The sequence below is a fragment of the Stutzerimonas stutzeri genome (assembly GCF_000219605.1).
In the GTDB taxonomy this organism is placed as follows: Bacteria; Pseudomonadota; Gammaproteobacteria; order Pseudomonadales; family Pseudomonadaceae; genus Stutzerimonas; species Stutzerimonas stutzeri.
Genome location: NC_015740.1, coordinates 3,229,358 through 3,339,541, shown reverse-complemented (window position 1 = coordinate 3,339,541; position 110,184 = coordinate 3,229,358). Strand labels below are relative to the sequence as shown.

The 110,184-nt window shown below is 64.2% G+C and carries 110 protein-coding genes and 6 tRNA genes (2 of these 116 only partly in view); 57 read left to right on the top strand and 59 right to left on the bottom strand.

Features of this window, described 5'->3' with window-relative positions; all coding sequences use genetic code 11:
* The 5 genes from xdhA to PSTAB_RS15505 all read right to left on the bottom strand — a co-directional run.
* Positions 1-96 carry the 5' end (the start) of a xanthine dehydrogenase small subunit gene (xdhA, locus tag PSTAB_RS15525; protein WP_013983680.1) on the bottom strand. It extends 1,353 nt beyond the left edge of the window, so the window shows 96 of its 1,449 coding nt (coding positions 1-96); it begins with the start codon at positions 94-96; its stop codon lies off the left edge, out of view.
* A gap of 161 nt (positions 97-257) precedes the next feature.
* The gene (locus PSTAB_RS15520) at positions 258-1,232 is read right to left on the bottom strand and encodes a 2-oxoglutarate and iron-dependent oxygenase domain-containing protein (protein ID WP_013983679.1); all 975 of its coding nucleotides are present in this window, start codon (positions 1,230-1,232) and stop codon (positions 258-260) included.
* 138 nt (positions 1,233-1,370) lie between these two features.
* Positions 1,371-2,462 (bottom strand): BMP family ABC transporter substrate-binding protein, encoded by a 1,092-nt coding sequence (locus PSTAB_RS15515; protein ID WP_013983678.1) that lies wholly within the window; start codon positions 2,460-2,462, stop codon positions 1,371-1,373.
* 203 nt (positions 2,463-2,665) lie between these two features.
* Positions 2,666-4,021: an 8-oxoguanine deaminase gene (locus PSTAB_RS15510; RefSeq protein ID WP_013983677.1), complete on the bottom strand. Its 1,356-nt coding sequence runs from the start codon at positions 4,019-4,021 to the stop codon at positions 2,666-2,668.
* Positions 4,022-4,229: 208 nt separating this feature from the next.
* Positions 4,230-4,910, bottom strand: coding sequence for an SDR family oxidoreductase (locus PSTAB_RS15505; protein WP_013983676.1), 681 nt, complete (start codon positions 4,908-4,910; stop codon positions 4,230-4,232).
* A 200-nt stretch (positions 4,911-5,110) separates the two neighbouring features.
* On the opposite strand from PSTAB_RS15505, the gene PSTAB_RS15500 reads away from it, so the two are divergent.
* The gene (locus PSTAB_RS15500; protein ID WP_013983675.1) at positions 5,111-7,828 is read left to right on the top strand and encodes a cation-transporting P-type ATPase; all 2,718 of its coding nucleotides are present in this window, start codon (positions 5,111-5,113) and stop codon (positions 7,826-7,828) included.
* A 16-nt stretch (positions 7,829-7,844) separates the two neighbouring features.
* Here the strand turns inward: PSTAB_RS15500 and mltF are convergent, their stop codons facing one another.
* Positions 7,845-9,305, bottom strand: a complete 1,461-nt coding sequence (mltF, locus tag PSTAB_RS15495; protein WP_013983674.1) for a membrane-bound lytic murein transglycosylase MltF — start codon at positions 9,303-9,305, stop codon at positions 7,845-7,847.
* A 146-nt stretch (positions 9,306-9,451) separates the two neighbouring features.
* Here mltF and PSTAB_RS15490 point away from each other — a divergent pair, with 146 nt between their 5' ends.
* Together PSTAB_RS15490 and PSTAB_RS15485 are read left to right on the top strand one after the other, a co-directional pair.
* Complete coding sequence (locus PSTAB_RS15490; protein WP_014597419.1) at positions 9,452-9,727, top strand: GIY-YIG nuclease family protein; 276 nt, start codon at positions 9,452-9,454, stop codon at positions 9,725-9,727.
* Between the two features lie 117 nt (positions 9,728-9,844).
* A complete protein-coding gene (locus PSTAB_RS15485; protein ID WP_013983673.1) occupies positions 9,845-10,783 on the top strand; it encodes a glutathione S-transferase family protein in 939 nt (312 codons plus the stop codon).
* A 3-nt stretch (positions 10,784-10,786) separates the two neighbouring features.
* On the opposite strand, the gene PSTAB_RS15480 is transcribed toward PSTAB_RS15485, so the two are convergent.
* Genes PSTAB_RS15480 through yejK form a run of 3 tightly spaced genes read right to left on the bottom strand, consistent with a single transcriptional unit; the run spans position 10,787 to position 13,456 of the window.
* Positions 10,787-11,626, bottom strand: coding sequence for a DUF4344 domain-containing metallopeptidase (locus PSTAB_RS15480; RefSeq protein WP_013983672.1), 840 nt, complete (start codon positions 11,624-11,626; stop codon positions 10,787-10,789).
* Positions 11,623-12,441, bottom strand: coding sequence for a polyphosphate kinase 2 family protein (locus PSTAB_RS15475; protein WP_013983671.1), 819 nt, complete (start codon positions 12,439-12,441; stop codon positions 11,623-11,625). The genes PSTAB_RS15480 and PSTAB_RS15475 overlap by 4 nt, the downstream gene beginning before the upstream one ends.
* A 7-nt stretch (positions 12,442-12,448) precedes the next feature.
* Positions 12,449-13,456 carry a nucleoid-associated protein YejK gene (yejK, locus tag PSTAB_RS15470; RefSeq protein ID WP_020307039.1) on the bottom strand — a complete coding sequence of 336 codons (1,008 nt, stop codon included), beginning with the start codon at positions 13,454-13,456 and terminating at the stop codon, positions 12,449-12,451.
* 159 nt (positions 13,457-13,615) lie between these two features.
* Between yejK and PSTAB_RS15465 the strand changes: the two genes are divergently transcribed.
* The 4 genes from PSTAB_RS15465 (at position 13,616) to PSTAB_RS15455 (ending at position 16,449) form a co-directional block, all read left to right on the top strand.
* Positions 13,616-14,509: a prenyltransferase gene (locus PSTAB_RS15465; RefSeq protein ID WP_013983669.1), complete on the top strand. Its 894-nt coding sequence runs from the start codon at positions 13,616-13,618 to the stop codon at positions 14,507-14,509.
* A gap of 101 nt (positions 14,510-14,610) precedes the next feature.
* Positions 14,611-15,822 (top strand): MFS transporter, encoded by a 1,212-nt coding sequence (locus tag PSTAB_RS15460; RefSeq protein WP_013983668.1) that lies wholly within the window; start codon positions 14,611-14,613, stop codon positions 15,820-15,822.
* Positions 15,822-15,944 carry a hypothetical protein gene (locus tag PSTAB_RS22055; protein WP_013983667.1) on the top strand — a complete coding sequence of 41 codons (123 nt, stop codon included), beginning with the start codon at positions 15,822-15,824 and terminating at the stop codon, positions 15,942-15,944. Before PSTAB_RS15460 ends, PSTAB_RS22055 begins: the two co-directional genes overlap by 1 nt.
* A 313-nt stretch (positions 15,945-16,257) precedes the next feature.
* On the top strand, positions 16,258-16,449 hold the full coding sequence (locus PSTAB_RS15455) for a hypothetical protein (protein ID WP_011914160.1): 192 nt from the start codon (positions 16,258-16,260) through the stop codon (positions 16,447-16,449).
* Between the two features lie 30 nt (positions 16,450-16,479).
* Here PSTAB_RS15455 and rlmF read toward each other — a convergent pair whose 3' ends face one another.
* The 9 genes from rlmF to PSTAB_RS15410 form a co-directional block, all read right to left on the bottom strand.
* Positions 16,480-17,463: a 23S rRNA (adenine(1618)-N(6))-methyltransferase RlmF gene (gene rlmF / locus PSTAB_RS15450; RefSeq protein ID WP_041771808.1), complete on the bottom strand. Its 984-nt coding sequence runs from the start codon at positions 17,461-17,463 to the stop codon at positions 16,480-16,482.
* A gap of 57 nt (positions 17,464-17,520) precedes the next feature.
* The gene (locus PSTAB_RS15445; protein ID WP_013983665.1) at positions 17,521-18,690 is read right to left on the bottom strand and encodes a YbfB/YjiJ family MFS transporter; all 1,170 of its coding nucleotides are present in this window, start codon (positions 18,688-18,690) and stop codon (positions 17,521-17,523) included.
* Between the two features lie 97 nt (positions 18,691-18,787).
* Positions 18,788-20,614, bottom strand: a complete 1,827-nt coding sequence (locus tag PSTAB_RS15440) for an SLC13 family permease (protein ID WP_013983664.1) — start codon at positions 20,612-20,614, stop codon at positions 18,788-18,790.
* 5 nt (positions 20,615-20,619) lie between these two features.
* On the bottom strand, positions 20,620-20,916 hold the full coding sequence (locus tag PSTAB_RS15435) for a winged helix-turn-helix domain-containing protein (RefSeq protein WP_011914156.1): 297 nt from the start codon (positions 20,914-20,916) through the stop codon (positions 20,620-20,622).
* Positions 20,917-20,973: 57 nt separating this feature from the next.
* Positions 20,974-22,356, bottom strand: coding sequence for a sodium:proton antiporter NhaD (nhaD, locus tag PSTAB_RS15430; protein ID WP_013983663.1), 1,383 nt, complete (start codon positions 22,354-22,356; stop codon positions 20,974-20,976).
* 366 nt (positions 22,357-22,722) lie between these two features.
* Positions 22,723-25,557 (bottom strand): valine--tRNA ligase, encoded by a 2,835-nt coding sequence (locus PSTAB_RS15425; RefSeq protein ID WP_013983662.1) that lies wholly within the window; start codon positions 25,555-25,557, stop codon positions 22,723-22,725.
* Positions 25,558-25,658: 101 nt separating this feature from the next.
* Positions 25,659-26,045 carry a hypothetical protein gene (locus PSTAB_RS15420; protein ID WP_013983661.1) on the bottom strand — a complete coding sequence of 129 codons (387 nt, stop codon included), beginning with the start codon at positions 26,043-26,045 and terminating at the stop codon, positions 25,659-25,661.
* A 73-nt stretch (positions 26,046-26,118) separates the two neighbouring features.
* The gene (locus PSTAB_RS15415; protein WP_011914152.1) at positions 26,119-26,538 is read right to left on the bottom strand and encodes a DNA polymerase III subunit chi; all 420 of its coding nucleotides are present in this window, start codon (positions 26,536-26,538) and stop codon (positions 26,119-26,121) included.
* 67 nt (positions 26,539-26,605) lie between these two features.
* On the bottom strand, positions 26,606-28,096 hold the full coding sequence (locus tag PSTAB_RS15410) for a leucyl aminopeptidase (protein ID WP_013983660.1): 1,491 nt from the start codon (positions 28,094-28,096) through the stop codon (positions 26,606-26,608).
* Between the two features lie 254 nt (positions 28,097-28,350).
* Between PSTAB_RS15410 and lptF the strand changes: the two genes are divergently transcribed.
* The gene (gene lptF, locus PSTAB_RS15405; protein ID WP_013983659.1) at positions 28,351-29,472 is read left to right on the top strand and encodes an LPS export ABC transporter permease LptF; all 1,122 of its coding nucleotides are present in this window, start codon (positions 28,351-28,353) and stop codon (positions 29,470-29,472) included.
* Positions 29,465-30,526 carry an LPS export ABC transporter permease LptG gene (lptG, locus tag PSTAB_RS15400; RefSeq protein WP_013983658.1) on the top strand — a complete coding sequence of 354 codons (1,062 nt, stop codon included), beginning with the start codon at positions 29,465-29,467 and terminating at the stop codon, positions 30,524-30,526. The genes lptF and lptG overlap by 8 nt, the downstream gene beginning before the upstream one ends.
* Before the next feature lie 84 nt (positions 30,527-30,610).
* Here the strand turns inward: lptG and PSTAB_RS15395 are convergent, their stop codons facing one another.
* The 3 genes from PSTAB_RS15395 to PSTAB_RS15385 form a co-directional block, all read right to left on the bottom strand.
* Complete coding sequence (locus tag PSTAB_RS15395) at positions 30,611-31,108, bottom strand: RDD family protein (protein ID WP_013983657.1); 498 nt, start codon at positions 31,106-31,108, stop codon at positions 30,611-30,613.
* Between the two features lie 97 nt (positions 31,109-31,205).
* Entirely contained in the window at positions 31,206-31,418 is a 213-nt protein-coding gene (locus PSTAB_RS15390) for a cold-shock protein (protein ID WP_003246255.1), read from the bottom strand.
* A gap of 396 nt (positions 31,419-31,814) precedes the next feature.
* A tRNA-Leu gene (locus PSTAB_RS15385) sits at positions 31,815-31,901 on the bottom strand.
* 111 nt (positions 31,902-32,012) lie between these two features.
* Here PSTAB_RS15385 and queA point away from each other — a divergent pair.
* From queA to PSTAB_RS15355, 6 genes are all read left to right on the top strand, one after another.
* Complete coding sequence (gene queA, locus PSTAB_RS15380) at positions 32,013-33,062, top strand: tRNA preQ1(34) S-adenosylmethionine ribosyltransferase-isomerase QueA (protein WP_013983656.1); 1,050 nt, start codon at positions 32,013-32,015, stop codon at positions 33,060-33,062.
* A 14-nt stretch (positions 33,063-33,076) separates the two neighbouring features.
* On the top strand, positions 33,077-34,192 hold the full coding sequence (gene tgt, locus PSTAB_RS15375) for a tRNA guanosine(34) transglycosylase Tgt (protein WP_020307028.1): 1,116 nt from the start codon (positions 33,077-33,079) through the stop codon (positions 34,190-34,192).
* A gap of 42 nt (positions 34,193-34,234) precedes the next feature.
* Positions 34,235-34,564: a preprotein translocase subunit YajC gene (gene yajC, locus PSTAB_RS15370; RefSeq protein WP_013983654.1), complete on the top strand. Its 330-nt coding sequence runs from the start codon at positions 34,235-34,237 to the stop codon at positions 34,562-34,564.
* A gap of 64 nt (positions 34,565-34,628) precedes the next feature.
* Positions 34,629-36,497: a protein translocase subunit SecD gene (secD, locus tag PSTAB_RS15365; protein WP_013983653.1), complete on the top strand. Its 1,869-nt coding sequence runs from the start codon at positions 34,629-34,631 to the stop codon at positions 36,495-36,497.
* A gap of 12 nt (positions 36,498-36,509) precedes the next feature.
* The gene (gene secF, locus PSTAB_RS15360; protein ID WP_011914143.1) at positions 36,510-37,421 is read left to right on the top strand and encodes a protein translocase subunit SecF; all 912 of its coding nucleotides are present in this window, start codon (positions 36,510-36,512) and stop codon (positions 37,419-37,421) included.
* Positions 37,422-37,498: 77 nt separating this feature from the next.
* Positions 37,499-38,032 carry a glycine zipper 2TM domain-containing protein gene (locus PSTAB_RS15355; protein ID WP_013983652.1) on the top strand — a complete coding sequence of 178 codons (534 nt, stop codon included), beginning with the start codon at positions 37,499-37,501 and terminating at the stop codon, positions 38,030-38,032.
* Positions 38,033-38,088: 56 nt separating this feature from the next.
* Here the strand turns inward: PSTAB_RS15355 and suhB are convergent, their stop codons facing one another.
* Positions 38,089-38,904 carry a type III secretion system regulator SuhB gene (gene suhB / locus PSTAB_RS15350; RefSeq protein ID WP_011914141.1) on the bottom strand — a complete coding sequence of 272 codons (816 nt, stop codon included), beginning with the start codon at positions 38,902-38,904 and terminating at the stop codon, positions 38,089-38,091.
* Positions 38,905-38,998: 94 nt separating this feature from the next.
* Here suhB and trmJ point away from each other — a divergent pair, with 94 nt between their 5' ends.
* From trmJ to der, 19 genes are all read left to right on the top strand, one after another.
* Positions 38,999-39,835, top strand: a complete 837-nt coding sequence (gene trmJ / locus PSTAB_RS15345) for a tRNA (cytosine(32)/uridine(32)-2'-O)-methyltransferase TrmJ (RefSeq protein ID WP_011914140.1) — start codon at positions 38,999-39,001, stop codon at positions 39,833-39,835.
* The gene (gene cysE / locus PSTAB_RS15340) at positions 39,835-40,611 is read left to right on the top strand and encodes a serine O-acetyltransferase (RefSeq protein WP_011914139.1); all 777 of its coding nucleotides are present in this window, start codon (positions 39,835-39,837) and stop codon (positions 40,609-40,611) included. The genes trmJ and cysE (PSTAB_RS15340) overlap by 1 nt, the downstream gene beginning before the upstream one ends.
* A 164-nt stretch (positions 40,612-40,775) precedes the next feature.
* A complete protein-coding gene (gene iscR / locus PSTAB_RS15335) occupies positions 40,776-41,267 on the top strand; it encodes a Fe-S cluster assembly transcriptional regulator IscR (protein ID WP_013983650.1) in 492 nt (163 codons plus the stop codon).
* Positions 41,268-41,298: 31 nt separating this feature from the next.
* On the top strand, positions 41,299-42,513 hold the full coding sequence (locus PSTAB_RS15330) for an IscS subfamily cysteine desulfurase (RefSeq protein WP_013983649.1): 1,215 nt from the start codon (positions 41,299-41,301) through the stop codon (positions 42,511-42,513).
* Positions 42,514-42,556: 43 nt separating this feature from the next.
* Complete coding sequence (gene iscU, locus PSTAB_RS15325) at positions 42,557-42,943, top strand: Fe-S cluster assembly scaffold IscU (protein ID WP_011914136.1); 387 nt, start codon at positions 42,557-42,559, stop codon at positions 42,941-42,943.
* A 12-nt stretch (positions 42,944-42,955) separates the two neighbouring features.
* Positions 42,956-43,279 (top strand): iron-sulfur cluster assembly protein IscA, encoded by a 324-nt coding sequence (gene iscA / locus PSTAB_RS15320; protein WP_013983648.1) that lies wholly within the window; start codon positions 42,956-42,958, stop codon positions 43,277-43,279.
* A gap of 7 nt (positions 43,280-43,286) precedes the next feature.
* The gene (gene hscB, locus PSTAB_RS15315; RefSeq protein ID WP_011914134.1) at positions 43,287-43,808 is read left to right on the top strand and encodes a co-chaperone HscB; all 522 of its coding nucleotides are present in this window, start codon (positions 43,287-43,289) and stop codon (positions 43,806-43,808) included.
* 39 nt (positions 43,809-43,847) lie between these two features.
* Positions 43,848-45,710 (top strand): Fe-S protein assembly chaperone HscA, encoded by a 1,863-nt coding sequence (gene hscA, locus PSTAB_RS15310; RefSeq protein ID WP_041771807.1) that lies wholly within the window; start codon positions 43,848-43,850, stop codon positions 45,708-45,710.
* A 5-nt stretch (positions 45,711-45,715) separates the two neighbouring features.
* Entirely contained in the window at positions 45,716-46,054 is a 339-nt protein-coding gene (fdx, locus tag PSTAB_RS15305; protein WP_013983645.1) for an ISC system 2Fe-2S type ferredoxin, read from the top strand.
* 11 nt (positions 46,055-46,065) lie between these two features.
* Positions 46,066-46,266 carry a Fe-S cluster assembly protein IscX gene (gene iscX / locus PSTAB_RS15300; protein ID WP_013983644.1) on the top strand — a complete coding sequence of 67 codons (201 nt, stop codon included), beginning with the start codon at positions 46,066-46,068 and terminating at the stop codon, positions 46,264-46,266.
* A 157-nt stretch (positions 46,267-46,423) separates the two neighbouring features.
* Complete coding sequence (gene ndk, locus PSTAB_RS15295; RefSeq protein WP_011914130.1) at positions 46,424-46,855, top strand: nucleoside-diphosphate kinase; 432 nt, start codon at positions 46,424-46,426, stop codon at positions 46,853-46,855.
* A gap of 19 nt (positions 46,856-46,874) precedes the next feature.
* A complete protein-coding gene (gene rlmN, locus PSTAB_RS15290; RefSeq protein ID WP_013983643.1) occupies positions 46,875-48,023 on the top strand; it encodes a dual-specificity RNA methyltransferase RlmN in 1,149 nt (382 codons plus the stop codon).
* Positions 48,024-48,034: 11 nt separating this feature from the next.
* Complete coding sequence (gene pilW, locus PSTAB_RS15285; RefSeq protein WP_011914128.1) at positions 48,035-48,793, top strand: type IV pilus biogenesis/stability protein PilW; 759 nt, start codon at positions 48,035-48,037, stop codon at positions 48,791-48,793.
* Complete coding sequence (locus PSTAB_RS15280; RefSeq protein WP_011914127.1) at positions 48,790-49,794, top strand: RodZ domain-containing protein; 1,005 nt, start codon at positions 48,790-48,792, stop codon at positions 49,792-49,794. The genes pilW and PSTAB_RS15280 overlap by 4 nt, the downstream gene beginning before the upstream one ends.
* A gap of 7 nt (positions 49,795-49,801) precedes the next feature.
* Positions 49,802-50,914, top strand: a complete 1,113-nt coding sequence (gene ispG, locus PSTAB_RS15275) for a flavodoxin-dependent (E)-4-hydroxy-3-methylbut-2-enyl-diphosphate synthase (RefSeq protein ID WP_013983641.1) — start codon at positions 49,802-49,804, stop codon at positions 50,912-50,914.
* A gap of 16 nt (positions 50,915-50,930) precedes the next feature.
* The gene (gene hisS / locus PSTAB_RS15270) at positions 50,931-52,220 is read left to right on the top strand and encodes a histidine--tRNA ligase (protein ID WP_013983640.1); all 1,290 of its coding nucleotides are present in this window, start codon (positions 50,931-50,933) and stop codon (positions 52,218-52,220) included.
* 27 nt (positions 52,221-52,247) lie between these two features.
* Positions 52,248-52,889, top strand: coding sequence for a YfgM family protein (locus PSTAB_RS15265; RefSeq protein WP_011914124.1), 642 nt, complete (start codon positions 52,248-52,250; stop codon positions 52,887-52,889).
* A gap of 3 nt (positions 52,890-52,892) precedes the next feature.
* The gene (gene bamB / locus PSTAB_RS15260) at positions 52,893-54,041 is read left to right on the top strand and encodes an outer membrane protein assembly factor BamB (RefSeq protein WP_013983639.1); all 1,149 of its coding nucleotides are present in this window, start codon (positions 52,893-52,895) and stop codon (positions 54,039-54,041) included.
* Positions 54,042-54,143: 102 nt separating this feature from the next.
* Complete coding sequence (der, locus tag PSTAB_RS15255) at positions 54,144-55,643, top strand: ribosome biogenesis GTPase Der (protein WP_011914122.1); 1,500 nt, start codon at positions 54,144-54,146, stop codon at positions 55,641-55,643.
* Between the two features lie 84 nt (positions 55,644-55,727).
* Here der and cysE (PSTAB_RS15250) read toward each other — a convergent pair whose 3' ends face one another.
* Positions 55,728-56,522, bottom strand: a complete 795-nt coding sequence (gene cysE, locus PSTAB_RS15250; RefSeq protein ID WP_013983638.1) for a serine O-acetyltransferase — start codon at positions 56,520-56,522, stop codon at positions 55,728-55,730.
* 159 nt (positions 56,523-56,681) lie between these two features.
* Between cysE (PSTAB_RS15250) and PSTAB_RS15245 the strand changes: the two genes are divergently transcribed.
* Positions 56,682-57,830, top strand: a complete 1,149-nt coding sequence (locus PSTAB_RS15245; RefSeq protein ID WP_013983637.1) for a pyridoxal phosphate-dependent aminotransferase — start codon at positions 56,682-56,684, stop codon at positions 57,828-57,830.
* Entirely contained in the window at positions 57,818-58,612 is a 795-nt protein-coding gene (locus PSTAB_RS15240; protein WP_013983636.1) for an amidohydrolase, read from the top strand. Before PSTAB_RS15245 ends, PSTAB_RS15240 begins: the two co-directional genes overlap by 13 nt.
* Here PSTAB_RS15240 and PSTAB_RS15235 read toward each other — a convergent pair.
* From PSTAB_RS15235 to PSTAB_RS15205, 7 genes are all read right to left on the bottom strand, one after another.
* Complete coding sequence (locus PSTAB_RS15235) at positions 58,609-59,946, bottom strand: APC family permease (protein WP_013983635.1); 1,338 nt, start codon at positions 59,944-59,946, stop codon at positions 58,609-58,611. The genes PSTAB_RS15240 and PSTAB_RS15235 overlap by 4 nt on opposite strands.
* 14 nt (positions 59,947-59,960) lie before the next feature.
* Positions 59,961-60,761, bottom strand: coding sequence for a 50S ribosomal protein L11 methyltransferase (locus PSTAB_RS15230; protein ID WP_013983634.1), 801 nt, complete (start codon positions 60,759-60,761; stop codon positions 59,961-59,963).
* Positions 60,762-60,972: 211 nt separating this feature from the next.
* A complete protein-coding gene (locus tag PSTAB_RS15225; protein WP_013983633.1) occupies positions 60,973-61,338 on the bottom strand; it encodes a DUF2784 domain-containing protein in 366 nt (121 codons plus the stop codon).
* Between the two features lie 4 nt (positions 61,339-61,342).
* Positions 61,343-62,005, bottom strand: a complete 663-nt coding sequence (locus tag PSTAB_RS15220) for a DUF2238 domain-containing protein (protein WP_013983632.1) — start codon at positions 62,003-62,005, stop codon at positions 61,343-61,345.
* Positions 62,006-62,039: 34 nt separating this feature from the next.
* Positions 62,040-62,771: an endonuclease gene (locus PSTAB_RS15215; protein ID WP_013983631.1), complete on the bottom strand. Its 732-nt coding sequence runs from the start codon at positions 62,769-62,771 to the stop codon at positions 62,040-62,042.
* A gap of 100 nt (positions 62,772-62,871) precedes the next feature.
* On the bottom strand, positions 62,872-63,729 hold the full coding sequence (locus PSTAB_RS15210) for a carboxylate/amino acid/amine transporter (protein ID WP_013983630.1): 858 nt from the start codon (positions 63,727-63,729) through the stop codon (positions 62,872-62,874).
* 89 nt (positions 63,730-63,818) lie between these two features.
* The gene (locus PSTAB_RS15205) at positions 63,819-64,874 is read right to left on the bottom strand and encodes an NAD(P)-dependent alcohol dehydrogenase (protein WP_011914112.1); all 1,056 of its coding nucleotides are present in this window, start codon (positions 64,872-64,874) and stop codon (positions 63,819-63,821) included.
* Between PSTAB_RS15205 and PSTAB_RS22050 the strand changes: the two genes are divergently transcribed.
* On the top strand, positions 64,873-65,001 hold the full coding sequence (locus PSTAB_RS22050) for a hypothetical protein (RefSeq protein ID WP_256365378.1): 129 nt from the start codon (positions 64,873-64,875) through the stop codon (positions 64,999-65,001). The genes PSTAB_RS15205 and PSTAB_RS22050 overlap by 2 nt on opposite strands.
* A 121-nt stretch (positions 65,002-65,122) precedes the next feature.
* On the opposite strand, the gene leuA is transcribed toward PSTAB_RS22050, so the two are convergent.
* On the bottom strand, positions 65,123-66,793 hold the full coding sequence (leuA, locus tag PSTAB_RS15200) for a 2-isopropylmalate synthase (protein WP_013983628.1): 1,671 nt from the start codon (positions 66,791-66,793) through the stop codon (positions 65,123-65,125).
* 315 nt (positions 66,794-67,108) lie between these two features.
* On the opposite strand from leuA, the gene PSTAB_RS15195 reads away from it, so the two are divergent.
* Together PSTAB_RS15195 and PSTAB_RS15190 are read left to right on the top strand one after the other, a co-directional pair.
* Complete coding sequence (locus PSTAB_RS15195; RefSeq protein ID WP_013983627.1) at positions 67,109-67,489, top strand: DUF2946 domain-containing protein; 381 nt, start codon at positions 67,109-67,111, stop codon at positions 67,487-67,489.
* 50 nt (positions 67,490-67,539) lie between these two features.
* On the top strand, positions 67,540-69,735 hold the full coding sequence (locus PSTAB_RS15190) for a TonB-dependent copper receptor (protein ID WP_013983626.1): 2,196 nt from the start codon (positions 67,540-67,542) through the stop codon (positions 69,733-69,735).
* Between the two features lie 167 nt (positions 69,736-69,902).
* On the opposite strand, the gene PSTAB_RS15185 is transcribed toward PSTAB_RS15190, so the two are convergent.
* The 4 genes from PSTAB_RS15185 to xseA all read right to left on the bottom strand — a co-directional run bounded on the left by PSTAB_RS15185 (position 69,903) and on the right by xseA (position 74,140).
* Positions 69,903-71,204 carry a mechanosensitive ion channel family protein gene (locus PSTAB_RS15185; RefSeq protein ID WP_013983625.1) on the bottom strand — a complete coding sequence of 434 codons (1,302 nt, stop codon included), beginning with the start codon at positions 71,202-71,204 and terminating at the stop codon, positions 69,903-69,905.
* 79 nt (positions 71,205-71,283) lie between these two features.
* Positions 71,284-71,826, bottom strand: a complete 543-nt coding sequence (locus tag PSTAB_RS15180) for a hydrolase (protein WP_013983624.1) — start codon at positions 71,824-71,826, stop codon at positions 71,284-71,286.
* 19 nt (positions 71,827-71,845) lie between these two features.
* Positions 71,846-72,670, bottom strand: a complete 825-nt coding sequence (locus PSTAB_RS15175) for a M23 family metallopeptidase (protein WP_013983623.1) — start codon at positions 72,668-72,670, stop codon at positions 71,846-71,848.
* A 93-nt stretch (positions 72,671-72,763) separates the two neighbouring features.
* The gene (gene xseA / locus PSTAB_RS15170; protein WP_011914105.1) at positions 72,764-74,140 is read right to left on the bottom strand and encodes an exodeoxyribonuclease VII large subunit; all 1,377 of its coding nucleotides are present in this window, start codon (positions 74,138-74,140) and stop codon (positions 72,764-72,766) included.
* A 130-nt stretch (positions 74,141-74,270) separates the two neighbouring features.
* On the opposite strand from xseA, the gene PSTAB_RS15165 reads away from it, so the two are divergent.
* The 3 genes from PSTAB_RS15165 to guaA all read left to right on the top strand — a co-directional run bounded on the left by PSTAB_RS15165 (position 74,271) and on the right by guaA (position 78,115).
* Positions 74,271-74,822 carry a hypothetical protein gene (locus tag PSTAB_RS15165; protein ID WP_013983622.1) on the top strand — a complete coding sequence of 184 codons (552 nt, stop codon included), beginning with the start codon at positions 74,271-74,273 and terminating at the stop codon, positions 74,820-74,822.
* A 126-nt stretch (positions 74,823-74,948) separates the two neighbouring features.
* Positions 74,949-76,418, top strand: coding sequence for an IMP dehydrogenase (guaB, locus tag PSTAB_RS15160; RefSeq protein ID WP_013983621.1), 1,470 nt, complete (start codon positions 74,949-74,951; stop codon positions 76,416-76,418).
* 116 nt (positions 76,419-76,534) lie between these two features.
* Complete coding sequence (gene guaA / locus PSTAB_RS15155) at positions 76,535-78,115, top strand: glutamine-hydrolyzing GMP synthase (protein ID WP_011914102.1); 1,581 nt, start codon at positions 76,535-76,537, stop codon at positions 78,113-78,115.
* A gap of 80 nt (positions 78,116-78,195) precedes the next feature.
* Here guaA and PSTAB_RS15150 read toward each other — a convergent pair whose 3' ends face one another.
* From PSTAB_RS15150 to PSTAB_RS15125, 6 genes are read right to left on the bottom strand one after another with little or no spacing between them, the layout of a single operon-like run.
* A complete protein-coding gene (locus PSTAB_RS15150) occupies positions 78,196-78,936 on the bottom strand; it encodes an amino acid ABC transporter ATP-binding protein (RefSeq protein WP_019406726.1) in 741 nt (246 codons plus the stop codon).
* An 8-nt stretch (positions 78,937-78,944) separates the two neighbouring features.
* Entirely contained in the window at positions 78,945-79,673 is a 729-nt protein-coding gene (locus tag PSTAB_RS15145) for an amino acid ABC transporter ATP-binding protein (RefSeq protein ID WP_013983619.1), read from the bottom strand.
* Positions 79,670-81,172 carry an argininosuccinate lyase gene (gene argH, locus PSTAB_RS15140; RefSeq protein WP_013983618.1) on the bottom strand — a complete coding sequence of 501 codons (1,503 nt, stop codon included), beginning with the start codon at positions 81,170-81,172 and terminating at the stop codon, positions 79,670-79,672. Before argH ends, PSTAB_RS15145 begins: the two co-directional genes overlap by 4 nt.
* Before the next feature lie 20 nt (positions 81,173-81,192).
* Positions 81,193-81,879 carry an amino acid ABC transporter permease gene (locus PSTAB_RS15135; protein WP_013983617.1) on the bottom strand — a complete coding sequence of 229 codons (687 nt, stop codon included), beginning with the start codon at positions 81,877-81,879 and terminating at the stop codon, positions 81,193-81,195.
* A gap of 7 nt (positions 81,880-81,886) precedes the next feature.
* Positions 81,887-82,549, bottom strand: a complete 663-nt coding sequence (locus PSTAB_RS15130; RefSeq protein WP_013983616.1) for an amino acid ABC transporter permease — start codon at positions 82,547-82,549, stop codon at positions 81,887-81,889.
* Positions 82,550-82,562: 13 nt separating this feature from the next.
* Positions 82,563-83,405, bottom strand: a complete 843-nt coding sequence (locus tag PSTAB_RS15125; RefSeq protein WP_013983615.1) for a transporter substrate-binding domain-containing protein — start codon at positions 83,403-83,405, stop codon at positions 82,563-82,565.
* 207 nt (positions 83,406-83,612) lie between these two features.
* Between PSTAB_RS15125 and PSTAB_RS15120 the strand changes: the two genes are divergently transcribed.
* The 3 genes from PSTAB_RS15120 to tadA all read left to right on the top strand — a co-directional run bounded on the left by PSTAB_RS15120 (position 83,613) and on the right by tadA (position 86,582).
* A complete protein-coding gene (locus PSTAB_RS15120) occupies positions 83,613-84,533 on the top strand; it encodes a LysR substrate-binding domain-containing protein (protein ID WP_013983614.1) in 921 nt (306 codons plus the stop codon).
* Between the two features lie 176 nt (positions 84,534-84,709).
* Complete coding sequence (locus PSTAB_RS15115; protein ID WP_013983613.1) at positions 84,710-86,080, top strand: multicopper oxidase family protein; 1,371 nt, start codon at positions 84,710-84,712, stop codon at positions 86,078-86,080.
* A gap of 19 nt (positions 86,081-86,099) precedes the next feature.
* Positions 86,100-86,582 (top strand): tRNA adenosine(34) deaminase TadA, encoded by a 483-nt coding sequence (tadA, locus tag PSTAB_RS15110; protein ID WP_013983612.1) that lies wholly within the window; start codon positions 86,100-86,102, stop codon positions 86,580-86,582.
* On the opposite strand, the gene PSTAB_RS15105 is transcribed toward tadA, so the two are convergent.
* Together PSTAB_RS15105 and argF are read right to left on the bottom strand one after the other, a co-directional pair.
* On the bottom strand, positions 86,579-87,676 hold the full coding sequence (locus tag PSTAB_RS15105) for an ABC transporter ATP-binding protein (RefSeq protein WP_013983611.1): 1,098 nt from the start codon (positions 87,674-87,676) through the stop codon (positions 86,579-86,581). The two genes, tadA and PSTAB_RS15105, sit on opposite strands and share 4 nt — an antisense overlap.
* Entirely contained in the window at positions 87,673-88,593 is a 921-nt protein-coding gene (argF, locus tag PSTAB_RS15100) for an ornithine carbamoyltransferase (protein ID WP_013983610.1), read from the bottom strand. Before argF ends, PSTAB_RS15105 begins: the two co-directional genes overlap by 4 nt.
* A 274-nt stretch (positions 88,594-88,867) precedes the next feature.
* On the opposite strand from argF, the gene grxD reads away from it, so the two are divergent.
* Both grxD and PSTAB_RS15090 read left to right on the top strand, forming a co-directional pair.
* Positions 88,868-89,194 carry a Grx4 family monothiol glutaredoxin gene (grxD, locus tag PSTAB_RS15095; RefSeq protein WP_011914097.1) on the top strand — a complete coding sequence of 109 codons (327 nt, stop codon included), beginning with the start codon at positions 88,868-88,870 and terminating at the stop codon, positions 89,192-89,194.
* Between the two features lie 193 nt (positions 89,195-89,387).
* On the top strand, positions 89,388-89,750 hold the full coding sequence (locus PSTAB_RS15090; protein WP_013983609.1) for a VanZ family protein: 363 nt from the start codon (positions 89,388-89,390) through the stop codon (positions 89,748-89,750).
* A gap of 257 nt (positions 89,751-90,007) precedes the next feature.
* On the opposite strand, the gene PSTAB_RS15085 is transcribed toward PSTAB_RS15090, so the two are convergent.
* Positions 90,008-90,083, bottom strand: a tRNA-Asn gene (locus PSTAB_RS15085).
* Positions 90,084-90,182: 99 nt separating this feature from the next.
* The gene (locus tag PSTAB_RS15080) at positions 90,183-91,379 is read right to left on the bottom strand and encodes an amino acid aminotransferase (protein WP_041771805.1); all 1,197 of its coding nucleotides are present in this window, start codon (positions 91,377-91,379) and stop codon (positions 90,183-90,185) included.
* A 297-nt stretch (positions 91,380-91,676) separates the two neighbouring features.
* On the opposite strand from PSTAB_RS15080, the gene uvrB reads away from it, so the two are divergent.
* The 7 genes from uvrB (at position 91,677) to PSTAB_RS15045 (ending at position 96,595) form a co-directional block, all read left to right on the top strand.
* Positions 91,677-93,692: an excinuclease ABC subunit UvrB gene (gene uvrB / locus PSTAB_RS15075; RefSeq protein ID WP_013983606.1), complete on the top strand. Its 2,016-nt coding sequence runs from the start codon at positions 91,677-91,679 to the stop codon at positions 93,690-93,692.
* A gap of 158 nt (positions 93,693-93,850) precedes the next feature.
* Positions 93,851-95,332 carry a glutamate--tRNA ligase gene (gltX, locus tag PSTAB_RS15070; protein ID WP_013983605.1) on the top strand — a complete coding sequence of 494 codons (1,482 nt, stop codon included), beginning with the start codon at positions 93,851-93,853 and terminating at the stop codon, positions 95,330-95,332.
* A 167-nt stretch (positions 95,333-95,499) separates the two neighbouring features.
* A tRNA-Ala gene (locus tag PSTAB_RS15065) sits at positions 95,500-95,575 on the top strand.
* A 65-nt stretch (positions 95,576-95,640) separates the two neighbouring features.
* Positions 95,641-95,716: transfer RNA gene (locus PSTAB_RS15060), tRNA-Glu, on the top strand.
* A gap of 43 nt (positions 95,717-95,759) precedes the next feature.
* Positions 95,760-95,835, top strand: a tRNA-Ala gene (locus tag PSTAB_RS15055).
* Between the two features lie 42 nt (positions 95,836-95,877).
* A tRNA-Glu gene (locus PSTAB_RS15050) sits at positions 95,878-95,953 on the top strand.
* Positions 95,954-96,145: 192 nt separating this feature from the next.
* Entirely contained in the window at positions 96,146-96,595 is a 450-nt protein-coding gene (locus PSTAB_RS15045) for an acyl-CoA thioesterase (RefSeq protein ID WP_013983604.1), read from the top strand.
* Positions 96,596-96,605: 10 nt separating this feature from the next.
* Here PSTAB_RS15045 and PSTAB_RS15040 read toward each other — a convergent pair whose 3' ends face one another.
* The gene (locus tag PSTAB_RS15040) at positions 96,606-96,857 is read right to left on the bottom strand and encodes a hypothetical protein (protein WP_013983603.1); all 252 of its coding nucleotides are present in this window, start codon (positions 96,855-96,857) and stop codon (positions 96,606-96,608) included.
* Between the two features lie 97 nt (positions 96,858-96,954).
* On the opposite strand from PSTAB_RS15040, the gene dinB reads away from it, so the two are divergent.
* The gene (dinB, locus tag PSTAB_RS15035; protein WP_013983602.1) at positions 96,955-98,019 is read left to right on the top strand and encodes a DNA polymerase IV; all 1,065 of its coding nucleotides are present in this window, start codon (positions 96,955-96,957) and stop codon (positions 98,017-98,019) included.
* Positions 98,020-98,345: 326 nt separating this feature from the next.
* On the opposite strand, the gene PSTAB_RS15030 is transcribed toward dinB, so the two are convergent.
* From PSTAB_RS15030 to PSTAB_RS14995, 8 genes are all read right to left on the bottom strand, one after another.
* Positions 98,346-98,747, bottom strand: coding sequence for an META domain-containing protein (locus PSTAB_RS15030; protein ID WP_013983601.1), 402 nt, complete (start codon positions 98,745-98,747; stop codon positions 98,346-98,348).
* On the bottom strand, positions 98,744-99,184 hold the full coding sequence (locus PSTAB_RS15025; protein ID WP_013983600.1) for a hypothetical protein: 441 nt from the start codon (positions 99,182-99,184) through the stop codon (positions 98,744-98,746). The genes PSTAB_RS15030 and PSTAB_RS15025 overlap by 4 nt, the downstream gene beginning before the upstream one ends.
* A 96-nt stretch (positions 99,185-99,280) precedes the next feature.
* Positions 99,281-100,087, bottom strand: a complete 807-nt coding sequence (locus PSTAB_RS15020) for a dienelactone hydrolase family protein (RefSeq protein WP_013983599.1) — start codon at positions 100,085-100,087, stop codon at positions 99,281-99,283.
* A 164-nt stretch (positions 100,088-100,251) separates the two neighbouring features.
* Entirely contained in the window at positions 100,252-100,953 is a 702-nt protein-coding gene (locus tag PSTAB_RS15015) for an ABC transporter ATP-binding protein (RefSeq protein WP_013983598.1), read from the bottom strand.
* A 2-nt stretch (positions 100,954-100,955) separates the two neighbouring features.
* The gene (livG, locus tag PSTAB_RS15010) at positions 100,956-101,723 is read right to left on the bottom strand and encodes a high-affinity branched-chain amino acid ABC transporter ATP-binding protein LivG (RefSeq protein ID WP_011914086.1); all 768 of its coding nucleotides are present in this window, start codon (positions 101,721-101,723) and stop codon (positions 100,956-100,958) included.
* A complete protein-coding gene (locus PSTAB_RS15005) occupies positions 101,720-102,976 on the bottom strand; it encodes a high-affinity branched-chain amino acid ABC transporter permease LivM (protein ID WP_011914085.1) in 1,257 nt (418 codons plus the stop codon). The genes livG and PSTAB_RS15005 overlap by 4 nt, the downstream gene beginning before the upstream one ends.
* Positions 102,973-103,896 (bottom strand): high-affinity branched-chain amino acid ABC transporter permease LivH, encoded by a 924-nt coding sequence (gene livH / locus PSTAB_RS15000; protein ID WP_011914084.1) that lies wholly within the window; start codon positions 103,894-103,896, stop codon positions 102,973-102,975. Before livH ends, PSTAB_RS15005 begins: the two co-directional genes overlap by 4 nt.
* Positions 103,897-104,151: 255 nt before the next feature.
* Positions 104,152-105,270 carry a branched-chain amino acid ABC transporter substrate-binding protein gene (locus PSTAB_RS14995; protein ID WP_011914083.1) on the bottom strand — a complete coding sequence of 373 codons (1,119 nt, stop codon included), beginning with the start codon at positions 105,268-105,270 and terminating at the stop codon, positions 104,152-104,154.
* A gap of 199 nt (positions 105,271-105,469) precedes the next feature.
* Between PSTAB_RS14995 and PSTAB_RS14990 the strand changes: the two genes are divergently transcribed.
* Positions 105,470-105,787 carry a DUF2288 domain-containing protein gene (locus PSTAB_RS14990; protein ID WP_013983597.1) on the top strand — a complete coding sequence of 106 codons (318 nt, stop codon included), beginning with the start codon at positions 105,470-105,472 and terminating at the stop codon, positions 105,785-105,787.
* Positions 105,788-105,817: 30 nt separating this feature from the next.
* Here PSTAB_RS14990 and phnE read toward each other — a convergent pair whose 3' ends face one another.
* Genes phnE through PSTAB_RS14970 form a run of 4 tightly spaced genes read right to left on the bottom strand, consistent with a single transcriptional unit; the run spans position 105,818 to position 109,134 of the window.
* The gene (phnE, locus tag PSTAB_RS14985; protein WP_013983596.1) at positions 105,818-106,585 is read right to left on the bottom strand and encodes a phosphonate ABC transporter, permease protein PhnE; all 768 of its coding nucleotides are present in this window, start codon (positions 106,583-106,585) and stop codon (positions 105,818-105,820) included.
* Positions 106,582-107,415: a PhnE/PtxC family ABC transporter permease gene (locus tag PSTAB_RS14980; protein WP_013983595.1), complete on the bottom strand. Its 834-nt coding sequence runs from the start codon at positions 107,413-107,415 to the stop codon at positions 106,582-106,584. Before PSTAB_RS14980 ends, phnE begins: the two co-directional genes overlap by 4 nt.
* Positions 107,409-108,263 carry a phosphonate ABC transporter ATP-binding protein gene (locus PSTAB_RS14975; protein ID WP_013983594.1) on the bottom strand — a complete coding sequence of 285 codons (855 nt, stop codon included), beginning with the start codon at positions 108,261-108,263 and terminating at the stop codon, positions 107,409-107,411. Before PSTAB_RS14975 ends, PSTAB_RS14980 begins: the two co-directional genes overlap by 7 nt.
* 19 nt (positions 108,264-108,282) lie before the next feature.
* Positions 108,283-109,134: a putative selenate ABC transporter substrate-binding protein gene (locus PSTAB_RS14970; protein ID WP_013983593.1), complete on the bottom strand. Its 852-nt coding sequence runs from the start codon at positions 109,132-109,134 to the stop codon at positions 108,283-108,285.
* A 230-nt stretch (positions 109,135-109,364) separates the two neighbouring features.
* On the opposite strand from PSTAB_RS14970, the gene PSTAB_RS14965 reads away from it, so the two are divergent.
* The gene (locus PSTAB_RS14965; RefSeq protein ID WP_013983592.1) at positions 109,365-109,559 is read left to right on the top strand and encodes a hypothetical protein; all 195 of its coding nucleotides are present in this window, start codon (positions 109,365-109,367) and stop codon (positions 109,557-109,559) included.
* Between the two features lie 65 nt (positions 109,560-109,624).
* Here PSTAB_RS14965 and PSTAB_RS14960 read toward each other — a convergent pair whose 3' ends face one another.
* On the bottom strand, positions 109,625-110,184 hold the 3' portion of the coding sequence (locus PSTAB_RS14960; protein WP_011914076.1) for an undecaprenyl-diphosphate phosphatase. It continues 253 nt past the right edge of the window; only the last 560 of its 813 coding nucleotides appear in the window; its start codon lies beyond the right edge, outside the window — the gene reads right to left on this strand; the stop codon is at positions 109,625-109,627.

The following is a 110,184-nucleotide window of genomic DNA, read 5'->3' as shown; positions in this document are numbered from 1 at the left end:
CTTGCCACGATACTCGCGCAGATACTGCAGCACCGTGGTGTTGGGATCGAGTGCGCGCTCGCTGCGCAGTTCTCGATTGAGAAGAAACTGGATCAAGGCGAAGCCTCCGCTGTTGTTGTTCTGACACGCAAACTATCGCTATCTGACTTTTCGGTCAACTAATTCCTGACTCAAAAGTCAATGCGGCAGACGCGCGCAGATCGGGCGAGGCATATCGATGCGCTCGCCCCTGTTTGCATACTGCAATTAAAGCCCGTTCAGACGGGTTCGGCCTCGCCCTGCCGTCGGTAGGCGTAGGTCTCGGCGAAGCGCGAGAGCATGTACCGGCTGCAGGTGGTGCTCGGGTATTTCGGCGGGTTGGTTTCGTCGTAGCAACCGGGCAGGCAGGCGATCTCGGTGTCCGGATGCGGCTCGGCGAAGAACGGCATGGAGTAGCGGTCCACGCCCAGCGGGCTGATCACGCGATGGGGCGTCGACTTGTAACGGTCGTTGCTCCAGCGCGCCATCATGTCGCCGATGTTGACCACGTAGGTGCCCTCGATGGGCGGTGCGTCGATCCACTCGCCCTTGACGTTCTGCACCTGCAGGCCGCCGGCCTGGTCCTGATAGAGCAGGGTGACGCAGCCGTAATCGGTGTGCGCGCCGGCGCCTTGCTGATCGGCGCTGGTGGCGGTCTGCCGGGGCGGGTAGTGGATCATGCGGAATACGCTGATGGGCTCGACGAAGCGCTTGTCGAAGAAGTCCCGCTCGATGCCAAGGGCGAGTGCGATGGCACGCAGAAGCGTGCAGGCAAGGTCCTGCATGTCGCGGTAGTGCCCTTCCATCAGCTCGGTCCAGCCTTCGATCTGCAGCGGATGACGGTTGGGCCCGCGCAGTGGTTTGCCGGCCAGTACCTCGGGATGATCGGCAGGCATATGGAAACCCATGTCGAAGGTTTCCTTGAGGTCGCACGGCTGGCTCGGGTCGAGCTGCTCGGTGGCGACGGCACCGTAGCCGCGGTGATGGCGGCTCTTGGTGATATCGATCTTCAGCTTTTCGTCGGCGGGCAGGGCAAAGAAACGCTTGGCATGGTCGGTGCAGGTGGCGATGCGCTCGGCGCTGATCGGATGACCCTTGATATAGAAGAAGCCCCACTCGCGGCAGGCGCGGTCGATGGCCTCGGCGACGGCCAGATGGCCGGCCTCGTCGGCGTTATAGAGCGGCGAAATATCGATGACGGGCAGTGAGTTCATGGCTGACTCCGGGTACGGCGCCGCCGGTCTTCTCGTACCGGCGGCCTTCGAGGGCAATGCCCCTGCGTGCGGTTCGCCCGGAGGCGGGACGGCACGCGAGATTCCGCAGTGCGCCGGTCGGGCCGGCGCAGGTGACGCTTACTTCGGCATTTCAGCCTTGACGCCTTCGACGTAGTAATTCATCGAGGCGAGGTCCTTGATGCTGGCGGTCTCGCCCTCGGCGATGCGCACTTCGCCAGCCTGGTCCTTGATCGGGCCGGTGAACGGGTGGAATTCACCGCTCTTGATGCTGGCGATGATCGCTTCCGCTTCGGTCTTCACATCGGCCGGCACCAGATCGCTGATCGGCAGGCTGATGCTGTCCTGTGCCAGCCCGCCCCAGAAGTCCTCGGACTTCCAGTTGCCGGCCATCACCGCTTCGGCGGACTTGGTGTAGTGCGGGCCCCAGTCGTTGACGATGGAAGTCAGCACGGCCTTCGGCCCGAAGTGCTGCATGTCCGAGGCGTAACCGACGGAATAGACGCCACGGCGCTCGGCGGCCTGGATCGGTGCCGGGCTGTCGGTGTGCTGGAAGATCACGTCCACGCCCTGGTCGATCAGCGCGTTGGCGGCGTCGGCTTCCTTGCCCGGATCGAACCAGGTGTTGACCCATACCACCTTGATCTCGGTGCCGGGGTTGTACTTGTCCAGCGCCAGCTGGATGGCGTTGATGTCGCGGATCACTTCCGGAATCGGGAAGGACGCGATGTAGCCGACCTTTTTGGTCTTGGTCATCTTCGCCGCGAGGAAGCCGCCGACGTAGCGGCCTTCATAGGAACGGGTCAGGTAGGTACCGACGTTCTTCGCCTGCTTGTAACCGGTGGCGTGCTCGAAGGTGACCTTGGGGAACTGCTTGGCGACCTTCAGCGTGGGGTTCATGTAGCCGAAGGAGGTGGTGAAGATCAGGTCATAGTCGCTCTTGGCCATGTTGCGGATAACCCGCTCGGCATCGGCGCCTTCCGGCACGTTCTCGACGAAGCTGGTCTTCACCTTGTCGCCCAGCTTCTCTTCCATGTACTTGCGACCCTGCTCATGCTGGTAGGTCCAGCCGTGGTCGCCGATCGGGCCGATATAGACGAAGCCGACCTTCAGCGGATCGGCGGCCGAAGCGGCGGCCGTGGTGAGAGCGGCGCTGAAGCCGATCGCTGCGGCAAGGGCGCGCAGCAGGGTTTTCCGTGAGTTGTTCTGCATGGCGGGTGACGCTCCTGTTTGTCTAGCTACAGAGCCTGTGTTGGCTGATAGCTGGTTAGCAAAAAGCTGACCAACTGGACAGATACCTTCGTTGTGCCGGATTGCGGCCGATTCGACTCGACGCAGAGGCCCGATCGAGACTTGCGCTGGTGCGCCAGTAATCCACGGCGCCCAGCTTTGGTGCAAGCCTCGATCGTGGTTGTTTAGCCGTTTACCAGCTGCCGGGCCGCCTGCTGGTGATCGGCGATCAGCCCCTGCACGTCGAGGCCTTCGACCTGACCGTCGACGACGCGCCATTTGCCGCCGACCATCACCCGGTCGGCACGGTCGGCGGCACACAGCAGGAGTGCGGCGACGGGATCGTGGCTGCCGGAGAAGCGCAGTTCGTCCAGCTTGAACAGGGCCAGATCGGCCTGCTTGCCGACCGCCAGTTCGCCGATGTCGCTGCGCCCGAGCAGGCGCGCGGAGCCGCGGGTCGCCCAGCCGAGCACCTTCTCTGGCGTGATCTTTTCGGCGCCGTAGCGCAGGCGCCCGATGAACAGCGCCTGACGCGCTTCGAGCATCATGTTGGAGGCGTCGTTGGAGGCTGAACCGTCCACGCCCAGGCCGATGATGGCGCCTTTGTCCTCCAGCTCAAGCGTGTGGCAGATGCCGGAGGCCAGACGCATGTTGGAGCTCGGGCAATGGCAGATGCCCACACCGGCTGCACCCAGGCGGTGGATTTCCACCTGGTTGAAATGGATGCCGTGGGCCAGCCAGGTCCGCGGGCCGAGCCAGCCGACGCTCTGCAGGTAATCCACGGTGCGCATGCCGAAGCGTTTCGCGCAGAACTCTTGCTCGTCCAGCGTTTCGGCCAGGTGGGTGTGCAGACGCACATCGCGTGCTTCGGCCAGCTCCGCGCAGGTCCGCATGATGTCGGTGGTGACCGAGAACGGCGAGCAGGGCGCCAGGGCGATCTGGATCTGCGCGCCGTCGCCGCGCTCGTGGTAGCGATCGATCAGCCGCTCGCTGTCGGCAAGAATCGTCTCGGCGTCCTGCACCACGCTCTTGCAGGGCAGGCCGCCGTTCTCCTTGGACAGGTTCATCGAACCGCGGGTGAGCATGGCGCGCATGCCCAGCTCGCGGACGGCCTCAACCTGGATGTCGATGGCGTCCTCGAGCCCGCCCGGAAACAGGTAGTGGTGATCCGCAGCCGTGGTGCAGCCAGACAGCAGCAATTCGGCCAGCGCCACCTTGCTCGCCAGCTGCAGCGCCTGCGGCGTCAGTCGTGCCCAGACCGGGTAGAGGGTCAGCAGCCAGTTGAACAGCGGCTCGTTGACCACCGGCCCCCAGGCTCGGGTCAGGGTCTGGTAGAAATGGTGATGGGTGTTGACCAGCCCCGGCAGCACGACGTGCTCGCGGGCGTCGAAGGTCTCGTTCACCGGCAGCGCGGGCGAGGCCCCGGCGGCGAGCATTTCGACGATGACGCCGTTCTCGACCACCAGCCCGCCAGGGGCCTGGGTGTCGTTGGCGGTGAACAGGGCAAGCGGATTCTTGATCCAGATACGGTCAGCAGGCATGGCCGGCTTTCTCCTGAAGGGTTGAGTTCAGAGTAGCCAGCTCAGTTATGCCCTGTCTGCTGATCCAGGGGCGGAGGGGGTTGCTTGTGCCGCGGACGGAAAGATAAGGGATGCCACAGGGGCTGCCAAGGGCCGGTTAGCGGAGCGGTCCCGACCGCGACCGGGACACCGGGGTGAGTCCGTTCACGGTCGATCACGGTCTTGCCTCCTACCAGGGCAGCGCGTCCCCCAGATAGTCGATGTACCGATGCCCGCCCTGGCCGATGGCCCGCGTCACCTGCTCGGCCATGCCGCGAGCGCTGGTCTCGACATCCAGCGGGGCCTGATCGCCACCCATGTCGGTCTTGACCCAGCCCGGATGCATCGACAGCACGGTCAGCTTCGTCTCGCCGAGCTTGGCAACGAAGGTGCGGGTCATGTGGTTCAGCGCGGCCTTGCTCGCACCGTAGAGGTCCATGCCCATGCCAGGGCCGACTTCGACGCTGCCGAGAATGGAGCTCATGAAGACGACCACGCCCTGATCCAGGTTCACCAGTGGCAACAGTCGTTCGGCCAGGCGCACCGGAGCGACGACGTTGGTGAAGAACAGCTGGCCGACTTCCGCCTGGCTGGCTTCGGTGGCCGGTTTGTCCTGCGGCCCGGCGATGCCGGCGTTGACGAACAGGACGTCGATCGGGGTGCCGGCCAGGCGTGCGGCCAGTTGATCGACGCTGGCCGCGTCGTCCATGTCCAGGGTCTCGATGCGCAGCTGCGGCAACCCGTTTAGCGCTTCGGCACGCTGTGGATCGCGGACGGTGGCGATCACCTGCCAGCCTGCGCTGGAGAACTGCTTCGCCAGGCCGAGGCCCAGGCCGCGGGAGGCGCCGACAATCAGTATGTTCTTTGGCATGGAGCAATCTCGAAGGTCATGACGTGGGCAAGAATAGCGCGAGGACCGGCTTCGCGCGCAGCGGGCCGGCATGCGGCAATCGACCACTGCCCGAGTGTTGCAAGCCGTTTCGTTGCGATGGTCAGAACCGCTCTGTTTCGGCTCTCATGGGCTAGTTTTGCAGTGCGCCCGGCAACGAATCATCCGCCCTGGAGGACCCAATGCCCGAACAGCAGATCCAATCGACCCGCTGGCACGCCCGTCAGGCCGAGGAGGCCTTGCTGGAGCTGGACTCCACCGCCGCCGGCCTGACGCACGAGCAGGCCGCGCAGCGTCTGCTCCGCTACGGTCCGAACCGGCTCGACGAAGCCAAGCCGGCCAGCGTCTGGCAACGCGTGCTGCGGCATCTGAACAACGTGCTGCTCTACGTGCTGATCGCCGCGGCGCTGGTCACCGGATTGATGGGGCACTGGGTCGACACCTTCGTGATCATTGCGGTGGTGGTGCTCAACGTTGCCATCGGTTTCGTTCAGGAAGGCAAGGCGGAAAAGGCGCTGCAGGCGATCCGCCATCTGCTGGCGCCGCACGCAGTGGTGCTGCGCGACGGCCGGCAGCAGGACATCGATGCTGCCGATCTGGTGCCCGGTGATGTGGTACTGCTGGCGTCCGGCGACAGCCTGCCGGCCGATGTGCGACTGCTGCAGGCGCGCAACCTGCGCATCGACGAGGCGGCGTTGACCGGTGAATCGGTGCCGGTGGACAAGCAGGTCGATGCCGTGGCCGATGACGCGGCCATCGGCGACCGGATCTGCATGGGCTATGCGGGCACCCTGGTCACCCAGGGCCAGGCGCGGGCCGTGGTGGTTGCCACCGGCGCCGCCACCGAGATCGGCCGTATCGGCCGCATGCTCGAAGCGGTGGAGCAGGGCACCACGCCGCTGCTGCGAAAGATGCAGGACTTCGGCCGCATCCTGACCCTCTTCATTCTCGCCACCGGCGGATTGCTGTTCCTGTTCGGCACGCTGGTGCGTGGCATGGGGGCCGGTGAGATGTTCATGGCCGCGGTAGGCCTGTCGGTCGCGGCGATCCCGGAAGGACTGCCCGCGATCATGACCATCACCCTGGCCATCGGCGTGCAGCGCATGGCCGCACGCAACGCGGTGATCCGTCGGCTGCCGGCGGTGGAGGCGCTGGGTTCGGTTACGGTGATCTGCTCGGACAAGACCGGCACCCTGACGCGCAACGAGATGACCGTGCAGGAGGTGATCTGTGCCGGCCAGTCGCTGGACGTCGAGGGGGCCGGGTACGCGCCGACCGGCAGCCTGCTGCTGCAGGGTTCGGCGGTCGATGCGGCAGCATTGGCTGCCCACTCGCCGGCGGCGGCCGCGCTGGTCGAAGCCGCCGCGCTGTGCAATGACGCCAGCCTGCACGAAAAGGAACAGCACTGGGTGCTGGCTGGCGATCCCACCGAGGGCGCGCTGCTGACTCTGGCGATGAAGGCCGGGCTTTCGCCGACGGTAGTGCAGGTCGACCGGCCGCGGCTGGACGTGATTCCGTTCGAATCCGAGCATCGGTTCATGGCGACGCTGCATGCCTGCGAGGCGGGCAGCGAGGTATTGGTCAAGGGCGCGCCGGAACGCATTCTGGCCATGTGCTCGCAGCAGCTGGAGGCCGACGGCGTCGAGCGCGCGCTGGATGAGGCGCACTGGCACAACCAGATCGAGGCGCAGGCGCGCGCCGGGCGTCGGGTACTGGCCTTCGCCCGGTGTCGGCTGGGCGTGGGCAAGCAGGACCTCGAGCATGCCGATGTCGCCAGCGGGCTGACCCTGCTCGGCCTGGTGGGCATCATCGATCCACCCCGTGACGAGGCGATCCGGGCGGTGGCGCAGTGCCGCGCGGCCGGCATTCGTGTGGTGATGATCACCGGTGACCACGGTGTGACCGCCAGCGCCATCGCCCGGCAGCTGGGCATGGGCGAGGACATCAAGGCGATCACCGGCCCGGAGCTGGAGCTGATGGACGACACTGCCATGCGCCAGGCAGTCGCCGAGGCACGGGTGTTCGCCCGTGCCAGCCCGGAACACAAGCTGCGTCTGGTACGTGCGCTGCAGGCCAATGGCGAGGTCGTCGCCATGACCGGCGATGGCGTCAACGATGCGCCGGCGCTGAAGCAGGCCGACGTCGGCGTGGCCATGGGCATGAAGGGGACCGAGGCGGCCAAGCAGGCTGGCGCCATCGTGCTGGCGGACGACAATTTCGCCTCTATCGCGCATGCCGTGGAAGAAGGGCGTACCGTCTACGACAACCTGCGCAAGACCGTGACCTTCCTGCTGCCGATCAACGGCGGCGAGTCGCTGTCGCTGCTGTTGGCGGTGCTGCTCGGCCTGGCGCTGCCGATCACGCCGGTTCAGGTGCTCTGGGTCAACATGGTCAGCTCCGTGGCGCTGGCCATGGTGCTGGCCTTCGAACCGACCGAGGCGGACGTGATGCAGCGCCCGCCGCGGCGACCGGACGAACCGATGCTGTCGCGCTTCGTGATCTGGCGGATCTTCTTCGTCTCGGCGCTGTTCCTGGTCGGGATCTTCGGCATGTACCAGTGGATGCTGGCGCAGGGCGCGACGGTCGAGGCCGCGCGCACCGTTGCGGTGAACACGCTGGTATGCATGGAGGTGTTCTACCTGTTCAGCGTGCGCTACCTGAAGGCGCCGTCCTTCACGGTGCAGGGCGTGAAAGGCACGCCGCGGGTGCTGGTGGCGGTGTTCAGCGTGTTCGGCCTGCAGCTGTTGTTCACCTACGCGCCGTTCATGCAGTCGCTGTTCGCCTCCGAGGCCTTGCCGCTGGACACCGGCATGCTGGTGGTACTGGCCGGCGTGGCGGTGCTGCTGATCCTGGAGATCGAGAAGGCGCTGCTGCGACGCATGGGCGTCGGCCCGTCCTGAGGTGGCGCCGTAGGGGTCAGAGCGGCGGCAGCTCTTCCATGAGGTCGGTGGAGTTGATGCCCGGGATGTGCAGCTCGCTCTTGGCCAGCTGCTGACCCTCCATCTGCGGCTGGGTCACCCAGGTGAGGATGTCGTAGTAGCGGCGGATGTTGGCCACGAAGTGCACCGGCTCACCGCCGCGGGCATAGCCGTAGCGGGTCTTGCTGTACCACTGCTTCTGCGACAGGCGCGGCAGCATCTGCTTCACGTCCAGCCACTTGTTGGGGTCCAGCCCTTCGGCCTCGGCCAGCTTGCGTGCATCTTCCAGATGGCCACCGCCGACGTTGTAGGCGGCCAGGGCGAACCAGGTGCGGTCCGGCTCCTCGATACTCTCGGGCAGGCTGCCATGCACCTGCACCAGGTACTTGCCGCCACCCTGGATGCTCTGTACCGGATCGAGGCGATTGGTCACGCCCATGGCATTGGCGGTGCGCAGGGTCAGCATCATCAGTCCGCGCACGCCGGTCTTGGAGGTGGCTTCCGGCTGCCAGTGGGATTCCTGGTAGCCGATCGCAGCCAGCAGGCGCCAGTCGATGCCATGTTCCTTGGCGGTTTCACGGAAGGCCTTTTCATAACGTGGCAGACGCTGCTGCAGGTGCTTGGCGAAGGCATAGGCGCCGACGTAGCCGAGCACGTCGACATGGCCGTAGTAGCGCTCGCGCAGGCGCTGCAACGTACCGTTCTGCTGGGCCTGCTCGAGGAAGGCATCGGCCGCCTTGAGCAGGCTGTCATCCTCGCCTTTGGCGACCACCCAGGCCAGGCTGTTCTGTTCGCCGATGTCGAAGCCGGCGCGGATGTTGCTGAAATACACCTGGTTCATGGACATCTCGTTGGACTCCACCAGGGTCAGGTCGATCTGGCCTTCATCGACCATGCGCAGCAGGTCGACGACTTCCACCGCATCGGATTCGTCGTAGCGCAGCTCGGGGTATTCCACCTGCAGCGAGGCCAGCTTCTCCGCCTGGCTGCTGCCCTTGAGCACCAGGATGCGCTTGCCGATCAGATCCTTCGGGCTGGTCGGTCGGCGCTGGCCGCTGTGGTAGACGACCTGGGTGGTGACGTCGAGGTAGGAACGGGTGAAGCGCGCCAGTTCCTGGCGGCCTTCGCTGGCAACCAGTCCCGCAGCGGCCAGTGCCGGGCCGCCGGGACGGTTGAGACGGCTGAAGATGTCGTCGATGTTGTCGGCGGTTTCGATCTGCAGTTCGACGCCCAGGGTGCTGGCGAAACGCTTGACCAGCTCGTACTCGAAGCCGGCTTCGCCATTGCGATCCTGGAAATAGGTGGAAGGGCTGTTGCGGGTAATCACGCGCAGTACGCCTTCCTCCTTAATGCGCTCGAGCTCGCTGGGCTTTTCGGCGCAGCTGCCGAGCATCAGGAAGATTCCGATCGCCAACAGCCAGATGGCGCAGCGCTTGCGGAACAGGGTATGGGCAAACATCGGCGCAGTATACGCAAAGGCGAACCGCCACCATATCTGGACAGCGTTCGGCCTCTCTGCTAGGCGGGCCTGGGTGGACGACCGCAGCGCGGCAGTTGGGCATAATGCCGGCCCTGCCGTTGTCGTCGCCGAGATCGTTGCCAAACATGACCGAGGTCCTGCCCAAACCCTGGTTCGTCTACCTGGTGCGTGCCGCCAATGGCGCGCTGTACTGCGGGATCAGCGACGATGCCCAGCGACGTTTCGCCGAGCACCAGCGCGGGCGCGGGGCGCGTTTCTTCCATTCCAGCCCGGCGCAGGCGCTGGTCTACGTCGAGGCCTGTGCCAGCAAGGGCGACGCGCTGCGCCGGGAAATCGCCATCAAGCGATTGGACAAGCGTGCCAAGGAACGCCTGGTAAGCCAGGCCGGGCCCGTGGCGTGAATGACGCCCTAATCAGCCGGTAGGCTCGCCCGAGCGGAGCGTCTAAGCTGATGCATCTTTCCACGACGATGCTCCGCTTAACGGGGCATCTCGACACTTCCTCTGGCGGAGCCTGTCATGCACGAGCTGATCCTGCACCACTATCCCACCTCGCCCTTCGCCGAGAAGGCGCGCCTGATGCTCGGATTCAAGCAGTTGTCCTGGCGTTCGATGATGATCCCGCCGGTCATGCCCAAGCCGGATCTCACCGCGCTGACCGGGGGCTACCGGCGTACGCCGGTGTTGCAGGTCGGCGCCGATATCTACTGCGACACGGCGCTGATCGCTCGTCGGCTGGAAGCGGAGAAGGCCACTCCGGCGCTGTTCCCCGAAGGTCAGGAATTCACCGCGGCGACGCTCGCTCAATGGGCCGACTCGGTACTGTTTCTGAATGCCGTGAGCCTGGTCTTCCAGCCCGAATCCATGGCGCTGCGTTTCGCCCAGGTGCCCAAGGAGTTCGTCCAGGTGTTCAGCAAGGACCGCGCGCAGCTGTTCGCCAACGGCTCGGTGAGCCGGGTGCCGCTGGAGCAGGCCAAGAGCGACTGGCCGGTGTTCATGTCGCGCCTGCAGCAGCAACTGGCGCGCGAGGAGGGCGAGTTCCTGTTGGGCGCTGCGCCTTCGCTGGCGGATTTCGCCGTCGCGCACTGCCTCTGGTTCCTGCGCGCGACGCCGGTCACCGCCCCGCTGGTGGACGACTATCCGGAGATCCGTGCATGGCTCGGCAAGGTGCTGGGCGTCGGCCATGGCTCGAGCAGCGAGATGTCTGGCGAGGATGCCGTGCGCGTGGCCCGCGAGGCCGAACCGGCTGCGCTGCCCGAGGAGGCGTTCGCCGATCCCAACGGTTTTCAGGAAGGCCAGCCGGTGACGATCGCCGCGGTGGATTATGGGGCCGATCCGGTCGAGGGCGAGCTGGTGTTCGCCGGAGCGGAAGAGCTGATCCTGCGCCGCAGCGACGATCGCGCCGGCGTCGTGCATGTGCACTTCCCGCGCAGCGGCTATCGCATCGAGGCGCGCTGAGGTCTACTGCGCCGCCGGGGCCGCCTGGTGCACGCTGGGCAGCTCCGCGGCCAGATCGCGGAAATAGGCGATGCGCTCGTAGCACAGCGTGAGTTCGCCGCTGATGCGGTTGAACCAGGCGTCCGGGGCGCCGCAGGTGGACATGCGCAGGGTCAGGTCCCGCGGCAGGGCGAAGGCTTCGCTGGCTTTGGCCGCCACCGCTTCCAGCTCACCGCTGGCTCGGATCTTCTCCAGTAGCTCGGTACCGCCTGCAAGGTGCGCGGGAGGGGTGTCGTAGACCACCTTGATGCGGTGTTTCAGCGGTTGCGCGGCGCTGCGCCCGAAGTGCTCGCGAAACCACTGCACGGCATGGGCGACCTGCTCGTATTCGTCGGGGCAGTACAGCGCGCGTTCCACCGGCAGGCCGCTGACTTCCAGCACCCAGTCGAGCCGATCCGGGTCGCTGCCGTAGGCCAGGCAGGCGATGTTGTAGAAGCGCTGGGCGTCCAGCGCATGGCTGTCCCAGACCGGTACCGGGGAGCCGTCGCGTTCCGCGTTCTGCCATTCCATACGCCAGTAATCGGCGACGTCCATCAGCTTGGCGTAGAAATCGTCGCGGTGCTGTTCCTGCTGCAACAGGAAAAGGCCCATGAAACCGAGCTGGTCGGCGGCGTCCTCCTCGCGGCCAAGCACAGGCAGCTGCAGTTCGCTGATCAGCAGGTGCCCCATCTCATGCATCAGGGTGAACTCGGCGTTGGCCACGGTGAAGCGCACCGCTTCCACCGACAGCTCGGGCGCGGTGCTGCCGTCCTGCGCCGGGGCCAGCATCGGCAGCAGCCATAGCAACCAGGCGAACCGTTTCATGGTGTGCCGTCCAGGTCTGCATGGCTGAACGGCGCCGGGCGGCTCGGCCAGCTCAGCGCCAGGCGTTCGAACTCACGGGCCAGCAGGCTGGCGACGATAAGGTCGCGCAGCCAGCGATGATCGGCAGGAATCACGTACCAGGGCGCCGCGTCGCGGTGGGTGCGCCCCAGCACCTCGGCCCATTGCGCCTGGTGATCGGCGAAGTGGCGATGGTCGCGCAGATCGCCCAGGGTCAGTTTCCAGCGCTTTTCCGGATGATCCAGACGGCGATGCAGCCGCCGCTTCTGCTCGCCGAGCGAGAGCTGCAGGTAGCACTTGAGGGGGTGAATCCGTTGCGCGTGCATCCGCTGTTCGAACTCGGCGATCGCTCCGTAGCGTTGCGGCAGGTCCGCCACCGCGCACAGGCCGTCACGCACATCGCTGACCAGCGCCTCGTAGTAGCTGCGGTTGAACACGCCCAGCGTGCCAGGGGCCGGCAGGCGCTCGCGGTAACGCTGGAGAAACCCCTCGCGGCGCTCGTCCGGAGTCGGTGCCTGGAAACCGATGGCCGACATCCCGAGCGGGTCGAGGCCGGCGAGCACGCGGCGCACCACGCCGTTCTTGCCTGCGCAGTCGGGGCCCTGCAGGACGAGCAGCAGGGCGTCCTGACGATTGGCCATGAGCATGCTCTGCTGCTCGCGCAGCCACTCCTTCAGCCCGGCCAGCTGTGTCTGTGCCTGCGGCTTGCCCAGCCCGTAGTCCCGCGCCGGATCATGCCCCAGCGGGGCGCTGGGGTCGCACAGGCAGTCATCGAGCAGGCTGTCCGGCAGGCGCATGGTGGGTTCAGTCCTTGCGGCGCTTGAGCTGATCCTTGAGCTGGGTGGGCAGCTGGCGAATGATCAGCATGTCGCGGTCCTCGTCGTATTCGATCTTCGAGCCCAGCAGGTGCGATTCGAAGCTGATCGACAACCCTTCGGCGCGGCCGGTGAAGCGGCGGAACTGGTTGAGGGTGCGCTTGTCCGGCGGGATCTCCGGCGACAGACCGTAATCCTTGTTACGGATGTGCTCGTAGAAGGCCCGCGGGCGGTCCTCGTCGATCACCCCGGACAGTTCCTCGAGGGTGATCGGCTCGCCGAGCTTGGCCTGGGTGCTGGCGTAGTCCACCAATGCCGAGGTCTTTTCGCGGGCCTGCTCCTCCGGCAGGTCCTCGCTCTCCACGTAGTCGCTGAACGCCTTGAGCAGGGTGCGCGTCTCGCCGGGGGCATCGACGCCCTCCTGGCAGCCGATGAAATCGCGGAAGTACTCGGAGACCTTCTTGCCGTTCTTGCCCTTGATGAAGGAGATGTACTGCTTCGACTGCTTGTTGTTCTGCCACTCGGAGATATTGATGCGGGCTGCCAGATGCAGCTGGCCCAGGTCCAGATGCTTGGCTGGCGCCACATCCAGCGACTCGGTCACCGTCACGCCTTCGCTGTGATGCAGCAGGGCGATGGCCAGGTAGTCGGTCATGCCCTGCTGGTAGTGGGCGAACAGCACGTGACCACCGGTGGACAGATTGGACTCTTCCATCAGCTTCTGCAGGTGTTCCACGGCCTGGCGGCTGAAGGCGGTGAAGTCCTGACTGCCTTCCATGTATTGCGCCAGCCAGCCGCTGAACGGATAGGCGCCGGATTCGCCGTGAAAGAAGCCCCAGGCCTTGCCCTGCTTGGCGTTGTAGCTTTCGTTGAGGTCCGCCAGCAGGTTCTCCATGGCCTGCGATTCGCCCAGCTCCGAATCGCGGGCGTGGAGAACGGCAGGTGTGCCGTCCGGTTTTTTCTCGATCAGGTGGACGATGCAGTGACGGATGGGCATGGCGAACTCGCGGGCTGAATGCAACAGGAGCGGCAGTTTACCCGAGAGCACGGGCATGAGCGCTTGTCGGTTCTGCTCAGGGTAGCGGACACGGATCAATGTCGGGGACCGCATGCAGCGCTAGCCTGCTGACTGCATCGGCTTTGCGAGGTACGGCATGTGAACAATGAATTCCTGGCCTGGTTGGGCGTCGCGCGTGGGCGTTTCCTCCTCCTGACGCTGAGCTGCGTGGCGCTCGGCATCGCCCTGGCGGCAAGTGCGCCCGGCGGGGAACTGGTGATCGGCGAAGCCGTGCTGGTGCTGCTCGGCGCCCTGGCCGCGCATGTGGCGGTCAATGCCCTCAACGAGTGGGGCGACTACCGCAGCGGGCTGGATCTGCAAACCCGTCGCACCGCGTTCAGCGGCGGCAGCGGCACGCTCGTGGTCCTGCCGCACCTGCTGCGTCGCACACTGCTGCTCGGGCTCGGCTGTCTGCTGTTCTGCGTGCTGATCGGGCTGTTCTTCCTCTTGCGCAAGCCACAGCTGCTGAGCAGCCTGGCGCCGCTCGGAGTGGTCGGCCTGCTGCTGGTGGTTGGCTACACGCCCTGGCTGACACGGCACCCCTGGCTCTGTCTGTTCGCCCCTGGGCTGGGCTTCGCCCTGATGGTCCTGGGGACGCGCATCGCCCTGGCCGGCCCGCCGAGCGCAGGCGATCTGTGGCTGACCCTGACGCCGCTGCTGTTGTGCAACAACCTGCTGCTGCTCGCCCAGTTTCCGGACGTCGAGGCGGATCGGGCGGTGGGCCGGCGTACCCTGCCGATGCGGCTTGGCTGCGACGGAGCGCTGTGGGTGGTCATCGGCCAATGGCTGCTGGCCTACGGCGCGTTGCTGCTGGCGCTCTATCAGGCCGAGATTTCCGGCGCCGGTCTGGGGCTGCTCTGTCTGCCGCTGGCTTTGCGCGCGACATGGCTGCTGTGGCACCGGCCGCAGCGACTGTTGCCTGCCCTGGGGCTGAACGCGGCCATCAGCGTCGCGACACCGCTGCTGATGGCGCTGGGACTGACGATCCTCTAACGCCAAACCAGGCGGCATGCGGCGGCCCGAGGCAAATCGGGCTTGCCGGAAGGGTAGCCGCCGCGAGTAGACTGGCTGCCCTCTCAACAGGGTACGTTTCTATGACTGCTGCATGGCGCAATGCTGCCTGGATACTCGCCGGTGGTTCGCTGATCCTCGCCATTTCCCTCGGGGTGCGGCATGGCTTCGGCCTGTTCCTGCCGCCGATGAGTGCTGAGTTCGGCTGGGGGCGGGAAGTGTTCGCCTTCGCCATTGCTGTGCAGAACCTGATCTGGGGGCTGGTGCAGCCGGTGACCGGTGCGCTGGCCGATCGCTTCGGCGTCGCACGTGCCGTGCTCATCGGCGGCATTCTCTATGCGGTGGGGCTGGCGCTGATGGCGGTGTCCGATTCCCCAGCGACGCTGACCCTCAGCGCCGGACTGCTGATCGGCCTGGGCCTGTCGGGTACCTCGTTTTCCGTGATTCTCGGCGCTGTCGGCCGCGCGGTGCCGCCAGAGAAGCGCAGCATGGCGATGGGTATCGCCAGTGCGGCCGGCTCCTTCGGCCAGTTCATCATGCTGCCGGGTAGCCTGGGGCTGATCGAATGGCTGGGCTGGTCCTCGGCATTGCTGGCGCTGGCCTTGCTGGTCGCCTTGATCGTGCCGCTCGCCGGCATGATGCGCAGCCCCGCTCAGGCGCCGGCGGCGGCCGGAACGCAGCAGTCGCTGGGTGAGGCGCTGCGCGAAGCGGTCGGTCATTCGGGGTTCCGCCTGCTGGCGCTGGGTTTCTTCGTCTGCGGGTTTCAGGTGGTGTTCATCGGTTTGCACCTGCCGGCCTATCTGGTCGACCAGCACCTGCCGGCGCAGGTCGGCACCACCGTGCTGGCGCTGGTCGGGCTGTTCAACGTGGTAGGCACCTACACCGCCGGCTGGCTCGGCAGCTGCTACTCCAAGCCGAAGCTGCTTGCCGGGCTGTACCTGATCCGCGGGGTGGTGATCAGCATCTTCCTGCTGATGCCGCTGAGCGTGTGGAGCGCCTATGCGTTCGGCATCGTCATGGGGCTGCTCTGGCTGTCCACGGTGCCGCTCACCAACGGCACGGTGGCTACCATGTTCGGCGTGCGCAACCTGTCCATGCTCGGTGGCATCGCCTTCCTGTTCCATCAGCTGGGCTCGTTCTTCGGCGGTTGGCTGGGCGGTTGGCTGTACGACCGTACCGGCAGCTATGACCTGGTCTGGCAGATCGCGATCGCCCTCAGCCTGATCGCCGCGGTGCTCAACTGGCCGATTCGCGAGCAGCCGGTGGATAGGTTGCGCGCGGCACAGGCCAACTGATGCGTCGCCTGTGGCTCGGCGCGGCGGGTGCCCTGCTACTGGGCGCGCTGGCGCTGCTCGCCTGGTGGGGCTGGCAGCGCGGTGGCCTGGCGCTGCTGCAGCTGGGCCTGGGCACCTGCTGAGCCTGGCGGCAGTGCCGCCGGTTTCCTCGTTCGATCCGTTTTCTTCTTCCGCTCCCGCAGTCTGGCACCGCAACGGCCGCCAAACGGTACGGCAAGCAGGGAATCAATTGGCCGTTCACTGCTCAAAGACGAAGCGGCGTAGAAGAAGTTAAGAACAAATCGCCGGTTCTTAGCAGCAAGCTATCGGCATTTGTGCGTGCACGCCCACTAACACGTGACTGTCCGGGTCCCCTGATTTCAGGCACGGCTGTCGCATAACCGTCATCAACAGTTGGTAAATACCTGCCGCACGCAGTCAATGGAGCAATAACCGATGTCCACTCTCACCGAACTCGCCCAGCAAATCGCCAAGCTCTATCCGCTGAAGGACAAGCGCGTCGGCAAGCGATACCGCGTGGTGGGCGAGCTGGCCGGGATGACCGAACTGGAAGAGATCAACGGCGAGCCGCGCTACATCCGTACGCTGGCGCTCAAAGACCGCCAGGTCTGGGACATTGCCGTCTGATGCATCTACGGCGTTGAGCGTCGCCGCGGTTCAGGACCGCGGCCAGCGCTCGGTGCGCCAGGCAGCCTGCTCGGCTGCATCGAGAAAGGTCCAGGTGACGAAGCGACTTTTCTTCTGCCCCTGGGCCATATCCAGCGCCTGAACCTGCAGCGCACCCAGGCGTTGCAAGCGCGCCATCAGCGGTGCCACGTTGCCACCCTTCGATACCAGCGTACTGAACCGGTAGACCTGCTTGGCGAACGCCACGCTCTCGTCCGCCATGCGCGCGACGAATGCCGCCTCGCCACCCTCGCACCAGAGCTCTGCCGCCTGGCCGCCGAAGTTCAGCTTCGGCAGCTTGCGGCTCGGGTCCAGCTTGCCAAGATTGCGCCACTTGCGCTGACTGCCGCTGGCAGCCTCGGCCTGCGAGGCGTGGAATGGCGGATTGCACAGGGTCAACTCGAAGCGCTCGTCCGCCGCCAGGATGCCCTTGAAGAGCTGCGTCGAGGTGTCCTGCCGGCGCAACTCGATGGCCTTGTCTAGCCTGTTGGCCGCGACGATGGTGCGCGCCGAGGCCAGCGCCGTGGCGTCGATGTCGCTGCCAGTGAAGCGCCAGCCATATTCGCGATGGCCGATCAGCGGGTAGATGCAGTTGGCGCCGGTGCCGATATCGAGCACCCGGACCGCGGCCCCGCGCGGGATGACGCCGGCGTTATCGGCGGCCAGCAGGTCGGCCAGGCCGTGCAGGTAATCCGCCCGCCCCGGCACCGGCGGGCAGAGGTAGCCGGCAGGAATGTCCCAGTGCTGAATACCGTAGAACTGCCGCAGCAGTGCGCGGTTGAACACCCTTACCGCATCCGGATTGGCGAAGTCGATGCTCTGCTTGCCGTAGGGATTGAGGATGACGTACTCGCCCAGCTCCGGGCAGGCGGCGATCAGCTTGGGAAAGTCGTAGCGGCCGCTGTGGCGGTTGCGTGGATGCAGCACGGCCTTCGGTTCGGCAGGGCGCGGCTGGGACGAGGTTTTGCGTGGCATCGGGTCGACTGGAGGTTGGCGGCTGGGCGCGCATTGTCCCACAACCGCCTCGGCTGGCTAGTGCCGGCGCGGCACCATCAGCATCCACAGCAGCCCCCAGAGCAGCGCGCCGGCGCCAAGCCAGAAGGCGCTGTGCAGGCTGCCGCCCATGCCCATCCAGATGCTGGTCAGCCAGGGCGCGGCCAGTTGGGTCAGGCCGTACAGCGCGATCAGTGCCGCCGACAGGCGTGGGCCCTGATGCGGCTGCAGCGCGCGGGCCAGGCGCTGGGTCAGCAGCACGGTGCCGAGGAAGGTACCGCCGACCAGCACCGCACACAGCAGGATGCCGACGGCCCCCGGCAACAGCAGAGCGGCCAGCACGCCGAGCAGCTGGGTCAGATAGCTCAGGCGCAGGGCGATGTCGTCGCCCAGGCGCACACCCAGACGGTTCCACAGCCAGGGCGAGGGCAGGGTTGCCAGCGCCACCACCAGCCAGCTGCCGCCGATGAGAAAGTCGCCGGGCTCCACCTGCAGGCGCGCCACCATGGGCAGAAAGGTCATCGGCAGGATGTAGCCCATCCCGGCGCCAGCGTAGGAAAGAAACAGAGGCGTGCTGGCGCGGTCGAGCAGCTTGCCACTCGGCGCCGTCGCGGACGGGGCGGGGGCCTGCTCGGTTGGCAGGTCCAGTCGCGAAAGCTGGCGCCAGCCCCACCAGGCCAGTGGTATCGACAGCAGCGCCGCCGGCCACCAGCGATCGGCGCCCAGCAGGTAACCGTCGCTCAGGCTGACCAGCAGGCTGGACAGGATCAGGCCGACGCAAACGCCGAGGTAGACCAGCCCGCTGGCCGACACGCGTTGCTGTCGTGCCAGCCACTCGAGGATCAGCGAGGGCGCCTGGACGAACACCAGGCCATTGCTGATGCCGTTGGCCAGGCGCAGCGCGGCGAGGGCATCGGCGGATTCGGCCTGGGTCTGCAGCAGGCTGCTGAGCACGTGCAACGCCAGTGCCCAGGGCAGGCTGCGGCGGATCTGCGCGACGCGGTGCCAGCGCACCGCGAGCAGCGCGCCGATCAGGTAACCGAGGTAGTTCCAGCTGGCGATGCTGGCGCCTTCCTGCACGGTCAGCAGGCCGTCTTCCACCAGCCAGGGCAGCAGCGGGGTGTATACGAAGCGGCCAAGGCCGTGGACGACCAGCAAAAGAATGGCACCGGCCAGCAGGACCGGAAACAGCGCGACGCGTTGAGGCATGGAGTTGTTCTTTTTCGAATGAGGTCCTGAGCTTAACGACTGTGCCGCTTGCCCGCCATGGCACATTGAGCGTCACGGCGCCCTGCGTGATGCCGTCTCAGAGCGGAAACACCAGCGGTACCAGCAGCACCGCGACGGTCATCACCAGCACGGTGAAGGGCACGCCGATGCGCACGAAGTCGCCGAAACGGTACTGCCCCGGGCCGAGCACCAGGGTGTTCACCGGCGAGGAGATCGGCGTCATGAAGGCGGCCGAGGCGGCGAGCGCGACGATCATGGCGAACGGGTACGGCGAGGCACCCAGCTGTTCGGCGGTGGCCAGCGCCACCGGCGCCATCAGCACGGCGGTGGCGGTGTTGGAGATGAACAGGCCGATCAGTGCGGTGAGCAGGAACAGGCAGGCGAGCAGCGCGTGCGGTCCGGCATCGCCGAGCAGACCGACCAGCCCCGAGGTGGCGAGGGCGATGCCGCCGGTCTTCTGCAGCGCGAGGGCGAACGGCAGCATGCCGACGATCAGCACCAGGCTCTGCCAGTGGATCGCCTTGTAGGCGCTGTCCATGTCGATGCAGCGGAACAGGCCCATGACCAGACAGCCGATCAGCGCCGCCAGCACGTTGGGCACCAGGCCGCTGACCATCAGTGCGACCATCAGCGCCAGGCCGAGCAGGGCGAATGGCGCCTGGTTGGCCGCGGGCGCCACGTCGTCCACCTCCGCCGGCAGGCTCAGCACCAGGAAGTCGCGGCTCAGACCCTGCAAGCGGTGGATGTGCTTCCAGCTGCCGGCAACCAGCAGGGTGTCGGCCGGCTTTAGCTTCTCGTCCACCAGCAGACCCTGCAGCGCCTCTCGATTGCGCCGCAGCCCGACGACGTTGAGCTTGTGTCGGCTGCGAAAACCCAGCTGCTGGATGGTCTTGCCCGGCAGGCGCGAGTCCGGTGGCAGCGCCACTTCCGCCAGGCCCAGCTCGCGGGCGTGGTCGGCATAGTAGGAGGTGCTCAGCTGCAGCGGCTCGAGACCGAGTTCGCGGTAGGCACCGAGCAGGCCGATGGCCGGGCTGGCCAGGTCCACCAGCAGCACGTCACCGACGAAGAGTTCGGTGTTGCCGGTGGCGATCAGCAGCTGCTTACGAAACCGGTGCGTGCGCTCGATGGCGATCACGTTGATGCCGTACTCGCTGCGCAGCCGCAGGGCGTCCAGTGCCTGATTGGCCAGGATCGAGCCGGGCAGCACGCGCAGGCGTCGCTCGCGCTCGTCGAGCCGGTAATCTCGCGCGAGATCGGCCAGGGTGTGTCGCGGTTCCACGGCCGGGCCGTGCTTGTCGGAGCCGAGCCAGCGCCGCGCCAGCAGCATGTAGCCAATCCCGAGCAGCAGGATCGCCAGGCCGATGGGCGTGAAGTCGAAGAAGGCGAAGCCCTCGAGGCCGGCGCGGCGCAGTTCGCTGTTGACCACCAGGTTCGGCGGCGTCGCCACCAGGGTCAGCATGCCGCTGATGAGGCCGGCAAAGGCCAGCGGCATCAGCAGGCGCCGCGGCGAGACCTTCATGCGGTTGGCGATACCCAGCACCACGGGAATGAAGATGGCCACCACGCCGGTGGAGCTCATCACCGAGCCGAGCCCGGCGACCGCCAGCATCAGCAGCACCAGCAGGCGCGTTTCGCTGCTGCCCGCGGCGCGCATCAGCCAGTCGCCCAGGCGGTAGGCGATGCCGGTGCGTACCAGGCCGTCGCCGATGACGAACAGTGCGGCGATCAGCACCACGCTCGGATCGCTGAAGCCGGCCAGTGCCTCCTGCACGCTGAGCACGCCGGTCAGGGGCAGGGCGACCATGGCCAGCAGCGCGACCACGTCCATGCGCGGCCTGTTCAGCACGAACAGGCCGACGCAGCCGGCCAGCAGGGCGAGGACCAGAAGCAGATCGCCGTTCATGGCAATCAGGGGTAATCGAGGATGGCTTTGATCTGCGGCAGCTGGCGTTCGATCCAGCCCCTGTCGATGGCGCCCCAGTCGCGGATCAGGTAGCGCCCGGCGTTATGCCGTTCGCCGTCGTCCTGGACGAAGACGCAGTCGATATCCAGGTCGGCCAGGGCGGCCAGGGTGTCCTGGGCGGTGCGGCGCGGCATACCGGTGGCTTCCATCAACGCCGGGACGCTGCAGGCGGTGCCGCTGTCGATCAGCCAGGCGACGTAGAGTCGGCGGTAGAAGCTGGTTTTGGTCTTGCTGACGGTCATGGAAGGTCCCTGGCCAGGTCGTCTGTGGGGACTGCGACCTGGCCGGGCTCGCTACGTTCAGCGCAGCGCGAGCATGCCGATGTAGGTCGCGGCGCCCGCAGTGTAACCGAGGAAGGCCAGCAGGCTGACGCGCTTGATGTACCAGGTGAAGCTGATCTTCTCCATGCCCATCGCGGCGACACCTGCGGCCGAGCCGATGATCAGCGTGCTGCCGCCGGTACCGGCGCAGTAGGCCAGCATTTCCCAGAAGTTGCCGTCGACGACGAACTGGGACATCCAGCCGGCTTCTGCCGGGGCGGCTCCAGCCAATGTGGCCGGGCTGACCAGCGGGTACATTTTCATCGAGCCAGCCACCAGCGGTACGTTGTCCACAATCGCCGAGAGCAAGCCGATGGCGTAGTTGATGGCGTAGACATGGCCGAAGGTTTCACGCAACGCGGTGGCGACCTGGGTCAGATGGCCAGCGGTGGCCAGAGCAGAAACCGCCAGCAGGATGCCGAGGAAGAACAGTACGCTGGGTGTGTCGACCTTGCGCAGGACGCCGACCACCGAAAGCGGGTGCTTGTCCTCGTCATTCTTGTTGCGATGGATGAACTCGGTCGTTACCCAGAGAACACCAAGGCCGAAGAGGATGCCCATGTATGGGGGCAGGTGGGTCACCGTCTTGAACACCGGGACGAACAACAGGGCACCCAGACCGAGGCCCAGTACCAGATTGCGTTCGAAGGTGCTGGTGGCCGGTGGGTGCTTCTCCGCCAAGTGAGCCCGGGCACGCGGACGCGGAGCCTCACCGCGCAGGGTGAAGCTGAGGATGGTCAGCGGCACCAGCAGGCAGACCAGACTCGGCAGGAACAAACTGGTGATAACGCCGGATGCGGTGATCTGACCGCCGATCCAGAGCATGGTAGTGGTCACGTCTCCGATCGGCGACCAGGCGCCACCGGCGTTGGCTGCGATAACCACAATACCGACATAGAGCCAGCGTTCCGGACGACCACGGATCAGCTTGCGCAGCAGCGAAACCATGACGATGGTGGTGGTCAGGTTGTCCAGCGCTGCGGAGAGGAAGAAGGTCAGGAAGCCGATGATCCACAGCAAATGCGCGCGTTTGCGCGTCTGGATGCGATCGGTGACGGCCTTGAAGCCTTCGTGGGAGTCGATCAACTCAACGATGGTCATCGCGCCGAGGAGAAAGAAAAGAATCTCGGAAATTTCGCCCAGGTGGTGGCGTAACTCGGTCACCACCACCGTCGACGAGTCTATCGGATCATGACTGCCCGGTTGCAGAAGTGGCAATATGCTATCTGCGCCCAGAATCAGCACGGTCCAGGACAACACCGCAGTCAGAATCGCTGCGGCGGCCTTGTCGATTTTCAGGGGATGTTCAAAGGCTATACATAGATAGCCCAAGACGAACACGACAGCCATGAGTGCATACATCGGAGGGACTCCATCTTGAGGAACCTTGCCGGGGCATACGGGTGTGTCGACGCAGCCTCAGCGGCTGGCAGGGGAACGATTCGCTAGCGAGGTGAAACAATTCGGGGCGGTGGACTGCCCTGGGAGACGGTTGCGCGTTCGGCGGAATACATGGGCATTGCGCTTCGCAGCAGGGGGCTCATTTCACATCGTCGGGCTGTTCGTCTTGGCTATAACGGCCTGCCAGTTTGTAAAGGGTGTTTCATGTGCGGCATAGTGTATCAGCGTTCGCGGTAATAACTTGTCATCAATCAAGATGACCTTCTTAAGCAAAAAGGCCAGCACCTTTCGGGCTGGCCTTCTCATTTAACGCTTTCGAGCGGTTGATCAGAGCGTTGCGATACGGTCGCGCTGCTCCTGCAGCCGGGCCTTGGCCTGTTCGGCCTCGGCCAGTTTGGCGCGCTCCTTGTCGATCACCTCGGCCGGCGCCTTGTCGACGAAGCCGGCGTTGGACAGCTTGCCGCCGACGCGCTTGACCTCGCCGTCCAGGCGCGCGATTTCCTTGTCCAGGCGTGCCAGTTCGGCGTCCTTGTCGATCAGGCCGGCCATCGGCACCAGCACCTGCATGTCGCCCACCAGGGCGATCGCCGAGAGCGGCGCTTCTTCGCCGCCGCCGAGCAGGCGTACGCTTTCCAGCTTGGCCAGTTTCTTCAGCAACGGCTCGTTGTCGGCCAGACGGCGCTGGTCCTCGGCCGAGGCGTTGCCCAGCACGACGTCGATGCGCTTGGCCATGGAGATGTTCATCTCGCCGCGGATCTGGCGAATGCCGAGCATGAAGGCCTTGACCCACTCGATATCGCCTTCGGCGGCTTCATCGATGCGCTCCGGGTTGAATTCCGGCCAGGGCTGCAGCATCAGCGTCGGCCCGGACTTGCCGGCCAGCGGCGCGACGCGCTGCCAGATTTCCTCGGTGATGAACGGCATGAACGGGTGGGCCAGGCGCAGTGCGGTTTCCAGCACGCGTACCAGGGTGCGCCGGGTGCCGCGCTGGCGTTCAGCGCTGGCGGTCTCGTCCCACAGCAGCGGTTTGACCAGCTCCAGATACCAGGCGCAGTACTCGTCCCAGATGAACTCGTAGAGCGCCTGGGCGGCCAGGTCGAAACGGAAGGCCTCGAGCTGGCGGGTCACTTCGGCTTCGGTGCGCTGCAGCGCGGAGATGATCCAGCGATCTACCGAGGAAAGCTCGACCGGCTCACCATTGACGCCGGTGTCCTTACCCTCGGTGTTTTCGAAGACGAAATTGGCGGCGTTCCAGATCTTGTTGCAGAAGTTGCGGTAACCCTCGACACGACCCATGTCGAACTTGATATCCCGGCCGGTCGACGCGAGGGAACAGAAGGTGAAGCGCAGGGCGTCGGTGCCGTAGCTGGCGATACCTTCGGGGAATTCGGCGCGGGTCTGCTTGGCGATCTTCTCGGCCAGCTTGGGTTGCATCATCCCGCTGGTGCGCTTGGTCAGCAGTTCATCGAGGGTGATGCCATCGACGATGTCCAGCGGATCGAGGACGTTGCCCTTGGACTTGGACATTTTCTGCCCTTGGCCATCGCGGACCAGACCGTGCACGTAAACGGTCTTGAAGGGGATCTGCCCGGTCAGGTGGGTGGACAGCATGATCATCCGGGCGACCCAGAAGAAGATGATGTCGAAGCCGGTGACCAGCACGTCGGTGGGGTGGAAGGTCTTGAGGAACTCGGTCTGCTGCGGCCAGCCGAGGGTGGAGAAGGTCCACAGGCCGGAGCTGAACCAGGTGTCCAGCACATCCTCATCCTGACGCAGCTCGACGTTGTTGCAGAGGTTGTACTTGCTGCGTACCTCCACTTCGTCGCGGCCGACATAGACGTTGCCGGCTTCGTCGTACCAGGCCGGGATGCGATGGCCCCACCAGAGCTGGCGGCTGATGCACCAGTCCTGGATGTCGCGCATCCAGCTGAAATACATGTTCTCGTACTGCTTGGGCACGAACTGGATCTCGCCGCTTTCCACGGCTGCGATGGCCTTCTCGGCCAGCGGCTTGGTGGAAACGTACCACTGGTCGGTCAGCCAGGGCTCGATGATGGTGCCCGAGCGATCACCGCGCGGGACCTTCAGCGCGTGGTCGTCGATCTTTTCCAGCAGGCTCATGGCCTCGAACTCGGCGACGATGGCCTTGCGCGCATCGAAACGGTCCATGTGGGCATAGCCGTCCGGCAGGCTGCCGTCGATCTTGTCGTTCACCGTGCCGTCGATGTTGAACACCTGGGCGCGGGCCAGCACGCAGGCGTTCTGGTCGAAGATATTGATCAGCGGCAGGTGGTGGCGCTTGCCGACTTCGTAGTCGTTGAAGTCATGAGCGGGGGTGATTTTCACGCAGCCGGTACCGAACTCGAGATCGACGTAGTCATCGGCCACGATGGGGATCAGGCGGTTGACCAGCGGCAGCATGACATGGCGGCCGATCAGGTTCTTGTAGCGCTCGTCCTCGGGATGCACTGCCACGGCGGCGTCGCCGAGCATGGTTTCCGGGCGGGTGGTGGCGACCACCAGGTAATCCAGGCCATCGGCGGTCTTGCAACCATCGGCCAGCGGATAACGCAGGTGCCAGAGGTGACCCTTCTCGTCGTGGTTTTCCACTTCCAGATCGGAAATGGCGGTGTGCAGCTTGGTATCCCAGTTGACCAGACGCTTGCCGCGATAGATCAGGCCGTCTTCATGCAGGCGTACGAAGGCTTCCTTGACCGCCTCGGAAAGGCCGTCGTCCATGGTGAAGCGCTCCCGCGACCAGTCCACCGAGCTGCCCAGGCGACGGATCTGCCGGGTGATGTTGCCGCCGGATTCTTCCTTCCATTGCCAGACCTTCTCGAGAAACTTCTCGCGCCCCAGGTCATGACGGCTGGTGCCCTGCGCGGCCAGCTGCCGCTCGACCACCATCTGCGTGGCGATACCGGCATGGTCGGTGCCTGGCTGCCACAGGGTGTTGCGGCCTTGCATGCGGCGCCAGCGGATCAGCGCATCCATGATTGCGTTGTTGAAGCCATGGCCCATGTGCAGGCTGCCGGTGACGTTCGGCGGCGGAATCATGATGGTGTAGGGCTCGCCGGAGCCTTGTGGGGCGAAGTAATTGTTCGATTCCCAGGTCTGGTACCAGGAAGTCTCGATGGCGTGCGGCTGGTAGGTCTTGTCCATGCGGCGGGACCCTTAAAACGGCTGGTCGGAAAAACGGGCAAGTATAAAGGCAAACGGCCGCGAGATTTCGCGGCCGTGCGGATTAACTACGCATTCACCGGTCAGCTGCGAGGCGGGGGTATGCGCACCAGCCGGTCGATCCGGCTTTCCAGGCGGCGCTTGAGCTCGGCTTCGATCTGCGGCACGAAGTCGTCGATCACTTCCTGCAGGATCAGGTTGGCCGCGGTGCGCAACTCGTGATCGATATGCCGCTCGGCCAGCGAGCGGAAGGCGCTGCGCACGCTGGTTTCCCGTGGCTCGTCGTCGCTGGGGGTGGCCGCTGCGATGGCCGGCCCGGGTTCGACGATATCGGACAGAAGCGGAATGCTGTCCGGATCCACGGGGGCGCCTGTTGCGGCGGTGTCGGGGAAATCGTCGCCGAGCAGCGCGCGAATGGATTCGAGATCGCTCAGCAGTTCGGCGGGTTTGTTCGGGGCTTTCGGTGTCATCTGCGTGGTTCCGGGCTGGTGCATCCCGGCTGTTTGCCAGGGGGTATCCCTTGCTGTCTAAAGATTGGAGCGGTTAGAGCTCGACCCTTTGTGGATCATAGCCCTGGCGCCGATACAGGCGAAAATTCTCCCGGCAGGCGGTCAGCAGCTGCGGCTCCTGGTTGACGATCTCGATGACCCGGCTGAAACGGTCGATATGCGCCGAGAGTGTCGGTGCCAGGTTGATCAGCAGGCCCTGGGCGGTCGGTGGCTCCTGTTCGAGCCCGATGACCACTGGCGCCTGCACCTCCTCGGCGTACTGCTCGTGCGGGATGAAACGTTCCGCGCGAAAGCTCCAGAGCAGCTCGTCGAGCCGGGTCGACTGGTCCTCGTCACTGCAGCGGACGAATACCTGCAGGCCATGTTGCCAGCCTTTGGCTGCCAGCTGGCAGGCCGCGCGCAGCCGCCCGAGCGGGTTGTCGTCCGGCAGCACGTAGAACTCGATGCGTGTCATGGACGTGCGCCCGCCGGCCCGGCGAGCGCGGGGCCGTGTCGGCCGCTGTCACGCGCGGTGATCGGGCTCATCCGTTGATCCGGTCCAGCAGATACTGGGTCAGCAGGGGCACGGGACGGCCAGTCGCGCCTTTTTCCTTGCCGCCACTGGTCCAGGCGGTGCCGGCGATGTCCAGGTGGGCCCAGGGGTACTTCTTGGTGAAGCGCGAGAGGAAGCAGGCGGCAGTGATGGTGCCGGCCTTGGGCCCGCCGATATTGGCGATGTCGGCGAAGGGGCTGTCCAGCTGCTCCTGATACTCGTCGAACAGCGGCAATTGCCAGGCGCGGTCGGCGGCGCTTTCGCCGGCCTGCAGCAGCTGCTGGATGAGCTCGTCGTTGTTGCCGAGCAGGCCCGAGGTATTGCTGCCCAGCGCGACGATGCAGGCGCCGGTCAGGGTGGCCACGTCGACCACGGCTCGCGGCTCGAAGCGCTCGGCGTAGGTCAGGGTGTCGCACAGCACCAGTCGGCCTTCGGCGTCGGTGTTGAGGATCTCAACGGTCTGGCCGCTCATGGTGGTGACGATGTCACCCGGGCGAGTCGCGCCGCCGCTGGGCATGTTCTCGGCGCAGGCCAGCAGACAGACCAGGTTGATCGGCAACTGCAGTTCGAGCACGGCCTTGAGCGTACCGAGCACGCTGGCGGCGCCGCCCATGTCGTACTTCATCTCGTCCATGCCCAGGCCCGGCTTGAGGCTGATGCCGCCGGTGTCGAAGGTAATGCCCTTGCCGACCAGTGCGTAGGGCTTGTCGCCCTTCTTGCCGCCGTTGTACTGCAGAACGATGATGCAGCCCGGCTGGTCGCTGCCCTGGGATACCGCGAGGAACGCGCCGGCGCCGAGTTCGCGCAGTTTCTTCTCGTCCAGCACATCGAGCTTGACGCCCTTGTAGGCCTTGCTCAGCTGCCGGGCCTGATCGGCGAGGAAGGTCGGGTGGCAGACGTTCGGCGGCAGGTTGCCCAGGTCGCGGGTGAAGGCCATGCCGGTGGCGATCGCCGAGGCCTCGCGGGCGGCACGCTCGACGCCGGCCTGTTCGGCTTTGTCGCAGAGCAGGATGATCTTCTGCAGAGCACGCGGTTCGGTCTTCTTGCTCTTGAATTGGTCGAACACGTACTGGCCGTCGGCAACGATCTCCACCAGCAGGCGTGTGCGGGCATAGCTGTCGCGCCCCTTGACCTGCACGTCCTGCATGGCGAAAGCAGCATCGCCACCACCCAGATTCTTGATGACCGCCAGCGCTGCATTGACCACTTTGCGCCATTGGCGGCTGTCGAGTTCATCCGCCTTGCCGGTGCCGACCAGCAGTACCCGCTCGGCCTTGAGGCCCGGCAGGCCGTGCAGCAGCAGCGTCTGTCCCGGCTTGCCCTGGATGTCGCCCCGCTTGAGCGCAGTGCTGAGCGCGCCAGCGCTGGCGCTGTCCACGCTCTGTGCGACGCTGCCGAGCTGGCAGTTCTCGCCGAGCGGCAGGATCAGGGTGGCGGTCTTCTGGGTGGAGGCTTTGGCGCTTTTGACAACAAATTCCATGACGTGGTGTCCCCAAGACAAAGAGTCGGGTTTGCAGGATAATGCCGGGCTTATTTTCCGGTGGTTCGCCTGTTCGGTCGTTACTTGACGACTGCGCTAGGCTAGAAACGTTGCAATCGCCTGAGCTTGTCAGTGATCGCGACGACGCGACTTGCGCGCCATTACCAATTTCCAACGGTCTGCTGCGGCGGGCCGGCAACTGGCGGCTAGTTTGAGCGTTGCCGCCAGAGCCTGACAACCCTGGAGTGTCTGGTTTGATCGTCTTTCGTTACCTGTCCCGAGAGCTGCTGATCACCATGAGCGCGGTCAGTGCCGTGCTGCTGGTGATCATCATGAGCGGCCGCTTCATCAAGTATCTGGCCCAGGCTGCGCAGGGGGTGCTCGATCCGGGCGTGCTGCTGCTGATCATGGGCTTCCGCCTGCCGGGCTTCCTGCAACTGATCCTGCCGCTGGGGTTGTTCCTCGGCATCCTGCTGGCCTACGGGCGCCTCTATCTGGAAAGCGAAATGACCGTGCTCTCGGCCACGGGCATGAGTCAGCGACGCCTGCTGGCCTACAGCCTGGCACCGGCAGCGCTGGTCGCTGCGCTGGTCGGCTGGCTGAGCCTGGGCCTGGCGCCGCAAGGCATCGCCGAGGTGGATCGGATACTCAATCAGCAGGATTCGCTGACCGAGTTCGACACCCTGGTGCCAGGGCGTTTCCAGACCCTGCGCGGCGGTTCGCGCGTCACCTATACCCGTGAGCTCTCGGCCGACCGCAGCGAGCTGGGCGGCGTGTTCATTTCCGAGACCAACGTTTCGCGTCAGACCGGCAAGGAGAGCGGGCTGTCCGTACTCGTCGCCGAGAGCGGTCGGCAGGAGATTCAGCCGGACGGCAGCCGATACCTGATTCTGGAAAATGGTTATCGCTACGACGGCAACCCGGGGCAGGCGGATTACCGTGCGATTCAGTACGACACCTACGGTGTGCTGCTGCCCAAGCCGGAAGTGAGCATGGAGCTGAGCGAGCGCGAGGCGATGCCGACCCGCGAGCTGCTGGGTAGCGATAACCTTCGGCACCGCACCGAGCTGCACTGGCGGCTGTCGCTGCCGCTGCTGGTATTCGTCGTCACCGTGCTCGCCGTGCCGCTGGCCAAGGTCAATCCGCGGCAGGGGCGCTTCCTCAAGCTGCTGCCGGCCATCCTTCTGTACATGACCTATCTCGCGCTGCTGATCGCCGTGCGTGGTGCGCTGGACAAGGGTCGCCTGCCCATGGCGCTGGGTCTGTGGTGGGTGCACGGGCTGTTTCTGGCGATCGGCCTGCTGATGCTGTTCTGGGAGCCCATCAGGCTGCGAATGAAGAAGCGTCGCGCGCAGCTGGAGGTGGCTCGTGGTTAAGCTCGATCGCTACATCGGTATCCACGTCTTTCTCGCCATCCTCACGGTGCTCGGCATCATCGTCGGTCTGGCGCTGCTGTTCGCGTTCATCGACGAGCTGGGCGACGTCCAGGGCAACTACGGTCTGGGCGACGCCCTGCAATACGTCCTGCTGACCTCGCCGCGCCGGTTGTACGACATGCTGCCGATGGCGGCGCTGATCGGCTGTCTGATCGGTCTCGGCACGCTGGCCAGCAGCAGCGAGCTGACCATCATGCGCGCGGCCGGGGTTTCCCTGGGGCGCATCGTATTGTCAGTGATGAAGCCGATGCTCGTTCTGCTCGTCGCAGGAATTCTGATTGGCGAGTATGTTGCGCCGCTGACCGAAGACATCGCCCAGGCCAGGCGCTCCCTGGCGCAGGGGGCGGGTGAGGCGCAGAGCAGCAAGCGCGGCTTGTGGCATCGTCAGGAAAACGAGTTCGTGCACGTCAACGCGGTGCAGCCCGGCGGTGTGCTGGTGGGGGTCACGCGTTACCGCTTCGACGAGGAACGTCGCCTGCTGTCCTCCAGCTTCGCGCGTCGCGCCAGCTATCAGGGCGATCACTGGCGGCTCGAGAACATTGCCACCACCCATTTTCGTGGTGATCACACCGAAGTCGCGCGCGCGCCCGAGGAGCGTTGGGACGTCCAGCTGACACCGCAGCTGCTCGGCACCGTGGTGATGGAGCCGGAGGCACTGTCGATCACCGGCTTGTGGCGATACATTCACTATCTGGGCGAACAGGGGCTGAACAACAGCCGCTACTGGCTGGCGTTCTGGACCAAGGTCCTGCAGCCGGCGGTCACCGTGGCGCTGGTGCTCCTGGCGATTTCCTTCATCTTCGGGCCGCTGCGTTCGGTGACGCTGGGGCAGCGGATCTTCACCGGCGTGGTCGTCGGCTTCGTGTTCCGGATCATTCAGGATCTGCTGGGGCCGGCGAGTCAGGTGTTCGGTTTCTCGCCGCTGCTGGCGGTGGTGTTGCCGGCCTGTGTCTGTGCGCTGATCGGCGCCTGGTTGCTGAGGCGCGCCGGCTGAGGCATCGCCTCGCCGTCGCGCATGGCGACGGCGACCGGTAGAGAGGCGCGTGCCCGGCCAGGTCTGATGGCTCGGGCGCTGCGATTACTTCTTGTGGATGTTTTTCGGCAGTTGCACCGCCTGGCTCTCGGAATAGATGTCGTGCCAGGTGCGCTTCTGCTTGTCGATCAGCATCCACCAATAGCCCATTCCCAGGCACAGCAGCGAAACGATCGCGATCAGAAAGCGCAGCAGCGCCTGCCACAGATCGATGGCGCGGCCGTCGCTGTTCTGGATGCGGATGCCCCAGACCTGCATGCCCAGCGTCTGACCGTTGTGGGTCCAGAACTTGGCGAAGAAGCCGAACAGGCTGAACAGCAGCAGCGTCGAGAGCAGTGGGTCGATATCCAGGCGGCCGGCGTCGGCGAGCACCTTCAGTTGGTCGCTGCCATATAGCAGGCGCAGCAGCACCTGTTGATAGAACAGCGTCACCACCATCATCAGAGCGATGCAAAGCAGGCTGTCGTAGAACATTGCTGCCAGTCGGCGCATCAGGCCGGCAGCGGGGAATTGGCCCTGCGGGCTCAGCAGATGTCGGCGCATTGCTTGTCTCGATCAAGGGGAAGGCGGGGCATTCTACGGAATTGCGCGCATAAAAAAGCCCCTGATGTTGCCATCAGGGGCTTTTCGGAGAGAAGGCTTAGCCCAGGATCTGAACCTGGTCGGCCTGCATGCCCTTTTGACCTTGCACGGCGATGAAGCTGACTTTCTGGCCTTCTTTCAGGCTCTTGAAGCCGTTGCCTTCGATCGCGCGGAAGTGCACGAACAGATCCGGACCGCTCTCAGGAGTGATGAAACCAAAACCTTTCTCGTCGTTAAACCACTTGACGGTACCGTTCTGACGATTCGACATGTCTTTGTATCCTTGAAACTCAAAAGTAGAATTGCCCCCGCAAAGCAGGAAGCTGGAACTGGTTGCAAGGAGTAAGAGAGTCGAGCGGAGTAGCGGATCTGAAGATCTACTGCACCAGGTCACGATTCAACAGCGACCCATGCAAACACAGTGGGCACACTCTACGATAACTCGCCGGGGAATGCCAACCCCTCGGAGCCATAGAATTTGCCTGTCCAGGCGGCGCCATTTCAGCGCTTTTGAAGGGTGGTTCGACATGCATCTCCGCTACGGCGGATCGTCAAAGCCACGGCTGACTGTGTTGTTTTTCAGTCAGCGAGAAGGCGGTAAAGCTGACGCTTCTGCCTGTGTCGCATATCGATACGGAGTTCGCTGCGCACAGGCTTGGTACTGTGATGGTGCCCCGAGAGAGACTCGAACTCTCACGTTGTTACCAACGGCGGATTTTGAATCCGCTGCGTCTACCGATTCCGCCATCGAGGCACAGTGGCGGCGCAGTATAGGGATGCGGGGCTGAGTGGTCAATCGTTTGGCGTGGCCAGCTCGACGTCTTTCGGATAACATTTGCGCCCTTTCCGCGCCCCGAAACCGCCCATGCAAGTCGCCGATTTCTACTTCGAGCTCCCCGACGCCCTGATCGCCCGTCATCCACTTGCCGAGCGCCGAGCGAGCCGGCTGTTGGTGCTCGACGGTGAGTCCGGGCAGATGTCGCACCGCAACTTTGCCGATCTGCTGGACTACGTGCGGCCCGGTGATCTGATGGTCTTCAACAATACGCGGGTCATCCCGGCGCGGCTGTTTGGTCAGAAGGCTACCGGCGGCAAGCTGGAGATTCTGGTCGAGCGCGTGACCGGCAATCGCAGCGTGCTGGCGCATGTGCGCTCAAGCAAGTCCCCCAAGCCCGGCTCTCAGATCCTGCTCGACGGTGGTGGCGCAGCTGAAATGGTCGCGCGGCACGATGCCCTGTTCGAGCTCATCTTCGACGAGGACGTGTTGCCGCTGCTCGAGCGCATCGGCCACATGCCTTTGCCTCCTTATATAGACAGGCCGGACGATGCCGCCGATCGCGAGCGTTACCAGACCGTCTACGCGCAGCGAGCCGGCGCCGTGGCGGCTCCGACCGCCGGGCTGCATTTCGATGAGGCCCTGCTGGATGCACTCCGCGATGCCGGCGTCCAGACCGCCTATGTCACCCTGCATGTCGGTGCCGGCACCTTCCAGCCGGTGCGCGTGGAGCGCATAGAAGAACACCATATGCATCGTGAGTGGCTGGAAGTGACGCAGGAGGTGGTCGATGCGGTGGCGGCCTGCCGCGCGCGCGGAGGTCGGGTGATCGCAGTGGGTACCACCAGTGTCCGCTCGCTGGAAACGGCTGCACGCGACGGCGAGCTCAAGCCGTTCAGTGGCGACACCGATATCTTCATCTATCCGGGCAAGACCTTTCATGTGGTCGATGCGCTGGTGACCAATTTCCATCTGCCCGAGTCGACGCTGCTGATGCTGGTTTCTGCCTTTGCCGGCTACCCGGAAACCATGGCGGCGTATGCCGAGGCTGTGGCTCAGCGCTACCGCTTCTTCAGCTATGGCGACGCCATGTTCATTACCCGCAACCCCGCCGCGCGCGGTCCCGAGGAAACCCGATGAGCCGTACCTGCCACATGTCTTTCGAGCTACTCGCCACCGATGGCAAGGCGCGTCGGGGGCGCCTGACCTTTCCTCGCGGAACCGTGGAAACGCCGGCCTTCATGCCGGTAGGCACCTACGGTACCGTCAAGGGCATGCTGCCGCGCGACATCGAAGCGATCGGTGCGCAGATCATCCTGGGCAACACCTTTCACCTCTGGCTGCGACCCGGCACCGAAGTGATCAAGCGCCACGGCGACCTGCACGACTTCATGCAGTGGCAGGGGCCGATCCTTACCGATTCCGGTGGTTTTCAGGTGTTCAGTCTGGGGGCGATGCGCAAGATTAAGGAGGAGGGCGTCTACTTCGCGTCGCCGGTCGATGGCGCCAAGGTGTTCATGGGGCCGGAAGAGTCCATGCAGGTCCAGCGTGACCTGGGCTCGGATATCGTGATGATCTTCGATGAGTGCACGCCCTATCCGGCTGACGAGGACGTCGCGCGCCGCTCGATGGAATTGTCGCTGCGCTGGGCCAAGCGCTCCAAGGTCGCTCATGGCGACAACCCGTCGGCGCTGTTCGGCATCGTTCAGGGCGGCATGCACGAATCGCTGCGCATGCGCTCGCTGGACGGGTTGTGCGAGATTGGCTTCGACGGCCTGGCGATTGGCGGGCTTTCCGTGGGCGAGCCGAAAGAGGAGATGATTCGCGTGCTGGACTTCCTGCCGCCGCAGATGCCAGCCGACAAGCCGCGCTATCTGATGGGCGTGGGCAAGCCGGAAGATCTGGTCGAGGGGGTGCGGCGCGGCGTGGACATGTTCGACTGCGTGATGCCGACGCGTAACGCGCGCAACGGCCATTTGTTCACCGACACCGGCGTCATCAAGATTCGCAACGCGGTGCACAAGCACGACGATTCGCCACTCGATCCGAGCTGCGATTGTTACACCTGCAAACACTTCTCCCGCGCCTATCTGCATCACCTGGATAAATGCGGCGAAATGCTGGGTAGCATGTTGAATACCATCCACAACCTGCGGCATTACCAGCGGGTGATGGCTGGTTTACGCGACGCCATTCAACAGGGTACATTGGCGGCCTTTGTCGACGCCTTTTATGCCAAGCGCGGTCTGCCAACGCCGCCGCTTGCGTGACGTGCCAGAGCAAAACAATCCTTTCTGCAACAGGAGTGCTACATGAGCTTTCTGATTCCCGCCGCCTATGCCCAGCAGGCTGCCGCTGGTCCTGCCGGCACTGGCTTCGAGTGGGTGTTTCTGGTCGGTTTTCTGGTCATCTTCTATCTGATGATCTGGCGCCCCCAGGCCAAGCGGGCCAAGGAACACAAGAACCTGATCGCCGGCCTGCAGAAGGGCGACGAAGTGGTCACCTCCGGCGGCATCGCCGGCAAGGTCACCAAGGTCGCTGACGATTTCGTGGTGATCGAGGTTTCCGACAACGTTGAGCTGAAGTTCCAGAAAGTGGCTATCGCCGCCACGCTGCCCAAGGGCACGCTGAAAGCGATCTGAGCTGACTTCATTCAACACCGACGGGGCGCGCAAGGCGCCCCGCGTTCATTAAACGGGCTGCGTCATGCTCAATAGATTCCCTCTCTGGAAATACCTGCTGATTCTGGCAGTGCTCGCGGTTGCTTTTGTTTATTCGGCGCCCAACCTCTATCCGGACGATCCGGCGATCCAGGTCACCGGTGCCAGCGCGGCACAGGAGATCGGTATGGCCGATCTCGAGCGCATAAGCCAGGCGCTCGAGGAAGGCGGCATTGCGGTGAAGTCCGCTTCGCTCGACGAACAGGGCCGTGGTGGTCTCGTGCGTCTGGAGCGTCAGGATGATCAGCTGCCGGCCAAAGATATCGTTCGGCGCACGCTGGGTGATGCCTATGTCGTTGCGCTCAACCTTGCACCGACCACTCCAGACTGGCTGCGCAGTCTCGGGGCCAGCCCCATGAAGCTCGGTCTCGACCTCTCCGGCGGCGTGCACTTCCTGCTGGAAGTCGATATGGAGAAGGCCATCGAGACGCGGCTTAATGTCTCCGAAGGCGAGGTCAAGAGCCTGCTACGCAAGGAGCGCGTGCGCTATCGCAGCCTGCCGAATCTGAAGGATGCCGTGCAGCTGGGCTTCGCCGATCAGGAAACCCTCAGCGCCGCTCAGTCGCTGATTCGCAAGAACTTCACCGATTTCGAGCTGACCACCAGCGAGCGCAACGGCCAGTTCGTGCTGCGTCTGACGCTGACCGAGGCCAAGTTGGCTGAGATCCGCGAATATTCGATCAAGCAGAACCTGACCACCGTGCGCAACCGCGTCAACGAGCTGGGCGTCGCCGAGCCGCTGGTGCAGCGCCAGGGGGCCAACCGGATCGTGGTCGAACTGCCGGGCGTACAGGACACTGCCGAAGCCAAGCGCATTCTCGGCAAGACGGCAAATCTGGAGTTCCGCCTTGCGGCCGAGTCCGATGCGCCGCGCGCCTCGACCGAAACCTTCGAGTTCCGCGAGGAAGGTCGCCCGCCCGTGCAGCTCGAGCGTACCCTGATCATCACCGGTGATCAGGTGACCGATGCGCAAGCCAGTTATGACGAAAATGGCCGCCCGCAGGTGAACATTCGCCTCGACGGACATGGCGGCGATCTGATGAACCGCGCTACCCGCAGCAACGTCGGGCGCAGTATGGCGGTGATCTTCATCGAGCAGCGGCCGCTGACTCGCTACGTGCGGCAGATGGTCGATGGCGTCGAGCAGGAAGTGCGGGTCGAAACCTTCCAGGAAGAAAAGAAGATCATCAGTCTGGCGACCATCCAGTCGCCGCTCGGCAGTCAGTTCCGCATTACCGGCCTCAATGGTCAGGGCGAATCGTCGGAACTTGCCCTGCTGCTGCGCGCTGGTGGTCTGGCGGCGCCGATGTACTTCGCTGAGGAGCGCACCATCGGTCCGAGCCTGGGCGCCGAGAACATCAAGCTGGGCGTGCAGGCCGCGATGTGGGGCTTCCTCTTCGTCGCCATCTTCATGGTGCTGATCTATAAGTTCTTCGGCGTGCTTGCCACCATTGCGCTGCTGTTCAACATGGTCGCGCTGACGGCATTGATGTCGATGCTCAACGCCACGCTGACCCTGCCAGGTATCGCCGGTATCGTGCTGACCATGGGTATGGCGGTGGACGCCAACGTGCTCATCTTCTCGCGTATTCGTGAGGAGATTGCCAATGGCATGTCGATCCAGCGGGCCATCCACGAGGGCTTCGACAGGGCCTTCTCGGCGATCCTCGACGGCAACCTCACCACCTTGCTGGTGGGCGGCATCCTGTTCGCCATGGGTACCGGCCCGATCAAGGGCTTCGCGGTGACCCTGTCGATCGGCATCCTGACGTCGATGTTCACCGCAATCATCGTGACGCGCGGCATGGTCAACCTGATCTACGGTGGCCGCGATCTCAAGAAGCTGTGGATTTAAGGGGCTAGCACGATGAAACGCGTTATCAATTTCATGGGCGTCCGCCATGTGGCCTTCGCCCTTACCGTGCTGCTCACGGTCGCCTCGCTGGGAAGCCTGGTGGTCAAGGGGCTGAATTTCGGGCTGGATTTCACCGGCGGCACGCTGATCGAGTTGGGCTACGAGCGTCCAGTCGAGCTCGAGCAGGTTCGTGGTCAGCTGGTCCAAGCCGGCTTCACCGATGCCGTGGTGCAGAGCTTTGGTGCGACTACCGACGTACTGGTGCGCATGCCGGGCGACGATCCCCAGTTGGGTGAGCGCATCGCCAGCGCCTTGCGCAACGCCGATGGCGGCAACGCGGTCAGCGTCAAGCGCGTGGAGTTCGTCGGGCCGGCGGTCGGTGAAGAGCTGCGCGATCAGGGTGGTCTCGGCATGCTGCTGGCGCTGGGCGGCATCCTGGTGTACGTGGCGTTCCGCTTCCAGTGGAAGTTCGGCTTCGGCGCCGTGCTGTCGCTGTTCCACGACGTGATCGTGGTCCTGGGCGTGTTCTCCTTCTTCCAGATCTCCTTCGACCTGACGGTGCTGGCGGCTGTGCTGGCGGTGATCGGCTACTCGTTGAACGACACCATTGTCATCTTCGACCGGATCCGCGAGAACTTCCGCATGCTGCGCAAGGCTGAGCTGCTGGAGAACATCAACATCTCCACCACCCAGACGCTGCTGCGCACCATGGCCACTTCGGTCTCCACGCTGCTGGCAGTTGGGGCGCTGATGGTCTTCGGGGGCGAGAATCTGTGGGGGTTCTCGCTGGCGCTGCTGATCGGCGTCGGCGTTGGTACCTACTCGTCGGTCTACGTTGCCGGCACGCTGCTGGTCTGGCTCAAACTCACGCGTGACGATCTGATTCCGCCGGTGGTGGAAGAAGAGGCCGACGAGCGCCCCTGATCTTCTTTCGAACTTCCGCAGCCTTGCGAGGTCCAAGGCTGCGGAACGGGCGCAGCCCGAAGGAAGAGGATGTCACAGTGAACAAGTCCATGTTGGTCGGTACGGCACTTGGAGTGGTCGTCGCCACGGCTGGTGGAGCTTTCGCTACTTATAGCCTGGTTGATCGCGGTCCGAAGTTCGCCGAGGTGCTGGCGGTCGAACCCATCAAGGAAACCATCCGAACGCCGCGTGAAGTCTGCAAGGACGTCACAGTGACCCGGCAGAAGCCTGTGCAGGACGAGCACCGGATCGCAGGTACCGCAGTGGGCGCCGTCGTCGGTGGTCTGCTGGGTAACCAGGTCGGTGGCGGCAATGGCAAGAAGATCGCCACGGTCGCCGGTGCGGTCGGCGGTGGTTATGCCGGCAATCAGGTGCAGGGGCGCATGCAAGCCAACAGCACCTACACCACCACCGAGACCCGCTGCAGCACGGTCACCGACACGCACGACAAGATCGTCGGCTATGACGTCAAGTACGATCTGGCTGGCAAGGTCGGGCGCGTACGGATGGATCGTGATCCGGGCAGCCAGATTCCGGTACAGGATGGGCAGCTGATGGTGTCTCAGCAGTGAACTGAACAAGCTGCATAAAAAACGCCCCTGTTGGGGCGTTTTTCTTTGCGTCAAGCTCAGCGCTTGAGCGATGGCGTAAGGTGGGGCTGGATGGTCGTCAGCACAGCCTTGAAGCACTTGGTATTGCCGGCCACGATCTGCCCCTTCTCGAGGAATTCATGGCCGCCGCTAAAGTCGCTCACCAGGCCGCCAGCCTCTTGGATCAGAAGTGCGCCGGCCGCCATGTCCCACTCGGAAAGGCCGAACTCCCAGAACGCATCGAAGCGGCCCGCGGCTACGTAGGCCAGGTCGAGGCTCGCCGCTCCGGCGCGTCGCAGGCCGGAGGTCTGACCGACCAGGCTGCGGAACATGTTCAGGTAGCTGTCCAGGTTGTCCAGTTGGCCGTCCTTGAACGGAAAGCCCGTACCGAGGAGGGCGCCGTCCAGGCTCTTGCGCGAGCTGACGCGCAGGCGCCGGCCATTCAGGGCTGCGCCACGGCCGCGGCTTGCGGTGAATTCTTCCTGACGGACCGGGTCCAGGACGACGGCATGCTCGAGACGGCCGCGGTATTTGCAGGCGATGCTCACGGCATAGTGCGGAATGCCGCGCACGAAGTTGGTCGTGCCATCCAGCGGGTCGATGATCCACAGGTAATCGGCGCCGTCACCGCTGCCTTCGAGCAGTCCACCTTCCTCGCCAAGGATGCCGTGATTCGGATAGGCCTTGCGCAGCGCTGCAACGATGCTCTGCTCGGCCGCCTTGTCGATCTCGGTGACGTAATCCTTTGCTTCTTTCTCGTTGACCGAGATTGCATCCAGGCGATCGGTGGAACGGACAATCAGTTCGCCGGCGCTGCGGGCGGCGCGCAGCGCGATATTCAGCATGGGCTGCATGGATCAATTACCTGGTCGTTAAAGAAAGCGCGAAATTCTATCAGGAAAGCTCGGGCGCATGTAGCGTCACCGGCGTCGCTGCAGGCTTTGGTCGATGGCGGACGGCGAGCGGCTTCCTGTAAGCTTTCCGCTGGTTTTCTTGCTGAGACTCATCGTGTCGTTGCAGAACATTCGAGTGGTGCTGGTCAATACCAGCCACGCCGGCAACATCGGCGGCGCGGCGCGGGCCATGAAGAACATGGGCCTGTCGCGTCTGGTGCTGGTTGATCCGGAAGACTTTCCGAGCCCGGACGCGGTCGCCCGGGCGTCCGGCGCGACCGATATTCTCGATTCGGCCCAGGTCGTCGCCACGCTGGAAGAGGCGCTGGTCGGCTGCAGTCTGGTGCTTGGCACCAGTGCCCGGGATCGGCGCATACCCTGGCCGCTCCTGGACCCGCGCGAGTGCGCCGCGGTATCGGTGGAGCAGGCTGCCGCCGGTAGCGACGTGGCGCTGGTGTTCGGTCGTGAATACGCCGGCCTGACCAATGAAGAGCTGCAGCGCTGCCAATACCATGTCCATATCCCGTCCGATCCCCAGTTCAGCTCGCTGAACCTCGCCGCAGCCGTCCAGGTGCTCACATACGAGGTGCGCATGGCCTGGCTGGCGGCCGAGGGGCGGCCGACCAAGGTGGAAAAACTGGAGACCACGGCGATGCTCGACGCGCAGCCGGTCACGGTGGACGAGCTGGAAAACTATTTCGGCCACCTTGAGCAGACGCTGGTGGATATCGGTTTTCTCGACCCGGCCAAGCCGCGCCATCTGATGCCGCGCCTGCGCAGGCTGTACGGGCGCAGCGGAATCAGCAAGCTGGAGATGAACATCCTGCGGGGCATCCTCACCGAGACGCAAAAGGCGGCCCGCGGCGAACCTCACAAACGGAGAAGTGATTGATGTTCGAACGCATGCGCGAAGACATCCAAAGCGTATTCCATCGCGATCCGGCAGCCCGCAACGCGTTCGAGGTGCTGACCTGTTACCCGGGGCTGCACGCCATCTGGATCCATCGACTTTCCCATTGGCTGTGGACGCATGAGTGGAAATGGCTGGCGCGCATGTCGTCGAATCTCGGGCGTTGGCTGACCGGGGTGGAGATTCACCCGGGTGCACGGATCGGGCGTCGTTTCTTCATCGACCACGGGATGGGTATCGTCATTGGTGAGACCGCCGAGATCGGCGATGACGTGACGCTCTACCACGGCGTGACGTTGGGCGGGACCAGCTGGAACAAGGGCAAGCGCCATCCGACGCTCGAGGATGGCGTGATCGTCGGTGCGGGCGCGAAGATTCTCGGCCCGTTCACGGTCGGTGCAGGTGCGAAGATCGGCTCCAACGCGGTGGTCACGCGGGAAGTGCCGCCGGGTGCGACCGCCGTGGGTATTCCTGGGCGTGTCATCGTCAAATCCAGCGATGAGCAGGAGGCGAAGCGCAAGGCGATTGCCGAAAAGATCGGCTTCGACGCCTACGGTGTCAGCGAGGACATGCCGGACCCGGTGGCGCGGGCGATCGGGCAGTTGCTCGATCACGTGCAGGCCGTCGAGGAGCGACTGGAGGGAATGTGTGGCGCGCTCAAGGCGCTCGGTAGCGACTACTGCGCAAAGGAACTACCGGAGTTGCGCGAAGAGGATTTCGTCGAAGTGAAGCCTGATGCCGGAGAAGCGCGCGGCTGAAGTGCGGGTCTTGGCAGTAGCTGGTATCATGCGTCCAGCTTTGCCATCCGCCTGTACGATCAGGGTGTCTCGCTAAAGACCTACTAATTTAATAGGTCTTATAGTTGACTCAAATACTCGGGAATTGCATAATTGCGCCAAACCGTAATGCTTGGTGCAGACCGATGCGATTGACCACCAAAGGCCGTTATGCCGTCACCGCCATGCTTGATCTTGCGCTGCATGCGCAGCATGGGCCGGTTTCCCTGGCCGACATTTCCGAGCGCCAGGGAATTTCGCTTTCCTATCTCGAGCAACTGTTTGCCAAGCTTCGCCGTGGGAGTCTCGTCACCAGTGTGCGCGGGCCTGGCGGAGGTTATCAGCTGTCTCGCGACATGGCTGGTATCCAGGTTGCTCAGGTTATCGACGCGGTCAACGAATCGGTCGATGCCACCCGTTGCCAGGGGCTCGGGGGTTGTCACTCCGGCGATACCTGCCTGACCCATCATCTGTGGTGCGACCTCAGTCAGCAGATCCATGAATTCCTCAGCGGCATCAGTTTGGCCGATCTGGTCAATCGTCAGGACGTACAGCAGGTCGCGCTGCGCCAGGACATGCGCAAGGCCAGCGGCACTTCGCCGCAGATAGACAAGATAGAAACGTCCGCCATCGATTGAGCAGGGCGACCGCCTGATAGGAGATATCTGAATGAAATTGCCGATTTACCTGGACTACTCCGCAACCACGCCGGTCGACCCGCGTGTCGCCGAAAAGATGATCGAATGCCTGACCAACGAAGGCAATTTCGGCAACCCGGCGTCGCGCTCGCATGCCTTTGGCTGGAAAGCGGAAGAAGCAGTGGAAAATGCGCGTCGCCAGGTGGCCGAGCTGGTCAATGCCGACCCGCGTGAGATCGTCTGGACCTCCGGTGCCACCGAGTCGGACAACCTGGCGATCAAGGGTGTCGCCCACTTCTACGCGTCCAAGGGCAAGCACATCGTCACCACCAAGATCGAGCACAAGGCGGTTCTGGATACCACTCGTCAGCTCGAGCGTGAAGGGTTCGAAGTGACCTACATCGAGCCGGGCGAAGACGGCATCGTCACCCCGGCGATGGTCGAGGCGGCGCTGCGCGAGGACACCATCCTCGTGTCGGTGATGCACGTGAACAATGAGATCGGCACCATCAACGACATCACCGCGATTGGCGAGCTGACCCGGGCGCGCGGCATCCTGTTCCATGTCGATGCCGCCCAGTCCACCGGCAAGGTGGAGATCGACCTGGAGAAGATGAAGGTCGACCTGATGTCCTTTTCCGCGCACAAGACCTACGGGCCGAAGGGCGTCGGTGCCCTCTATGTCCGTCGTAAGCCGCGCGTTCGTCTCGAGGCGCAGATGCACGGTGGTGGTCACGAGCGCGGCATGCGCTCCGGCACCCTGGCTACGCATCAGCTGGTAGGGATGGGCGAGGCCTTCCGTATCGCCAAACAAGAGATGGCGCAGGAGAACGAGCGTATTCGTGCACTGCGTGACCGCTTCTACAAGCAGGTCGAGCATCTCGAGGAGCTGTATGTGAACGGCAGCATGACGGCGCGTGTACCGCACAACCTCAATCTCAGCTTCAACTACGTCGAGGGTGAGTCGCTGATCATGGCGCTCAAGGATCTGGCCGTATCGTCCGGCTCCGCCTGTACGTCTGCTTCGCTGGAGCCTTCGTATGTATTGCGCGCTCTCGGGCGCAACGACGAGCTGGCGCACAGCTCCATCCGTTTCACCTTCGGTCGCTTCACCACTGAAGAAGAAATCGATTACGCAGCGCAGAAGGTATGCGAGGCCGTCACCAAGCTGCGCGAGCTTTCGCCCCTGTGGGACATGTTCAAAGACGGCGTCGACATCTCCAAGGTCGAGTGGCAAGCCCACTGACCGGCGTCAAGCGCCGCACAGCCTGATCTAAGAGGATTGCACCATGGCATACAGCGACAAGGTCATCGACCACTACGAAAACCCGCGCAACGTCGGCAAGTTCGACGCCGAAGATCCGAACATCGGCACCGGCATGGTCGGCGCGCCGGCCTGCGGCGACGTCATGCGCCTGCAGATCAAGGTCAACGAGCAGGGTGTCATCGAAGATGCCAAGTTCAAGACCTATGGCTGCGGCTCCGCGATTGCCTCCAGCTCCCTTGCCACCGAATGGATGAAGGGCAAGACGCTGGAAGAGGCGGAAACCATCAAGAACACCCAGCTGGCTGAAGAGCTCGCGCTGCCGCCGGTGAAGATTCACTGCTCCGTTCTCGCCGAGGATGCGATCAAGGCCGCGGTGCGTGATTACCGGGAAAAGAAAGGTCTGCTCTGACAGGAGATTGTGATGGCTATCACCATGACGCCCGCTGCAGCTCAGCATGTTCGTCGCTCGCTGGAAGGGCGCGGCAAGGGTGTGGGTGTGCGGCTTGGGGTTCGCACCACGGGCTGCTCGGGGCTGGCTTACGTCCTCGAGTTCGTCGACGAGACCGCAGCGGAAGATTCGGTGTTCGAAAGCCACGGGGTGAAGGTGATCATCGATCCGAAGAGCCTCGTCTACCTTGATGGCACCGAGCTCGACTTCGTTCGCGAAGGCCTCAACGAGGGCTTCAAGTTCAACAACCCGAACGTTCGTGGCGAATGCGGCTGCGGCGAGAGCTTCAATATCTGAGGACGCCGTGGGTACTCCCTGTCACTTTGCACTGTTCGATCTGAAGCCTGACTTCGAGCTGGACCTTGCGCAACTCGCCGATCGCTATCGCGAGCTTGCGCGCCAGGTTCATCCGGATCGCTTCGCCGATGCTGGCGAAAGCGAGCAGCGCCAGGCGCTGGAGCGTTCGGCCAATCTGAACGAGGCCTATCAGACCCTGAAGAGCCCGAGCCGCCGCGCGCGCTATCTGCTGGCGTTGGAGGGGCACGATGTGCCGTTGGAGGCGACCGTTCAGGATCCTGCCTTCCTGATGCAGCAGATGCATTGGCGCGAAGAGCTCGAAGAGCTTCACGAGCAGGCCGATCTTGATGGTGTTGCGGCATTCAAGTCGCGGCTCAAGCAGGCTCAGCAAGGTCTCAACGACGACTTCGGTCAGATCTGGCGAGACCCCGCGCGCCGTGTGGATGCCGAAAGACTGGTTCGCCGCATGCAGTTTCTCGACAAGTTGACCCAGGAAGTGCGCCAGCTCGAAGAGCGCCTCGACGATTAACCCGCGCGACGCTCGCGTTGCGCCCGATACCAGACAGACATGGCCTTACTTCAGATTGCCGAGCCCGGACAAAGCCCTCAGCCCCATCAGCGGCGCCTGGCTGTCGGAATAGACCTGGGCACTACCAACTCCCTCGTTGCCGCGTTGCGCAGTGGCGTCACCGCCCCGCTGGCCGATGCCGATGGGCAGGTGATTCTGCCGTCCGTTGTGCGTTATCACGCCGATCGTGTGGAGGTCGGTGCGTGTGCCAAGCGTGCAGCAGCTGCCGATCCGTTCAATACCATCAGCTCGGTCAAGCGGTTGATGGGGCGAGGGCTTGCGGACGTCAAGCAGTTGGGCGAACAGCTGCCCTATCGTTTCCGTCAGGCCGAATCGCAGATGCCCTTCATCGAGACGGTCCAGGGGGCCAAGAGCCCGGTGGAAATCTCGGCGGAGATCCTGCGGGCGCTGCGCGAGCGCGCCGAGGCGACGCTGGGTGGCGAGCTGGTCGGGGCGGTGATCACCGTGCCGGCCTACTTCGATGATGCCCAGCGTCAGGCGACCAAGGATGCGGCGCGGCTGGCCGGCCTGAATGTGCTGCGCCTGCTCAATGAGCCGACCGCAGCGGCGGTCGCCTACGGTCTGGACCGTCAGGCCGAGGGTATCGTCGCGATCTACGATCTCGGCGGCGGAACCTTCGATATCTCCATTCTGCGTCTGACCAAGGGTGTGTTCGAGGTGCTGGCCACAGGCGGCGATACCGCCTTGGGCGGTGACGATTTCGATCACGCCGTGGCTGACTGGATTCTCCAGCAGGCCGGGGTTTCCGAGGATCTGGCGCCCGGCGAGCAGCGCGAGCTGTTGAAGATCGCCTGCGATGCCAAGGAGCGCCTCAGCGTGGACGAGACGGTTCAGGTCGCCTACGCCGGATGGGCGGGCGAGCTCCACCGTGAGACGTTCGATGCTCTCATCGAGCCGCTGATTGCCCGAAGCCTCAGGTCGTGCCGGCGCGCGGTGCGTGATTCCGGTGTCGAGCTGGACGAGATCACGGCAGTGGTCATGGTCGGCGGCTCGACCCGCGTGCCAAAAGTGCGTTCGTCCGTGGGCCAGCTGTTCGGTCGGGAGCCGCTGACCGATATCGATCCGGACGAAGTGGTGGCGATCGGTGCCGCGATCCAGGCCGAGACCCTGGCGGGCAACAATCGGGACGGCGAAGAGCTGCTCCTGCTCGACGTGATCCCGCTGTCGCTGGGTCTGGAGACCATGGGCGGGCTGATGGAGAAGATCATCCCGCGCAATACCACGATTCCGGTTGCACGTGCGCAGGACTTCACCACCTACAAGGATGGCCAGTCGGCCATGATGATCCATGTGCTGCAAGGTGAGCGCGAGCTGATCTCCGACTGCCGTTCGCTGGCGCGCTTCGAGCTGCGTGGTATCCCGCCGATGGTTGCGGGCGCGGCGAAGATTCGCGTGACCTTCCAGGTCGATGCCGACGGACTGCTCAGCGTTTCGGCGCGTGAGCTGGCCTCCGGCGTCGAGGCCAGCATTCAGGTCAAGCCGTCCTATGGCCTGACCGATGGCGAGATCGCCAGGATGCTCGAGGACTCGTTCCGCAAGGCGGATCAGGATCGCGACGCCCGCGCCCTGCGCGAGCAGCTGGTCGACGCCCAGCGCTTGCTGGAGGCTGTCGAAGCAGCGCTGATTGCCGACGGGGAACGTCTGCTTTCCGCCGAGGAGCGTGCCGCCATCGAGGCGCAGATGGCCGAGTTGCGTGCGTTGCTCGACAGTCAGGACGTGTCCGCCATCGAGCGCCAGACCAAACGCCTGAGCCAGATCACCGACGCCTTCGCTGCGCGTCGTCTGGATTCCACCGTCAAGGCCGCCTTGGCCGGGCGGCGGCTTAACGATATCGAGGATTGACCCAGATGCCGCAGATCATTTTCCTGCCCAATGCCGATCATTGCCCCGAGGGTGCTGTGATCGAGGCGAAAACCGGCGAGACGGTGCTGGACGCCGCGCTGCGCAACGGCATCGATATCGAGCATGCCTGCGAGAAGTCCTGCGCATGCACCACCTGTCACGTGGTGGTTCGCGAGGGCTTCCAGTCGCTCGAGGCCTCCGATGAGCTGGAGGACGACATGCTCGACAAGGCCTGGGGACTGGAGCCCAACTCGCGGCTGTCCTGTCAGGCGGTAGTGGCCGATACCGATCTCGTCGTGGAGATTCCGAAGTACACCATCAACCAGGTGTCGGAAGGGCATTGAGGGCAAAGGACATGCAACTGAAATGGACTGATGTGCAGGACATCGCCATCGAACTCGCCGAGCGCAAGGCCGGTGTCGATCCGCGCTATGTGAATTTCGTCGATCTGCATCGCTGGGTACTCGAACTGCCTGACTTCGCTGACGAGCCTGGTCGTGGCGGCGAAAAGGTGCTCGAAGCCATCCAGGCCGCCTGGATCGAAGAGGCAGAGTAACGCCTCCTGGGGCGTTCGCACCCAGCGTGCCGTTACCGTTCGGCGATCGGGCCGCGCGTCCGCGGCAAGGCCCTCTACCCTTATGTTTTTAACGCCAACCCGCGTATAATCCGCGGGTTTACTCGTTCGCTTTAACCCATCAGTTTTGGAGTCCTACATGGCCCTGCAACGCACCTTTTCCATCATCAAGCCTGACGCTGTCGCCAAGAACGTGATCGGTGAGATCACCACCCGTTTCGAGAAGGCCGGCCTGCGTGTCGTCGCTTCCAAGATGGTTCAGCTGTCCGAGCGCGAAGCTGCCGGTTTCTACGCCGAGCACAGCGAGCGCGGCTTCTTCAAGGATCTGGTTGCCTTCATGACTTCCGGTCCGGTCATCGTTCAGGTTCTGGAAGGCGAGAACGCCGTCGCCAAGAACCGCGAGCTGATGGGCGCCACCAACCCGAAGGAAGCGGCTCCGGGCACCATCCGTGCCGACTTCGCGGTCTCCATCGACGAGAACGCCGTTCACGGTTCCGACTCGGAAGCCTCGGCCGCCCGTGAAATCGCCTACTTCTTTGCTGCCACCGAAGTGTGCGCACGCATTCGCTGAGTGAGCGAAGGTGAGTCCAATGATTGCCACGACCGGTAAGGTGAATCTGCTGGGTCTGACCCAGCCGCAACTGGAAAGCTTCTTCGAGTCCATCGGGGAGAAGCGTTTTCGCGCCGGTCAGGTGATGAAATGGATTCACCACTTCGGCGTCGATGATTTCGATGCCATGAGCAATCTCGGCAAGGCCCTGCGCGAAAAGCTCAAGGCCTGCGCCGAGATTCGCGGCCCGGAGATCGTCAGTGAAGACATCTCCAGCGACGGCACCCGCAAATGGGTGGTTCGGGTCGCATCGGGCAGCTGTGTGGAAACGGTGTACATCCCCCAGGGCGGCCGTGGAACGCTTTGCGTTTCCTCGCAGGCCGGCTGTGCGCTGGATTGCAGCTTCTGTTCCACCGGCAAACAGGGTTTCAACAGCAATCTCACGGCGGCCGAGGTGATCGGTCAGGTGTGGATTGCCAACAAGTCTTTCGGCACCGTCCCGGCGAAGATCGATCGCGCCATCACCAATGTGGTGATGATGGGGATGGGCGAGCCGTTGCTGAATTTCGACAACGTCGTCGCTGCCATGCAGATCATGATGGACGACCTCGGTTATGGCATTTCCAAGCGCAAGGTGACCCTGTCGACCTCCGGCGTCGTGCCGATGATCGACGAGCTGGCCAAGGTCATCGACGTGTCCCTGGCGCTGTCGCTGCATGCGCCCAACGACGCGCTGCGCGATCAGTTGGTTCCGATCAACAAGAAGTACCCCATGGACGTGCTGTTGGCGGCCTGCAAACGCTATGTGTCGCGCCTGGGCGAGAAACGCGTGCTGACCATCGAATACACGCTGCTCAAGGGTGTCAACGATCAGCCCGAGCATGCCGAGCAGATGATCGCTCTGCTGGCGGACATTCCTTGCAAGATCAATCTGATTCCGTTCAATCCGTTCCCTCATTCCGGATATGAGCGGCCGAGCAACAATGCGATCCGCCGTTTTCAGGACATCCTGCATAAAGGCGGGCACAATGTGACGGTGCGTACCACCCGCGGCGAGGACATCGACGCGGCTTGCGGTCAGCTTGTCGGTCAGGTTCTGGACCGGACGCGTCGAAGCGAGCGATACATCGCTGTACGCGAGCTGCAGAGCGAGCCGGGTGCGGCGCAAACTGCTTCGAACCGATCCTGAGGGGGATGCTGATGATTCTGCGCGCTGCGCTGCTGCTTGTACTGACCGGCCTGTTGGCCGGTTGCGTGTCTTCTGGCACCGTCGATCCACTGAAGACCGACGAAGGTCGGCAGCAGGCACGGGATGCCTATATTCAGTTGGGTATCGGTTATCTGCAGCAAGGCGCGGCCGCCCGTGCGAAGACGCCGCTGCGCAAGGCGCTCGAAATCGACCCACGCAGCGCCGACGCGCATGCGGCGCTGGCACTGGTATTCCAGACCGAAATGGAAAACGACCTGGCCGACAAGCACTACCGTGAAGCGTTGTCCAGCCGTAAGGACGCGCGCATCCTCAACAACTACGGCAGCTTCCTCTTCGAGCAGAAGCGCTATCCGGAAGCGATGGAGCGTTTTAGCCAGGCCGCCGAAGACAACATGTATCCCGAGCGCGCCCGTGTCTTCCAGAACCTCGGCATGACCGCCCTGCAACTGGGCAAGCGCGAGGAAGCCGAAAGCTACTTCAGCCGATCGCTGCGTCTGGATGGCCGCCAGCCCCGAGCGCTGCTCGAACTTGCGATGATGGCCTACGAAGACAAGCAGTACGTCCCAGCCAAGCGTTACTACGACAGCTTCAGCCAGATGTCCGATCAGACTGCACGGAGTCTGCTGCTCGGCATTCGCCTGGCCAACATCCATCAGGACCGCGACACGGCTGCCAGCCTGGCGCTGCAGTTGAGGCGGTTGTATCCCGGTACGGATGAGTACAAGCAATATCTTTCGGAGCAACGATGACCGCGCCGCACCAAGAACAGGCTGCACCGATGGGCAACAACCCCGGGGAAACGCTGCGCAAGGCTCGTGAAGACAAGGGCCTGACGCTGTCTGCGGTTGCACAGCAGCTCAATCTCACCGAGCGCGCGCTCGCCCGCATCGAGGCAGGCGACTTCAGCCAGCTGCCGGGCCATACCTTTGCCCGCGGTTACGTTCGGGCCTATGCCAAGCTGTTGGGTCTGGATCAGACCCGCCTGGTCCAGGAGTTCGATCAGCACACCGGCACCAACGCATCTGGCAGCAGCGTCAACAGTCTCGGTCGTATCGAGGAGCCCAGCCGACTGTCGCGCAGTTTCATGCGTTTCTTCGGCTTCGCCTTGCTGCTGGCTCTGGCGGCAGCGGCCTGGTTCTGGTGGCAGGAACATACGGCGCGGGAAGCCAGCACAACGCCGGTCTCGGCACTTGAGCGGATCGAAGTCGAAAGCGCCGACGGCACCACCGAGATTCATCTGCTCGATCGGGCCGACGAAGTGGCCGAGGCGCCGGTCGACGTAGCGGATGGACAGCCACCTGTCGTCGATTCGGATGCGAGCGAGGCGGCCGTAACGCCAGAAAGCACACCGGAAGCTACAGGCTCGAGCGCGACGGCGGCTCCTCCCCAGCAATCGCAGCCGTTGCCGCTTCCAGAGACCGGTGATAGCGCGCCAGTGCCCGTGCAGGCGCCTGCAGCCACCGCTCCGAGCGCAGCCACTGACACACCGGCACCTGTCGCCGCGCCGGGTGAGGCTCAACTGGAGTTGCGCTTTACCGCCGATTGCTGGACCCGTGTGACGGATGCCGATGGTCGCGTGCTGTTCAGTGCCCTGGCCAAGGCCGGTACCAGCAGGACAGTCACAGGCAAGGCGCCGCTGGACGTCCATCTGGGGTACGCTCGCGGTGCACAACTCAGTTACAACGGCGAAGCGGTGAATCTCGCCACCCACATGCGCGGCGAGACGGCGCGCCTAAAGCTCGGACAGTAAGCTCACCATGCATTCCGAATCTCCTATCAAACGTCGCCAGTCCCGCAAGATCTGGGTAGGCGGCGTTGCGGTCGGTGGCGATGCGCCGATTTCCGTACAGAGCATGACCAACACCGAAACCTGCGACGTCGAGGCGACGGTCGGGCAGATCCAGCGCCTGGCCAATGCCGGCGCTGACATCGTCAGGGTCTCGGTGCCGTCGATGGAGGCTGCGGAGGCCTTCGGCCGGATCAAGCAGCGCGTACAGTTGCCGTTGGTCGCCGATATCCATTTCGATTACCAGATCGCTCTGCGGGTAGCCGAGCTCGGCGTCGACTGCCTGCGCATCAACCCGGGCAACATCGGCCGCGAGGATCGCGTTCGCGCAGTGGTTGACGCTGCGCGTGACAAGGGCATCCCGATTCGTATCGGTGTCAACGCCGGTTCGCTGGAGAAAGACCTGCAGAAGAAGTACGGCGAGCCGACGCCACAGGCGCTGGTGGAGTCCGCACTGCGTCATGTGGACCATCTCGATCGCCTGGACTTTCAGGACTTCAAGGTCAGCGTCAAAGCGTCCGATGTGTTCATGGCCGTGGAGGCCTATCGGCTGCTGGCCGGGCAGATCGAGCAGCCGCTGCACCTGGGCATTACCGAGGCGGGCGGGCTGCGTTCCGGCACGGTGAAGTCCGCAGTGGGTCTGGGCATGCTGCTCGCCGAAGGCATCGGCGACACCATTCGTGTGTCGCTGGCGGCCGATCCCGTCGAGGAGATCAAGGTCGGCTTCGATATCCTCAAGTCTCTGCGTCTGCGCTCGCGCGGCATCAACTTCATCGCCTGCCCGAGCTGTTCGCGGCAGAACTTCGATGTGGTCAAGACCATGAACGAGCTGGAGACCCGCGTCGAGGACCTGCTGGTGCCGATGGACGTCGCGGTGATCGGCTGCGTGGTCAACGGTCCGGGCGAGGCCAAGGAGGCCCACATCGGCCTGACCGGTGGCACCCCGAACAACCTGGTCTACATCGATGGTAAGCCGGCGCAGAAACTGAACAACGAAAACCTCGTCGATGAGCTGGAGCAGCTCATCCGGCGCAAGGCCGCCGAGAAGCTTGCGTCCGACGCGGCGGTCATCGCGCGCAGCTGATCTTTAAGGAATCCCATTGAGCAAGTCCCTGCAAGCCATTCGTGGCATGAATGACATCCTGCCTGCGCAGACGCCGACCTGGCGTTATCTGGAAAGCACCTTTGCGCAGCTGCTGGAAAGCTACGGATACAGCGAGATCCGTCTGCCGATCCTGGAGTTCACCGACCTGTTCGCCCGCGGTATCGGCGAGGGCACCGATGTGGTCGACAAGGAGATGTATACCTTCCTCGATCGCAACGAAGAGTCGCTGACCCTGCGTCCCGAAGGTACCGCCGGCTGCGTGCGCGCCGTGCTCGAGCATGGCATGACGGGTGGCGGGCAGGTGCAGAAGCTCTGGTACACCGGGCCGATGTTCCGCTACGAGAAGCCGCAGAAAGGTCGCTACCGGCAGTTCCACCAGATCGGCGTGGAAGTGTTCAACCAGCCGGGACCGGATATCGATGCCGAGCTGATCGTACTGACCGCGCGCCTGTGGAAGCAGCTCGGCCTCGCCGACGCGGTGACGCTGCAGCTCAACAGCCTGGGCTCCAGCGAGGCTCGGGCGCGCTACCGCGATGCTCTGGTGGCCTACCTGCAACAGCGTTTCGAGCAGCTCGACGAGGACAGTCAGCGTCGCCTGACCACCAATCCGCTGCGCATCCTCGACAGCAAGAACGCCCACACCCAGGCCTTGCTGACCGATGCACCGACCCTGCACGACTATCTGGACGAGGAGTCGCGGGCGCATTTCGAAGGGCTCAAGGCCCGTCTGGATGCGGTCGGCATCGCCTACGAGATCAATCCCAAACTGGTCCGTGGACTGGATTACTACGGCCGCACCGTGTTCGAGTGGGTTACCGACAAGCTCGGCGCGCAAGGCACGGTCTGTGCCGGTGGGCGTTACGACGGTCTGGTCAGCCAGTTCGGCGGCAAGCCGACGCCGGGTGTCGGCTTCGCCATGGGCGTCGAGCGTCTGGTGCTGTTGCTGGAAACGCTCGGCCTGGTGCCGGAGACGTTGAACCTGGCACCGCATGCCTACATCTGTGCATTCGGCGAGGCCGCCGAGCTGGCGGCACTGGCGCTGGCCGAACGTCTGCGTGATGAACTGCCGGGGCTGCGCCTGCTGGTCAACGCTGGCGGTGGCAGCTTCAAGAGTCAGTTCAAGAAGGCCGACAAGAGCGGAGCGCGCTATGCGCTGATTCTGGGTGACGACGAACTGGCAGGGCGCGTGGTAGGTTGCAAGCCGCTGCGCGATGACAGCGAGCAACAAAGCATTGCCTGGGATGCTCTGCCCGAGCGTCTGGCTGCCTGCCTCGAGCAGGTCTGAGACTTAGCGAATAAAAGGAGTGACAGCGTGACCTCGGGTACTGAAGAAGAACAACTGGCGCAGATCAAAGACTGGTGGCAGCGCAACGGCAAGCCGCTTGTGCTGGGTGCCGTGATCGCCCTGGTGTTGGTGTTCGGCTGGCAGTTCTGGCAGAAGCACCAGATCAATCAGGCGCAGAGCGCCTCGGTGGTTTATCAGCAACTGCTCGGCGCCGCCCTGGAATCCGGCGAGGCTGATGCCGCCGAAGTGTCGCGGCTGGGCAATCTGCTGAAGAAGGACTTTGCCGGTACGCACTATGCGCAGTACGGCAGCCTGTTCGTGGCCAAGGTGGCGGTGGAATCCGGCCGCCTGGACGAGGCCGCCAGCGAGCTGCGCGCCATCGTCGACAAGCCTGCGGACAAGACGCTGGACGAGCTGGCGCGCCAGCGTCTGGCACGTGTGCTGGCAGCGCAGGACAAGGCCGACGAGGCGATCAAGCTGCTCGATGGCAAGGTGGATGCCGCCTTCGTAGCCAGCCGTGAGGAACTGCGCGGCGATCTGCTGGTGCAGCTCGGCCGTAACGACGAGGCGCACGCCGCTTACAGCAAGGCCAAGGAGTCGCTGTCCCAGGATGCGGCCATTGGCGGTCTGCAAATGAAACTGGATGATCTGGCCCGAGGGGAGGCGTAACCGATGCGCTGGAAGACTGCAGCATTGCTGACCCTGGCCGTACTGGCCGCAGGTTGCAGCAGCAATAGTTCCAAAGAGCCAGAGCCGGCGGAGCTGACCAAGTTCGATGCGGAGATCTCGCTGAAGAAGGAGTGGAGTCGTTCTATCGGCGAAGGGCAGGGCAAGACCTACAACCTGCTGACCCCGGTGGTCTATGGCGACCAGATCTATGCCGCAGACGTCGAAGGTCTGGTGGTGTCCATGGATCGGTTGACTGGCAAGGTCAACTGGAAGAAGAAGCTCGACAAGCCGGTTTCCGGTGCGGTGGGTGCCGGCTACGGCCTGGTGCTGATCGGCACCCTGCGCGGTGAAGTGCTGGCGCTGGATGTCAGCACCGGTGAAGAGCGCTGGCGCAGCCAGGTCAGCAGCGAAGTGCTGGCCGCCCCCGCCGTGAACGGCGATATCGTGCTGGTGCAGACCCAGGATGACCGGCTGATCGCTCTGGAGATCGACACCGGCGCACAACGCTGGAGCTACGAAAGCTCGCCGGCGGTGCTGACGTTGCGGGGTACCGGTGCACCGCTGCTGACCAATCAGCTGGCCATCGCCGGTCTGTCCAGTGGCAAGGTGATCGCGCTGGATACCCGTCGCGGCTTGCCGGTATGGGAGCAGCGGGTCGCCATCCCGCAGGGCCGGTCCGAACTGGAGCGGGTTGTGGACATCGACGGTGGGCTGCTGCTCTCCGGTGGCACCCTCTACGTGGCGACCTACCAGGGGCGCGCTGCGGCGCTGGAACTGGAGACCGGCCGCGTGCTCTGGCAGCGTGACGCGTCGAGCTACTCCGGTGTGGCGCTGGGCTACGGCAGTGTCTACCTGAGCCTGGCCGACGGTACTGTCGAGGGCATCGACGAGCGCTCCACCACTGCGCTGTGGCGCAACGAGTCGCTGGCGCGTCGTCAGCTGTCGGCTCCTGCCGTGTTGTCCAGCTACGTGGTGGTCGGTGATGTCGAGGGCTACCTGCACTTCCTGAGTCAGGTAGATGGCCGCTTCGTCGCCCGTGAGCGGGTCGACAGCTCCGGCGTCCGGGCTCGCCCGGTGGTCGAGGGCGACTGGCTGTATGCTTTCGGCAATGACGGCAAGCTGGTCGCACTGACGATTCGTCAGGCCGACTGACCGCCTGCTGGACCCGCGGCTCCGCCTGGCGGAGCCATGAATATTCGGCCGCTGCCCTGCAGCGGCCTTCGTGTTTTCTGAAATATCGCAGTGGAGAGCCGCATGGTTCCCGTAATCGCCCTGGTGGGTCGCCCGAATGTCGGCAAATCCACCCTGTTCAATCGCCTGACCAAGAGCCGCGATGCCATCGTCGCCGAGTACGCCGGGCTGACCCGCGATCGCCAGTACGGCGAGGCCAAGTGGCAGGGGCGCACCTACATCGTGATCGACACCGGTGGTATTTCCGGTGACGAGGAAGGCATCGATGCGAAGATGGCCGAGCAGTCGCTACAGGCCATCGAGGAAGCCGATGCCGTCCTGTTCATGGTCGACTCCCGCGCCGGGCTGACCGCGGCGGACCAGATGATCGGCGAACACCTGCGCAAGCGGAACAAGCGTTGCTTCCTGGTGGCCAACAAGGTCGACAGCGTCGATCCGGATATTGCCCGCGCGGAATTCAGTCCGCTGGGCCTGGGTGATGCGCTGCCGATCGCTGCCGCCCACGGTCGTGGCATCAGCCACATGCTCGAGCAGGCGCTGGGCATTTTCCCCAAGGACAACGCCGACGAGAACGCGGAAGGCGAGGAGGGCGGGGAGCTCGCGGAAGGCGAGGAAGTGGTAGCCGAAGGCCAGGAGCCCAAGCGCATTCCGGGCCCGAGCGAGAAGGAAGGCATCAAGATCGCCATCATCGGGCGGCCCAACGTCGGCAAGTCGACTCTGGTCAACCGCATGCTCGGTGAAGAGCGGGTCATCGTCTACGATCAGGCCGGCACCACGCGCGACAGCATCTACATCCCCTTCGAGCGCGACGAGGAAAAGTACACCCTGATCGACACCGCCGGCGTACGTCGTCGCGGCAAGATCTTCGAGGCGGTGGAAAAGTTCTCGGTGGTCAAGACGCTGCAGGCGATCCAGGACGCCAACGTGGTGATCTTCGTCATGGATGCCCGCGAAGGTGTCGTCGAGCACGATCTCAACCTGCTGGGCTTCGTGCTGGAGACCGGCCGTGCGCTGGTCATCGCGCTGAACAAGTGGGACGGCATGGAGCAGGGCGAGAAGGACTACGTGAAGACGGAGCTGGAGCGCCGGCTGTTCTTCGTCGACTACGCCGATATCCATTTCATCTCAGCCAAGCATGGCACTGGCGTCGGGCACCTCTACAAGTCGGTGCAGGCCGCGTTCAAGTCGGCGATCACCCGCTGGCCGACCAGCCGCCTGACGCAGATCCTCGAGGACGCCGTGCGCGAGCACCAGCCGCCGATGGTCAACAGCCGGCGCATCAAGTTGCGCTATGCGCACCTGGGTGGCGCCAACCCGCCGCTGATCGTCATCCACGGCAACCAGGTCGATGCGGTGCCCAAGTCCTACACGCGCTACCTGGAGAACACCTATCGGCGTGTACTGAAGCTGGTCGGTACGCCGATCCGCATCGAGTACAAGGGCGGCGACAATCCCTACGAGGGCAAGAAGAACACGCTCACCGACCGCCAGGTCAACAAGAAGCGGCGTCTCATGTCCCACCACAAGAAGGCCGAGAAGAAGCGCCGCGACAAAAAGCGCTGATCGCGCATTTCTGCAAGCTTGGGAACTGGGCGGGTGTTTCCTCCCATTCCCGCTGTCGGCCCCACGTGTGGGCTCGGTGATGCCTCAGCTGTCGCCGTCGAACGACTGGTCCATGTCCAGGGCCGGTCGTGCGTGGCGCGGTTTGCCGACCTGGCGGGCTGGGTTGCCGACCACGGTGGTATGCGGCGCAACGGGGTGCAGCACGATGCTGCCGGCACCCACCTTGGCCCCCTCGCCAATCTCGATGTTGCCGAGAATCTTCGCGCCCGCGCCGATCATCACGCCGCTGCGAACCTTCGGATGACGGTCGCCACCTTCCTTGCCGGTTCCGCCCAGGGTCACGCCCTGCAGAATCGACACATCGTCGCCGACCACGGCCGTCTCGCCGATGACGATTCCGGTGCCATGGTCGAGCATGATGCCGCTGCCGATACGGCTGGCCGGATTGATGTCGATGCCGAGGCGTTCGTTGCAGCGTGCCTGGATGTACATCGCCAGCAAGCGCTCGCCGCGACCGTGCAGCTGATGCCCGATGCGGTACGCCTGCAATGCCAGAAAGCCTTTGGAGAACAGGAAGACCTCCAGTGCACTGTCGAATGCGGGGTCGCGGCTGACGATCGCCTGCAGGTCGCAGCAGGCCGTCTCGGCCAGCACAGGCAGCTGGTGGTGCAGCCCGGCGAAGCGATCGGTCAGGGTGTGGCTCTGTTCGATGCTGTCGGCCAGGGCATGGCCGATGCGGTGGGCGAGCGCGCCACCGAAGTCCGGCTGATCGAGGATGGTCTGGCGGACGATCGTGGCCAGGGTCGGCTCGGTGTCCAGGGCACGTTGCGCCTGTGCGCGCAGCTCGTTCCACAGGTCGCTGACGGAAAGGTTCGACATGGCAGTTCCTTGAGGGTCGATGACGGGTTGGCCATTGCCTGAACTGTAGCAGCCTGAACAGGCCGTCGGCCGGCGCGTCTCGTATCGGGTCGCGCTCATCGGCTATCCTGTCGGTCTTCGCTGCCGACTCTCAAACGGCAGGCCTGTCGGACGATCGTCATGCTCACCAGTAAATTGCCCAATGTCGGCACGACCATCTTCACCACCATGTCGCAGCTCGCTGCCGACACCGGTGCCTTGAATCTCTCCCAGGGCTTTCCCGACTTCGATGGCCCCGAGGCGTTGCGCGAAGCCCTTACGCGCCACGTCATGGCGGGCCACAACCAGTACGCCCCGATGGCCGGCCTGCCGGCGCTGCGCGAGCAGGTGGCGGCCAAGGTGGCCGGCCTGTACGGACGGCAGGTGGACGTCGCCAGCGAAATCACCATCACCCCTGGCGCCACCCAGGCGATCTTCTGCGCGATCCAGGCGGTGGTCCGCCCAGGCGACGAGGTGATCGTGTTCGATCCCTGCTACGACAGTTACGAGCCGTCCGTGCAACTGGCCGGGGGCACCTGTATCCACCAGCAGCTGAGCCTTCCGGACTTCCGGATCGACTGGCAGCGCCTGGCCGACGCCATAACCCCCCGCACGCGGATGATCGTGCTCAACACCCCGCACAATCCCAGCGGCGCGTTGATCGATGGTGGCGATCTGGATCGACTGGCAGCACTGATCCGCGAGCGCGACATCTACCTGCTCAGCGACGAGGTTTACGAGCACCTGGTCTTCGACGGCCGGGAGCACGCCAGCGTGCTGCGTCACGAGGAGCTGTATCAGCGTGCCTTTGTCGTCAGCTCGTTCGGCAAGACCTATCACGTCACCGGCTGGAAGACCGGTTACGTGGTGGCGCCGGCGTCGCTCAGCAGCGAACTGCGCAAGGTGCATCAGTACGTCAGCTTTACCGGCGTCACGCCACTGCAATGGGCGCTGGCTGACTTCATGGCGGCGTATCCGGAACACATCTCCGAGCTGCCAGCGTTCTATCAGGCCAAGCGCGATCTGTTCTGCGACCTGCTGGCTGGCTCCCGCTTCCGCTTCACCCGCGCCGCTGGCACCTACTTCCAGCTGGCCGATTACTCGGCGATCCGCCCCGACCTCGACGACGTCGCCATGGCCGAATGGCTGACCCGCGAGCACGGTGTGGCGAGCATCCCGATCTCGTTGTTCTACCAGGATGCGCCGGCCGATCTCAGGCTGGTGCGCTTCTGCTTTGCCAAACGAGAGGAGACGCTGCGTCAGGCGGCGGAACGACTATGCGCGATCTGAACAAACTGCCCGATCTCGAACTGGCCCTGATCCAGACCACCCTGGTCTGGCAGGATGCCGATGCCAACCGCGAGCGTTTCGCCGGGCTGCTCGAGCAGGCCCGCGGTGCCGATCTGGTCGTCCTGCCGGAGATGTTCACCACCGGTTTTTCCATGGACTCGGCAGCCCTGGCCGAGCCGGAAGAGGGCGCGACCTATGCCTGGCTGCGCGGCCAGGCGGCGCGGCTGGATGCGGTCGTCACCGGCAGCGTGATCATCGAGGCCGCCGACGGCAGCCATCGCAACCGCCTGCTCTGGGCGCGTCCCGATGGTGAGGTGTTGCATTACGACAAGCGCCACCTGTTCCGCATGGCCGGTGAGCACAAGCACTACACGCCAGGCCTGCAACAGGCCTTGTTCGAGGTGAACGGCTGGCGGGTGCGTCCGCTGATCTGCTACGACCTGCGCTTCCCGGTGTGGAGTCGCGATCCGCACGGCACCGATCTGCTGCTCTACACGGCCAACTGGCCGGCGGCGCGCCGCGATGCCTGGAACCGCCTGCTGCCGGCGCGTGCCATCGAAAACCTCTGCTACGTGGCGGCGGTCAATCGGGTCGGCGAGGACGGCAAGGGCTACCCCTATAGCGGTGACAGCCAGGTGCTCGACTTCAAGGGCGATACGCTGCTCGATGCCGGTGATCGCGATGGCGTGTTCCGCTGTTCCTTGCGCGCCCGTGACCTGGCGGCATTCCGCGAGCGCTTCCCGGCGTACCACGACGGCGACGAGTTCGAGCTGAAGCTCTAGGGCTCGACGCCCGAGGTTGCGCTCACCGCAGCCGGGCTGCGCACCAGCAGAAGCGGCAGGCCGAAGGCAAGGACCAGCAGCCCCAGCAGCGCGCCCGGTCCCGCGTAGAGCGTGCTGGAGACGAACAGGCCCAGGCAGCTGCTGGCGAACAGCAGCGGTAGCCAGGGGTACCAGGGTACGCGGAATGGCCGTGGCGCCGAGGCCTCCAGCCGGCGCAGTCGCAGCAGCGAGAGCGCCGTCATGCACATGAAGAACCAGAATACCGGCGCGGTGTAGGCGACCATCGCCTGCACGCCGCTCTGGCTCAGCGCGCCGAACAGGATCAGCAGCAGGGTGATCGCCGCCTGTACCAGCAATGCCCGCACGGGCGTCGAGCCACGCTCGTTCCAGGCCGCGAGCCGATGCAGCCGCGGCACGTCCCGGCCCAGCGCGTAATACACCCGTGCTCCGGTGAGGATCGTCGCGTTGAGCGTGCTAAGGGCGGTAAAGCAGATCAGCAGGCTCAACCCCTGAGCCGCCCAGCTCCCGGCGACGATCTCCATCAGATCGGCACCGATCGCGTCCGACTGGCTGAGCGCCTGCAGACCGAATATCTGCAGCAATGCCAGGTTGGTCAGCAAATAGAGGGTGGTCACCAGCAGCGTGCCGAGCAGCAGTACGCGGCCCATGTTGCGCGCCGGGTTGCGCAGCTCGCCCGACAGGTAGGCGGTTTCGTTCCAGCCTCCGTAGGTCAGCAGCACGAAGACCATGCCCATGCCCAGCATGCCGAGGCCTCCGTCGCGCGGCTCGATCGCGGCCGGCGAGCTGGGGCCGCTGGAAAGCAGGCCGGCCAGCATCACGCCGATGACGGCGACTAGGGTGAGGCTGCTCAGGGCGATTTGGACGCGTTTGGACTCGCGCGTGCCGCACACGTTGAGCGTGGTCAGCAATGCCACCGAGAGCAGGGCGTGCAGCGTGCCGCCGTGGTCGCCCAGGGGCATCAGCCGTTGCGCGTAGTCGCCGTAGATGAAGGCCACCGCGGCGATAGCGCCGGTCTGGATCACGGTACCGCGGGCCCAGGCGAACATCAGGCCGAAACGGCGACCCCAGGCCAGCCGCAGGTAGTGGTACTCGCCGCCCTCGTCGGGGAAGCTCGCGCCCAGCTCCGCGTAGCACAGCGCGCCGACCAGCATCAGCGCGCCTCCGGCCAGCCAGAGGGCGATATACAGCGTCCCGCTGTCGGCATGCTGGGCGACCAGGGGCGGGAAGCCGAAGATGCCGACGCCCACCACGACGCCGACCAGCACGGCTACGCCATCGATCACCGAGAGGTCGCCGCTGTGCCGCGAGCGCATCTGGCTACTCATGTTCAGCTACGCCGCGCGCTCCAGCCGGAGGCGACTCCTTCACCTTGCAGCGGGTTGATACGGTCGCCTTCCACCTTGCCCACGTAGTCCATGCCGCCCACGTTGAAGTGGAACACGTCGCCTTCGAGGCTACCGGTCACGCTGTTGTGCAGCCCCCCGGAGCGCGCGACGCCGAGCACCTGCTGGAACTGCTGCTGCAGCTCGAGGGTGAAGCGGCCGTCCGCTGTTTCGACTTCCCAGCGCCCGTCGACCTTGGCCGGAACCACCCACAGGTAGACGTAGCTGCCGCCGACGTAGTCGGTGCGATCGGCCGGCCAATCGTTCATGTCGAACGCGTGCGATACCACCCGGGTGCCAGGCTTGAGCGTATCGAGGATGACCGGGCGCAAGCGCATGTTGATCCGCGGCAGCAGATACATGGTCACTACGGTAGCCTCGGCAATGTCCTTCTTGAACAGGTCGCCCTGCTCGAAGCTGACCTTGTCGGCAACCCCCGCCGCCTCGGCATTGGCCTTGGCCTCGCGGATGCGTTCCGGGTCGAGGTCGATGCCCAGCGCCGAGTCGGCGCCGCGATCGCGGACCGCGGCGATGGCGATGCGGCCATCACCGGAGCCGAGGTCGATGACGGTATCGCCGGCCTTCACATCGGCCATCGCCAGCATCCGCGCCACGACGCGATCGGGCGTCGGCACGTAGGGAACGTCAAGCTCCGGCGCAATCTGCGCGTGAGCGGGAAGCAGTGCGGTCAGCAGCAAGGCCAGGACTGCAAGCGACGCCGGACGGCGGGCGGTGGCGAGCGACATGGGTGATCCCCTTGGTTCGGCCCGTTGGGCTTGGGTGGACGTTAATGTCCGGACCCACGGCTGCTCGCAAGGTTCTCGTCGCCGGTTGATGGAATGCTCGGCGAGGCTCGCTCGCTGCCTCCCAGGCCGCGTGGCACGGGCGTTGCCCTCGAACTACCGGCTTGTAACGCGATGTGAAGGATATGCCTGCCTGTTCCGGGGCCCGTCCGGGTCACCTGTGGCGTAGCCGCCACAGCAACCAGCCATAGACCAGCAGATTGGTCAGCACCACCACGGCGGCCAGCACGTATTGCACCGGCGTACTCAGCCAGTCGGGGTAGATCAGCGGCAGCAGGTAGTGCTCGATGAATCCCGCTTCGTAGCCTTCGTTGCCGGCCAGCCGTCGCAGCAGGTTTTCCCAATAGGTCAGCGGGCAGGCGCCTCCGCTCAGTTCGATATAGATGCCCCAGGCTACGGCCGGAAGATGCAGCAGCAGAAAACCGCGTCTCCAGGCCACCAGCAGACCGCCGAACAGCACGAAAAGGATGAAGCTCAGGTGCAACAGCAGTACGGCGTCGGCACCGATCCGATAGAGCATGGCGTCAGCCCGCCGCGCCGGCACGCTGCAGATGCTCGATCTGCCGGTCCTGCCTGCCCGCCAGCAGGCTGACCGACAGTAGCGCACCGAGCAGCGCCATGAGCATGTCGGACTGGGTATCCCAGGGATCGCCCTGGGTGCCGAGGAAGTCCACGGCGCCCTGTCCCGCCAGCAGCGCCACCCACCACTCGATCAGTTCATAGAAGGCGCTGAATGCCAGCGCGACGCAGACCGCGAGAAAGCCCAGCATCTTCCCCGGCACGACGAAGCGCAGGCGCAACAGGATTTCCCGGGCGAGCAGGGCCGGCGTCACGCCCTGGATGAAATGCCCGAGCTTGTCGTAGGGGTTGCGGCTGAGGTCGAACCATTCCTGCACCCAGAAACCCGCCGGTACCCTGGCATAGGTATAGGTGCCGCCGAGAATCAGGATCAGTGCGTGAATGGCGATCACGACGTAGAGCAGGCGGGTCAGCGGAAACGACCGATGACTGAGCAGCAGCACCGGCGCGGCGATCAGTACCGGTACGACCTCCAGCAGCCAGGTGGCGCGATCGTATGGCGCGATGGCCGAGGCGATCAGCGCCAGTAGCACGAGAGTGCCGAGCGTCAGGTGAAGCGTTCTGTCCTGCATCGAAGTTGCCAGCATGGCCCAACCAGCCGGCAGCATGCAGCGGCACCGGGCGGCGTGCAACCGACGCCGGTTAACCCTGGCCGTCGGTGCGTTTCGCTGAATGGGACAGCGCACGGTTGCAGCGCTGCAGATCGACTGCACCGACGAAGTCGTTGGCGTTGCCCTGTTCGCAGGCGATGCGCTGATTGCGCCAGCGCTCCCACTCGCTGACCGGGTACTGACGGTTCCAGATGTCGTACAGGCGCTGGTCCTGCTTCGACAGACGCAGTTTGTAGCGCTCGCTCATGTACAGATAGGTGCGGGCAATGGCGCCGCGGCTGTATTCGGGCGGCATCGCCGTACGCTGCTTGAAGTTGACCACGAAGGGGCAGGCGCCGTACTGGCTGGGCTTTTCGCTGAGCATGCCGAAGCCGAAGTTGCTGCGGTCGCCGTTCACCTCGCCGACCACCGGGACCAGGTTGTGCAGGTCGGCCTCCGCCCAACTGAACACCGGGTCGTTGGCCGTGCAGTGCTTGCGTCCGCCCTGTTGCCAGCATTGCCGCTGATGGCCGATCACCCAGGCCGGCACGATGTGCTCCCATTCGACCCGCTCGGCCCGCTTGGGCTGTTTGCGGGGAACGTAGCCGCAGCTGGCGAGATCGATGCGGTTGCCCTTGAACTGGCAGCCGCAATAGAAATCCACCGGGCGATCGGCATAGATGGTCCAGGCCACCTTCTTGGCCTCGCGGAAGGTGCGAGGCGCGTCGGCGCAGGCGCTGGAGGAAAACAGCAGGACGAGCAGTAGAAAGCTGAAGCGGCGCATGGAAATCTCGACGACTGAACGAGTTCCGCATCCATGCGAAGGGCCGGCATTCTACCGTTACGGCTATGAAAAGCCATATAAAACAATAACTTGTGTGATGTCACCTGGCCTTCATCTGGCCCAGGCGATTGATCCGCAGCGAGGCGAGGATGATTGTCCCGCCCACCGCGAGCAGCACGAGGTTGGTGCTGGTGCCCCAGATCAGCAGGTTGAGCAGCAGGCCTACCGGCACGGACATGTTGTTCATCACCGCCAGCGTGCCGGCATCCACCAGCGTGGCGCCCTTGTTCCAGCAGAACTGGCCCAGGGCGGTGGCCAGCACCCCCATCCAGATCAGTACCGACCATTGTGTCGTCGTGGTCGGCAGCTTCTGCGCATCGCCGAACAGCAGCCACGCGGGTAGCACGATTACCAGCGCGCCAAGAAAGAAGTAGCCGAAGCGACGATGCAGCGGTACGTCGGAGGGGTAACGCTGCGCCAGATGCTTGTAGGCCACTTGGCCGGCAGCAAAGGTGAAGTTGGCCAGCTGCATGAGCAGGAAGCCGCCGAGAAAATCGCCGGAAACGCCGTCGTAACGGATAAGTCCGGCGCCGAACACTGCGACGGCCGCGGCGACCAGTGCCCAGGGGTTGAAGCGGCGGTTGAGCGCGTCATCGATCAGCGTCACGTGCAGCGGCGTGAGCACGGTGAAGAGCAGCACCTCGGCCACCGTCAGCACGTTGAAGCTCAGGTACAGGCACAGGTAGGTGACGCCGAACTGCAGCGCACCGACCAGGGTCACGCCGACGATGAAGCCGGGCGCGACACCGCGCCAGCGGGTAAATGGCAGGAACACCAGCCCGGCGAGAACTACCCGCGTTAGCACGGCGAAATAGCTGTCCACCTGGCCGGCCAGGTAAACGCCGATCAGGTTGAAGGAAAAGGCCCAGAGCAGGGTGATGAAGATCAGATAGCGCATGCCGCCTCCACGACGAAGGCGGGCGACCTTAGCGGCTGCGCATGAAAGAGGGAAGGGCTGGCGCGCCTGCGGGCTCGCCAGCCGAACGATCAGGCCGCCTTCAGGGTGGCCATGTCGATGACGAAACGGTACTTCACGTCGCTCTTGAGCATGCGCTCGTAGGCTTCGTTGATGTCCTGCATGCGGATCATCTCGATGTCCGAGACGATGCCGTGCTCGGCGCAGAAGTCGAGCATCTCCTGGGTCTCGGCGATGCCGCCAATCAACGAGCCGGCGATGCGGCGGCGCTTGAAGATCAGGCCGAACACGCTGGGCGACGGATGCGGCGCGGCTGGTGCTCCGACCAGCGTCATGGTGGCGTCGCGCTTGAGCAGGTTCACGAACGCATCGAGGTTATGCGGCGCGGCAACGGTGTTGAGGATGAAGTCGAAACTGTTGACGTGCGCCGCCATCTCCTCCTTGTTCTTCGATACCACCACTTCGGCGGCGCCGAGGCGCAGGGCATCTTCCCGCTTGTCCGGCGAGGTGGTGAACAGCACGACCTTCGCGCCCATGGCATTGGCGATCTTCACCGCCATATGGCCGAGTCCGCCAAGGCCGACCACGCCGACCTTCTGTCCCGGGCCGACCTTCCATTGGCGCAGCGGCGAGTAGGTGGTGATGCCGGCACAGAGCAGCGGCGCGACCGCGGCCAGGTTGTCGGTGTGGCTGATGCGTAGCACGTACTTCTCGTCCACCACGATGTTGTCCGAGTAGCCGCCGAGGGTGTTTTCGCCGCCGCCGAACGCCGGACCGTTGTAGGTGCCGACGAAACCGTTCTCGCAATACTGCTCCAGCCCTTCGCCACAGGACGAGCACGTGCGGCAGCTGTCGACCAGGCAGCCGACGCCGGCGACGTCGCCGACCTTGAATGCGCTCACGGCTGAACCGACTGCCGTCACACGGCCGACGATCTCGTGGCCGGGCACGGATGGGTAGAGCGTGTTGTTCCACTCGTTGCGTGCGGTATGCAGGTCCGAATGGCAGACACCGCAGTAGAGGATGTCGATCTTCACGTCATTCGGGCCCACCTCGCGGCGCGAAAACGAATAGGGTGCGAGCGGGCTGTTCGGGTCGAGTGCGGCGTAACCGAGGGTCTGGCTCATGACGGCTCCTTTGATGATCGGGGTTGCACAGCGCAAGCCTAATGGCGAGCGCATCGGCATCGTTTGCACAATCCTGCCGATGGCTTACGTGTTTCTGCTGATTGCCGAGGCTCGCGCTGCCGACTGAACTGGGAGAGCGTCGGGTGGGGACAGTTCAGCCGCATGTTGCTGCGGTGATGAGCTGCCATAAGAAAACGGGCGCCATCGAGGATGGCGCCCGTCGTCACGTCAGAACTGAGCGATCAGCCTCAGGCGGCTGCCTCCTGCGCTTCACGCAGCGCGCGGTTCATGGCGCTGAACAGGGCGCGAATGCTGGCGGTGGTGATGTTCTCGTCGATGCCGATACCGTGCAATGGCCGCTCACCATCCAGACGCACCTCGATATAGGCAGCGGCCTTGGCGTTGCTGCCAGCGCCGATGGCGTGTTCATGGTAGTCCATGATCTCCAGCTTGACCGGCAACGCGGCCACCAGTGCTTCCAGCGGACCCTTGCCGATGCCGCGCCAATGGACGACCTCGCCATCGGCAGCCACTTCCACATCCACCGCGCTGGTGCCGTTCTCTTCCTGCAGACGATGCCCCTTGAGCGTATAGGGCGCGGTTGCCTGCAGATACTCGGCTTCCAGCAGCGCATAGATCTGCTTGGCGCTCATTTCCAGGCCCAGCCGATCGGTCTCCTTCTGCACCACCTGGCTGAACTCGATCTGCATGCGCCGCGGCAGGCTGATGCCGTATTCCTGTTCGAGGAGGAAGGTGATGCCACCTTTGCCGGACTGGCTGTTGACGCGAATCACGGCCTCGTAACTGCGACCGATGTCGGCCGGGTCGATCGGCAGATAGGGCACTTCCCAGAGGCCGTTCGGGTCCTGCTGGCTGAAGCCCTTGCGGATCGCATCCTGGTGCGAGCCAGAGAACGCGGTGTGCACCAGGTCGCCGACATAGGGATGGCGCGGATGCACCGGCAGCTGGTTGCATTCCTCCACCACCTTGCGCACGGCATCGATGTCCGAGAAGTCCAGCTGCGGGTCGACGCCCTGGGTGTACATGTTCAGCGCCACGGTGACCAGGTCGACGTTGCCGGTACGCTCGCCGTTGCCGAACAGGCAGCCTTCGACGCGATCGGCGCCGGCCATCAGGCCCAGTTCGGTCGCCGCCACACCGGTGCCGCGGTCGTTGTGGGTATGCAGGCTGACCAGCACGCTGTCACGTCGGTCGATCTGCCGGCAGAACCACTCGATCTGGTCGGCGTAGACATTCGGCGTAGCGGCTTCGACGGTGGCCGGCAGGTTGAGAATCAGCTTCTGCTCGGGCGTCGGCTGGAACACCTCGATCACCGCGTTGCACACCTCGACGGCGAACTCTGGCTCGGTGGAGCTGAAGATTTCCGGCGAATACTCGAAGCGCCAGTTGGTCTCCGGGTTCTGCTCGGCCAGGCGCTTGATGATCCTGCCTGCGTTCACGGCGATCTGGATCACGCCGGCCTTGTCCTGATTGAAGACGATGCGGCGGAAGCTCGGCGCGGTGGCGTTGTAGTAATGAACGATGGCCTGCTTGGCGCCTTTCAGCGACTCGAAGGTGCGGGTGATCAGATCCTCTCGCGCCTGGGTCAGCACCTGGATAGTGACGTCGTCGGGAATATGGCCGCCCTCGATCAGCTCGCGAACGAAGTCGAAATCGGTCTGCGAAGCGGAGGGGAAGCCCACCTCGATTTCCTTGAGGCCGACCTGCACCAGTGTCTTGAAGAAACGCATCTTCTTCGCGGCATCCATCGGTTCGATCAGCGACTGGTTGCCGTCGCGCAGATCGGAGCTCAGCCAGATCGGCGCCTGGGTGATGGCCTTCGACGGCCAGGTGCGATCTGGGATGTCGATGGCCGGGAAGGCACGGTATTTATTCGATGGATTCTTGAGCATGGTCATGGCGTTTCCCCAGGTGAAGCTCGAGCTAAGCAAGTTGTCTGCCCGGTGCGGACACCGGTTTATGGTGCAAAGCTATTGCTTCGTACGCACGCATTGCAATACATCGAAGAAAATTGGTGATTTGTTTCGATTATTTGGCTTGTTGAGCGTTTTATTTCTTTTGCAGGGGAAAACTTCGTGTTCAATTGCTCGCTCGGCTTGCGGCCTCATGTCGCAGCGGTCGAGGCGCGGCGGACGTGCGATCATCCGGTCAACCCCGCAGGATCGGTTCGGGCGACTAAGGACATGGCGGTGACACGCAAACGGCTATCGACAATGAGCATCTGGCTTGGCCTGTTCGCCATGCTGATGATTCATGCCGGCCCGCTGTTCTCCGCCATCCAGGCCGCCCAAGCGGGCGTGCAACACCATCACCACGCCGAACACCAACCGTCCGCCCATGACCTTGGGCAGCGGCATTACGCCCAGGGGCATCATGGTCAGCCGCGCACGGGTGAGCCGGCTTGGCTGACCGCGCTGGAACTGTGCGGCTACTGCGAACTGCTGACGGTCAACCCGCCGCTCAGTCTGGCCCTGCAGTTGGTGCTGCCGCGCCACGAAGCCGACCATCTCCAGCCCCTTCCCGAACAACCGCTGCCACCAGCGCTGCGATGCAGCAGTGGTCATCCACGCGCACCCCCGCTTCTGCACAGCTGACGTCATCGACCGCCCTTGGCGGTTCAATCACCTGCAGAAGTGGAAGTTCTATGTCCAGCATTACTCATGGCTGTACGGCGCGTGCGCGCCTGTCCGAGCGTTTTTTGATTCAACCGTCGCGGAGGCGGTGGCAGTTCGCCCACGCCGCCTTGCTGGGAATGTTCGCCAGCGGCGCCCTGGCCGCCGAGCATGATCATGCCGCCCACAGCGAGTCGGGCGACAGCGTTGAACTGGCGCCCATGGTCATCACCGGAGTCGCCCAGCAATCGCCATTGACGGTCGTCACCGACCCGAAGATCCCCCGCCAGCCGATGCCGGCCAGCGATGGCGCCGACTACCTGAAGACCATTCCCGGTTTCTCCGCGGTGCGTAACGGCGGGGTGAACGGCGATCCGGTTTTCCGCGGCATGTTCGGCTCGCGTCTGAAACTGCTCTCCAATGGCGGCGAGATGCTCGGCGCCTGCCCCAACCGCATGGATTCGCCGAGCTCCTATATCAGCCCGGATACCTTCGACAAGCTGACCGTCATCAAGGGCCCGCAGACCGTACTCTGGGGCCCTGGTGCCTCGGCGGCGACGGTGCTGTTCGAGCGCGAGCCGGAGCAGTTCAGCAAGCCCGACTACCGCATCAACGGCAGCCTGCTGACCGCCTCCAACGGCCGCTTCGACCGCAACCTGGACGCCGCCGCCGGCAACAGTCAGGGCTACGCGCGGCTGATGGCCAACAGCTCTCAGGCCGATGATTATGCCGATGGCAACGGTGACACCGTGCCGTCGCGCTACGACAAGTGGAACACCGATGTCGCCCTGGGCTGGACGCCCGACGAAGACACGCTCGTCGAGTTCACCGCCGGCCGCGGCGACGGCTTCGCCCGTTATGCTGGGCGCGGCATGGACGGCAGCCAGTTCCAGCGCGAGAGCCTTGGCCTGCGTTTCGAGAAGACCAACATTGGCGAGAGCTTCTATGGCCTGGAGGCACAGGTCTACTACAACTACGCCGATCACATCATGGACAACTACAGCCTGCGCGATTTTGTGCCGTCCATGATGATGCCCAACCCGACGCTGTCGCGCGTCGACCGTCGTACCCTGGGAGGCCGTCTGGTCGGCACCTGGCAGTGGACCGACGTCGAGCTCAAGGCCGGGGTCGACGCCCAGCGCAGTGAACATCGCAAGGTGATGAACCCGGCTGGCGCCGCCAATCAGATGGTCAACGCCGCCGGCAGCGACGCCTTGCCCTGGGTGCCGGATGCGATGCTGCACAGCTACGGCGTGTTTGGTGAGCTGAGCTGGCAGCTCGGCGAGCGCGAGAAGCTGATCAGCGGGCTGCGCCTGGACCTGCATGAGGCGACCGACGAGCGCGCCTTTTTCCGTAGCCACGATCCTTCCAGCATGCCCATCGTCTCGCGCAACTGGGACAACCCCACCGCCGGCGAGACCCGTCGCGACACGCTGTACAGCGGGTTCGTACGCTACGAGGAAGAGTTGGTCAGCGTGCCGGCGACCTGGTATGCCGGCCTCGGCCATGCCGAACGCTTCCCCGACTACTGGGAGCTGTTCGTCTCCAACCCCGGCCCGGTGGGCACCGTACAGCCGTTCGACTCGGTACGCCCGGAAAAGACCACGCAGCTGGACGTCGGCCTGCAGTACGCCAGGGGGCCGCTGGAGGCCTGGGTTTCCGCCTATGCCGGGGTGGTCGAAGACTACATCCTGTTCAGCTATGTGCCAGGCGTGATGCCCGGCATGGTCCGCGCCGAAGTCAGCAATATCGACGCCACCATCGCCGGTGCCGAGATGGGTGCGAGCTACCGTTTCACCAACAACTGGAAGGGTGACGCGAGCCTGGCCTACGCCTGGGGCAAGAACCGCAGCGATGACCGCGCAATGCCGCAGATTCCGCCATTGGAAGGGCGTCTTGGCCTGACCTACGAGCGCGACAACTGGAGCACCAGCGGCCTCTGGCGAGTCGTTGCTGCGCAGAACCGTGTTGCCGAGAACCAGGGCACCGTGGTCGGCAAGGACTTCGACGAGAGCGCTGGCTTTGGTGTACTGGCGGTCAATGGCGCCTACCGGCTGAACAAGAACTTCAAGCTCAGCGCCGGCGTCGACAACCTGCTGGACAAGGCCTACAGCGAGCACCTCAATCTCGCCGGTAGTGCGGGTTTTGCCGATTACGGGCTCGAACCTACCAGTCGTGTCAACGAGCCGGGCCGCACCTACTGGGCGCGGGTCGACATGAGCTTCTGAAGGAACTGACGACGGTAAAGGAGCGGGGCGTTCCCTCGCTCCGGACGTAGGTTGGCGCTGAGGCGCGGGGTTCGAAGGCGTGGCCCGCGGCGCTGGCGTCAGGGAGGACGCAATGGGCAGTGCTCAAGGCTGCGCCATCTGCTTCGTGCCTCAGCGCCAACCTACGATTAGCCGGTTCGATCGGCACCTGCGTCGAACGGAGGCGTTTGTGCCTCGGGCAATGCCGGCGTGCCGCGTTGCGTCAGCGATTCGCCCCAATTGCGCATGTCCGCACCGCTCGGGTGCTGGAACACGCGCAGGCCGAATTCCGGCAGGATCGCCAGCAGGTGATCGAAGATGTCCGACTGGATCGCCTCGTACTGCGTCCATGCCACCGTATTGGTGAAGCAGTAGACCTCCAGCGGCAGGCCGTCCGCGGTCGGGCTCAGCTGCCGCACGATCAGCGTCATGTTCTGATGGATGCCGCCGTGGCTGCGCAGGTAGCGTTCGACGTACGCGCGGAAGCTGCCGATATTGGTGATGCGGCGCGTGTTCACCGGCTCCTTGCCACGCTCGGCGAGCTTGGCGTTCCACTCCTCGATTTCCTTGGTCTTCTCCGTCAGGTACTCGTCCAGCAGGTTGAAGCGATGCAGGCGCTCGCATTCGTCGCGGCTGAGAAAATGCACGCTCTGCTGATCCAGATAGAGGCTGCGCTTGATGCGCCGTCCTCCGGATTCCTGCATGCCGCGCCAGTTCTTGAACGAGTCGGAAATGAAGCGCTTGGTGGGAATACTGGTGATGGTTTTGTCCCAGTTCTGCACCTTGACGGTGTGCAGGGCGATGTCGATCACGTCGCCGTCGGCATTGAGCTGCGGCATTTCCACCCAGTCGCCGACGCGGATCAGGTCGTTGGACGTGATCTGCACGCTGGCCACCAGCGACAGCAGGGTGTCCTGGAAGATCAGCATCAGCACCGCGGCCATGGCACCCAGACCGGAGAGCAGGATCAGCGGCGAGCGGTCGATCAGCGTGGCGATGATCAGGATCGTCGCGATGGCATAGACGACGATCTTTACCACCTGCAGGTAGCCTTTGATCGGGTGCAGGCGCGCATCCGGACGGCGCTGATAGATCAGGTTGATGATGTCCAGCACCGCGCCCAGGGCCAGTGCGATGGTCAGCACGATGAAGCCACCGCAGACGTTGCGCACCACGGTCACGGCGCCTTCCGGCAGGCCGGGGACCGTCGTGACGCCGATCGACAGCACCAGTGCCGGGACGATGTTCGACAGCCGTTTGATGACGCCGAAGTCCTGCAGCTTGTTCTCGCGGGTGTGCTGCAACAGGTGGTACAGGCCGCGGACGAGGATGCGCTTGACGATCCAGTTGGACAGCCAGGCGGCGAAGATCAGCGTGGCGCTGGCGAGCAGCGTCTGCAGTTCGGGGTGGGCTCTTAGCCAGTCCAGCCAGCCGGCCAGGTCGTGGGACATGGGGTTCTCCATCACAGAAGGTCGGGCGCGACCTCAGCAACGCACGGTGGTCGCGGCCCGTCGGTTCGCAGCGTCCGGCTCAGCGGATGAACTCGCGGCTGATGCTCTTGAACAGCTCGGTGCCGGCGCGTTCCATCCACTCGAAGGCGACCATCTCCCGCGAGACGATCTGCGCACCGGCCTGGCGCATGCGTTCCAGGGCCAGGGCCTTGTCGCTGGCGCGGCGTGAGCTGACGCCTTCTTCGACGACGAACACCTCGTTGCCGCGGGCACGCAGGTCGAGCACCGTCTGCAGCACGCAGACGTGGGTCTCGCAGCCGCAGACGACGAACTGGCGACGTTCACCACCGGGGCGCTTGAACAGCTCGCCGTCGCCAGCGGCGGAGAAGTCCAGCTTCTCGAGGATCGCACTGTCTTCCACGCCGTCGCGCAGCGTGGCGATGGTCTGGCCGAGGCCCTTGCTGTACTGCTCGGTCAGCAGTACCGGTACGCCGACCCGCTTGGCCACCTGTTGCAGCCAGGCGGTGTGTTCGGCCATCGCGGCGGCGTCCAGGATCACCGGAAACAGGCGCTCCTGGATGTCGACGATCAACAGGGTGGAATCCGTTGCCTTGATGCGCATCGCTGTGCTTCCTCGTGGTTCAGGGTTTGTAGGCGCCGATGAAGATCGCCGGATCGACACGGGCGTCGTTCAGGCTGACGTTCCAGTGCAGGTGCGGGCCGGTGGCACGGCCGGTCGCGCCGACCTTGCCGAGAACCTGGCCGCGCGCCAGCTGATCGCCGACCTTCACGCCGATTTCGGACAGGTGACAGAACATGCTGATCAGCCCCTGACCGTGGTCGACGAACACGGTCTTGCCGTTGAAGAAATAGTCGCCGGTGAGTATGACCTGGCCGGCCGCCGGCGCCTTGATCGGCGTGCCGGTCTTGGCGGCGAAATCCAGGCCCGAGTGCGGGTTGCGCTCCTCGCCGTTGAAGAAACGGCGCAGGCCGAACGGCGAGGACAGCGGGCCGTCCACCGGGCGGTCGAACAACAGATTGCTCGGCTGGCGGGTGCTGAACTGCCGGTAGGCGCGGTTCTGCTCATCCAGTTCACGCTCGATGCGCTTGAGGTCTGCGGGGTTCGGGTTGACCTGGCGCTGGTTCTTCAGGGTGATGTGCTGCGCGCGATAGTCGCGGTTGCCAACCTGGAAGCTGGTGCTGCGGCCATCGACCTCCAGCTGCTGGGGGCCAGCCTTTGCCGACAGCGGGATGCCGACGATGGCGATCCAGCGCTCGCCATCCTCGCGCACCACCAGGGTCGGCTTGCCCTGATAGCGGGCCTGCGGTGCGCTGGGGCCGTTGCCGAGTTCGATCACGGCGACGCCGCCGGGCACCGGTTTGTTCAGCAGGCGGGTGATGAAGCCCTCGGCGTGGGCAGGCAATGCGAGGGAGAGGGCGAACAGCAGGGCGAAGACGCGATACATGGATGGGTCCGTTGCAGGAAACGGCCCATCCTCGCGTAAACCTCCGGCAAGAGAAAGGGCCAAGAATGTCAGGAGATTGCCGGCTCGGCTTGCTTAGAGCAGCGGCAGGGTGACCGGTTGCAGATGATTGTCTTCCACGCGTACGTCGAGCTCGCCGTCGCCGAGCCTGGCCTTGAGGCGCTGGCCGGGTTGCGTCTGGCTGGCGCTGCGGATCGCCTGGCCGCGGTCGTCGAGCAGGATGCTGTAGCCGCGGCTGAGCGTGGCCAGCGGGCTGACCACGTTGAGCGTCTGGGCCAGGCCCTGCAGCTGCTGGCGGCGGCCTTTAATATTGGCCTGCATCGCCCGCGGCAGGCGCGAGGACAGATGGTCGAGGCGCTGGCGCAGCAGATTCAGCGTGCGCCCCGGATGCTGCGCGGCCAGGCGTGTTTCCAGTCGGGCCAGGCGCTCCTGGCCACTGCACAGGCGGCGGTCCAGGGCACGCAGCAGGCGCTGCTCCAGGTCATCGATACGCTGGGCCTGCTGCTGCAGACGCTCGCCGGGATGGCGCAGGCGGCGGGTCAGGCCGTCCAGGCGCATGGCGTCGCGGTGCAGGCGATCACGCATGCGCAGTACCAGACGTTGCTGCAGGCCGTTCAGCCGCTGCTGCAGATCGGCACTGCTAGGCGCCAGCAGCTCTGCCGCCGCGGACGGCGTCGGGGCGCGCACATCGGCGACGAAGTCGGCGATGGACACATCGGTCTCATGGCCAACCGCGCAGACGATCGGCGTGACGCAGGCATCCACCGCACGCGCCACGGCTTCCTCGTTGAAGCACCAGAGATCTTCCAGCGAGCCGCCGCCGCGGGCGAGGATAAGGGCGTCGAAGCCCTGGGCGTCCGCCAGCTGCAGCGCACGGACGATCTGCCCAGTGGCTTCGCGGCCCTGCACGGCGGTGGGGATCAGCGTCAGCTCCACCTGCGGTGCGCGGCGGCGAAACACCGAGATGATGTCGCGGATCACCGCGCCGGTCGGTGAGCTGACGATGCCGATGCGCCGCGGATGGGCGGGCAGGGCGGCCTTGCGCTCGGCGGAGAACAGGCCTTCGGCGGCGAGCTTTTCCTTCAGCGCTTCGAAGGCCAGGCGCAGTGCGCCGTCGCCGGCCGGCTCCAGCATGTCGAGGATCAGCTGATAGTCGCCACGGCCTTCGAACAGCGAGACCTTGCCACGCACCCGCACCGCCAGGCCGTCGCGCAGTGCCTGGCGTACCCGCGCGGCATTCTGGCGGAACAGGGCGCAGCGCACCTGGGCGTTCCTGTCCTTGAGGGTGAAATAGACGTGGCCGGAGGCGGGGCGGGCGAGGTTGGAAATCTCGCCTTCGACCCAGACCTGGGCGAACACGTCCTCGAGCAACAGGCGGGCGCGACCGTTGAGCTGACTGACGGTCAGCACTTCGCGATCGAGATTGAGGCGCTGGAAGGGATCTTTGAGCATGGCGGCGATGATAAGCCGCGCGCGGCCAAGCGGAAACCGAATCTGCTTGGCGTCCGTCCAGCGGGCCTTGACCAGCCTACGGGCGGCGCTAAGCTGCGCGGCCTTTCTCCATCTCCGGTTCCGAGCCGTCATGAGCCACAGTCAAGCGATCATCGTGCCGCGCATTTCGACGTTCCCAGCGCACGAAGCCAAGGCGCGGATGATTCTTCGCTGGCTGGCCGAGCGGCGCATCGTCGAGTCGCTGCCGACCACCTGTGGCCGCGGTGTTGGCGGCATGGGCTACGCCATCGCTTCCGGCGCGCGCAGCGTCGTGCAGCATCCGGAGCGCTTGCCCTTTGGCGAGGCCATCAACGGCCTTGAGGTGGTCACCAAGCGCTGCATTTACACCCCGACGCAGGGCTTCGCCGAGGAAGCCGGTTGCCCCGAGTGCCGGCGTGAAATCGGCGAGGCGCTGTTCGAAAGCCTGGACGAGTGGATGCCGCGGCAGACCGAAAATTTCACCTGCCCGGAATGCGGCCACGACGACGACATCAACGGTTTCCTGTTCATCCCGGCGTGTGCCTTCTCCAACCTGGGCTTCATCTTCAATGGCTGGGGTGAGGCCGGTTTCACTCAGGCGTTTCTCGACGAGTTCGCCGAGCGCCTGGGGTTTGCCGTGGCGCTGGTGATCGATCGACCGTGACCAGTCGGTCACTCCGGCGAGGCTGTGCCTGTCGTCGTTCGTGCCGTCGCTCACATCCGCATTGAGCGCAAGGGGGTGCGTGGGTATAATGCCGCGCTTCCTTTTTCCCGCCTGGGAGCCCCCGCCATGCTGCGTATCAGCCAAGAAGCCCTGACTTTCGATGATGTTCTCCTGATCCCGGGATATTCCGAGGTTCTGCCGAAGGATGTCAGCCTCAAGACCCGCCTGACCCGCGAAATCGAGCTGAACATTCCGCTGGTTTCCGCTGCCATGGACACCGTCACCGAAGCCCGCCTGGCCATCGCCATGGCGCAGGAAGGTGGCATTGGCATCATCCACAAGAACATGAGCATCGAGCAGCAGGCCGCCGAGGTGCGCAAAGTCAAGCGCCACGAGACTGCCATCGTCCACGACCCGGTCACCGTCACCCCGGAAACCAAGATCAGCGAGCTGCTGCGCAAGGCCCATGAACTGGGCTTCTCCGGCTTCCCGGTGGTATCCGGCAAAGAGCTGGTGGGCATCGTCACCGGTCGTGACCTGCGCTTCACGCCGAACGCCGGTGATTCCGTCGCGGCGATCATGACGCCCAAGGAAAAGCTGGTCACCGTGCTCGAAGGCACCGGCCTGGAAGAAATCAAGACCGAACTCTACAAGCACCGCATCGAAAAGATGCTGGTGGTCGACGCCAACTTCCACCTGCGCGGCCTGGTGACCTTCCGTGATATCGAGAAGGCCAAGACCTACCCGCTGGCCTCCAAGGACAGCCAGGGCCGCCTGCGCGTCGGCGCGGCGGTCGGTACCGGCGCCGACACTGGTGACCGCGTCGAGGCGCTGGCTGCGGCCGGCGTCGACGTGGTGGTGGTGGATACCGCCCATGGCCATTCCCGTGGCGTGATCGATCGCGTGCGCTGGGTGAAGGAGAACTTCCCGCAGGTGCAGGTGATCGGCGGCAACATCGCCACCGCCGAAGCCGCGCTGGACTTGGTCAAGGCTGGCGCCGACGCGGTCAAGGTCGGCATCGGTCCGGGCTCGATCTGCACCACCCGCATCGTCGCTGGCGTCGGCGTGCCGCAGATCTCCGCCATCGCCAACGTTTCCGCCGCGCTGGAAGGCACCGGCGTGCCGATGATCGCCGACGGCGGCATCCGCTTCTCCGGTGACCTGTCCAAGGCCATCGTCGCTGGTGCCAACGCAGTAATGATGGGTTCGATGTTCGCCGGTACCGAGGAAGCGCCGGGCGAGATCGAACTGTTCCAGGGCCGCTCCTACAAGGCCTACCGTGGGATGGGTTCGCTGGGAGCCATGTCCCAGGCCCAGGGCTCCTCGGACCGTTACTTCCAGGACTCGTCCGCCGGTGCCGAGAAACTGGTACCCGAAGGCATCGAAGGTCGTGTGCCGTACAAGGGTTCGCTGTCGGCGATCATCCATCAGCTGATGGGTGGCCTGCGCGCTTCCATGGGCTACACCGGCAGCGCCACCATCGACGAGATGCGCACCCGGCCGCAGTTTGTGCGTATCACCGGTGCCGGCATGGCCGAATCGCACGTGCACGACGTGCAGATCACCAAAGAGGCGCCGAACTACCGCGTCGGTTGATAAGCCTCGATTGACAGGCGCTGGAAGCTGGAAGGTGGAGACCGGAAATTGCACGATCCGGTCTGCGCTTCCAGCTTTCGGCTTTCAGCTTCAAGCTCTTTCCGAAGGAAGGCTCCATGTCTCATCCTGACATCCACGCTCACCGCATTCTGATTCTCGACTTCGGTTCCCAGTACACCCAGCTGATCGCCCGCCGCGTGCGCGAGATCGGCGTGTACTGCGAGCTGCATCCGTGGGACATGAGCGAGGACGACATCCGTGCCTTCGCGCCACGCGGCATCATCCTCGCAGGCGGCCCTGAGTCCGTTCATGAAGCGGGCAGCCCGCGTGCACCGCAGGCGGTGTTCGATCTGGGCGTGCCGCTGTTCGGCATCTGCTACGGCATGCAGACCATGTCCGAGCAGCTCGGCGGCAAGGTGCAGGGCTCGGACGTGCGCGAGTTCGGCTATGCCCGCGTCGATCTGGTGGGCAAGTCCCGGCTGTTCGACGGCATCGAAGACCACATGGACGACGATGGCGTGTTCGGTCTCGACGTGTGGATGAGCCACGGTGACAAGGTCACCGAGATTCCGGCCGGCTTCCATATCCTGGCCAGCACCCCAAGCTGCCCGATCGCTGCAATGGGCGACGATGCCCGCGGCTATTACGGTGTGCAGTTCCACCCGGAAGTGACCCACACCCGCCAGGGCGGCCGCATCCTGTCGCGCTTCATCCTGGAAATCTGCGGCTGCGAAGCGCTGTGGACCCCGTCGAACATCGTCGAGGACGCCATCGCCCAGGTGCGTGCCCAGGTCGGCGACGCCAACGTGCTGCTCGGCCTGTCCGGCGGTGTGGATTCGTCGGTGGTCGCGGCGCTGCTGCACAAGGCGATCGGCGACCAGCTGACCTGCGTATTCGTCGACAACGGCCTGCTGCGCCTGCACGAGGGTGACCAGGTGATGGCCATGTTCGCCGAGAACATGGGCGTCAAGGTGATCCGTGCCGATGCCGAGGCGCAGTTCCTAGGCAACCTCGAAGGCGAGGCGGACCCGGAGAAGAAGCGCAAGATCATCGGTCGTACCTTCATCGACGTGTTCGATGCCGAGGCCAGCAAACTGCCGAACATCCAGTTCCTTGCCCAGGGCACCATCTACCCCGACGTCATCGAGTCGGCAGGCGCCAAGAGCGGCAAGGCTCATGTGATCAAGTCGCACCACAACGTCGGTGGCCTGCCGGAAGAGATGAACCTCAAGCTGGTCGAGCCGCTGCGTGAGCTGTTCAAGGACGAAGTGCGCAAGATCGGCCTCGAACTCGGCCTGCCCTACGACATGGTCTACCGCCACCCGTTCCCGGGCCCGGGCCTGGGCGTGCGTATCCTCGGCGAGGTGAAGAAGGAATACGCCGACCTGCTGCGTCGCGCCGACGACATCTTCATCAGCGAACTGCGCAACGCCGACTGGTACCACAAGGTCAGCCAGGCCTTCGTAGTGTTCCAGCCGGTGAAGTCGGTCGGCGTGGTCGGCGACGGCCGCCGCTATGCCTGGGTCGTCGCGCTGCGCGCGGTGGAAACCATCGACTTCATGACCGCGCGCTGGGCGCACCTGCCCTACGAGTTGCTGGAAAAGGTGTCCAACCGCATCATCAACGAAATCGAAGGCATTTCCCGCGTCACCTACGATGTGTCGAGCAAGCCGCCGGCCACCATCGAGTGGGAATGATTGCAGGGGCATGCGCCCTGGCGCTGATGAAGAACCCCGGCTAGCCGGGGTTCGTTGCATTGGGTCAGCTGACCGCAATCTCAGTGAATGATCTTTGACAGGAATTGCCGGGCTCGCTCGCTCTGAGGGTGGGCGAAGAAGCCTTCTGGTGCCGCGGTCTCAACAATCGCGCCAGCATCCATGAATACCACGCGGTCGGCGACCTGCCGGGCGAAGCCCATTTCATGGGTGACCACCAACATGGTCATGCCCGACTCGGCCAGCGCGACCATGGAGTCGAGCACTTCGCCGACCATCTCCGGATCGAGTGCAGATGTCGGCTCGTCGAATAGCATGATTCTGGGTTCCAGGCACAGCGCCCTGGCTATGGCGGCGCGCTGTTGCTGGCCGCCCGAAAGCTGCGCCGGATAACAGTCTGCCTTATCGGCGATGCGCAATTTCTCTAGCTGTTGCACGGCTCGCTCGCGCGCTGCACGCTTGTCCATGCCGAGCACGTGAATCGGCGCCAGAGCGCAGTTCTCGGCGATACTCAAGTGCGGGAACAGGTGGAAGTTCTGGAACACCATGCCCACGTGGTCACGTACGCGGGTGATGGTTGAGGGTGTGTCGTCGAGGGCGATGCCCGCCACTTCGAGTCGGCCGCGCTGGAAGGGCTCCAGCGAGTTGATGCAGCGGATCAGGGTCGACTTCCCCGAGCCGCTGGGGCCGCAGATCACTAGTCTTTCCCCAGGAGCGACCCGCAGGCTCACGTCGTTCAGGGCATGAAAGGCACCGTACCACTTGTTCAAGCCGTCTATCTCGATAATTGGGGCATCGGGCATGGGATCGCTCACTTCAAGACATGGGTGAGAAACTGGCGCGTGCGCTCTTCGCGCGGCGCGGAAAACAACTGGGTGGGTGCTGCGCATTCGACGATCCTGCCGCCGTCGAAAAAGATCGCTCGGTCGGCTACTTCCCGCGCGAAACCCATCTCGTGGGTGACCACCACCATGGTCATGCCCTCAGCGGCCAGTTCCTTCATTACCTGCAGCACCTCGTTGACCGTCTCGGGGTCAAGCGCCGAGGTTGGCTCGTCGAACAGCATCAGCCGGGGCTGCATGGCCAGCGCCCTGACGATGGCCACCCGTTGCTGCTGACCACCCGAGAGCTCGGTTGGCATGGCTTGCGCCTTGTGCGCCAGGCCGACCCGTTCCAGCAGTTTCATCGCCATGGCCTCGGCATCGGCGCGGGACAGGCCGCGCAGCTTCATCGGTGCCAGGGTCATGTTGCGCAGGATGCTCAGGTGCGAAAACAGGGTGTAGTCCTGGAACACCATGCCGACCTCGTCGCGCAGCCGGGCCATGGATTCACGGCTGCTGTTCGAACCGGTCAGCGTGATCTCGCCAGCCGTCGCCGGTTCCAGGGCGTTCAGGCAACGGATCAGGGTCGATTTGCCCGAGCCGCTGGGCCCGATCACCACCACTACTTCGCCTTCGTGTATATCGAGATCGACGTCCTGGATGACCTCGGTGTCGCCAAAGCGTTTGCGCAGGCCGCGTACGGTCATCAAGGTGGTCATGATTGTGCGAGCCTCTCGGTGGCGGCTTGCAGTGCCTGCTGCGCCTCGCTCTGGCGCTGGCGACGACCTGCGTGACTGGCTCGCTCCTGCTCCAGGCGTTGGCGCGCGGCATCGATCTGTACGCGTTGGGCACTGGCCGCCGGACCGCCGGGCAGGCTGCGCGACCTGACATTGGTAATCGGGTCCAGAGCCTCGCGAACCTGCTGTTCGTTCAGACCTAGGGAGCGGCCAAGCTGCTGCTGGGCAGCGCGTTCGACCATCGCGCTGTCGATGCGACTTGCCGGCAGCCCATCGTCCATCGCCTGGCGTACCACCGCGCCGACGACGTGGTGCGCCTCGCGGAACGAGAGGTCGGCCGCGCTGACCATTAGGTCGGCCAAGCCAGTAGCGGTGGAGAAGTCTTCCGCCGCCTTGCGCAGCCCGGTTTCCAGATTCGGCCGCGCGGTCCGCAGGACCAGATCCAGCAGGGTCAGGCATTGCTGGCATTCCTGTGCCGACTCCCAGAAGCCGCGCATGCTCTCGCGATTGCCGTCGCCGGTATGGGTGAAGTTTGTGCCTTTGATGGTTGCGGCTGAGGCGACCAGTGAGCCGAGTATCTGCCCGGTACGCCCCTTGAGGTACTCCAGGACCACCGGGTTCTTCTTCTGCGGCATGATGCTGGACGTGCCGGCGACGCTGTCCGGGAAATCGATGAGTGCGAACTCGTGGGTCGACCAGACGAAGAAGTCTTGCGCCACGCGGCTCCAGAACACCGCCAGGAGCGTCATCTGCGCCATGCTTTCCAAGGCGAAATCCCGCGAGCCGACCGCGTCCAGGGTGTTTTCCAGGAAGCCGTCGAAACCTAGCAGCTCGGCGGTGCGCGCGCGGTTGATGGCGAACGGCGTGCCGGCGAAGGCGGCGGCACCCATGGGGCTACGGTTCATGCTGTCGAGGGTCGCGGCCAGGCGCAGGCAGTCACGTTCTAGGGCCTGGGCAACGCCGGATAGGTAGAAACCGAAGGTGATCGGCTGTGCTGGTTGCAGGTGGGTGTAGCCCGGCATGATCGCGTCGGTGTATTTCGCCGCGGCGTCCAGGGCGCTCTGGCGCACGTTGTAAAGCGCGTCGAGCAGGTCCATGAGGACGTCGCGACCGCGCAGGCGGTCCAGGGTCGCCAGCAAATCGTTGCGGCTGCGTCCGATGTGCAGACGCCCGCCGACGTCGGTGCCGACCTTCTCGATCAGGTGTGCCTCGTAGTTGAAATAGGCGTCTTCGCGCAGCGGATCGAGCGTCACGGCTTGCGGGCCGACCTGCTCCATTTCGAGCACGCCGCGAGCCAGGGCGACGGCCACTGGCGCGTCTATCAGGCCGCATTCGGCAAGCATGACGATATGGGCCTTGTTGACGTCACCGAGATAGCCGAAGCCGTCGGCGAACCCTGCGAGGCGCGGTGCGTAGATGAGGTCGCAGACTTCCGCTGCGGTGGGTTCCTTGAGTCGACGGCTGACTTTGGATTCGAGCATGGGAACAGGCCTTCTGGACATCAGGGCTGAGGTTGGCCGAGTCGGGACGCATTGCGGCCCAGGCGACGTTCGAGGTAGCGGCTGAGCCAGGTCAGCGCGCTGCAAATGACGAAGTAGACGAGCAGGACCACGCTATACACCGTGAAGGCGGGGTTCACGCCCCCCATCATGGTGCTGCGCTCGACGATGATCTGGCCGACCTTGAGGAACTCGCTGACACCGACCAGCGCACCCAGTGACGTGGCCTGCACCAGCAGGGTCAGCAGGCCGGTATAAGCCGGCAGGATCGCCTTGAGCGACTGCGGCACGACGATGTACGCATAGATGTGCCAGGGCCGCAGGCCGAGCGCCCAGGCGCTCTTCCACTGGTGCCGCGGCACCGAGAGCAGACCGCCACGCACGATTTCTATGCCGTTGGCGCTGCCCCACAAGGTCAGGCCAAGGGTCACCGCGGCGAAGGGGCTAAGGTTGATCCCCAACAACGGCGCGCCGAAGAAAATGAAGAACACGTTGACGATTAGCGGTATCGAGCGGAACAGCTCTACGTAACCGTGGATCGCCCAGCTTAGCGGGCGGTTCTTCACCGTGGCCAAGGTGCCGAGCACGACTGAAATCAGCGTGGTGAACATCAGAATCACCAGTGCCAGCTTCAGGGTCATGAGCAGGCCCTTGGAAATGAACCCCCAGTTCTCGATCACGAATTCCATGGCGGCCTCATTGTTGGAAGGGGCGTTGCAGGCGTGCTTCGAGGCGTCCCGCGAGCAGCGCCAGGACCGCCACCAGAGCGAGGTAGATCACGCAGATGGCTGCGAACATCTCGATGGCGCGGAAATCCGTGGCGATACGGTCCACCGCGACGAAGGTCAGCTCGGCCAGTCCGATGGTCTGCAGGTATGCCGAGTTCTTCAGTAGCGAGATGGCCGTGTTGAGCATGGCCGGCAGGCTGATGCGAAACGCGATGGGCACCGCGATCAGGCGGAAGAACTGCCGCGACTGCAGGTTGAGCGCCATCCCGGCCTCCCGCAGTCCCTTGTCGATTGTGGCCAGGCCCCCGCGCAGATTCTCGATCTGGTAGGCGCCCGCCCAGAGTGACAGGCAGAGCACGCCCGACCAGTACAGCGACAGCTTCATGCCCACGGCAGGCAGGCCGTAGAAGATGAAGAACAGCTGTACCAGAATCGGCGTGTTGCGGATCAGCTCGACATAGAGCACCACCAGTTGTGACAGCACTGGCAGCTTGAACAGCCTGACGCCAGCACCCAGCACGCCGATCAGCAGCGACAGGACGATGCTCAGTGCCGAAACCTGGAGGGTCATCCATAACCCGTCGAGCAGGGCAGGCCACTGCGTGAGCAGGTAGTCGAAATCGAAGCTCATGGGAAACCGCCGATCAGTGGGATTCTTCGGGCTTGGGCTGCTCGAACACGCTCAGGTAGTAGCCGCGGATGGTTTCCGGGACGTATTGCTCGATCCACGGGCGGAAGAGCCGCTCCTCGTGCATGCGCTCGACGGCGGTGGAAAGGTAGGTTTGCCATTCGTCCTCGCCCTTGCGCAGGCCGATGGCGGCGTCGGAGATCTGGAACGGCTCCTGGACCAAGCGCAGCGAATCGTCATTGCCGGTCACCACTACCAGGGTCGCGGCGTCGTGGGTGTAAGCGTCGGCGCGGCCCTGTCGGAAGCTCTGCAGCGCATCGGCGGCACTGTTCAGGCGCAGGGTCTTTACTTCTGGCATACGCTCTTCGAACCACTTGGCCTGCACCGAGCCCTTGAGTGTTGCCAGGGTCTTGCCCTTGAGGTCGTCGATCTTTTCGATGCCGCTGTCCTTGCGGACCAATACGTCACTAGCACCCCAGCGATAGGGCTGGGTGAAGGCGATCACGCGCTGGCGCTCCGGGGTAACGCCCAGAGTGGCGATCAACAGGTCGACCTTGTGGCCAAGCAGCTGAGGCACGCGGTTTTCCGCGGTAACGCAGGTAAAGGTTACCTTGTCCTTGGAGCCGAGAGCCCATTCGGCGATCTGCCGGGACATTTCCACCTCGACTCCGGCGAAGTTGCCGTTGTTGTCCTGGTAGCCATAAGGTGGTTGGTCGCAGCGCACGCCTGCGCGCAACTTGTCCTGTTTGCTGATGGATGACGGCACGGGCGGCATGCCCTCAGCGGCCACCGAGTGGGCGGCGAATCCGAGCGAAGTGGCGACGACAAGGGCGAGCTGAAGCTTGGGGAACGATGGCATAGGTGTCTCCTGTTTTTTGTTATCGCAATGGGTGAGCCTGAGCTCGAGCGGAACCATGGCAGTTAGGAGTAGCGGAACGTTGATATGAGCCTCGCTGTGCGTTCCGATCACATTGGCGCGGGCCTTGGCTGAAGTTTTAAAGGGAATGGCTCATACTGACAAATGCTAATACGCTACGTGTTCATGCATGAATGATATGGGGATGCCGTGAACTTCAAGCAGGTGGAAGCCTTCCGGGCCGTGATGCTGTCCGGCTCCATGACCGCTGCGGCCGAAGCGCTGCATACGTCACAGCCCAATATCAGCCGGTTGATCGCGCAACTGGAGCGCCTCAACGGTTTTTCCCTGTTCGAGCGAATAGGCAGCCGGCTGGTCCCAACCGATGAGGGCACGGCATTCTTCAACGAAGTGGACAGAGCGTTCATCGGCCTGCGCAACCTTGAGCACTCGGCGCGGCACATTCGCCAGCTCGGCACCGGACGGATACGCATAGGCGCCGTGCCGTCGCTGTCCCTTTCCGTGCTGCCACGGGCCATCCAGCGCTTTCGCGAAGGTCATGAGCAGGTCGCAATCTCGCTGCATACCAGCGACTCGACGACGGTAGCGCGCTGGGTCGCTTCGCAGTTCTGCGATTTCGGCCTAGTGTCGTTCATCGGTGAGGAAACCCCTGGGGTGCGGGCACGTCTGATCGGCGACTTGCCTGCGGTGTGCATCTTCCCCAAAGGGCATCGCCTAGCGGCGTTGGAGCGCGTCGGGATCGATGATCTCGCCGGGGAGGAGTTCGTCTCGCTGGCGCACGACGACGGCACTCGGCGCCGCATCGATCGGCTGTTTCTGCAGCATGGGGATCGTCGCAAGCTAAGCCTCGAGGCGCCCTATGCTGCGATCATCTGCGCCATGGTCGGTACTGGGCTCGGGGTGAGTATCGTCAGCCCCCTGGTGGCGCAGGGCTACCTACATGCGGGCATCGAGGTGCGTCCGTTCGCTGCCGATTTCAGTTTCACCAGCTATCTGCTGTACGCCGATCATCGACCGCAGAACAATCTGGGTTCGCGCTTCGCGACTTTGCTACAAGCGATGTTCCTTGAAGAAAGAATGCAAGGCGGGGCTGCCGAGACGGCAGGGTGACGCCCAAGGCAGCGCTATGGCCGCTGTGGGTGTATTCCGCTAACCTTGCGCGCCATCGAACCGGGCGAAGCCATCGTGTGGCCGTTTCGTTTCGTGCTCGCGACCTCGCGCAGACGAGGCGCTCAATTTTCGACGCCCTGATGAGCCATCTTTGTCGTGCAGGAGCAGGTTTTCTCATGCGTTTTACCCGTAGACAAGTGCTCGCTGGCCTGGCCGGCCTCGGTGTTGTCGGTCTGGCCGGCAGTGGCGTGCGCTACTGGCTCGGTCGCCCGATCGATGTCACCACCCATGATTACGAATTGATCGCCGCGCCGCTGGATGTCGAGCTGGTGCCCGGTCACGTTACGCCGGCGTGGGCCTATGGCGGGCAGGCGCCCGGCCTGGAGCTGCGCGGCCGCCAGGGCGACTGGTTGCGTGTGCGCTTCATCAATCAGCTGCCGGAGCCCACCACCATTCACTGGCACGGCATCCGTCTGCCACTGGAAATGGACGGCGTGCCCTATGTGTCGCAGCTGCCGGTCCTGCCCGGCGAATTCTTCGACTATCGCTTCCAGCTGCACGACGCCGGCAGCTTCTGGTATCACCCGCACACCACCAGCGCCGCGCAGTTGGGACGCGGGCTGGTCGGCCCGCTGATCGTCGAGGAGCGTGAGCCGAGCGGCTTCCGTCACGAGCGCACGCTCAATCTGAAGAGCTGGCACATCGACAAGCAGGGCGCCTTCACCGAGTTCAGCGTGCCCCGCGAGGCGGCCCGCGGAGGCACACCCGGGGTGCTGTCGACGGTCAATGGCAGACATGCCCCGTTGCTGGATCTGCCGGCCGGGCAGGTCGTACGGCTGCGCGTGCTCAATCTCGACAATACGCTGACCTATCGACTGAACCTGCCGGGCGGCGACGCGCGCGTCTATGCCCTCGACGGCCATCCGGTCGCGCCGCGTCCGCTGGGCAAGGAATACTGGCTCGGCCCGGGCATGCGCATCGACCTCGCGCTCAAGGTGCCACAGGCGGGCACCGAGCTGTCCTTGCGCAACGGCCCGTTGCGGCTGGCGACGCTGCGCGCGGTGGCCCATGACGAAACTGCTGGCGACTGGCCGCCGGCGCTGCCGGCCAACCCGGTCGCGGTGCCGGACCTGCAGCGGGCGGAGACGCTGCGCTTCAATTTTGAGTGGGCTGGCCATCTGTCGGCAGATGTCGAGCAGGGGGCGGCCTACACGTTCTGGCAGATCAACGGCCAGGCGTGGGACATCAACGACAAGAGCTGCGCCGAACGGCCGATCGCGACGCTGAAGAAGGATGGCCATTACATCTTCGAGCTGCGCAATCTCAGTCAGTATCAACATCCGATCCACCTGCACGGCATGACCTTCCAGGTGATCTCGTCCAACCGGCGCAAGATCGACCCCTGGTTCACCGACACCTACCTGCTGGGCAAGAACGAGACGGCACGCATCGCGCTGGTCGCCGATAATCCGGGCACCTGGATGTTCCACTGCCATGTCATCGACCATATGGAAACCGGACTGATGGCGGCAATCGAGGTGGTATGAAACAGGGTAGGGCGCAGTCGTGAGGAAACCGCTGATCCTCGATCGCAGCCAGGACGAGCGGTTCATGCGCGAAGCACTGGCGCTGGCAGCGCAGGGTGCCGCATTGGGCGAAGTGCCGGTGGGGGCTGTGCTGGTGCATGAGGGGCAGATCGTCGGGCGCGGCTTCAATTGCCCGATTTCGCGCCACGACCCCAGTGCCCATGCAGAGATGGTCGCCATACGTGCTGCCGCGCAGGCGCTGCAGAACTATCGGCTACCCGGTAGTACGCTCTACGTGACGCTCGAGCCGTGCAGCATGTGCGCCGGGCTGATCGTGCATTCGCGCGTTCAGCGAGTCGTCTATGGTGCCACCGAGCCGAAGGCCGGCGTGGTTGTCAGTCGTGGTCAGTTCTTCGATCAGGGCTTTCTCAACCACCGGGTACTGGTCGAAGGTGGCGTGCTGGCCGAGGAGTGCGGGACGGTGCTCAGCGAGTTCTTTCGCCAGCGCCGGCAGAAGGGTTAGCGCGCCGCCGTTGTCGGCTGCAGCGTTTCGTGGGCGGCAACGCTGCCTTGTGCCGGAAAGATGACGAGATGGTCGGCGGCGATGGCGATGCCGACTTCCTGTCCGGTGGGGTAGTCGGCATGGCTGGTGAAGATCGCCACCAGCTGGTTGCCGGTGGGCAGTTGCAGTCGGTACAGCGTGGACGCGCCGAGGAAGGTCTTGCCGACGATCAGTGCACGCAACGGGCTGTCCGGTCGGTAGACGATGTCATCCGGGCGCAGCAGTACGTCCACCGAGCTTCCGCTTGGCCAGTTGTAGGCACGGTTGCCGCGAATAGGACCGAGCTCGGTCTGCACGGTTTCCGGGTCGAGCAGTTGCCCGCGAATGAAATAACCCTGGCCGATGAAGCTTGCGACGAAGGGCGTCAGCGGTTCGTGGTAGAGGTTGAACGGCGTGTCCCACTGCTCCAGTCGACCATCCTTGAACACGCCGACCTGATCGCTGACGGCGAACGCTTCTTCCTGGTCATGGGTGACCAGAATGGCGCTGGTCTTGCGCGCCTTGAGGATCTCGCGCACCTCGTGGCTGAGGCGCCGGCGAAGCTCTACATCGAGGTTGGAGAAGGGCTCGTCGAGCAGCAGCAACGCCGGTTCCGGCGCCAGTGCCCGGGCCAGCGCCACACGCTGCTGTTGACCGCCGGAGAGCTCGTGGGGATAGCGCTTGCCGAGCGCGCTCAGGTGTACCAGCTCGAGCATTTCGTCGACGATGCGCGCGCAATCGGGCTGTTTGCGGATACCGAAAGCGATGTTCTCCGCCACGGTAAGGTGCGGAAACAGGGCGTAATCCTGAAACACCATGCCGATGCGGCGCTTCTCCGGCGCCAGGGTGAAGCCGGCACGGGAAATGACGGTGTCGGCTAGCTGGATCTCTCCCTGGTGCACGGGCTCGAAGCCGGCGATGGCGCGCAGCGTGGTGGTCTTGCCGCAGCCGGACGGGCCCAACAGGCAGCCGATGTCGCCGCGATTCAGGTGCAGGTTGAGATGCTGAACGATGCGCTGCTCACCATAGCCGCAGGCCAGGTCGCGCAGTTGTAGCAGCGGCAGTTCAGGTTTCATGCGTGGTGATAGGCCGGCTCGACAAGAAACTCCAGCAGTGCCTTCTGCACGTGCAGGCGGTTCTCGGCCTGATCCCAGGCGACCGAGCGGGGGTCATCGAGCAGATCGTGACTGATTTCCTCGCCACGGTGGGCCGGCAGGCAGTGCATGAACAGCACGTCCGCGGCGGCGCAGTCGAGCAGCGCGCGGTTTACCTGATAGGGGCGGAAGGTGGCCAGGCGCGCGGCCACTTCATCTTCCTGGCCCATGGATGCCCAGACGTCGGTGCTGATCAGGTTGGCGCCCGCCGCTGCCTCGCGTGGGTCGCGCAGCACCTGCACACGCTCGCCGGCGCGTGCCAGCAGCTCGGCGTCGGGTTCGTAACCTTCGGGGCAGGCGACCTTCAGCCGGAAGTCGAACTGGATGGCCGCTTCTATATAGGTGTTGCACATGTTGTTACCGTCGCCGATCCAGGCTACCGTCTTGCCGGCAATGCTGCCGCGGTGTTCGTGGTAGGTCTGCATGTCGGCCATCAGCTGGCAGGGGTGCAGGTCATCGGACAGGCCGTTGATCACCGGTACGCTGGAGTTGGCGGCGAAGTCGGTCAGGGTCGAATGGGCGAAGGTGCGGATCATCACCGCGTCGAGCATGCGCGACATGACGATGGCCGAGTCGCTGATCGGCTCGCCGCGGCCAAGCTGGGTGTCGCGCGGGGAAAGGAAGATCGCCTGGCCGCCGAGCTGGATCATGCCGGCTTCGAAGGACAGTCGGGTGCGGGTCGAGGCCTTCTCGAAGATCATGCCCAGCACGCGATTCTTCAAGGGCTCGAACAGGACGCCGCGCTTGCGCAGATCCTTCAACTCGATGCCGCGGCGGACCAGGCTGTTCAGCTCCTGGGGCGTGCAGTCCATCAGTGAGAGAAAATGCCTTGCGCTCATATCAACTACCTTTATTGCCGCAGCGCGCGATCCGAGGATTTTCGACAGAAAAGGGGACCGACGACTGGGGAGTCGCACGGGGAGCGACGAAACGGGAAAGGCGCGATCTTATCCAGAAAGCAAGCACAGGCGCAAATCCTCGGTCCAGGGGCCTGGCAGGGCTGAATCTCAGTAATGACGGCCTTTGCGCGGCAACATAGCCGAGTCTCGCACTCGGCTTTCCGAGAGGTTTTCCGGTACAATGCCCGGCAACCGTGTCTAGCCGAGGTAGTCCATGGATATCATCGAAACCATCAAAGAGCAGATCGCCAACAACCCGGTGCTGCTGTACATGAAGGGCTCGCCCAATGCGCCGCAGTGTGGCTTCTCCGCCCGCGCGACCCAGGCGGTAATGGGCTGTGGCGAGAAGTTCGCTTACGTCGACATCCTGCAGAACCCCGAAATTCGCGCCAACCTGCCCATCTATGCCAACTGGCCGACCTTCCCCCAGCTGTGGGTCAACGGTGAGCTGGTCGGCGGCAGCGACATCATCCTCGAGATGTTCGAGAAGGGCGAATTGCAGACCCTGATCAAGTCCGCGGTAGGCAAGACCGAGGCTTGAGTTTCAGGCGCCGCAACAGCGCGCCAGTGAATGCCCGCATCCATGGATGCGGGCTTTTTTTTTGGGGGCCAGAGATATCCGGTAAAAGGACAGCGAGCCGCTCCATTGACCTTTGTTGCCATTTGCCGGTCAGAGATCGCGGCAAGGGCATCGCCCACCATCAATCAGTCTTCCGAGTGAGAAATTCCGCCGTATGCCCTATTTGCGAGTGTTGCCTTTTCTGATCGTGTTGGCGGTCGTTCTGTTTGCCGGTCTCAAACCCGAGCCCGTGCCCCAGCTGTTCAGCCAGCAGGACAAGCTGCATCACATGATGGGGTTCGCAGCACTGGTCTTCACTCTGCGGCTGGCGTTCCCGCGGCTACCGATCTTCTGGGGTGTCGGCCTCACGCTCGTGGCGGCCTTGGGCATCGAGATGGCACAGGGCATGCTGCCGCATCGCACCGCCTCGCGCTGGGATATGGTCGCGAACGTGCTTGGCGTGATTTCCGGCTGGTGCTGTTGGATGCTCGCGCAAGGCTGGTGGCGCCAGCGGATGGGTACTCCGGTGGCCGAGTGAGTCGGCTGCAAGCGCTGCGCTCCACTTCTATATGAGAGGAGGCGTAGTCCCTGGTGAGAGTCCGGCAGGCAATAAAAAACCCAGCGCGCTGGCTGGGTTCTTGAATTTGGCTCCGCGACCTGGACTCGACTGCGTCAGCAGAACGCGCTTCAGCGCGGCCCCGCAGGGGTGAGCGAAGCGAATAACCTGGGACGCAGCCCCTGGTGAGAGTCCAGCAGGCAATAAAAAAACCAGCGCGCTGGCTGGGTTCTTGAATTTGGCTCCGCGACCTGGACTCGAACCAGGGACCCAATGATTAACAGTCATTTGCTCTACCGACTGAGCTATCGCGGAACAACGGTGCGTATCCTACTGTTTGGAAAGGAGAAGTCAACCCCTCCAGCAGTGCGCCGGGGCCGGACGCGAGGTGCGCCGTGGCCCCGGTGCGTAGGCTCAGAGCACCTGGACGATGGCGTCGGTGACGGTGCCCAGGTTGTTGCGGTTCAGCGCTGCGGCGCAGATGCGGCCGGTGCTGATGGCATAGACACCGAACTCGACCCGCAGGCGCTCGACCTGTTCGGCAGTGAGGCCCGAATAGGAGAACATGCCGCGTTGCGCCGCGACGAAGCTGAAGTCGACTTTCGCGCCCTTGGCTGCCAGTTGCTCGACCATACCCAGGCGCATCTCGCGGATTCGGCTGCGCATCTCGCCGAGCTCGGCTTCCCACATGGCGCGCAGTTCCGGGCTGTTGAGCACGGAGGCGACCACGGTGGCACCGTGGGTCGGCGGGTTGGAGTAGTTGGTGCGGATCACCCGCTTGACCTGCGACAGCACGCGCGCCGACTCGTCGCGGCTCTGGGTGACCATCGACAGGGCGCCGACCCGCTCGCCGTACAGCGAGAAGGATTTGGAGAACGAGCTGGATACGAAGAAGGTCATGCCCGACTCGGCGAACAGGCGCACGGCGGCGGCATCTTCCTCGATGCTGTCCCCGAAGCCCTGGTAGGCGATGTCGATGAACGGCACGTGGTCCCGAGCGCGCAGCACCTCGAGGATCTGCTTCCAGTCGTTCAGGTCCAGGTCGACGCCGGTCGGGTTATGGCAGCAGGCATGCAGCACGACGATGGAGCGCGCTGGCAGCTCATTGAGGTCCTGCAGCAGGCCGGCGCGGTCGATGCCGTGGCTGGCGGCATCGTAGTAGCGGTAGTTCTGTACCGGGAAGCCGGCCGATTCGAACAGCGCGCGGTGGTTTTCCCAGCTCGGGTTGCTGATCGCGACAACGGCATCGGGCAGCAGACGCTTGAGGAAGTCGGCGCCGACCTTTAGAGCTCCGGTACCACCCAGTGCCTGGGTCGTGACCACGCGGCCTTCGGCGATCAGGGCCGCGTCATTGCCGAACAGCAGCTTCTGCACCGCGTTGTCGTAGGCGGCGATCCCTTCGATCGGCAGGTAGCCGCGCGGCGCATGGGCAGCGATGCGTGCCTGCTCGGCCTCGGCCACGGCGCGCAGCAGCGGAATGCGACCTTCTTCGTTGTAGTAGACACCGACACCGAGGTTGACCTTGTTCGGCCGCGTGTCGGCGTTGAAGGCTTCATTGAGGCCGAGGATAGGATCGCGCGGCGCCATTTCGACAGCAGAGAACAAACTCATGGTGAGGGGGCTCGAAAGAGAAGGAGTGACAGATTTCACCACCCTCGCGTCGGCGCGCAGGGTGATGCGCAAACGGGGCGGTAGTATAGCGGTCATGCCTGGCGCCTGCGATATGCTACCGAGGTTTTCTGCGGCCTTTTGGTGCGTTTTGCCCGCCGGCGGATGGGCGGTTTGATTGCTCCGGCGGCATCGACTGGCAACCCAGTTTTGGCAAAGGCCGATGGGGCAAACAAAGGTGCTGAACAGACCTTTCACAGCTCCGACATCAAGGCCATGCACGTTTACTAGAGAGGCGAAATGTCCAAGTTCGAACTGGTCACGCGTTTCAAACCGGCCGGCGACCAGCCGGAGGCCATCCGGCAGATGATCGAGGGAATCGAGGCGGGGTTGTCGCACCAGACGTTGCTTGGTGTGACCGGCTCGGGCAAGACCTTCAGCATCGCCAATGTGATCGCTCACGTGCAGCGACCGACGCTGGTGCTGGCGCCGAACAAGACGCTCGCCGCGCAGCTGTACGGTGAGTTCAAGGCATTCTTCCCGAACAATGCGGTGGAGTACTTCGTTTCCTATTACGACTACTACCAGCCGGAGGCCTACGTACCGTCGTCGGACACCTTCATCGAGAAGGATGCCTCGATCAACGACCACATCGAGCAGATGCGCCTGTCGGCGACCAAGGCGCTGCTGGAGCGGCCGGATGCGATCATCGTCACCACGGTCTCGTGCATCTACGGCCTGGGCGATCCACAGTCGTACCTGAAGATGGTGCTGCACGTCGATCGGGGTGACCGTCTCGATCAGCGCGAGCTGCTGCGGCGGCTGACCGGCCTGCAATACACCCGCAACGACATGGATTTCGCCCGTGCCACCTTTCGTGTGCGCGGCGACGTGATCGACATCTTCCCCGCGGAATCGGACCTCGAGGCGGTACGCATCGAACTGTTCGACGACGAGGTGGAAAGCCTGTCAGCCTTCGATCCGCTGACCGGCGAGGTGATCCGCAAGCTCCCGCGCTTCACCTTCTACCCCAAGAGTCACTACGTGACCCCTCGGGAGACGCTGCTCGACGCCATCGAGAAGATCAAGGACGAGCTGCGCGAGCGGCTCGATTACCTGCGCAGTCAGAACAAGCTGGTGGAGGCGCAGCGGCTCGAGCAGCGCACGCGTTTCGATCTGGAAATGATCATGGAGCTGGGCTACTGCAATGGCATCGAGAACTACTCGCGCTACCTGTCCGGGCGCGATGCCGGCGAGCCGCCACCGACGCTGTTCGACTACCTGCCGGCCGATGCGCTGCTGGTGATCGACGAGTCTCACGTTTCGGTGCCGCAGGTCGGCGCGATGTACAAGGGCGACCGCTCGCGCAAGGAAACCCTGGTGGAGTACGGCTTCCGTCTGCCGTCGGCGCTGGACAACCGGCCGATGCGCTTCGACGAATGGGAGGCGATCTGCCCGCAGACCATCTTCGTCTCCGCGACGCCCGGGCCATACGAGGCCGAACATGCTGGCCGCGTGGTGGAGCAGGTCGTGCGCCCGACCGGTCTGGTCGATCCGCAGATCGAAGTGCGCCCGGCGCTCACGCAGGTGGACGACCTGCTGTCGGAGATCCGCAAGTGCGTGGCCAAGGAGGAGCGGGTGCTGGTCACCACGCTGACCAAGCGCATGTCTGAAGACCTCACCGACTACCTTGGCGATCATGATGTGAAGGTGCGCTACCTGCACTCGGACATCGACACCGTCGAACGGGTGGAAAGCATTCGCGATCTGCGCCTGGGCACCTTCGACGTGCTGGTGGGCATCAACCTGCTGCGCGAGGGGCTGGACATGCCCGAGGTCTCGTTGGTGGCAATTCTCGATGCGGACAAGGAGGGCTTCCTGCGCTCCGAGCGCTCGCTGATCCAGACCATCGGCCGCGCTGCGCGCAACCTCAACGGACGGGCGATTCTCTACGCGGACAATGTCACCGGCTCCATGCAGCGGGCCATCGACGAGACCGAGCGTCGTCGAGCCAAGCAGATCGCCTTCAACGAAGCTCACGGCATCGTGCCCAAAGGCGTCAAGAAGGATGTGCAGGACATCCTCGAGGGTGCCACGGTGCCCGGCTCGCGCAGCAAGAAGCGTCGGGGCGAGGCGAAGGCGGCAGAGGAGAGCGCGCGCTACGAGAGCGAGCTGCGCTCGCCGAGCGAGATCACCAAGCGCATCCGCCAGCTGGAGGAAAAGATGTTGCTGCTGGCGCGCGACCTGGAGTTCGAGGCGGCGGCCGAGGCGCGCGACGAGATTCACAAGCTGCGCGAACTGTTGCTGCAGGTGTGAGGCTTCCTCTCGAGTCCCCAGGCCCGCTCCTGCGAGCGGCCTGTATGAGGCGTGCCATGGCGAGCGCTGCGCAGGCGTTCGGCTGGAGCCTGACGCGGCGTGCCTGCTAACATTCGCCCCTTCGATTTTCGTTTCTCCATTTTCGTCCGAGAGCTTCCATGACCACGGTTCGCACCCGCATCGCGCCTTCCCCGACCGGTGATCCTCACGTCGGCACCGCCTATATCGCGCTGTTCAACCTGTGCTTCGCCCGTCAGCACGGCGGCCAGTTCATCCTGCGCATCGAGGATACTGATCAGCTGCGCTCGACCCGTGAGTCCGAACAGCAGATCTACGATGCGTTGCGCTGGCTGGGTATCGAGTGGGACGAGGGTCCGGACGTCGGTGGCCCGCATGGCCCATACCGGCAGAGCGAGCGCGGCGAGATCTACAAGAAGTATTCGGACGAGCTGGTCGCCAAGGGGCACGCCTTTCCCTGCTTCTGTAGCGCCGAGCGCCTGGACCAGGTCCGCGCCGAGCAGATGGCCAACAAGGAGACACCGCGCTACGACGGCCATTGCATGCACCTCGACCCGGCCGAGGCCGAGCGCCGCATCGCCGCCGGTGAGTCCCACGTGATCCGCATGAAGGTACCGAGCGAAGGCGTGTGCCAGGTGCAGGACATGCTGCGCGGCACCGTCGAGATCGGCTGGGATCGCATGGACATGCAGGTGTTGATGAAGGCCGACGGCCTGCCGACCTACTTCCTCGCCAACGTGGTCGACGACCACCTGATGGGCATCACCCATGTGCTGCGTGGCGAGGAGTGGCTGCCGTCGGCACCCAAGCTGATCAAGCTCTACGAATACTTCGGCTGGGAGCAGCCGCAGCTGTGCTACATGCCGCTGCTGCGAAATCCGGACAAGAGCAAGCTGTCCAAGCGCAAGAACCCGACCTCGGTGACCTTCTACGAACGCATGGGCTTCCTGCCGCAGGCGATGCTCAACTATCTCGGCCGCATGGGCTGGTCGATGCCGGATGAGCGCGAGAAGTTCACCCTCGAGGAAATGATCGAGCATTTCGACCTCCAGCGCGTGTCGCTCGGTGGGCCGATCTTCGATCTGGAGAAGCTGTCCTGGCTCAATGGCCAGTGGCTGCGCGAGTTGCCGGTCGAGCAGTTCGCCGCCGAGGTACGGAAGTGGGCGTTCAATCCCGAGTACATGATGAAGATCGCTCCGCATGTGCAGCAGCGCGTGGAGACCTTCAGTCAGATCGCGCCGCTGGCCGGTTTCTTCTTCTCCGGCGCGTTGCAACTCGATCCGGCGTTGTTCGCGCACAAGAAGCTCGATGCCACGCAGGTTCGTCAGGTCATGCAACTGATCCTGTGGAAGCTGGAGGCACTGCGCCAGTGGGAGAAGGAACGCATCACCGCCTGCATCATGCAGGTGGCCGAACACCTCGGCTTCAAGCTGCGGGATGTGATGCCGCTGATGTTCGCCGCGATCACCGGACAGGCCAGTTCCGTCTCGGTGCTCGATGCGATGGAAATCCTCGGTCCCGACCTGACGCGCTTCCGTCTGCGCAACGCGCTGGAACTGCTTGGCGGCGCTTCGAAGAAGGAAGCCAAGGAGTGGGAGAAGTTGCTGGCCAGCCTCGGCTGAGCCAACGCAGCCAAGGCGGTGCCGACGTTCGGCGCCGCCGCGTTGCGGGGCAGGACCGTTGGTCGGCGGTAAGTAATTGTTCCTGCTGCCAAAAAACTTTAGTCGCGCGGAAATTTGTTGTTGACACTGCCCAGGGGCGCCCCTAATATGCGCCCCGTCCTCGAGATGGGGCTATAGCTCAGCTGGGAGAGCGCTTGCATGGCATGCAAGAGGTCGACGGTTCGATCCCGTCTAGCTCCACCAATCTCGAAGAGCAGAATTGCCACCAGCCTGTAGTTGTAGATGCAGGTTGCGCTTGAAGGGTTTGCGTCCCCTTCGTCTAGTGGCCTAGGACACCGCCCTTTCACGGCGGTAACAGGGGTTCGAGTCCCCTAGGGGACGCCACTATTCGCGATGTTTGCATCGCACGTCGAGAGACGCTAAATCCGGGGCTATAGCTCAGCTGGGAGAGCGCTTGCATGGCATGCAAGAGGTCGACGGTTCGATCCCGTCTAGCTCCACCAAATTGCCAGCGATTCCAAGATTTCGGGATCGTCGAAGGTTTCGTCCCCTTCGTCTAGTGGCCTAGGACACCGCCCTTTCACGGCGGTAACAGGGGTTCGAGTCCCCTAGGGGACGCCATTTTTATTGCCCGTTTTGGGCATCAAGGGGTCATCCATCATGAGATGGCCCTTTTTGTTTTGTGCGCTGGAAAGTGCCGGGTCAATGACGGGTTGCTGAATGCTCCGTCATAGCGAGCCGCAAGGCGCGTGACTCGCCGGCCACGCTGCGCTTTCATAGGCCATCGCAATCGGCCATCGAGGCATCTGACGAATGAGCTGGGATCAGCCGCAGGCGTTCATCATCGACCTGCACGTGGCATCGGAACATATCGACGAACTGGGACACGCCAACAACGCGGTCTATGTGACGTGGCTCGAACGCTGTGCCTGGCAGCACTCCCAGAGCCTCGGCCTGGGTATCGATGACTATCACCGCCTGGACCGCGCCATGGCCGTTCTGCGGCACGAGATCGACTACCTGGCAGCGGCCTACGAAGGTGATGCACTGCAACTCGGCACCTGGATCTCGGAGTCCGATCAGCGTCTGAAGATGAAGCGAAACTTCCAGCTGATCAGGCCTGCAGATGGTGCGACGCTGCTGCGCGCGCAGACCACTTTCGTCTGCATCGAACTCTCCAGCGGGAAACCCAAGCGCATGCCGCTGGAATTCGTCGACGGCTATGGCAAGGCGCTCGTACAGCCGTACCCGCTGGAGCTGTGAAGCCTGACGCTTAGCCGCGCTGCTCGGGCTTCATCGCGTCGCTCTCGCGGCGCTTTTCCGCATCCTCGCGCCAGTCGTCCTGCACTTCTTCCTTCATTCGCTGCTTGGCGCCGTCCTCGTTGTCGCGCACATGGCTGTCGCCGTGCTTTTCCTGCTGAACATTGGTGCCTTGCGGTTGGGTATTCATCTGATCCTGATCGGCCATTGCGGCTGCCGAAAACAGGCCGCCAAGGACGATCACGCTCGCGTACAAGATTTTCATCTGAACCTCCGGTTATCGGGGCGGTAAAGGACTTACCATCTCAATAACCGACCCGTTGCGCTGAAGATTCGTTCACTCCTTGCCGGTGCCCCGTTTCGTGAGCCAGACCGCCCTTCGCAAGATCATCCATATCGATTGCGACTGTTTCTATGCCGCGATCGAGATGCGCGACGATCCCAGCCTGGCGCGCCGCCCGATTGCCGTCGGCGGCGCGGCGGATCGGCGCGGTGTCATCGCTACCTGCAACTACGAGGCGCGCGCCTACGGGGTGCGCTCGGCCATGGCATCCGGGCATGCCCTGAAGCTGTGCCCCGACCTGCTGATCCTGCGCCCGCGGATGGAGGCCTACCGCGAAGCGTCGCGGGAAATCCATGAAATTTTCCGTACTTACACCGAGCAGATAGAGCCGCTATCGCTCGACGAGGCCTACCTGGATGTCTCTGCCTGTGAGCACTTCGCCGGCAGTGCGACGCGTATCGCCGAGGACATCCGTCGACGGGTCTGGCAGCAGCTGCGTATCACGGTGTCGGCCGGCGTCGCGCCAAACAAGTTTCTCGCCAAGATCGCCAGCGAGTGGAACAAGCCGGACGGCCTGTTCGTCGTCACGCCCGCGCAGGTCGAGGAGTTCGTGAAAGCGCTCGAGGTCAAGCGCTTGCACGGGGTTGGCCGGGTCACCGCGGAAAAACTGGGCCGCCTGGGCATTCGCACCTGCAGCGATCTGCGCGAGTGGGGGAGGTTGTCGCTCGTTCGGGAGTTCGGTGCCTTTGGCGAGCGGCTCTGGGGTCTGGCCTGGGGAATCGACGAGCGTCCCGTGCAGGTGGAAAGCCGGCGCCAGTCGGTGAGCGTCGAACAGACCTACGATCGCGATCTGCCTGATCTGGCAGCCTGCCTCGAGCGGCTTCCCCAACTGCTGCAGCAGCTGTCGACCCGCATGGCCCGGTTGGACAGCGGTTATCGCCCGGGCAAGCCATTCGTGAAACTCAAGTTTCATGACTTCACCCAGACCACCCTGGAACAGGCTGGCGCCGGCCTGGAGCTGGACGACTATGCCGACCTGCTGGCGACCGCATTCTCACGCCGCGCCCGGCCCGTGCGCCTGATTGGCGTCGGCGTGCGGTTGATCGACCTGCGTGGCGGTTTCGAACAGCTGCGCCTGTTCTGAGACAGCGCCTCGTTCGTGCGCCGCTTGGGCGAAAAGCACGAGGCCGCTCTTTCGAGCGGCCTCGCAGGCATAAAAGAGGGGATTCTCGGCCTGCCTGTACCAAGGTCCCCGAAACTGGATACCTGGGTAATTGCATGGGCTGTGCCAGTTTCGCAGACCGGAGGGCGCCATCGTGCAGAAGAGGCCTCAGAGGCCAGTTGACGGTCGTATGGGAGGCTTTTTCCGGGATTCAGCGGGGAAAAGCGCCGGCGCATGGCGTCGCGGAGTGGCTTTCGGTGCCTGAAAGCGGTGCGCAGACGCCGTCGTCTGCGCACATTTGGCGCGGCTTATTCGAGTTCCGGCCAGAGGCGCAGCGCGGCACCTTCGCCTGGCCAGAGGCGTAGCTGGTCGATGTTGGAGACGTCCCAGCGTTCGACTCGGTTGAGCAGGTCGAGGAACTGGTGCTCCTGTTCCATGATCTCCTCGGCGCACATCTTTCGTGTGCTACCCAGATTGCTGAAGCGCAGCCGCTGGCCATCGAGCTCGTAGCTGCCGAACCAGTGGTTGCAGCCGGCATTGCCGTAGGCACGCCCTTCGCTCAAGGTCAGCGAGACCGGTGTGCGGCCGATCACCGGTTCGTCGCCAATCCACTCGGCGATATAGGTTACGTCGCGTTGCAGTTCCAGCGGTTCTGTTGCGCAACCGATCAGGCCGAGCGCTGCAACCAGGGGCAAGACGCGCAATGTCATAGCTGTTCCTCCTTCCGGCAACTGGGGCAACGGTGCTGGCCATCCTGGCCGGACCAGCCCAGCTCGGCGATGCGTGCCTGGGCTGCCGGCTTGCGTGCGGCCTCGCCGAGCCTGGCGTCGACGGCGAACTCGAAGTCCAGCCGCTTGCCACAGCTGTCACAGGCGACCTGCCAGTTGAGGATCTCCAGTTCGTGAAACACCGGCCCGCTGGCCACGGCCATCCACTGTCCGGGCGGGTTGATCAGATGGCGCACTTTCTCGACGGTGAGGCGCTGCGAAAGATCGCGGCTGCCCTTGAGGGTGACGATCAGTACGTCGCCGCTGCGAATCGAGCCGCCATTGCCGGTGACCTGGTAGCGGCCCGGCGCCAGTGCACGGCATTCGGTGAGGGTGTGGGCGGGGTTGAGCAGGGTGTAGCGGAAATCGTGTTCGGTCATGACTCGTGTTCGACGCTGAGTTGTGCGCGCAATGCTAGCACGAGCCCCGGCGGCAGGCGTGCCGCCGGGGCGAATCGAACGCGGCGCGTCGAACGGTCACTGCGACCGGGCAGGCGTCGACGGGCCGAAGGTGTCCTCGAAGAACCGCTGCATATCACGCCAGGAGCGCTCGTCGGCGGCTTTCTGATAGGCCACGTCGAGGCCGTTCTTCTGATGGGCATCGGCGCCCGGATTGGTGAAGCCGTGCTTGGCCCCCGGCAGGCTGACGAACTGGTAATCGGCGCCGGCCTTGACCATCTCGACGTTCAGGGCCGCGACATCGTCGGCGCTGATCATGCTGTCTTCGGCGCCGTGCTCGACCAGCACTCGCGCCTTGACGCTACCCGGCGCGGCGCGGGTTTCGGTGGCCAATGCGCCGTGGAAGCTGACCACGCCGTCCAGCGGCACGCCCTGGCGCGCCATGTCCAGGACTACCTTGCCGCCAAAGCAGTAGCCGACCGCACCCAGCTTGTCGGTATCCGTCTGTGTCTGCTCCTTGAGCAGATCCAGGCCGGCGTTGAAGCGGCCCTTGGCTGCATCGGCGTCCTTCAGTGCGGCCTGCATGAAGCTCATGGCGTCCTTGGGGTGCTCGGTGTTCCTGCCCTCGCCATACATGTCGATGGCCAGGGCGCTGTAGCCCAGCTCGGCGAGGTCGCGGGCGCGTTGCTTGGCGTAGTCGTTAAGGCCCCACCATTCATGCACCACCACGATGCCGGGGCGCTTGCCCTCGATGGCATCGTCGTAGGCGTAGTAACCGATCATCTTGGTGCCGTCGGCAGCGGTGTAGGGGATTTCCTGCGTCTGTACCGCGGCATTGGCGGTGACGCTGGCAGCCATGAGCAGGCCGAGCAGGCAAAGGCGCATCGTGAGGTCTCCTTGACGGGCATTAGTGGGATAGAGGCATTCGAGCAAGCATAGCGGCTGTTCGACCGTACGCGCAGCGTGAGGGTTCGTCTGGCGGCATGCCGGACCGGAAAACGAAAAAGCCCCGCCAGGACGGCAGGGCTTTTCGTCGACCATGGTTGGGGTCAGCCGCCCAGGTAGGCGTCGCGTACCTTCGGATCGGTCAGCAGGTCCTCACCACTTCCCTGCATGACGATATGGCCGTTCTCCAGCACATAGCCGCGATCGGCCAGCTTGAGCGCCTGGTTGGCGTTCTGCTCGACCAGGAACACGGTCACGCCGTCTTCGCGCAACTGCTCGATGATCTCGAAGATCTGCTGGATGATGATCGGCGCCAGGCCCAGCGACGGCTCGTCGAGCAGCAGCAGCTTGGGCTTGCTCATCAGTGCGCGAGCGATGGCGAGCATCTGCTGTTCACCACCGGACATGGTGCCGCCGCGCTGCTGATATCGCTCCTTCAGCCGCGGGAACAGGCCGAGCACCTTGTCCAGCTGCTCCTGGAAGTCCGCCTTGCCGGTGAAGAAGCCCCCCATGGAGAGATTCTCCTCCACCGTCAGGCGCGAGAATATCCGCCGACCCTCGGGCACCACGGCGATGGCCTTGCGCATGATGTCGCAGGTCTGTTGGCCGACCAGCTCTTCACCCTGGAAGCGAATGCTGCCGCTGGCCGCCTGCGGTGTGCCGCAGAGGGTCATCAGCAGGGTCGATTTGCCGGCACCGTTAGCGCCAATCAGGGTGACGATTTCGCCCTGTTGTACCTGCACGTTGATGCCGTGCAGAGCCTGGATCTTGCCGTAGAAGGTCGAGACGTTTTCGAAAGTCAGCATGCTCACGCCTCCCCCAGATAGGCTTTGATCACGTCAGGGTTGTTGCGCACCTGCTCGGGCGAGCCGTTGGCCAGTGGGGTGCCCTGGTTGATCACGTAGATGTGGTCGGAAATGCTCATGACCAGCTTCATGTCGTGCTCGATCAGCAGCACGGTGACACCGTGTTCATCACGCAGCAGGGCGATCAGCGCCTTGAGGTCCTCGGTCTCCTTCGGGTTCAGGCCGGCCGCCGGCTCGTCCAGCATGAGGATGCGCGGACGCGTCATCATGCAGCGGGCGATTTCCAGGCGACGCTGCTGACCGTAGGCGAGGGTGCCCGCCGGGCGGTTGGCGATGTCGGTGAGGTTCACCTGTTCCAGCCAGTGGGCGGCGAAGTCCATGGCCTCGCGTTCGCTCTGACGGAACGCCGGCGTCTTCAGCAGACCGGCGAGAAAGTTGGTGTTCAGGTGTCGGTGTTGCGCTACCAGCAGGTTCTCCACCGCCGTCATGTCCTTGAACAGGCGGACATTCTGGAAAGTGCGTACCACGCCCTGACGGGCGATCTTGTGGCCGGGCAGGCCGTGGATCGGCGTGCCGTCGAGCAGGATTTCGCCGGCGGTCGGCTGGTAGAAGCCGGTCAGGCAGTTGAATACGGTGGTCTTGCCGGCGCCGTTGGGGCCGATCATCGAAACCACCTGCTTGTCGTGTACGGTCAGCGCCACCTCGTTGACGGCCAGCAGGCCGCCGAAGCGCATGGTCAGGCCGCGTACTTCCAGGATCGGGCGGCTCATTGCTTCAGCTCCAGGTGCGGGCGTTGCATCGGCAGCAGGCCTTGCGGACGCCAGATCATCATCAGCACCATCAGGGCGCCGAACATCAACATGCGGTATTCGCTGAACTCGCGCATCAGCTCGGGCAGCAGGATCATCACGATGGCCGCGAGAATCACGCCGAGCTGCGAGCCCATGCCACCCAGCACGACGATGGCGAGAATGATCGCCGACTCGATAAAGGTGAATGACTCCGGCGAGACCAGCCCCTGGCGTGCAGCGAAGAAGCTGCCGGCGAACCCGGCGAAGGTGGCGCCGAGGGTGAACGCGGAAAGCTTGATCACCGTGGGGTTCATGCCGAGTGCGCGGCAGGCGATCTCGTCTTCGCGAAGGGCTTCCCAGGCGCGGCCAATCGGCATGCGCAGCAGCCGGTTGATCACGAACAGGGTCAGCAGTACCAGCAGCAGGGCGATCAGGTAGAGGAAGATCACCTTGTTCACCGAGTTGTAGGCGATGCCGAAGTACTCGTGGAAGGTCTGCATGCCCTCGGCGGCGCGGCGGTCGAACGACAGGCCGAAGAAGGTCGGTTTGTCGATGCCGCTGATGCCGTTGGGGCCGCCGGTGATGCTGGTCATGTTACGCAGCAGGATGCGGATGATCTCGCCGAACCCCAGCGTCACGATGGCCAGGTAGTCACCGCGTAGACGCAGTACCGGGAAGCCGAGCAGGAAGCCGAACAGTGCGGCCATCGCTCCGGCGATTGGCAGCGCGGTCCAGAAGCCGACCCCGTAGTAGTGCGACAGCAACGCGTAGGTGTAGGCGCCCACGGCGTAGAAACCGACGTAACCCAGGTCCAGCAGGCCGGCCAGCCCGACCACGATGTTCAGGCCGAGGCCGAGCATCACGTAGATCAGGATCAGCGTGGCGATGTCTACGGCGCCGCGCGAGCCGTAGAACGGCCAGACCAGCGCAACCAGCACCAGCGCCAGGATGATCCAGCGTTGGGTCGAGGGCAGGGTGAGGAAGTTGCCAGCACCGGCTGGCACGCTCGGCAGGCTCGGGCTGGCGGCCCAGCCGGCGGCCAGATGCGTGCGGAACAGTTGCCAGACGAACATGGCCACCGCGCAGGCGGCGATGATCCAGAAGGTGCCGGCTTCGGCGCCATGCACCTCGACGCGGATACCGACGGTGGTGAGCTTCAGGCCGAACACCGGCACCGCCACGGCGATGACCAGCAGGGCGCTGAAGAAAGCGATACGCAGATTGCCGGTCATACCTTTTCCACCTCCGGGCGGCCGAGGATGCCGGTGGGGCGGAACAGCAGCACGAGCACGAGCAGGCTGAAGGCCACGACGTCCTTGTACTGATCACCGAAGATGTCGGCACCGAAGGCTTCGGCGACGCCCAGCACCAGGCCGCCGAGCATGGCGCCCGGAATGCTGCCGATGCCGCCGAGCACTGCGGCAGTGAATGCCTTGATGCCGGCGAGGAAGCCGATGTGCGGGTTGATCACGCCGTACTGCATGCTGATCAGCACCGCCGCGATGGCAGCCAGCGCCGCGCCGATGACGAAGGTCAGCGCGATGATGCCGTTGGTGTTGATGCCCAGCAGGTTGGCCATCTTCAGGTCCTCGGCGCAGGCGCGGCAGGCACGGCCCAGGCGGGAGCGGGAGATGAACAGCGTGAGACCGTACATGGCGACGAAGGTGACCACGAAGATCAGGATCTGCATGTAGGAGATCACCACACCATTCATGGTGCTTTCACCGATGACCAGGTTGCCCGGCATCAGGTTGGGGATCGCCTTGTCCTTGGAGTCCTGGGCCAGCAGCACGACGTTCTGCAGGAAGATGGACATGCCGATGGCGGAGATCAGCGGGATCAGGCGGTTACTGCCACGTAGCGGGCGGTAGGCCACCCGTTCGATGCTGTAACCGTAGGCGCTAGTGACGATCATGGCGGTGACGAAGGCGCCGATCATCAGGATAGGCAAGGCATCCAGGCCCATCATGGACAGGCCGACAATGGCGATGAAAGCGACATACGAGCCGATCATGTACACCTCGCCGTGGGCGAAGTTGATCATGCCGATGATGCCGTACACCATCGTGTAACCGATGGCGATCAGCGCGTAGGTGCTGCCAACGGTCAGCCCGTTGATCAGCTGTTGTAGGTAGTGGTAAAGCTCAGGCATCACTGCTCTCCCGAAGTCCCTGCAATTCCATCCGGTCTGGCTGCGCTGCCCACTTCGAACACACCGCACACCCTGGCGCGGCGCCACTGCGGTACGGCACCCTGCGGATCACGCATGGCGTCGGTTCGAGGCGGGCCTGCTGTTCAGGCCGCTCGTTGGATTACAGGTATGGCAAGGCGGCCCGGTGCTTGTGGCAGGGCCGCCCGCTAAAACAAAGCCCACAAGCGAGTGTGGGCTTTGCCAGGCTGATGAAAGTTACTTGGCTTCGGTCTTGGTGCCGTCCTGGTGCCATTCGTAGACGACGAAGTTGAAGTCCTTCAGGTCGCCCTTTTCATCGAACGCGAGGTTGCCGGTGGGAGTGTCGAAGGTGTTGCTGCGCAGCGCTTCGGCGACCTTGTCGGTGTCGGTGCTGCCAGCCTTCTCGATGCCTTCTGCGATGACCTGAACCGCGGCGTAGGCGGGGAACACGAACGGGCCGCTCGGGTCCTGCTTCTTGGCCTTGAAGGCATCAACCAGTTCCTTGTTGCGTGGATCCTGGTCGAAGGACTTCGGCAGCGTCACGTACATGCCTTCGGATGCCGGGCCGGCGATGGCGGAGATTTCCGAGTTGCCGACGCCTTCCGGACCCATGAAGCGCACGTTCAGACCTTTTTCCTTGGACTGACGCAGCAGCAGGCCCAGCTCCGGGTGGTAGCCGCCGTAGTAGACGAAGTCGACGCCTTCGCGCTTGAGCTTGGCGATCAGCGAGGAGAAGTCCTTGTCACCGGCATTGATGCCTTCGAACAGGCCGACCTTGATGTTCTTGCTTTCAAGGGTCTGCTTGACGGCCGTGGCGATGCCTTCGCCGTACTGCTGCTTGTCGTGGATGACGGCGACGTTCTTCGGCTTGACGTGATCGGCAATGAAGTTGCCGGCGGTCGGACCCTGCAGGCTGTCCAGGCCGATGGTGCGGAAGATCAGCTCGTAACCGCGGGAGGTGATGTCCGGGCTGGTGGACGCCGCGGTGATCATCAGGATGCCTTCGTCCTCGTAGATATCGGACGCCGGCTGAGTGGAGCTGGAGCAGAGGTGGCCAACGACGAACTTGACGTTGTCATTGACGATCTTGTTGGCCACCGCCACGGCCTGTTTCGGATCGCAGGCATCGTCGTAGCGAACGCCCTGCAGTTGCGCGCCGTTCACCCCGCCGGCCTTGTTGATCTGCTCGATGGCCATTTCGGCCCCGATGAACTGCATGTCCCCGTACTGCGCCACCGGCCCGGTTACCGGCCCTGCCAATCCGATGCGGATCGTGTCGGCGGCCAGGCTGTAGCTGGCTGCGCCGGTCAGTGCCATTGCCAGGAAAATTTTCGAAAGACGCTGGTTGGTCTTCATAAGTGCTCCACTTGCATCGTTATTGTTTGAATCCTGCGGGCCGGAGTGCCGTTAAGAGGCGAACATCCCGAAACGCTCCGGCAACTGTACCGGCACAGTGTAGAAGTGTCTCCTCCGTTTGCACAGCCGGCAGATTCAACCGTTTGATGGGAATCGGGGCGCGGGTATCATGGCGCCTTTTTCGTTACGGACGAGTCCCATGGCCGACGACGCAAGCACTCTTTATGCCAAGCTGTTGGGCGAAACCGCAGCGATCACCTGGCAGGAACTGCAGCCTTTCTTCGCCCGCGGCGCGTTGCTGCAGGTGGCTGGCGAGGCCGATCTGGTCGAGGTGGCGGTGGCGGTGGCCGAGGACGATCAGGCCAAGGTGGCCGCCTGGCTGACCGGCGGGCAACTGGCAAAGATGCCTGCCGAGCAGGCGCAGGACTGGCTGGAGCGTGACCCCGACCTGTGGGCCGTGGTCGTGGCGCCCTGGGTGCTGGTGCAGGAACGCGTAGCGAAGCCGGCGCTGCACTGAAACGGGGCGGGCGTGACGCTGACGCCGCCCTCAGCCTCTCACCCACCGCTGCCGCGCCCAGGCGCTCAGGCTGTCCACCGCCAGCACCATCGCCAGCATGGCGAGGATCACCGTCGAGGCCTGGGCTTCCTGGAACAGGCTGAGACTCATGTAGAGCATCTGGCCGAGGCCACCGGCGCCGACGAAGCCGAGCACACTGGCCATGCGGATATTGTTCTCCCAGCGATACAGCGTGTAGGCCACCAGCTGCGGCCACAAAGTCGGCAGGGTGCCGTAGCAGAACGCGGCGACCCGGCCGCTGCCGGCCAGGCGCAGGGCGTCGGCGGGCTGCGGCGGGGTGTTCTCCAGCGCCTCGGCGAACAGGCGGCCCAGCACACCGGCAGTATGCAGCGCCAGCGCCAGGGTCCCGGCATTCGGGCCGAGGCCGGCGGCGAGCACCATCAGTGCCGCCCACACCAGTTCCGGAATTGCCCGCAGTGCATTGAGCAGCAGGCGCGACGCCGCTTGCGCGAGCAAACCGAAGCGCCCGGCCGCCGGTAGCGCCAGCAGCAGGCCGAGCAGCGCGGCGAGCAGGGTGCCAATGGCCGACATGGCCAGGGTTTCCAGCGTGCCGTGAGCGATCGCCCGCAGATGATTGGCCGACAGATCCGGGGTCATGAAGCCCGACGCGTAGGCAGCCATCTGGGTCAGGCCGTCGCGGCTGAGCAGCGCGGCGCTGTCAAGCTGCAGGAAGGTGAACGCCGCCATCACGGCGCCGAGCAGACCCAGCGGGATGAGCAGGCGCGACAGCAACCTCATGCGAACCTCCAGCGCAGCAGACGGCTGAGCAGGTCCGCCAGCAGCACCAGCGCCAGGAAGGTCAGCAGCATGCTCGCCACTTCGCCGCCAGCGAACATGCGCATCGACAGATCCATCTGCTGACCCAGCCCGCCAGCGCCGACGAAGCCCATCACCACCGATGCACGAATCGCGCATTCCCAGCGGTACACGCTGTAGGACAGCATTTCTCCGGTGGCCTGTGGCAGCACGCCGTAGAAAAACGCCTGCAACCGTGAGGCGCCGCTGCCGAGCAGGGCGCGGGCCGGCAACGGGTCGACCGATTCGAAGATCTCCGCATAGACCTTGCCCAGCATGCCGGCGTAAGTGATGGCGATGGCCAGCACGCCAGCGGTCGGGCCGAGGCCAACGGCGCGAACGAACAGCAGCGCCCAGACGATCTCCGGAATGCTGCGCAGCACGATCAGCAGGCCGCGTACCGGCCAGCGCAGGGCGTGGGTCCACCAGGCCGGGCGGCCGCCTCGGCTGAGTGCCGAGAGCGACAGCGCGCGAGTGGCGAGAAGGGCGCAGGGAATGGCGATGGCCAGCGCGAGGGTCATGCCGGCGGTGGCGATGGCCAGGGTTTCCAGCGTCGCCTGCCAGAGCAGGGCAAGGAAGTCTCCGCCATGCTCCGGCGGCCAGAAGGCCGAAACGAAGCTGCCCATGGTGTCGGCGTTGCTGCCGTCGAACAGCACGCCAATGTCCAGCTCGCTCAACCGCAGGCCCGGCCAGAGCAGCGCCACGGCCAGCAGCGTCAGCAGCAGGCGGGAGGTGGCGGCAGGGTCATGGCGAACGAGCGCGGGGTTCAGCATCGTGGAATGTTCAGCTGCACGCGCGGCGCTGGTGCCGATGCCGGCGTGTGTTCGAGCTGCTCGTTGGCGTACAGCGCAGCCAGCTCGCCCGGGCCGATTTCGGCGGACGGTTTGTCGAACAGGATGCGCCCGTCCCGCACACCGATGATGCGCGGGAAGTGCTCCAGCGCCAGCTCCACCGCGTGCAGGCTGGCCAGCAGGGTGGCGTTGCGCCGCTGTGCCTCGCGGTTGAGCAGGCCCAGCGTGTGGCTGGCCAGCACCGGGTCCATTGCCGAAACGGGTTCGTCGGCGAGGATCAGGTCCGCGCCCTGGTAGAGCATGCGGGCGATACCGACGCGCTGCAGCTGACCGCCGGAGAGCTGATCGCAGCGCATGTACAGCTTGTCCGCCAGGTCCAGGCGACCGAGTGCGTCGGCAGCGCCCTGGCGATCCAGTGGGTAGATCAGGCTGAGCAGGCTTTTCGCCAGCGACCACTGGCCGAGACGACCGGCCAGCACCGCGGTGATGACGCGTTGCCGAGGTGGCAGCGGCGGCGCCTGGTGGATCAGGCCGATGCGCGTGCGCAGGCGTTGGCGAGCTCCGGCGGAGATCGACCAGGGACGTTGTCCGAGCAGCTCGACTTCGCCGCCGTCAGGCTTGAGCGCCGTGGCCAGCAATCGCAGCAGGGTGGTCTTGCCAGCACCGGACGGGCCGATGATGGCAACGCGCTCGCCGGGTGCGACCTGCAGGTCGATGCCCTGCAACGCCACCTGGCCGCCGGCGTGGGTATAGTCCACGCCGGCGAGCTTCAGCGCCGGGCCCTGCATGCCGACGTGGCCCGGTATCTGCTCGGTTTGCAGGCTGTTCATGGGCGACGCAGCGATGGCGTCACTTGAGCAGGCCGGCTGCGCGCGCGGCTTCCTCGATGCCGGCATAGTTCTCCGGCTTGGTCTCGATGAAGCGGCTGGCGGCCTGCAGATCGAGGATCGCCTTGTGCTCCGGGTTGGCCGGATCGAGGGCGAGGAACGCTGCCTTGATCTTCTCGACCAGCGCCGGATCGAGGTTGCCACGCACCGTCCAGTTGTAGTCATAGTAGGGCGGGGTGGTGGAGATCACTCGCACCTTGGCGGTATCGACCTTGCCGGCCGCGACCAGCTTGTCCCAGACCGAGGCGTTTAGCACGCCGGCGTCGGCCTTGCCGGCTTCGACCCAGGCCGCAGTGGCGTCATGGGCGCCGGAGTAGGCGATGCGCTTGAAGTACTGCTCCGGCTCGATGCCGTCCTTGAGCATGAAGTAGCGCGGCATCAGGCTGCCGGAGGTGGAGGACACCGAGCCGAACGCGAAGGTCTTGCCTTTCAGGTCGGCCAGCGACTTGACCTCAGGGTCGGCGGTGATGAACTTGCTGGTGAACTGCTCGTCCTGCTCGCGCTGCACCAGCGGGATCGCATCGCCGGTCTTCAGGCGCGTCTGCACGAAGGTAAAACCGCCGAGCCAGGCGAGATCGAGGCGGTCGGATGCCAGGGACTCGACGACCGCGGCGTAATCCGACACCGGGGTGAATTTCACCGGCATGCCCAGCTGCTGTTCCAGATATTCGCCCAGCGGCTTGAACTTGCGGATCAGCTCGGTCGGGGCTTCGTCAGGAATGGCAGAAACCCGCAGGGTTTCGGCGGCATGGGTAGTGGCAATGGACAAGGACAGGGCAAGGCCGGCGACGGCTGCCAGGGAGCGCTTCAGCATTGAGGGTTCTCCGGTTCAATAGCGGAAAAAGCGCGCGGATTATAGAGCCTGGCGGCCACCGGGAGCCAAGCGAAAAGCTGAACGACTTCAAAACCGGCCATCGCCCTGGCTGGACCGCTGGCGAAATATCCTGCAACACGACGAACTTTTTTCAGGCGCCAAACCTAAGGGTTCTGTAGTGGCCGAATATCAGCAATGTGCCACCCCGCAGGGCGAAGGAAACGAATGTGATGTGCGATGAGAAGCGTCAGTCGACCATGGTTTGGGCGGATGGCCACTCCTTCAGGGAGGTGGCCAGAATTCGGGAGCAGCCGGTCGAATCCAAGGACGATCCTGGCATGGCGTTTGGCGAAAAGATGTTCACCCAGGCGCGTCTGGCGGCGTTCGTGCTCGGCCCGCTGCTGATCGATCTGCCACAAGGCTAGGGCGTCGCAAGACGATCCGGCCAAACGCCGCGGCAAGCGCTCAGCGCGAGCCGCGGCGTGATCACTCAGACGCCGCTGAACAGTACCAGCAGCACGGCGCCGAGAATCAGGCGATAGATCACGAACGGCAACATGCCGACACGCTCCAGCAGTTTGAGGAAAAAGTGGATGCACAGGTAGGCGCTGATCGCCGACAGCACCACCCCCAGCCCCATTGCCGTCCAGTCCACGGCTACCTCGCCTTCCACCAGATCGAGCGTGCTCAAGCCGCTGGCAAGCACGATGATCGGGATCGACAGCAAAAACGAGAAGCGCGCCGCGCCGGAGCGCGACAGTCCCAGCAGCAGGCCGGCCGTCATGGTGACGCCTGAGCGCGAGGTGCCGGGAATCAGTGCCAGTGCTTGTGCACAGCCGATCAGCAGAATGTCTTTCCAGCTCAGGCTGTGCTCATCGCGCGGTTGCGGGGTACGCCGGCTGACCACGTCGGACCACCACAGCAGCAGGCCGAAGCCGATGGTTGCCCAGGCGATCACCAGCGGCGAACGCATCTGCTCCTCGATGAATCCCTTGAAAAGCAGCCCGGCGATGCCCGCCGGGATCGTGCCGAGAATGACGGCCCAGGCCA

What these genes read in the sequence shown, in the direction of transcription:
- PSTAB_RS14965 (WP_013983592.1), top strand. Translation starts at nt 109,365, where the DNA reads ATGTGCGATGAGAAGCGTCAGTCGACCATGGTTTGGGCGGATGGCCAC.
- secD (WP_013983653.1), top strand. Translation starts at nt 34,629, where the DNA reads ATGCTCAATAGATTCCCTCTCTGGAAATACCTGCTGATTCTGGCAGTG.
- PSTAB_RS15240 (WP_013983636.1), top strand. Translation starts at nt 57,818, where the DNA reads ATGCGCGATCTGAACAAACTGCCCGATCTCGAACTGGCCCTGATCCAG.
- PSTAB_RS15410 (WP_013983660.1), bottom strand. Translation starts at nt 28,096, where the DNA reads ATGGAATTTGTTGTCAAAAGCGCCAAAGCCTCCACCCAGAAGACCGCC.
- mltF (WP_013983674.1), bottom strand. Translation starts at nt 9,305, where the DNA reads ATGTTTGCCCATACCCTGTTCCGCAAGCGCTGCGCCATCTGGCTGTTG.
- PSTAB_RS15025 (WP_013983600.1), bottom strand. Translation starts at nt 99,184, where the DNA reads ATGACCGAACACGATTTCCGCTACACCCTGCTCAACCCCGCCCACACC.
- PSTAB_RS15125 (WP_013983615.1), bottom strand. Translation starts at nt 83,405, where the DNA reads ATGCCATCGTTCCCCAAGCTTCAGCTCGCCCTTGTCGTCGCCACTTCG.
- rlmN (WP_013983643.1), top strand. Translation starts at nt 46,875, where the DNA reads ATGATTGCCACGACCGGTAAGGTGAATCTGCTGGGTCTGACCCAGCCG.
- uvrB (WP_013983606.1), top strand. Translation starts at nt 91,677, where the DNA reads ATGTCCAAGTTCGAACTGGTCACGCGTTTCAAACCGGCCGGCGACCAG.
- argF (WP_013983610.1), bottom strand. Translation starts at nt 88,593, where the DNA reads ATGAGCGCAAGGCATTTTCTCTCACTGATGGACTGCACGCCCCAGGAG.
- nhaD (WP_013983663.1), bottom strand. Translation starts at nt 22,356, where the DNA reads ATGTATGCACTCATGGCTGTCGTGTTCGTCTTGGGCTATCTATGTATA.
- PSTAB_RS15005 (WP_011914085.1), bottom strand. Translation starts at nt 102,976, where the DNA reads ATGACCGGCAATCTGCGTATCGCTTTCTTCAGCGCCCTGCTGGTCATC.
- PSTAB_RS15390 (WP_003246255.1), bottom strand. Translation starts at nt 31,418, where the DNA reads ATGTCGAATCGTCAGAACGGTACCGTCAAGTGGTTTAACGACGAGAAA.
- PSTAB_RS15490 (WP_014597419.1), top strand. Translation starts at nt 9,452, where the DNA reads ATGACCGAGGTCCTGCCCAAACCCTGGTTCGTCTACCTGGTGCGTGCC.
- PSTAB_RS15115 (WP_013983613.1), top strand. Translation starts at nt 84,710, where the DNA reads ATGCGTTTTACCCGTAGACAAGTGCTCGCTGGCCTGGCCGGCCTCGGT.
- PSTAB_RS22050 (WP_256365378.1), top strand. Translation starts at nt 64,873, where the DNA reads ATGACGGCTCCTTTGATGATCGGGGTTGCACAGCGCAAGCCTAATGGC.
- PSTAB_RS15235 (WP_013983635.1), bottom strand. Translation starts at nt 59,946, where the DNA reads ATGCGCTCGCGGCACAGCGGCGACCTCTCGGTGATCGATGGCGTAGCC.
- PSTAB_RS15190 (WP_013983626.1), top strand. Translation starts at nt 67,540, where the DNA reads ATGTCCAGCATTACTCATGGCTGTACGGCGCGTGCGCGCCTGTCCGAG.
- PSTAB_RS14995 (WP_011914083.1), bottom strand. Translation starts at nt 105,270, where the DNA reads ATGAAGACCAACCAGCGTCTTTCGAAAATTTTCCTGGCAATGGCACTG.
- PSTAB_RS15505 (WP_013983676.1), bottom strand. Translation starts at nt 4,910, where the DNA reads ATGCCAAAGAACATACTGATTGTCGGCGCCTCCCGCGGCCTGGGCCTC.
- PSTAB_RS15135 (WP_013983617.1), bottom strand. Translation starts at nt 81,879, where the DNA reads ATGGAATTCGTGATCGAGAACTGGGGGTTCATTTCCAAGGGCCTGCTC.
- PSTAB_RS15210 (WP_013983630.1), bottom strand. Translation starts at nt 63,729, where the DNA reads ATGCGCTATCTGATCTTCATCACCCTGCTCTGGGCCTTTTCCTTCAAC.
- queA (WP_013983656.1), top strand. Translation starts at nt 32,013, where the DNA reads ATGCAAGTCGCCGATTTCTACTTCGAGCTCCCCGACGCCCTGATCGCC.
- cysE (WP_011914139.1), top strand. Translation starts at nt 39,835, where the DNA reads ATGTTCGAACGCATGCGCGAAGACATCCAAAGCGTATTCCATCGCGAT.
- guaA (WP_011914102.1), top strand. Translation starts at nt 76,535, where the DNA reads ATGTCTCATCCTGACATCCACGCTCACCGCATTCTGATTCTCGACTTC.
- PSTAB_RS15415 (WP_011914152.1), bottom strand. Translation starts at nt 26,538, where the DNA reads ATGACACGCATCGAGTTCTACGTGCTGCCGGACGACAACCCGCTCGGG.
- rlmF (WP_041771808.1), bottom strand. Translation starts at nt 17,463, where the DNA reads ATGCCACGCAAAACCTCGTCCCAGCCGCGCCCTGCCGAACCGAAGGCC.
- livG (WP_011914086.1), bottom strand. Translation starts at nt 101,723, where the DNA reads ATGAGCCGCCCGATCCTGGAAGTACGCGGCCTGACCATGCGCTTCGGC.
- livH (WP_011914084.1), bottom strand. Translation starts at nt 103,896, where the DNA reads ATGCCTGAGCTTTACCACTACCTACAACAGCTGATCAACGGGCTGACC.
- PSTAB_RS15395 (WP_013983657.1), bottom strand. Translation starts at nt 31,108, where the DNA reads ATGCGCCGACATCTGCTGAGCCCGCAGGGCCAATTCCCCGCTGCCGGC.
- PSTAB_RS15015 (WP_013983598.1), bottom strand. Translation starts at nt 100,953, where the DNA reads ATGCTGACTTTCGAAAACGTCTCGACCTTCTACGGCAAGATCCAGGCT.
- PSTAB_RS22055 (WP_013983667.1), top strand. Translation starts at nt 15,822, where the DNA reads ATGCGTCGCCTGTGGCTCGGCGCGGCGGGTGCCCTGCTACTGGGCGCG.
- PSTAB_RS15225 (WP_013983633.1), bottom strand. Translation starts at nt 61,338, where the DNA reads ATGCTCTATCGGATCGGTGCCGACGCCGTACTGCTGTTGCACCTGAGC.
- der (WP_011914122.1), top strand. Translation starts at nt 54,144, where the DNA reads ATGGTTCCCGTAATCGCCCTGGTGGGTCGCCCGAATGTCGGCAAATCC.
- PSTAB_RS15150 (WP_019406726.1), bottom strand. Translation starts at nt 78,936, where the DNA reads ATGCCCGATGCCCCAATTATCGAGATAGACGGCTTGAACAAGTGGTAC.
- phnE (WP_013983596.1), bottom strand. Translation starts at nt 106,585, where the DNA reads ATGAGGTTGCTGTCGCGCCTGCTCATCCCGCTGGGTCTGCTCGGCGCC.
- bamB (WP_013983639.1), top strand. Translation starts at nt 52,893, where the DNA reads ATGCGCTGGAAGACTGCAGCATTGCTGACCCTGGCCGTACTGGCCGCA.
- trmJ (WP_011914140.1), top strand. Translation starts at nt 38,999, where the DNA reads ATGGCGGACGGCGAGCGGCTTCCTGTAAGCTTTCCGCTGGTTTTCTTG.
- ispG (WP_013983641.1), top strand. Translation starts at nt 49,802, where the DNA reads ATGCATTCCGAATCTCCTATCAAACGTCGCCAGTCCCGCAAGATCTGG.
- guaB (WP_013983621.1), top strand. Translation starts at nt 74,949, where the DNA reads ATGCTGCGTATCAGCCAAGAAGCCCTGACTTTCGATGATGTTCTCCTG.
- PSTAB_RS15500 (WP_013983675.1), top strand. Translation starts at nt 5,111, where the DNA reads ATGCCCGAACAGCAGATCCAATCGACCCGCTGGCACGCCCGTCAGGCC.
- PSTAB_RS14980 (WP_013983595.1), bottom strand. Translation starts at nt 107,415, where the DNA reads ATGCTGAACCCCGCGCTCGTTCGCCATGACCCTGCCGCCACCTCCCGC.
- iscX (WP_013983644.1), top strand. Translation starts at nt 46,066, where the DNA reads ATGCAACTGAAATGGACTGATGTGCAGGACATCGCCATCGAACTCGCC.
- PSTAB_RS15420 (WP_013983661.1), bottom strand. Translation starts at nt 26,045, where the DNA reads ATGACACCGAAAGCCCCGAACAAACCCGCCGAACTGCTGAGCGATCTC.
- PSTAB_RS15090 (WP_013983609.1), top strand. Translation starts at nt 89,388, where the DNA reads ATGCCCTATTTGCGAGTGTTGCCTTTTCTGATCGTGTTGGCGGTCGTT.
- cysE (WP_013983638.1), bottom strand. Translation starts at nt 56,522, where the DNA reads ATGTCGAACCTTTCCGTCAGCGACCTGTGGAACGAGCTGCGCGCACAG.
- pilW (WP_011914128.1), top strand. Translation starts at nt 48,035, where the DNA reads ATGATTCTGCGCGCTGCGCTGCTGCTTGTACTGACCGGCCTGTTGGCC.
- PSTAB_RS15215 (WP_013983631.1), bottom strand. Translation starts at nt 62,771, where the DNA reads ATGCGCCGCTTCAGCTTTCTACTGCTCGTCCTGCTGTTTTCCTCCAGC.
- PSTAB_RS15460 (WP_013983668.1), top strand. Translation starts at nt 14,611, where the DNA reads ATGACTGCTGCATGGCGCAATGCTGCCTGGATACTCGCCGGTGGTTCG.
- PSTAB_RS15245 (WP_013983637.1), top strand. Translation starts at nt 56,682, where the DNA reads ATGCTCACCAGTAAATTGCCCAATGTCGGCACGACCATCTTCACCACC.
- xseA (WP_011914105.1), bottom strand. Translation starts at nt 74,140, where the DNA reads ATGCTCAAAGATCCCTTCCAGCGCCTCAATCTCGATCGCGAAGTGCTG.
- PSTAB_RS15180 (WP_013983624.1), bottom strand. Translation starts at nt 71,826, where the DNA reads ATGCGCATCAAGGCAACGGATTCCACCCTGTTGATCGTCGACATCCAG.
- suhB (WP_011914141.1), bottom strand. Translation starts at nt 38,904, where the DNA reads ATGCAGCCCATGCTGAATATCGCGCTGCGCGCCGCCCGCAGCGCCGGC.
- PSTAB_RS15435 (WP_011914156.1), bottom strand. Translation starts at nt 20,916, where the DNA reads ATGACCGTCAGCAAGACCAAAACCAGCTTCTACCGCCGACTCTACGTC.
- PSTAB_RS15105 (WP_013983611.1), bottom strand. Translation starts at nt 87,676, where the DNA reads ATGAAACCTGAACTGCCGCTGCTACAACTGCGCGACCTGGCCTGCGGC.
- iscA (WP_013983648.1), top strand. Translation starts at nt 42,956, where the DNA reads ATGGCTATCACCATGACGCCCGCTGCAGCTCAGCATGTTCGTCGCTCG.
- tgt (WP_020307028.1), top strand. Translation starts at nt 33,077, where the DNA reads ATGTCTTTCGAGCTACTCGCCACCGATGGCAAGGCGCGTCGGGGGCGC.
- PSTAB_RS15220 (WP_013983632.1), bottom strand. Translation starts at nt 62,005, where the DNA reads ATGCTGCCGGCTGGTTGGGCCATGCTGGCAACTTCGATGCAGGACAGA.
- PSTAB_RS15080 (WP_041771805.1), bottom strand. Translation starts at nt 91,379, where the DNA reads ATGAGTTTGTTCTCTGCTGTCGAAATGGCGCCGCGCGATCCTATCCTC.
- PSTAB_RS15475 (WP_013983671.1), bottom strand. Translation starts at nt 12,441, where the DNA reads ATGCGCCTGCCGGACAGCCTGCTCGATGACTGCCTGTGCGACCCCAGC.
- yejK (WP_020307039.1), bottom strand. Translation starts at nt 13,456, where the DNA reads ATGCCCATCCGTCACTGCATCGTCCACCTGATCGAGAAAAAACCGGAC.
- PSTAB_RS15205 (WP_011914112.1), bottom strand. Translation starts at nt 64,874, where the DNA reads ATGAGCCAGACCCTCGGTTACGCCGCACTCGACCCGAACAGCCCGCTC.
- PSTAB_RS15330 (WP_013983649.1), top strand. Translation starts at nt 41,299, where the DNA reads ATGAAATTGCCGATTTACCTGGACTACTCCGCAACCACGCCGGTCGAC.
- PSTAB_RS15145 (WP_013983619.1), bottom strand. Translation starts at nt 79,673, where the DNA reads ATGACCACCTTGATGACCGTACGCGGCCTGCGCAAACGCTTTGGCGAC.
- PSTAB_RS15175 (WP_013983623.1), bottom strand. Translation starts at nt 72,670, where the DNA reads ATGTATCGCGTCTTCGCCCTGCTGTTCGCCCTCTCCCTCGCATTGCCT.
- PSTAB_RS15440 (WP_013983664.1), bottom strand. Translation starts at nt 20,614, where the DNA reads ATGAACGGCGATCTGCTTCTGGTCCTCGCCCTGCTGGCCGGCTGCGTC.
- PSTAB_RS15425 (WP_013983662.1), bottom strand. Translation starts at nt 25,557, where the DNA reads ATGGACAAGACCTACCAGCCGCACGCCATCGAGACTTCCTGGTACCAG.
- PSTAB_RS15030 (WP_013983601.1), bottom strand. Translation starts at nt 98,747, where the DNA reads ATGACATTGCGCGTCTTGCCCCTGGTTGCAGCGCTCGGCCTGATCGGT.
- PSTAB_RS15280 (WP_011914127.1), top strand. Translation starts at nt 48,790, where the DNA reads ATGACCGCGCCGCACCAAGAACAGGCTGCACCGATGGGCAACAACCCC.
- PSTAB_RS15445 (WP_013983665.1), bottom strand. Translation starts at nt 18,690, where the DNA reads ATGCCTCAACGCGTCGCGCTGTTTCCGGTCCTGCTGGCCGGTGCCATT.
- argH (WP_013983618.1), bottom strand. Translation starts at nt 81,172, where the DNA reads ATGCTCGAATCCAAAGTCAGCCGTCGACTCAAGGAACCCACCGCAGCG.
- PSTAB_RS15230 (WP_013983634.1), bottom strand. Translation starts at nt 60,761, where the DNA reads ATGTCGCTCGCCACCGCCCGCCGTCCGGCGTCGCTTGCAGTCCTGGCC.
- gltX (WP_013983605.1), top strand. Translation starts at nt 93,851, where the DNA reads ATGACCACGGTTCGCACCCGCATCGCGCCTTCCCCGACCGGTGATCCT.
- PSTAB_RS15195 (WP_013983627.1), top strand. Translation starts at nt 67,109, where the DNA reads ATGAGCATCTGGCTTGGCCTGTTCGCCATGCTGATGATTCATGCCGGC.
- PSTAB_RS15520 (WP_013983679.1), bottom strand. Translation starts at nt 1,232, where the DNA reads ATGAACTCACTGCCCGTCATCGATATTTCGCCGCTCTATAACGCCGAC.
- secF (WP_011914143.1), top strand. Translation starts at nt 36,510, where the DNA reads ATGAAACGCGTTATCAATTTCATGGGCGTCCGCCATGTGGCCTTCGCC.
- leuA (WP_013983628.1), bottom strand. Translation starts at nt 66,793, where the DNA reads ATGACCATGCTCAAGAATCCATCGAATAAATACCGTGCCTTCCCGGCC.
- yajC (WP_013983654.1), top strand. Translation starts at nt 34,235, where the DNA reads ATGAGCTTTCTGATTCCCGCCGCCTATGCCCAGCAGGCTGCCGCTGGT.
- PSTAB_RS15045 (WP_013983604.1), top strand. Translation starts at nt 96,146, where the DNA reads ATGAGCTGGGATCAGCCGCAGGCGTTCATCATCGACCTGCACGTGGCA.
- PSTAB_RS14975 (WP_013983594.1), bottom strand. Translation starts at nt 108,263, where the DNA reads ATGAACAGCCTGCAAACCGAGCAGATACCGGGCCACGTCGGCATGCAG.
- PSTAB_RS15165 (WP_013983622.1), top strand. Translation starts at nt 74,271, where the DNA reads ATGAGCCACAGTCAAGCGATCATCGTGCCGCGCATTTCGACGTTCCCA.
- PSTAB_RS15040 (WP_013983603.1), bottom strand. Translation starts at nt 96,857, where the DNA reads ATGAAAATCTTGTACGCGAGCGTGATCGTCCTTGGCGGCCTGTTTTCG.
- PSTAB_RS15130 (WP_013983616.1), bottom strand. Translation starts at nt 82,549, where the DNA reads ATGAGCTTCGATTTCGACTACCTGCTCACGCAGTGGCCTGCCCTGCTC.
- PSTAB_RS15185 (WP_013983625.1), bottom strand. Translation starts at nt 71,204, where the DNA reads ATGTCCCACGACCTGGCCGGCTGGCTGGACTGGCTAAGAGCCCACCCC.
- PSTAB_RS15515 (WP_013983678.1), bottom strand. Translation starts at nt 2,462, where the DNA reads ATGCAGAACAACTCACGGAAAACCCTGCTGCGCGCCCTTGCCGCAGCG.
- iscR (WP_013983650.1), top strand. Translation starts at nt 40,776, where the DNA reads ATGCGATTGACCACCAAAGGCCGTTATGCCGTCACCGCCATGCTTGAT.
- PSTAB_RS15485 (WP_013983673.1), top strand. Translation starts at nt 9,845, where the DNA reads ATGCACGAGCTGATCCTGCACCACTATCCCACCTCGCCCTTCGCCGAG.
- ndk (WP_011914130.1), top strand. Translation starts at nt 46,424, where the DNA reads ATGGCCCTGCAACGCACCTTTTCCATCATCAAGCCTGACGCTGTCGCC.
- grxD (WP_011914097.1), top strand. Translation starts at nt 88,868, where the DNA reads ATGGATATCATCGAAACCATCAAAGAGCAGATCGCCAACAACCCGGTG.
- iscU (WP_011914136.1), top strand. Translation starts at nt 42,557, where the DNA reads ATGGCATACAGCGACAAGGTCATCGACCACTACGAAAACCCGCGCAAC.
- PSTAB_RS15480 (WP_013983672.1), bottom strand. Translation starts at nt 11,626, where the DNA reads ATGAAACGGTTCGCCTGGTTGCTATGGCTGCTGCCGATGCTGGCCCCG.
- hscA (WP_041771807.1), top strand. Translation starts at nt 43,848, where the DNA reads ATGGCCTTACTTCAGATTGCCGAGCCCGGACAAAGCCCTCAGCCCCAT.
- PSTAB_RS14970 (WP_013983593.1), bottom strand. Translation starts at nt 109,134, where the DNA reads ATGCTGAAGCGCTCCCTGGCAGCCGTCGCCGGCCTTGCCCTGTCCTTG.
- PSTAB_RS15455 (WP_011914160.1), top strand. Translation starts at nt 16,258, where the DNA reads ATGTCCACTCTCACCGAACTCGCCCAGCAAATCGCCAAGCTCTATCCG.
- PSTAB_RS14990 (WP_013983597.1), top strand. Translation starts at nt 105,470, where the DNA reads ATGGCCGACGACGCAAGCACTCTTTATGCCAAGCTGTTGGGCGAAACC.
- PSTAB_RS15020 (WP_013983599.1), bottom strand. Translation starts at nt 100,087, where the DNA reads ATGCGCCTTTGCCTGCTCGGCCTGCTCATGGCTGCCAGCGTCACCGCC.
- fdx (WP_013983645.1), top strand. Translation starts at nt 45,716, where the DNA reads ATGCCGCAGATCATTTTCCTGCCCAATGCCGATCATTGCCCCGAGGGT.
- PSTAB_RS15510 (WP_013983677.1), bottom strand. Translation starts at nt 4,021, where the DNA reads ATGCCTGCTGACCGTATCTGGATCAAGAATCCGCTTGCCCTGTTCACC.